This window comes from Micromonospora echinofusca (assembly GCF_900091445.1).
GTDB lineage: Bacteria > Actinomycetota > Actinomycetes > Mycobacteriales > Micromonosporaceae > Micromonospora > Micromonospora echinofusca.
Map to the genome: position 1 here is coordinate 3,869,024 of NZ_LT607733.1, position 114,255 is coordinate 3,983,278.

Annotated in this window: 107 protein-coding genes, 1 tRNA gene and 2 pseudogenes (2 of these 110 only partly in view); 37 read left to right on the forward strand and 73 right to left on the reverse strand. The window is 71.6% G+C overall.

Annotated features, from left to right (window positions below):
• Nucleotides 1-137 carry the beginning of a S8 family peptidase gene (locus GA0070610_RS16215; RefSeq protein ID WP_089000819.1) on the reverse strand. Its footprint begins 1,099 nt before the window's first position, so 137 of the gene's 1,236 nt are visible here — the first part of the coding sequence; it begins with the start codon at nt 135-137; its stop codon lies beyond the left edge, outside the window.
• Between the two features lie 273 nt (nt 138-410).
• A complete protein-coding gene (locus tag GA0070610_RS31435; protein WP_231925596.1) occupies nt 411-563 on the reverse strand; it encodes a hypothetical protein in 153 nt (50 codons plus the stop codon).
• A gap of 80 nt (nt 564-643) precedes the next feature.
• Here GA0070610_RS31435 and GA0070610_RS31440 point away from each other — a divergent pair, with 80 nt between their 5' ends.
• Nucleotides 644-748 (forward strand): hypothetical protein, encoded by a 105-nt coding sequence (locus tag GA0070610_RS31440; protein ID WP_231925597.1) that lies wholly within the window; start codon nt 644-646, stop codon nt 746-748.
• A 401-nt stretch (nt 749-1,149) separates the two neighbouring features.
• Nucleotides 1,150-2,016 carry a hypothetical protein gene (locus GA0070610_RS16225; protein ID WP_089000820.1) on the forward strand — a complete coding sequence of 289 codons (867 nt, stop codon included), beginning with the start codon at nt 1,150-1,152 and terminating at the stop codon, nt 2,014-2,016.
• Between the two features lie 335 nt (nt 2,017-2,351).
• Here GA0070610_RS16225 and GA0070610_RS16230 read toward each other — a convergent pair whose 3' ends face one another.
• Together GA0070610_RS16230 and GA0070610_RS31165 are read right to left on the reverse strand one after the other, a co-directional pair.
• Nucleotides 2,352-3,992 carry an MDR family MFS transporter gene (locus GA0070610_RS16230; RefSeq protein ID WP_089000821.1) on the reverse strand — a complete coding sequence of 547 codons (1,641 nt, stop codon included), beginning with the start codon at nt 3,990-3,992 and terminating at the stop codon, nt 2,352-2,354.
• On the reverse strand, nt 3,989-4,456 hold the full coding sequence (locus GA0070610_RS31165) for a MarR family winged helix-turn-helix transcriptional regulator (RefSeq protein WP_231925598.1): 468 nt from the start codon (nt 4,454-4,456) through the stop codon (nt 3,989-3,991). Before GA0070610_RS31165 ends, GA0070610_RS16230 begins: the two co-directional genes overlap by 4 nt.
• Nucleotides 4,457-4,565: 109 nt before the next feature.
• On the opposite strand from GA0070610_RS31165, the gene GA0070610_RS16240 reads away from it, so the two are divergent.
• Nucleotides 4,566-5,183 (forward strand): TetR/AcrR family transcriptional regulator, encoded by a 618-nt coding sequence (locus GA0070610_RS16240; protein WP_089000823.1) that lies wholly within the window; start codon nt 4,566-4,568, stop codon nt 5,181-5,183.
• Nucleotides 5,184-5,278: 95 nt separating this feature from the next.
• Here GA0070610_RS16240 and GA0070610_RS16245 read toward each other — a convergent pair whose 3' ends face one another.
• Entirely contained in the window at nt 5,279-5,968 is a 690-nt protein-coding gene (locus GA0070610_RS16245; RefSeq protein ID WP_089000824.1) for a chitinase C-terminal domain-containing protein, read from the reverse strand.
• Between GA0070610_RS16245 and GA0070610_RS16250 the strand changes: the two genes are divergently transcribed.
• The 3 genes from GA0070610_RS16250 (at nt 5,914) to GA0070610_RS16260 (ending at nt 8,446) form a co-directional block, all read left to right on the forward strand.
• Entirely contained in the window at nt 5,914-6,762 is an 849-nt protein-coding gene (locus tag GA0070610_RS16250) for a GlxA family transcriptional regulator (RefSeq protein WP_089003545.1), read from the forward strand. The genes GA0070610_RS16245 and GA0070610_RS16250 overlap by 55 nt on opposite strands.
• Nucleotides 6,759-7,517 carry an HD domain-containing protein gene (locus GA0070610_RS16255; RefSeq protein ID WP_089000825.1) on the forward strand — a complete coding sequence of 253 codons (759 nt, stop codon included), beginning with the start codon at nt 6,759-6,761 and terminating at the stop codon, nt 7,515-7,517. The genes GA0070610_RS16250 and GA0070610_RS16255 overlap by 4 nt, the downstream gene beginning before the upstream one ends.
• 101 nt (nt 7,518-7,618) lie before the next feature.
• A complete protein-coding gene (locus GA0070610_RS16260; RefSeq protein WP_231925599.1) occupies nt 7,619-8,446 on the forward strand; it encodes an SGNH/GDSL hydrolase family protein in 828 nt (275 codons plus the stop codon).
• Between the two features lie 91 nt (nt 8,447-8,537).
• Here GA0070610_RS16260 and GA0070610_RS16265 read toward each other — a convergent pair whose 3' ends face one another.
• From GA0070610_RS16265 to GA0070610_RS31175, 6 genes are read right to left on the reverse strand one after another with little or no spacing between them, the layout of a single operon-like run.
• Nucleotides 8,538-10,115, reverse strand: coding sequence for a hypothetical protein (locus tag GA0070610_RS16265; RefSeq protein ID WP_089000827.1), 1,578 nt, complete (start codon nt 10,113-10,115; stop codon nt 8,538-8,540).
• On the reverse strand, nt 10,115-10,414 hold the full coding sequence (locus GA0070610_RS30555) for a YciI family protein (RefSeq protein WP_157747169.1): 300 nt from the start codon (nt 10,412-10,414) through the stop codon (nt 10,115-10,117). The genes GA0070610_RS16265 and GA0070610_RS30555 overlap by 1 nt, the downstream gene beginning before the upstream one ends.
• The gene (locus GA0070610_RS16270; protein ID WP_157747170.1) at nt 10,411-11,733 is read right to left on the reverse strand and encodes a helix-turn-helix domain-containing protein; all 1,323 of its coding nucleotides are present in this window, start codon (nt 11,731-11,733) and stop codon (nt 10,411-10,413) included. The genes GA0070610_RS30555 and GA0070610_RS16270 overlap by 4 nt, the downstream gene beginning before the upstream one ends.
• A gap of 40 nt (nt 11,734-11,773) precedes the next feature.
• Entirely contained in the window at nt 11,774-12,535 is a 762-nt protein-coding gene (locus GA0070610_RS16275; RefSeq protein WP_089000828.1) for an SDR family NAD(P)-dependent oxidoreductase, read from the reverse strand.
• Nucleotides 12,532-13,512: an alpha-ketoacid dehydrogenase subunit beta gene (locus tag GA0070610_RS31170; RefSeq protein WP_197697742.1), complete on the reverse strand. Its 981-nt coding sequence runs from the start codon at nt 13,510-13,512 to the stop codon at nt 12,532-12,534. The genes GA0070610_RS16275 and GA0070610_RS31170 overlap by 4 nt, the downstream gene beginning before the upstream one ends.
• Nucleotides 13,505-14,440 carry a thiamine pyrophosphate-dependent dehydrogenase E1 component subunit alpha gene (locus GA0070610_RS31175; RefSeq protein WP_197697743.1) on the reverse strand — a complete coding sequence of 312 codons (936 nt, stop codon included), beginning with the start codon at nt 14,438-14,440 and terminating at the stop codon, nt 13,505-13,507. Before GA0070610_RS31175 ends, GA0070610_RS31170 begins: the two co-directional genes overlap by 8 nt.
• A gap of 130 nt (nt 14,441-14,570) precedes the next feature.
• On the opposite strand from GA0070610_RS31175, the gene GA0070610_RS16285 reads away from it, so the two are divergent.
• Nucleotides 14,571-15,701, forward strand: coding sequence for a mandelate racemase/muconate lactonizing enzyme family protein (locus GA0070610_RS16285; protein ID WP_089000829.1), 1,131 nt, complete (start codon nt 14,571-14,573; stop codon nt 15,699-15,701).
• Nucleotides 15,702-15,763: 62 nt separating this feature from the next.
• Here the strand turns inward: GA0070610_RS16285 and GA0070610_RS16290 are convergent, their stop codons facing one another.
• The 6 genes from GA0070610_RS16290 to GA0070610_RS16315 are packed head-to-tail and all read right to left on the reverse strand — an operon-like array spanning nt 15,764 to nt 21,555.
• The gene (locus GA0070610_RS16290) at nt 15,764-16,165 is read right to left on the reverse strand and encodes an L-rhamnose mutarotase (RefSeq protein WP_197697744.1); all 402 of its coding nucleotides are present in this window, start codon (nt 16,163-16,165) and stop codon (nt 15,764-15,766) included.
• An 8-nt stretch (nt 16,166-16,173) separates the two neighbouring features.
• Nucleotides 16,174-17,007 (reverse strand): carbohydrate ABC transporter permease, encoded by an 834-nt coding sequence (locus GA0070610_RS16295; protein ID WP_089000830.1) that lies wholly within the window; start codon nt 17,005-17,007, stop codon nt 16,174-16,176.
• Nucleotides 17,004-17,963 (reverse strand): carbohydrate ABC transporter permease, encoded by a 960-nt coding sequence (locus tag GA0070610_RS16300; protein ID WP_089000831.1) that lies wholly within the window; start codon nt 17,961-17,963, stop codon nt 17,004-17,006. The genes GA0070610_RS16295 and GA0070610_RS16300 overlap by 4 nt, the downstream gene beginning before the upstream one ends.
• Nucleotides 17,964-18,018: 55 nt before the next feature.
• Nucleotides 18,019-19,317 carry an ABC transporter substrate-binding protein gene (locus GA0070610_RS16305; RefSeq protein WP_231925600.1) on the reverse strand — a complete coding sequence of 433 codons (1,299 nt, stop codon included), beginning with the start codon at nt 19,315-19,317 and terminating at the stop codon, nt 18,019-18,021.
• Nucleotides 19,304-20,335, reverse strand: coding sequence for a Gfo/Idh/MocA family protein (locus GA0070610_RS16310; protein ID WP_157747171.1), 1,032 nt, complete (start codon nt 20,333-20,335; stop codon nt 19,304-19,306). The genes GA0070610_RS16305 and GA0070610_RS16310 overlap by 14 nt, the downstream gene beginning before the upstream one ends.
• Nucleotides 20,332-21,555: a M20 metallopeptidase family protein gene (locus GA0070610_RS16315; protein ID WP_331716467.1), complete on the reverse strand. Its 1,224-nt coding sequence runs from the start codon at nt 21,553-21,555 to the stop codon at nt 20,332-20,334. Before GA0070610_RS16315 ends, GA0070610_RS16310 begins: the two co-directional genes overlap by 4 nt.
• A gap of 102 nt (nt 21,556-21,657) precedes the next feature.
• On the opposite strand from GA0070610_RS16315, the gene GA0070610_RS16320 reads away from it, so the two are divergent.
• From GA0070610_RS16320 to GA0070610_RS16330, 3 genes are all read left to right on the forward strand, one after another.
• Complete coding sequence (locus GA0070610_RS16320; RefSeq protein ID WP_089000834.1) at nt 21,658-22,554, forward strand: amidohydrolase family protein; 897 nt, start codon at nt 21,658-21,660, stop codon at nt 22,552-22,554.
• Nucleotides 22,551-23,531 (forward strand): DUF2804 domain-containing protein, encoded by a 981-nt coding sequence (locus GA0070610_RS16325; RefSeq protein ID WP_089000835.1) that lies wholly within the window; start codon nt 22,551-22,553, stop codon nt 23,529-23,531. Before GA0070610_RS16320 ends, GA0070610_RS16325 begins: the two co-directional genes overlap by 4 nt.
• A gap of 99 nt (nt 23,532-23,630) precedes the next feature.
• Nucleotides 23,631-24,890, forward strand: coding sequence for a MalY/PatB family protein (locus tag GA0070610_RS16330; RefSeq protein ID WP_089000836.1), 1,260 nt, complete (start codon nt 23,631-23,633; stop codon nt 24,888-24,890).
• A 237-nt stretch (nt 24,891-25,127) separates the two neighbouring features.
• Here the strand turns inward: GA0070610_RS16330 and GA0070610_RS16335 are convergent, their stop codons facing one another.
• Nucleotides 25,128-25,436, reverse strand: coding sequence for a hypothetical protein (locus GA0070610_RS16335; protein ID WP_089000837.1), 309 nt, complete (start codon nt 25,434-25,436; stop codon nt 25,128-25,130).
• A 233-nt stretch (nt 25,437-25,669) separates the two neighbouring features.
• Here GA0070610_RS16335 and GA0070610_RS16340 point away from each other — a divergent pair, with 233 nt between their 5' ends.
• Together GA0070610_RS16340 and GA0070610_RS16345 are read left to right on the forward strand one after the other, a co-directional pair.
• Nucleotides 25,670-26,182, forward strand: coding sequence for a helix-turn-helix domain-containing protein (locus GA0070610_RS16340; protein WP_197697745.1), 513 nt, complete (start codon nt 25,670-25,672; stop codon nt 26,180-26,182).
• A complete protein-coding gene (locus GA0070610_RS16345; protein WP_089000839.1) occupies nt 26,182-26,640 on the forward strand; it encodes an MFS transporter in 459 nt (152 codons plus the stop codon). Before GA0070610_RS16340 ends, GA0070610_RS16345 begins: the two co-directional genes overlap by 1 nt.
• A gap of 61 nt (nt 26,641-26,701) precedes the next feature.
• Here the strand turns inward: GA0070610_RS16345 and GA0070610_RS16350 are convergent, their stop codons facing one another.
• From GA0070610_RS16350 to GA0070610_RS16430, 18 genes and pseudogenes are all read right to left on the reverse strand, one after another.
• A complete protein-coding gene (locus GA0070610_RS16350; protein WP_157747173.1) occupies nt 26,702-27,610 on the reverse strand; it encodes a hypothetical protein in 909 nt (302 codons plus the stop codon).
• Between the two features lie 36 nt (nt 27,611-27,646).
• Entirely contained in the window at nt 27,647-29,680 is a 2,034-nt protein-coding gene (locus GA0070610_RS16355) for a hypothetical protein (RefSeq protein WP_089003549.1), read from the reverse strand.
• Between the two features lie 272 nt (nt 29,681-29,952).
• On the reverse strand, nt 29,953-30,633 hold the full coding sequence (locus tag GA0070610_RS16360) for a CmcI family methyltransferase (protein WP_089000841.1): 681 nt from the start codon (nt 30,631-30,633) through the stop codon (nt 29,953-29,955).
• Between the two features lie 733 nt (nt 30,634-31,366).
• Nucleotides 31,367-32,230 carry a 2-oxo acid dehydrogenase subunit E2 gene (locus GA0070610_RS16365; RefSeq protein ID WP_231925617.1) on the reverse strand — a complete coding sequence of 288 codons (864 nt, stop codon included), beginning with the start codon at nt 32,228-32,230 and terminating at the stop codon, nt 31,367-31,369.
• 57 nt (nt 32,231-32,287) lie between these two features.
• A pseudogene (locus tag GA0070610_RS31970) lies at nt 32,288-32,440 on the reverse strand (lipoyl domain-containing protein); the annotation flags it as partial.
• The gene (locus tag GA0070610_RS16370) at nt 32,433-33,455 is read right to left on the reverse strand and encodes an alpha-ketoacid dehydrogenase subunit beta (protein WP_089000843.1); all 1,023 of its coding nucleotides are present in this window, start codon (nt 33,453-33,455) and stop codon (nt 32,433-32,435) included. The pseudogene GA0070610_RS31970 and the gene GA0070610_RS16370, both read right to left, overlap by 8 nt.
• Nucleotides 33,448-34,356, reverse strand: a complete 909-nt coding sequence (locus GA0070610_RS16375) for a thiamine pyrophosphate-dependent dehydrogenase E1 component subunit alpha (RefSeq protein WP_089000844.1) — start codon at nt 34,354-34,356, stop codon at nt 33,448-33,450. Before GA0070610_RS16375 ends, GA0070610_RS16370 begins: the two co-directional genes overlap by 8 nt.
• On the reverse strand, nt 34,349-35,851 hold the full coding sequence (locus tag GA0070610_RS16380; protein ID WP_231925619.1) for an AMP-binding protein: 1,503 nt from the start codon (nt 35,849-35,851) through the stop codon (nt 34,349-34,351). The genes GA0070610_RS16375 and GA0070610_RS16380 overlap by 8 nt, the downstream gene beginning before the upstream one ends.
• Nucleotides 35,848-36,759 (reverse strand): diiron oxygenase, encoded by a 912-nt coding sequence (locus GA0070610_RS16385; protein WP_089000845.1) that lies wholly within the window; start codon nt 36,757-36,759, stop codon nt 35,848-35,850. The genes GA0070610_RS16380 and GA0070610_RS16385 overlap by 4 nt, the downstream gene beginning before the upstream one ends.
• Complete coding sequence (locus GA0070610_RS16390) at nt 36,756-36,998, reverse strand: phosphopantetheine-binding protein (RefSeq protein ID WP_101409372.1); 243 nt, start codon at nt 36,996-36,998, stop codon at nt 36,756-36,758. Before GA0070610_RS16390 ends, GA0070610_RS16385 begins: the two co-directional genes overlap by 4 nt.
• A 1-nt stretch (nt 36,999) precedes the next feature.
• The gene (locus GA0070610_RS16395; RefSeq protein ID WP_089000847.1) at nt 37,000-37,911 is read right to left on the reverse strand and encodes a transglutaminase domain-containing protein; all 912 of its coding nucleotides are present in this window, start codon (nt 37,909-37,911) and stop codon (nt 37,000-37,002) included.
• The gene (locus tag GA0070610_RS16400) at nt 37,908-40,286 is read right to left on the reverse strand and encodes a peptidase domain-containing ABC transporter (RefSeq protein ID WP_089000848.1); all 2,379 of its coding nucleotides are present in this window, start codon (nt 40,284-40,286) and stop codon (nt 37,908-37,910) included. Before GA0070610_RS16400 ends, GA0070610_RS16395 begins: the two co-directional genes overlap by 4 nt.
• Nucleotides 40,283-41,011: an SDR family NAD(P)-dependent oxidoreductase gene (locus GA0070610_RS16405; RefSeq protein WP_157747174.1), complete on the reverse strand. Its 729-nt coding sequence runs from the start codon at nt 41,009-41,011 to the stop codon at nt 40,283-40,285. The genes GA0070610_RS16400 and GA0070610_RS16405 overlap by 4 nt, the downstream gene beginning before the upstream one ends.
• Nucleotides 41,004-42,203 carry an AMP-binding enzyme gene (locus GA0070610_RS16410; RefSeq protein ID WP_089000850.1) on the reverse strand — a complete coding sequence of 400 codons (1,200 nt, stop codon included), beginning with the start codon at nt 42,201-42,203 and terminating at the stop codon, nt 41,004-41,006. The genes GA0070610_RS16405 and GA0070610_RS16410 overlap by 8 nt, the downstream gene beginning before the upstream one ends.
• Before the next feature lie 3 nt (nt 42,204-42,206).
• Nucleotides 42,207-42,473, reverse strand: coding sequence for an acyl carrier protein (locus GA0070610_RS16415; protein WP_089000851.1), 267 nt, complete (start codon nt 42,471-42,473; stop codon nt 42,207-42,209).
• A gap of 2 nt (nt 42,474-42,475) precedes the next feature.
• The gene (locus GA0070610_RS16420; RefSeq protein WP_089000852.1) at nt 42,476-44,140 is read right to left on the reverse strand and encodes a condensation domain-containing protein; all 1,665 of its coding nucleotides are present in this window, start codon (nt 44,138-44,140) and stop codon (nt 42,476-42,478) included.
• Nucleotides 44,141-44,220: 80 nt separating this feature from the next.
• On the reverse strand, nt 44,221-45,735 hold the full coding sequence (locus GA0070610_RS16425; RefSeq protein ID WP_089000853.1) for a class I adenylate-forming enzyme family protein: 1,515 nt from the start codon (nt 45,733-45,735) through the stop codon (nt 44,221-44,223).
• Between the two features lie 36 nt (nt 45,736-45,771).
• A complete protein-coding gene (locus GA0070610_RS16430; protein ID WP_089000854.1) occupies nt 45,772-46,797 on the reverse strand; it encodes a ParB/RepB/Spo0J family partition protein in 1,026 nt (341 codons plus the stop codon).
• Nucleotides 46,798-47,649: 852 nt separating this feature from the next.
• Here GA0070610_RS16430 and GA0070610_RS16435 point away from each other — a divergent pair.
• The 4 genes from GA0070610_RS16435 to GA0070610_RS16450 are packed head-to-tail and all read left to right on the forward strand — an operon-like array spanning nt 47,650 to nt 52,133.
• Nucleotides 47,650-48,432 (forward strand): phosphotransferase, encoded by a 783-nt coding sequence (locus GA0070610_RS16435; protein WP_157747175.1) that lies wholly within the window; start codon nt 47,650-47,652, stop codon nt 48,430-48,432.
• Nucleotides 48,422-49,342, forward strand: coding sequence for a phosphotransferase family protein (locus tag GA0070610_RS16440; RefSeq protein WP_089000856.1), 921 nt, complete (start codon nt 48,422-48,424; stop codon nt 49,340-49,342). Before GA0070610_RS16435 ends, GA0070610_RS16440 begins: the two co-directional genes overlap by 11 nt.
• On the forward strand, nt 49,339-50,544 hold the full coding sequence (glf, locus tag GA0070610_RS16445) for a UDP-galactopyranose mutase (protein ID WP_089000857.1): 1,206 nt from the start codon (nt 49,339-49,341) through the stop codon (nt 50,542-50,544). The genes GA0070610_RS16440 and glf overlap by 4 nt, the downstream gene beginning before the upstream one ends.
• An 8-nt stretch (nt 50,545-50,552) precedes the next feature.
• Nucleotides 50,553-52,133, forward strand: a complete 1,581-nt coding sequence (locus tag GA0070610_RS16450; protein ID WP_089000858.1) for a hypothetical protein — start codon at nt 50,553-50,555, stop codon at nt 52,131-52,133.
• Nucleotides 52,134-52,199: 66 nt separating this feature from the next.
• Here GA0070610_RS16450 and GA0070610_RS16455 read toward each other — a convergent pair whose 3' ends face one another.
• Entirely contained in the window at nt 52,200-53,330 is a 1,131-nt protein-coding gene (locus GA0070610_RS16455; protein ID WP_089000859.1) for a nucleotidyltransferase domain-containing protein, read from the reverse strand.
• Nucleotides 53,331-53,695: 365 nt separating this feature from the next.
• On the opposite strand from GA0070610_RS16455, the gene GA0070610_RS16460 reads away from it, so the two are divergent.
• From GA0070610_RS16460 to GA0070610_RS16495, 8 genes are read left to right on the forward strand one after another with little or no spacing between them, the layout of a single operon-like run.
• Nucleotides 53,696-54,739, forward strand: coding sequence for an aldo/keto reductase (locus GA0070610_RS16460; RefSeq protein ID WP_089000860.1), 1,044 nt, complete (start codon nt 53,696-53,698; stop codon nt 54,737-54,739).
• Nucleotides 54,740-54,747: 8 nt separating this feature from the next.
• On the forward strand, nt 54,748-55,827 hold the full coding sequence (locus tag GA0070610_RS16465; RefSeq protein ID WP_157747176.1) for an NAD(P)-dependent oxidoreductase: 1,080 nt from the start codon (nt 54,748-54,750) through the stop codon (nt 55,825-55,827).
• Entirely contained in the window at nt 55,820-58,201 is a 2,382-nt protein-coding gene (locus GA0070610_RS16470; protein ID WP_089000862.1) for a pyridoxal-dependent decarboxylase, read from the forward strand. The genes GA0070610_RS16465 and GA0070610_RS16470 overlap by 8 nt, the downstream gene beginning before the upstream one ends.
• Complete coding sequence (locus tag GA0070610_RS16475) at nt 58,198-59,280, forward strand: monodechloroaminopyrrolnitrin synthase PrnB family protein (RefSeq protein WP_089000863.1); 1,083 nt, start codon at nt 58,198-58,200, stop codon at nt 59,278-59,280. Before GA0070610_RS16470 ends, GA0070610_RS16475 begins: the two co-directional genes overlap by 4 nt.
• Nucleotides 59,264-60,379 carry a GHMP family kinase ATP-binding protein gene (locus GA0070610_RS16480; protein ID WP_089000864.1) on the forward strand — a complete coding sequence of 372 codons (1,116 nt, stop codon included), beginning with the start codon at nt 59,264-59,266 and terminating at the stop codon, nt 60,377-60,379. The genes GA0070610_RS16475 and GA0070610_RS16480 overlap by 17 nt, the downstream gene beginning before the upstream one ends.
• On the forward strand, nt 60,363-60,995 hold the full coding sequence (locus tag GA0070610_RS16485; RefSeq protein ID WP_089000865.1) for a class I SAM-dependent methyltransferase: 633 nt from the start codon (nt 60,363-60,365) through the stop codon (nt 60,993-60,995). The genes GA0070610_RS16480 and GA0070610_RS16485 overlap by 17 nt, the downstream gene beginning before the upstream one ends.
• Nucleotides 60,992-62,197 (forward strand): hypothetical protein, encoded by a 1,206-nt coding sequence (locus tag GA0070610_RS16490; RefSeq protein WP_089000866.1) that lies wholly within the window; start codon nt 60,992-60,994, stop codon nt 62,195-62,197. The genes GA0070610_RS16485 and GA0070610_RS16490 overlap by 4 nt, the downstream gene beginning before the upstream one ends.
• Nucleotides 62,190-63,017: an HAD hydrolase family protein gene (locus GA0070610_RS16495; RefSeq protein ID WP_089000867.1), complete on the forward strand. Its 828-nt coding sequence runs from the start codon at nt 62,190-62,192 to the stop codon at nt 63,015-63,017. The genes GA0070610_RS16490 and GA0070610_RS16495 overlap by 8 nt, the downstream gene beginning before the upstream one ends.
• A 3-nt stretch (nt 63,018-63,020) precedes the next feature.
• Here the strand turns inward: GA0070610_RS16495 and GA0070610_RS16500 are convergent, their stop codons facing one another.
• The 10 genes from GA0070610_RS16500 to GA0070610_RS16545 form a co-directional block, all read right to left on the reverse strand.
• Nucleotides 63,021-63,488: an NUDIX hydrolase gene (locus GA0070610_RS16500; RefSeq protein WP_231925621.1), complete on the reverse strand. Its 468-nt coding sequence runs from the start codon at nt 63,486-63,488 to the stop codon at nt 63,021-63,023.
• A gap of 244 nt (nt 63,489-63,732) precedes the next feature.
• Nucleotides 63,733-64,332 (reverse strand): class I SAM-dependent methyltransferase, encoded by a 600-nt coding sequence (locus GA0070610_RS16505; RefSeq protein WP_089000869.1) that lies wholly within the window; start codon nt 64,330-64,332, stop codon nt 63,733-63,735.
• Nucleotides 64,333-64,419: 87 nt separating this feature from the next.
• Nucleotides 64,420-65,388, reverse strand: coding sequence for a M56 family metallopeptidase (locus tag GA0070610_RS16510; protein WP_089000870.1), 969 nt, complete (start codon nt 65,386-65,388; stop codon nt 64,420-64,422).
• Nucleotides 65,385-65,780 carry a BlaI/MecI/CopY family transcriptional regulator gene (locus GA0070610_RS16515; RefSeq protein WP_089000871.1) on the reverse strand — a complete coding sequence of 132 codons (396 nt, stop codon included), beginning with the start codon at nt 65,778-65,780 and terminating at the stop codon, nt 65,385-65,387. The genes GA0070610_RS16510 and GA0070610_RS16515 overlap by 4 nt, the downstream gene beginning before the upstream one ends.
• The gene (locus GA0070610_RS31180; RefSeq protein WP_089000872.1) at nt 65,777-67,189 is read right to left on the reverse strand and encodes a cytochrome c biogenesis CcdA family protein; all 1,413 of its coding nucleotides are present in this window, start codon (nt 67,187-67,189) and stop codon (nt 65,777-65,779) included. Before GA0070610_RS31180 ends, GA0070610_RS16515 begins: the two co-directional genes overlap by 4 nt.
• Nucleotides 67,186-67,938, reverse strand: coding sequence for a DsbA family protein (locus GA0070610_RS16525; RefSeq protein ID WP_089000873.1), 753 nt, complete (start codon nt 67,936-67,938; stop codon nt 67,186-67,188). The genes GA0070610_RS31180 and GA0070610_RS16525 overlap by 4 nt, the downstream gene beginning before the upstream one ends.
• Nucleotides 67,939-68,062: 124 nt before the next feature.
• On the reverse strand, nt 68,063-68,968 hold the full coding sequence (locus GA0070610_RS16530) for a sulfite exporter TauE/SafE family protein (RefSeq protein ID WP_089000874.1): 906 nt from the start codon (nt 68,966-68,968) through the stop codon (nt 68,063-68,065).
• Entirely contained in the window at nt 68,965-69,561 is a 597-nt protein-coding gene (locus GA0070610_RS16535; RefSeq protein WP_089000875.1) for a rhodanese-like domain-containing protein, read from the reverse strand. The genes GA0070610_RS16530 and GA0070610_RS16535 overlap by 4 nt, the downstream gene beginning before the upstream one ends.
• Before the next feature lie 89 nt (nt 69,562-69,650).
• Nucleotides 69,651-71,051: an MBL fold metallo-hydrolase gene (locus GA0070610_RS16540; RefSeq protein WP_089000876.1), complete on the reverse strand. Its 1,401-nt coding sequence runs from the start codon at nt 71,049-71,051 to the stop codon at nt 69,651-69,653.
• A gap of 134 nt (nt 71,052-71,185) precedes the next feature.
• Nucleotides 71,186-71,455, reverse strand: coding sequence for a metal-sensitive transcriptional regulator (locus GA0070610_RS16545; protein ID WP_089000877.1), 270 nt, complete (start codon nt 71,453-71,455; stop codon nt 71,186-71,188).
• A gap of 156 nt (nt 71,456-71,611) precedes the next feature.
• Here GA0070610_RS16545 and GA0070610_RS16550 point away from each other — a divergent pair, with 156 nt between their 5' ends.
• The 4 genes from GA0070610_RS16550 (at nt 71,612) to GA0070610_RS31445 (ending at nt 75,836) form a co-directional block, all read left to right on the forward strand.
• Nucleotides 71,612-72,814, forward strand: a complete 1,203-nt coding sequence (locus GA0070610_RS16550; RefSeq protein ID WP_089000878.1) for an NAD(P)/FAD-dependent oxidoreductase — start codon at nt 71,612-71,614, stop codon at nt 72,812-72,814.
• A 69-nt stretch (nt 72,815-72,883) separates the two neighbouring features.
• Nucleotides 72,884-73,276 carry a DUF302 domain-containing protein gene (locus GA0070610_RS16555; RefSeq protein WP_089000879.1) on the forward strand — a complete coding sequence of 131 codons (393 nt, stop codon included), beginning with the start codon at nt 72,884-72,886 and terminating at the stop codon, nt 73,274-73,276.
• 133 nt (nt 73,277-73,409) lie between these two features.
• The gene (locus GA0070610_RS16560; protein ID WP_089000880.1) at nt 73,410-74,789 is read left to right on the forward strand and encodes an MBL fold metallo-hydrolase; all 1,380 of its coding nucleotides are present in this window, start codon (nt 73,410-73,412) and stop codon (nt 74,787-74,789) included.
• A 93-nt stretch (nt 74,790-74,882) separates the two neighbouring features.
• The gene (locus GA0070610_RS31445; protein WP_089000881.1) at nt 74,883-75,836 is read left to right on the forward strand and encodes an MFS transporter; all 954 of its coding nucleotides are present in this window, start codon (nt 74,883-74,885) and stop codon (nt 75,834-75,836) included.
• Here GA0070610_RS31445 and GA0070610_RS31185 read toward each other — a convergent pair.
• Nucleotides 75,720-76,022, reverse strand: a pseudogene (locus GA0070610_RS31185) (Gfo/Idh/MocA family oxidoreductase); the annotation flags it as partial. The gene GA0070610_RS31445 and the pseudogene GA0070610_RS31185 overlap by 117 nt on opposite strands.
• Nucleotides 76,023-76,255: 233 nt before the next feature.
• Between GA0070610_RS31185 and GA0070610_RS16570 the strand changes: the two are divergent.
• Entirely contained in the window at nt 76,256-77,167 is a 912-nt protein-coding gene (locus GA0070610_RS16570; protein ID WP_231925630.1) for a sulfotransferase domain-containing protein, read from the forward strand.
• Nucleotides 77,168-77,501: 334 nt separating this feature from the next.
• The gene (locus tag GA0070610_RS16575) at nt 77,502-78,503 is read left to right on the forward strand and encodes a GNAT family N-acetyltransferase (protein WP_089000883.1); all 1,002 of its coding nucleotides are present in this window, start codon (nt 77,502-77,504) and stop codon (nt 78,501-78,503) included.
• Here the strand turns inward: GA0070610_RS16575 and GA0070610_RS16580 are convergent.
• Together GA0070610_RS16580 and GA0070610_RS16585 are read right to left on the reverse strand one after the other, a co-directional pair.
• Nucleotides 78,500-79,969: an AMP-binding protein gene (locus GA0070610_RS16580; RefSeq protein ID WP_089000884.1), complete on the reverse strand. Its 1,470-nt coding sequence runs from the start codon at nt 79,967-79,969 to the stop codon at nt 78,500-78,502. The genes GA0070610_RS16575 and GA0070610_RS16580 overlap by 4 nt on opposite strands.
• Nucleotides 79,966-80,196, reverse strand: a complete 231-nt coding sequence (locus tag GA0070610_RS16585; protein WP_089000885.1) for an acyl carrier protein — start codon at nt 80,194-80,196, stop codon at nt 79,966-79,968. Before GA0070610_RS16585 ends, GA0070610_RS16580 begins: the two co-directional genes overlap by 4 nt.
• 207 nt (nt 80,197-80,403) lie before the next feature.
• Between GA0070610_RS16585 and GA0070610_RS16590 the strand changes: the two genes are divergently transcribed.
• Nucleotides 80,404-81,222, forward strand: coding sequence for a hypothetical protein (locus GA0070610_RS16590; RefSeq protein ID WP_089000886.1), 819 nt, complete (start codon nt 80,404-80,406; stop codon nt 81,220-81,222).
• Between the two features lie 103 nt (nt 81,223-81,325).
• Here GA0070610_RS16590 and GA0070610_RS16595 read toward each other — a convergent pair whose 3' ends face one another.
• A complete protein-coding gene (locus GA0070610_RS16595) occupies nt 81,326-81,910 on the reverse strand; it encodes a hypothetical protein (protein ID WP_197697746.1) in 585 nt (194 codons plus the stop codon).
• 621 nt (nt 81,911-82,531) lie between these two features.
• Between GA0070610_RS16595 and GA0070610_RS16600 the strand changes: the two genes are divergently transcribed.
• The 3 genes from GA0070610_RS16600 (at nt 82,532) to GA0070610_RS16610 (ending at nt 85,020) form a co-directional block, all read left to right on the forward strand.
• On the forward strand, nt 82,532-83,185 hold the full coding sequence (locus tag GA0070610_RS16600; protein ID WP_089000887.1) for a hypothetical protein: 654 nt from the start codon (nt 82,532-82,534) through the stop codon (nt 83,183-83,185).
• A gap of 813 nt (nt 83,186-83,998) precedes the next feature.
• The gene (locus GA0070610_RS16605; RefSeq protein ID WP_089000888.1) at nt 83,999-84,355 is read left to right on the forward strand and encodes a hypothetical protein; all 357 of its coding nucleotides are present in this window, start codon (nt 83,999-84,001) and stop codon (nt 84,353-84,355) included.
• Nucleotides 84,355-85,020, forward strand: a complete 666-nt coding sequence (locus GA0070610_RS16610; RefSeq protein ID WP_089000889.1) for a nucleotidyl transferase AbiEii/AbiGii toxin family protein — start codon at nt 84,355-84,357, stop codon at nt 85,018-85,020. The genes GA0070610_RS16605 and GA0070610_RS16610 overlap by 1 nt, the downstream gene beginning before the upstream one ends.
• A 47-nt stretch (nt 85,021-85,067) precedes the next feature.
• Here GA0070610_RS16610 and GA0070610_RS16615 read toward each other — a convergent pair whose 3' ends face one another.
• Both GA0070610_RS16615 and GA0070610_RS16620 read right to left on the reverse strand, forming a co-directional pair.
• The gene (locus GA0070610_RS16615; protein ID WP_089003551.1) at nt 85,068-85,538 is read right to left on the reverse strand and encodes a UPF0158 family protein; all 471 of its coding nucleotides are present in this window, start codon (nt 85,536-85,538) and stop codon (nt 85,068-85,070) included.
• 153 nt (nt 85,539-85,691) lie between these two features.
• Nucleotides 85,692-86,921: a DUF6880 family protein gene (locus GA0070610_RS16620; RefSeq protein WP_089000890.1), complete on the reverse strand. Its 1,230-nt coding sequence runs from the start codon at nt 86,919-86,921 to the stop codon at nt 85,692-85,694.
• 60 nt (nt 86,922-86,981) lie between these two features.
• Between GA0070610_RS16620 and GA0070610_RS16625 the strand changes: the two genes are divergently transcribed.
• Nucleotides 86,982-87,368 (forward strand): hypothetical protein, encoded by a 387-nt coding sequence (locus tag GA0070610_RS16625; RefSeq protein WP_089000891.1) that lies wholly within the window; start codon nt 86,982-86,984, stop codon nt 87,366-87,368.
• Here GA0070610_RS16625 and GA0070610_RS16630 read toward each other — a convergent pair.
• Complete coding sequence (locus GA0070610_RS16630) at nt 87,331-88,476, reverse strand: hypothetical protein (RefSeq protein WP_089000892.1); 1,146 nt, start codon at nt 88,474-88,476, stop codon at nt 87,331-87,333. The two genes, GA0070610_RS16625 and GA0070610_RS16630, sit on opposite strands and share 38 nt — an antisense overlap.
• A 2,191-nt stretch (nt 88,477-90,667) precedes the next feature.
• Between GA0070610_RS16630 and GA0070610_RS31975 the strand changes: the two genes are divergently transcribed.
• Nucleotides 90,668-91,036, forward strand: a complete 369-nt coding sequence (locus tag GA0070610_RS31975; RefSeq protein WP_197697747.1) for a peptidase inhibitor family I36 protein — start codon at nt 90,668-90,670, stop codon at nt 91,034-91,036.
• Between the two features lie 575 nt (nt 91,037-91,611).
• On the opposite strand, the gene GA0070610_RS16640 is transcribed toward GA0070610_RS31975, so the two are convergent.
• The 9 genes from GA0070610_RS16640 to ald form a co-directional block, all read right to left on the reverse strand.
• A tRNA-Pro gene (locus GA0070610_RS16640) sits at nt 91,612-91,685 on the reverse strand.
• A 200-nt stretch (nt 91,686-91,885) separates the two neighbouring features.
• Nucleotides 91,886-93,289, reverse strand: coding sequence for a ribosome biogenesis GTPase Der (gene der, locus GA0070610_RS16645; protein WP_089000894.1), 1,404 nt, complete (start codon nt 93,287-93,289; stop codon nt 91,886-91,888).
• Nucleotides 93,286-93,966: a (d)CMP kinase gene (cmk, locus tag GA0070610_RS16650; protein ID WP_089000895.1), complete on the reverse strand. Its 681-nt coding sequence runs from the start codon at nt 93,964-93,966 to the stop codon at nt 93,286-93,288. The genes der and cmk overlap by 4 nt, the downstream gene beginning before the upstream one ends.
• A gap of 158 nt (nt 93,967-94,124) precedes the next feature.
• Nucleotides 94,125-94,895 carry a pseudouridine synthase gene (locus GA0070610_RS16655; RefSeq protein ID WP_089000896.1) on the reverse strand — a complete coding sequence of 257 codons (771 nt, stop codon included), beginning with the start codon at nt 94,893-94,895 and terminating at the stop codon, nt 94,125-94,127.
• Nucleotides 94,882-95,820, reverse strand: coding sequence for an SMC-Scp complex subunit ScpB (scpB, locus tag GA0070610_RS16660; RefSeq protein WP_089000897.1), 939 nt, complete (start codon nt 95,818-95,820; stop codon nt 94,882-94,884). Before scpB ends, GA0070610_RS16655 begins: the two co-directional genes overlap by 14 nt.
• A complete protein-coding gene (locus GA0070610_RS16665; RefSeq protein WP_089003552.1) occupies nt 95,817-96,890 on the reverse strand; it encodes a segregation and condensation protein A in 1,074 nt (357 codons plus the stop codon). Before GA0070610_RS16665 ends, scpB begins: the two co-directional genes overlap by 4 nt.
• A gap of 83 nt (nt 96,891-96,973) precedes the next feature.
• Entirely contained in the window at nt 96,974-97,897 is a 924-nt protein-coding gene (locus GA0070610_RS16670) for a ParA family protein (protein ID WP_089000898.1), read from the reverse strand.
• A gap of 311 nt (nt 97,898-98,208) precedes the next feature.
• The gene (locus tag GA0070610_RS16675) at nt 98,209-99,201 is read right to left on the reverse strand and encodes a site-specific tyrosine recombinase XerD (protein WP_089003553.1); all 993 of its coding nucleotides are present in this window, start codon (nt 99,199-99,201) and stop codon (nt 98,209-98,211) included.
• 11 nt (nt 99,202-99,212) lie between these two features.
• On the reverse strand, nt 99,213-100,328 hold the full coding sequence (gene ald / locus GA0070610_RS16680) for an alanine dehydrogenase (protein WP_089000899.1): 1,116 nt from the start codon (nt 100,326-100,328) through the stop codon (nt 99,213-99,215).
• Between the two features lie 160 nt (nt 100,329-100,488).
• Between ald and GA0070610_RS16685 the strand changes: the two genes are divergently transcribed.
• Complete coding sequence (locus tag GA0070610_RS16685) at nt 100,489-100,896, forward strand: TM2 domain-containing protein (protein ID WP_392567255.1); 408 nt, start codon at nt 100,489-100,491, stop codon at nt 100,894-100,896.
• A 68-nt stretch (nt 100,897-100,964) separates the two neighbouring features.
• Here GA0070610_RS16685 and GA0070610_RS16690 read toward each other — a convergent pair whose 3' ends face one another.
• The 10 genes from GA0070610_RS16690 to GA0070610_RS16735 all read right to left on the reverse strand — a co-directional run.
• A complete protein-coding gene (locus tag GA0070610_RS16690; RefSeq protein WP_089000901.1) occupies nt 100,965-101,603 on the reverse strand; it encodes an NUDIX domain-containing protein in 639 nt (212 codons plus the stop codon).
• Complete coding sequence (locus tag GA0070610_RS16695; protein ID WP_089000902.1) at nt 101,600-103,366, reverse strand: CTP synthase; 1,767 nt, start codon at nt 103,364-103,366, stop codon at nt 101,600-101,602. Before GA0070610_RS16695 ends, GA0070610_RS16690 begins: the two co-directional genes overlap by 4 nt.
• 150 nt (nt 103,367-103,516) lie before the next feature.
• Nucleotides 103,517-105,883 (reverse strand): hypothetical protein, encoded by a 2,367-nt coding sequence (locus GA0070610_RS16700; RefSeq protein ID WP_089000903.1) that lies wholly within the window; start codon nt 105,881-105,883, stop codon nt 103,517-103,519.
• Nucleotides 105,883-107,043, reverse strand: coding sequence for a glycosyltransferase family 4 protein (locus GA0070610_RS16705; RefSeq protein ID WP_089003554.1), 1,161 nt, complete (start codon nt 107,041-107,043; stop codon nt 105,883-105,885). The genes GA0070610_RS16700 and GA0070610_RS16705 overlap by 1 nt, the downstream gene beginning before the upstream one ends.
• Before the next feature lie 55 nt (nt 107,044-107,098).
• Complete coding sequence (gene murJ / locus GA0070610_RS16710; RefSeq protein WP_089000904.1) at nt 107,099-108,799, reverse strand: murein biosynthesis integral membrane protein MurJ; 1,701 nt, start codon at nt 108,797-108,799, stop codon at nt 107,099-107,101.
• Between the two features lies 1 nt (nt 108,800).
• Entirely contained in the window at nt 108,801-109,667 is an 867-nt protein-coding gene (locus GA0070610_RS16715) for a hypothetical protein (RefSeq protein ID WP_089000905.1), read from the reverse strand.
• Nucleotides 109,668-109,728: 61 nt separating this feature from the next.
• Nucleotides 109,729-110,670 carry a copper transporter gene (locus GA0070610_RS16720; RefSeq protein WP_089000906.1) on the reverse strand — a complete coding sequence of 314 codons (942 nt, stop codon included), beginning with the start codon at nt 110,668-110,670 and terminating at the stop codon, nt 109,729-109,731.
• Nucleotides 110,671-110,697: 27 nt separating this feature from the next.
• Nucleotides 110,698-111,876, reverse strand: a complete 1,179-nt coding sequence (gene steA / locus GA0070610_RS16725; protein ID WP_089003555.1) for a putative cytokinetic ring protein SteA — start codon at nt 111,874-111,876, stop codon at nt 110,698-110,700.
• 119 nt (nt 111,877-111,995) lie between these two features.
• A complete protein-coding gene (gene recN, locus GA0070610_RS16730) occupies nt 111,996-113,753 on the reverse strand; it encodes a DNA repair protein RecN (RefSeq protein ID WP_089000907.1) in 1,758 nt (585 codons plus the stop codon).
• 229 nt (nt 113,754-113,982) lie between these two features.
• A protein-coding gene (locus tag GA0070610_RS16735) for an NAD kinase (RefSeq protein ID WP_089000908.1) crosses the window boundary here: on the reverse strand, nt 113,983-114,255 show its final stretch. It continues 612 nt past the right edge of the window; only the last 273 of its 885 coding nucleotides appear in the window; the start codon falls outside the window, past its right edge — the gene reads right to left on this strand; the stop codon is at nt 113,983-113,985.

The window sequence follows — 114,255 nt, forward strand, 5'->3', positions numbered from 1 at the left end:
GCGCCACCGGCGCTGAGGATCTCGCCGGTGGCCGAGGCCGCCGCCGGCGCGCCGAGCATGGTGGTGACCATGGCGGCGCTGGCGAACACGCTGGCCGCAGCGGCGAGGGTACGCCGATGAGTGCGAGGGAGTGTCATCTCCCGGTCCTCCTACTGTGGTGGCCCCCGGGTGGCTCGTGGCGCACCCGACGAGCGATCTGGACGATGAGCAAACCTTAGCCGCCGCATTCATGGTCGTAAATTTTGTTGATGTTCACGATGTGAGGACGATGTTGAGAAAAGAATTCGTGAATGTCTTGCGTGAGGCGGGATTCCATTGAGACACGTCGACTCTCCTGGTTGACCGCCCCGGGAGCACCGGGCCGTCACGCCTGCTCGCCGCGCTGGCGGCTTCAGCACGGCCACCGACACCTACGACGGCGTGCACCCGAACGCGTCCGGCGACCAGAAGATGGTCGACCGGTGGTACCCGGCGCCGACCGAGGCGCTGGGCGGCGTCACCCCGACGCCCACCGCCAGCCCCTCGCCCACCAGCCCCTCGCCCACGCCCAGCGGCCCGGCCACCGGCTGCACCGCGAGCTACCGGGTGGTGGGCCAGCGGCAGCCAGTCCTGGAACGCCCGGCCGACCCAGAGCGGGGCCGAGGTGACCGCCGGTGACGTCGACTGGAACGGCGACCTCGCTCCCGGCGCGCGGGCCACCCTCGGCTTCCTCGCCAACACCTCGGAGGCGCCGGCACGGGGCCCGTGAGCTGCACGGCCACCTGACCCGTACGCACCCGCCAGGACACCGCGGAAGGCGTCCGGCCACCTGGCGGGGCGAGCGCGGCACCGGTGTCGCCCACATCTCGGCCCAATCGAGAGTGATTTTCGCCACACACCTGAACGTGACGGTGCCAGCGGCCCGCACCACCGGCCACACAACGGAATTCCCTTCCGGCGGCCCGGATCCACGCCGTCGACAAGTCCGGGGCGATCCGGCGTCTCTACACGTACCGAGCCGTAACTCGTACGCAGAGTCACCTGCGGCGCCGTCGACGTAGGACGGGACTCCCTGCGGGTTCAGCCGCCCGTCGTCGCAATTTGCGGCGCTCACTACCCTGATCCTTGATCCCGTGCCTGGGCACACGTCGACAGCGATAAGGGCTTCACATGAGCGACAGTTACCCTCCGTACGGAGGGCAGCAGCCTGACCCGAACGTCACCCCCTGGAGCGGGCCGCCGGCTCCGCAGCAGGGCGGGTACCCGGGATACGGGCAGCCAGCGCAGGCGCCGCAGTTCGGTGCTCCCTTCCCGCCGCCGAAGAAGTCGAACAAGGGCCTGATCATCGGGCTGGTCGCCGGCGCGGTGGTCCTCGTGCTCGCCATCTGCGGCGCGGGCATCGGCCTCATCCTGGTCAACGGTGACGACGACGAGCCCATCACGGTCGCGACCGCCGGCCCCAGCGCCGGTCCCGGTGCCAGCGGCACCCCGGGCACCGACGCCTCCCCCACGCCGGGGCAGCAGGAGACGCAGGAGCCGAACAACAACGCGGTGACCGCCCGCTACTCCAGCGACCTGTCGAACGTCTGCGAGGGTGGCCAGATCCTGAACGCGGCCCCCTACAACGGCCCGACCGGCGCCAAGGCGTACACGTTCTCGAACAACCCCGACCGGCCGAACTTCTGGTCGACGAAGTCGGTCGCCTCGAACAAGCCCTACTACGCCAAGAGCGCCGACTTCGAGACGGTGTCGGTGGTCGGCTGCCTGAAGTTCGTGGAAGGCAGCGAGGGCGCGCCCAAGAAGTGCCAGTACAAGGACAGCGCGGGCAAGCAGGTCACCATCGACTACATCTCGTCGCGCTACACCCTGACCTTCTACGCCGCGAAGACCGGCGAAAAGATCGGCGACGGCGGCACCATCACCGCCCCGGCGGCGCGCTGCCCGAGCTTCATCTCGTACAACAAGACCACCATGAAGTCGCACGCGGCGCCGGACTCCGGCAGCATCGAGGCCGCCCTGGACAAGTTCCTGTCCTGAGCGGTCCGCGCACGGTGTGGGGAGGGACGCGGCGTCGTCCCTCCCCACCGTCGTCTTCCCACCGGGGGCGCTCCGGCGGCGTCAGTCGGCACCGGTGACGTCGAGGACGGGCTCGCTGACGTGATCGTCCGGGCCGGTGCCCGGCGCCGTCGGATCGGGCAGCGCCCGCCCGGGAGAAGACGACCCGTCGGGGCAGTCGCTCCGCCCGCCTGAAGCGGCCCGTTCGCCGACACTCCGGATCGTCCCTCGCTGGGCGTCCCAGCCGCCCGAAACTGGTCGGGGCCGCCACCGTCGCAAGACGGTGGCGGCCCCGGGTCGTACGCGCGGCGGGCCCGTCAGCGGCGGGCCGGCACCTCGCGTACGGGGACGTCCCCGGTCACCTGGTCGAGGGCGGGAGCGCCGTCGACGGCGTCGGCGCCCACGGCCGTCGACCTGGCCGGGTCGGGCAGGTCCAGGCTGCTGCGCAGGCCGACCGGCTTCAGCAGGACCGCGGCGATGACGCCGACGACGGCGATGGCGGCGGAGATGAGGAAGATGTGGCCGGTGGCGTCCCCGTACGCCGCGCGCACGATCTGCTGGACGGCGGCGGGCATGGCGTCGAGGTTCAGGCTGCCGGCTCCCGCGCTGCCGGAGGTGGGGATGCCGGCGGCGGAGAGGTCGGTGGTGATCTGGTCGGTGACCCGCCGGGCGAGGACCGCGCCGAGCACCGAGACGCCGATGGTGCCGCCGAGCGAGCGGAAGAAGGCGACGGTCGAGCTGGCCGCGCCGATGTCCCGCAGCGAGACGGTGTTCTGCACGGCGAGCACGAGGTTCTGCATCGTCATGCCGACCCCCACGCCGACGATGAACATGGCGGCGCCGACCAGCACCAGCGAGGTCTCGTGGTCGATGGTGCCGAGCAGGGCGAACCCGATGACGAGCACGATCGCGCCGAAGACGATGTACGGCTTGATCTTCCCGGTCCTGGTGATCAGCCGGCCGGCGATGATCGACGAGCCGAGGACGCCGGCCATCATCGGGATGGTGAGCAGCCCGGCCTCCGTGGGGCTGTAGCCACGGCCGATCTGGAAGTACTGCCCGAGGAAGACGGCGCCGCCGAACATCGCCATGCCGACCGCCAGACTGCCCAGGATGGCCAGGGCGGTGGTCCGCTGCCGGACGAGGTCGAGCGGGACGACCGGCTCCTCGGCCCGGGACTCCACCCGCACGGCCAGGGCGAGCAGCGCCACCGAGCCGCCCACCATTGCGGCGGACTGCCAGGAGAGCCAGGCGAACGAGTCGTCGACGAAGGAGATCCAGATGAGCAGCACGCTGACGCCGGCCGCGATCAGGGTCGCGCCCAGATAGTCGATCTTGACGTTCTCGCGGCGGGCCGTCGGCAGGCGCAGGGTGAACTGGAGCAGGACCAGCGCGATGGCGGCGACGGGGACCCCGACGAAGAAGCACCAGCGCCAGCCGAGCCAGGACGTGTCGACGATGAGCCCGCCCAGCAGCGGACCACCGACCGTCGCCACCGCCATGACGCCGCCGAGGTAGCCGTTGTACCGGCCGCGCTCCCGGGGCGGGATCATCGCGGCGATGGCGACCTGGACGAGGGCCTGGAGGCCGCCGACGCCGATGCCCTGGAACGCGCGGGCGGCGATGAGCTGGCCGGCGGTCTGGGCGAAGCCGGCGATCACCGAGCCGACCAGGAAGACGACGATGGCGATCTGGACCAGCAGCTTCTTGTTGAACAGGTCGGCGAGCTTGCCCCAGACCGGGGTGGTCGCGGTCGCGGTGAGCAGGGTGGCGGTGACCACCCAGGTGTACTGGGTCTGCGACCCGTTCAACGCTCCGATGATCTTCGGCAGCGCCGTCGAGACGACGGTGCCGCTGAGCATCGCGACGAACAGCACCAGCAGCAGGCCGCTGAGGGCCTCCAGCGTCTGCCGGTGTGTCATCGGCGCGTCGCCGGCCGTGGCGGTGGGTGCGCTCATCGCGCGGCCTCCAGGTTGTCGTGGTGTCCGAGGGCGGTCTCGACGTCGCGGGTGAACCGGCCGAGCGCGGCGGCGAACGCCGCCACCTCCGTCGGGGTCCAGTCGGCGAGCGCGGTGTCGAGGATCCGGCCGTACCAGTCGTAGGTGTCGGTCAGGGCGGCCCGCCCGGCCGGGGTGACGGTCAGCAGGCTGGCCCGCTTGTCGGCGGGGTCGGCGCGCCGCTCGACCAGCCCGTGGCTGACGAGCGAGGCGATGGAGCGGCTGACGGTCGACGGGTCCAGTCCGCTGCGGGCGGCCAGCTCGCGGGCGTGGCAGTCGGCGGGCAGCCGCTCGATCTGCATGAGGAGACCGGCCAGGCCGATCGGCACGGCCGGCCGGACGTCGGCCCGGTGCCGCCTGATCAGCCGCACGCTCCGGACCAGCTCGGACAGCCTCGTACCGAGTTCGCGACCGGCGTTCTCCACGCTGCCCTCCCCTGACGCAGATGGTTGCCGCACACAAGCATCTGCCGATCTTGCCCGGAGTGCAAGTTTGCCCGATGAGAACTGAATCACGGACCCGTAGGCTGTCGCCATGGAGGAGACCACCGGGCTGCGGGAACGCAAGAAGGCGGCCACCCGCCTCGCCCTGCACGAGGCCGCCCTGCGCCTCGCCACCGAGCACGGGCTCGACCGCGTCACCGTGGAGGCCGTCGCCGACGCCGCGAACGTTTCGCGCCGGACGTTCTCCAACTACTTCTCCAGCAAGGAGGAGGCGATCTTCCACGGCGACGCGGTGCGGCTGCGCCGGCTGCTGGAACTGGTCCGCCGCCAGCCGGCCGACGCGCCGCCGTGGGCCGCGCTCAGCGGGGCCGCCGAGCGCCTCGCCGTCGAGGCGTACGGCAACGCCCCGCCCTCCTGGCTGCTGCACCGCCGTCAGCTACGCGGGCACCCGGGCCTCGTCGCGCACCAGGTCGCGGCCTACACCGCCATCGAGCGCGAGCTCGCCGACGACGTCGCCCGGCGGTTGACCGGCCCCGACCGGGTGCTGCGGTCCCGCGTCCTCGCGGCGACCTTCCTGGCCTCGCTGCGCGTCGCCATCCAGCACTGGATCGACCACCCCGACGGCCCACTGCTCGACGTCCTGCGCACGGCGCTCGCCGAGGCCACCTCCGCCCGGCCCGGCGCCCCCACCCCGCAGACGGCCGGCTGACACCGGACGGACACGGCACGGCCGCACACCGCACGCACCGGTACGCGGCCGTCGCTCGGGCGGGGCCGCCGCTCCCGGCGGCCCCGCCCGCTGGTTCAGCAGGGGCCGTCGTCGGTCCAGACGCCCTGGGCGTTGGCTCCCGGCACGTCGCCCTGGGTCCACCACCTCGCGGTCCACCGGTGGCGGTCGTGGGAGACCACCGCGCCGCCGGAGTAGGCGGTGCCCGCCGACCAGGCCGGCATCGTGCAGGTCCCGCCCGGCGGGGTCGAGCCGCTCGGGCTGGGCGTCGGCTCGACCGGCACGGCTCCACGGGCGTGGTCGCTGGCCAGCGACCACGTCTGCCCGCCGAAGCTGAGGGTGAAGTTGGCCGGCCCGGCGATCGGCAGCTGGCAGTTGAGGGTCACCTCCGCGTACGCGCCGGGGGCGATGGCGGCCGGCACGGTGAGCCGCACCCGGTTGTAGTCGCCCCTGAGCCCGCCCACGTTGCCGCCGGTGTGCCCCGTGGACACGGTGGTCAGGGCCCAGCCGGACTGTTGGGTGAGGGTCGGTGTGGTGGTCGGGTAGTCGAACTCCAGCTGCGCGCCGGCCGGGATCGGGCTGCCGGTGTTGTTGGTGAGCCGCAGTTCGGGGTTGATCGGGTAGTTGTTGTCGCCGAGGGCGAAGCCCCCGACCGTGGCGGTCACGTCGATGGTCCGGGTCGGCAGGGTGACGGCGGCCCGCCGGGCACCGTATGCGGGCGCCGTGCGGAACTTGTCGTAGAGCAGGGTGGTCAGCGTCTCGCCCATCCCGTACTGGCCCTTGGCCTGGTCGTAGGCGTAGTCGCCAGCGAGTTCCCAGACCCGAACTCCCCCGCCTCAGCGCGCTCGCCCGCCGTACCGCGGCCATCTGCACCGGCGCGTTCCTACTCGCGGCGGCGCGGCTGCTCGACGGCCGCCGGGCCACCACCCACTGGGCGGCCTGCGCGGAACTCGCGGCGCGGTTCCCCGCGGTCCGGGTCCGGCCCGACGCCCTCTACGTGCGGGACGGGCCGCTGTTCACCTCGGCCGGCGTGACCGCGGGCATCGACCTGACGTTGACGCTGGTCGAGGACGACCACGGCCCCGAGCGCGCCCGCACCACCGCGAAGTACCTGGTGGTCTTCCTGCACCGCCCCGGCGGCCAGTCCCAGTTCACCGTGCGGGGCAGCGCCACGGCCGCCCCCGGCAGCGCCCTGCGCCGCGTCCTGGACGCCATCGCCGCCGACCCGGCCGCCGGGCACACGCTCGCCACGATGGCGGCGCACGCGTCGCTCAGCGAACGGCACCTCACCCGCCTGTTCCGCCGCACGGTCGGCACCACCCCCACGCGGTACGTCGAGCAGGTCCGGGTCGAGGCGGCGAAGACCCTGCTCGAGGCCACCGACGACGGCGTGGACCGCATCGCCCGCGTCTGCGGCTTCGGCTCGGACGACACCATGCGCCGCGCCTTCCTGCGCGGCATCGGCACCACCCCGGCCGAGTACCGCCAGCGCTTCCGCTCCGCGCACCCGGCACCCGAACAGACCGCGTACCCGACACCCGAAGAGATGAGGTACCCGTGACGCCCTCCTTCTCGCGGCGCACCGCCCTCGGCGCCGGCCTGGCCGCCGGCGTGCTCGCCGGCCTGGTGCCCGCCGGCCCGGCCGCCTCGCAGGGGGTGCCGGACGACGACCTGTCCCTGCCCTCGACCCGGCTGGCCCGCGAGGCGATCCGGCTGATCGGAGAAGCGCAGGAGGCATACCTGCGCAACCACAGCCTGCGCAGCTTCCTGTTCGCCCGCGAGGCCGCCGCCCAGGCCGGCCGGCGACCCGGCCACGACTACGACGAGGAGGTCGTGTTCCTGATCTGCGCCCTGCACGACATGGGCCTGACCAAACGCGCCAACTCCGACCAGCGCTTCGAGATGGACGGCGCCGACTTCGCCGCCCGGTTCCTCGAGGAACGGGGGGTCACCGACCACCGGGTCGACACCGTGTGGGACGCGATCGCCATGCACACCACGCGCAGCTTCCGCGACTCACCGGTCTTCCGGCGACGCCGCCCGCCCGAGATCGGCATCGCCCAGACCGGGATCGGCATCGACCTCATGGGCACCAACAGCCCGGTGCCGCCCGGGTACGCGGACCGCGTCCACCGACGTCTTCCCCGCCTCGGCGGCGCCCGAGCCGTCACCGACGCGATCGAGGCACAGGCGCTGGCCAACCCCCGCAAGGCCCCGGCCGCCACCCTGCCCGGCGAGATCCTGCACCAGCGCCACCCCGAGCTGCCCTATTTGACCTGGGACATGCTCCTGGACGCCAACGCCTGGGGCGACTGACCCCGCCGGAGGCGGCGTCGAAGGAGATCTGTGCGGCCACTTCCGTCCGACGCGGGGTTCTGCCAACCTGTAATCCATCTCCTTCAATGTTGGGAGCGCCCGTGTCGTTCATCCGTCGGGCGGCGTCCGCCCGTGCCGCGACCACCCTGTTCCTGGTCTCCGCGCTGACCGTCGGCCTGGTCGCAGCGCCCGCCCGGGCGGCCGCCGCCACCTACACCGCCCTCGGCGACTCGTACGCCTCGGGCACCGGCACCCGGGAGTACTACTCCGACAGCGGTTCGTGCCAACGTTCCCGACACTCCTACCCCGTCCTGAGTGCCGCACGGATCGGTGCCACCCTCACCTTCCCGGCCTGTGCCGGCGCGACGGTCTCCGGGGTGCTCAACGGGCAGCTCGGCAGCCTGAACGCCTCGACGAACCACGTCACGGTGACCGCCGGCGGCAACGACATCGGCTGGTCGTCGGTGATCCTGCAGTGCGCCCTGCCCTGGCCCGCCACCTGCTGGTCGCACATCGACAACGCGGAGAACCTGATCCGCAACACCCTTCCGGGCCGGCTGGACCAGCTCTACTCCCGGATCCGCGGCCTCGCCCCGAACGCCCGGGTCGCGGTGATCGGCTATCCGCGGCTGTTCAACGGCGAGGAGTGCAACCTCATCGCGAGGATCTCCCCCGGTGAGCAGGCCGAACTGAACGCCGCCGCCGACCTGCTCGCCACGACCATCCGCAGCCGGGCGGTCGCCCACGGCTTCACCTTCCTCGACGCCCGGGGCCCGTTCACCGGCCACGCCGTCTGCGACGACGTCGAATGGCTCAACGGCACGTCGAACCCACTCGGCGAGTCGTACCACCCCAACCGGGCCGGTCACGTCGGGTACGCCGGCATGGTGCAGGCCGCCCTCGGCGGTGCCGCCGCCCGGAGGTCCTGACCGCGCCTACCCGTGCGGTTCTTCCTCGGCGGCAGACCACCGCCGTGCTGACTCCGCAAGCGGAGGCCACGGGCCCGGGCCGGCGGCGGGATCAGCCGGCGCAGTGGGCGTGGCGGGCTGCCCGCTCCGCCAGCCACAGCCACCGGCGCTGCACCTCGCCACCGGTGGCGGCGACCATCGCCAGGGCGTCCCCGCGCACCGCGGCGAGGGCGTCCGCCGTGGCCGCGCCGTCGTCGAGCACGGCCGCCGCGTCGCGGAACGCCTCGGCCTCGGCCGCGCCGCCGAAGCGGGGAACGACCTCGTCGCGCCAGAAGTCGGCCCAGGCCAGGTCGGGGTTCCAGGTGAAGCGGGCGTACGCCAGGTAGCTGATCTCGTTGGTCGGGTGGTACGCCGACGCCTCGGCGAAGATCGTCAGCCCGCGCAGCCCGGCGTCGCCGGCCCGGCTGCCCATGTCGGCGTACATGTCGGGCACCCAGGAGTGCCGCTGCCGGTTCCACTGGGAGCCGGCGTGGGTGCGCAGCACGTTGGTGGTGTGCGGGAGCCGCTCGACGTGCGCGGCGGTGAGCCGGTGCCGGTTGTCGTACCAGAAGCCCCGGTTGACGCAGTACTGGTAGGCCACGTCGTCGGGCAGCTCGGCCAGCGGCTTCTGCGCCTCCAGGTCGAAGATGTTGTCCCAGTAGACCTCGACCAGGTGCCGCAGCGGTACGCCCCCCGGGCCGGTGCGGCGAGCCGTCTCCAGCAGCGTCGGGTAGACAGAACGCATCGCCTCGTACGACCAGGAGGTCCGCTCGCCGCCCGTGCGGGCCGCGCAGCGCTGGCAGGCGCAACTGCCGTAGTCGCCGGTCTCGAAGTTGATGCCCCCGACGGGCAGGGTGTCCAACAACCAGTCGACGGCGTCGCGGTGCCAGGCGAGGTTGTCCGGCTGCGAGGGGCAGGCGGCCATCATGTACTCGCTGGCCGGGAAGTGCAGGTCGCCGAAGTCGTCGATGTCGAAGCCCACCTTCCTGGGCAGTTCGGCGGCCAGGTCGGGCCGCTGGCGCAGCCAGGTGGCGAGGTTGTAGCGGTGCCGGCCGTCGAAGTAGATGCCCCCGTAGGCGTTGACGCCGATGCCGGCGATGATGCGTACGCCCCGGGCGTTGGCGTACTCGCACAGCTCGCGGGCCGCCTCGACGCCGCCGTGGGCGTCGCGCAGCAGCCCGTAGACCACGATGCCGCCGATCCGCTCGCGGCTGCAGAAGTCGACCAGCCGGCGGTAGTCGGCGCCGAAGGCGTCGGCGCCCTTGGCGTACGGGTTGAGCGCGCCGATCTCCTGCTGGCCGAGCTGACGCAGGTCCCAGTTGGTGGAGTGGTCCCAGGTCCAGAGTGTCCGCAGCGGCAGTCCGGGCGAGTCGGTCCGCACGCCCACGGGCAGACCGGCCGGCGTGGCCAGGGTGGTCAGCTCCCGGGCGGCGTAGACCAGGCCGGCGAAGGGGTCACCGGTGAGCCGGATGTCGCCCCGCTCGGGCACCTCGATGCGGTAGCCGCCCTCGGGCAGGGCCGGGTCGACGTTCAGGTCGACCGTCACCGCGTCGGGGCTCTCCCCCCACGCCTGGGTCAGCAGATGGGCGGCGTACGGCGCGGACGCGGCGCCCCGCACCCGGATTCCGGTGATCTGACGGTACTGCGACATCATGACCTTCCATGGGGTGGCGGGATGGCGGCCAGGTAGTCGGCCACGTCGATGGCCGTCCACACCCCGTGCCGCCAGTAGGGATCGTCTTCGCAGAGGGCGCGGGCGGCGGTGGCGTCGGCGGCCCGCAGGACGAGGACGGAGGCGCCGAGGTCGGCCCGTGCCCCGGCGATCAGGGCGGTGCCGTCGGCGAGCAGGGCCTCGACGCGGGCGAGGTGCTCCTGCCGGTGGGGTTCGCGTCGGACGGCGACGTCGGCGGCGAACGTGGCGGTGACCAGGAAGGTGGGTTCGAATCTCACACCCCACCGCCGATCTCGTCGAACAGCCGCTGCATCTCCACCCGGTAGACGGTCTGCGGCCGGCCCGCGCCCGTGCTGACGTGCACGCCGATCTCCTCGGCGTAGCCCGCGGCACGCAGGGAGTTGAGCAGCCGGCGTGCCGAGCGGACCTCCACCCCGTACGCGTCGGCCAGGCCCCGCGCGGTCACCTCGTTCGGGTCCGTCTGGCGCAGCGCCTCCAGCAGCCGGCGGGTGGACAGCGGCCCGAGCCGTAGCTGCTCGGAGATGCGCAGCACCCCGGACGCGGTCTCGCGGAGCCGTTGCTTCACCGGGCTCTCGCGGCTGGAGTAGATCTCCCCGTCGGGGAAGACTACGTGGGTGTCGCCGCTGCCCCGGCCGAGTGCCAACGCCTTGCGGGCGTTGTCCTCGGCGGCGGCGATGGTGGTGCCCGCACCGAAGCCGACGGTGTGCTCGACGTCGACGCCGCGCAGGGTGAGCAGCGTCGCGTGCCCGGAGCGCTGCCGGGCGATGGCGCTCTCCACGGTGCCCCGCGTGGTGGTGATGAGCAGCGTACGGTCGTCGATCGTGCTCAGCCTGCCGCGCATCCGCTCGGCATGTTCCAGCAGGGCCTCGCGCAGCCGCAGCCGCTGCCGCTCCACCTGGTACGGGTCGTGCCCGCGGCCGGCCTGCTCGGCCACCTCGATCATCATCACCGCGATCTGGGTGGCCCGGGACTGCCGGATCTCGGCGGCGAGCCAGGCCCGGCGCAGGGCGTCGCGGACCGAGGCGCGCGTGTGCTCGACACGCCAGACCGGCACCCCGCTCTCGCGCAGGTCTCGGTGGACCGCGCCGAGGCAGGTCAGGCACGCCTCGACGGCGCCGGAGGCGTACCGCTCGCGGTGGAAGGCGACGATCTCGTCGAGGCCGGAGAAGAGCAGCCCCGAGGAGTCGGCGATGGGCAGGATCTCGGTGGGCGGGGTCAGCTCGATGTCGTGGTAGGTCTCCCGGACGATGTCGGCCTCGATGGTGTCCACGCTGACCGTGGGCAGCCGCCCACCGCTGGCCAGCAGCATCCGCGACAGCGTGCGGTAGAGGTCGATGCCGGCGTGCGGCATGTAGTCGATCTCGGCGCGCAGCCCTCCGGCGGAGGCCGCGAAGGCGTGCGGGATGCGCCCGGTGAACAGCAGCACCTGGCACAGTTCGTCGAGTTCGCGGGCCAACTCGGGAGCCTGCTCGGGTCGGGTGTAGGCCCGGACCGTGAGGTCCCCGGCCCGCCCCTCCCCGGCGGAGACCTCCTGCACGAGCCGGATCGAGTCCTCCGGTCCGATGATGCCGATCACCTTGTCGCCTCCACGTCGTCGCCGTCCTCGGATCGGCTGCTCAGCCGGTGTGGACGGTGCCCACGACACCGTCGCTGACCGGCGATGCCAGCAGGACCAGCGTGGACGCGACGTCCTCCGGCCGACCAAGGGCGGCCTCGATCTCCGCGACCCGCTCCCCGTCCGCGCCGTTCGCCCGCGCCTCGGCCAACGACCTGCGCATCAGCGGCGTGTCGATGTCGCCGGGGCAGAGCGCGTGCACACGGATCCCCTGTGGACGGAGCTGTCGGGCCAGGGTGAGTGCCAGGCCGTGCAGCCCTCCCTTGCTCGCGCCGTAGGGTACCGACCCCGATCCGTTCAGCACGCCCGCCTTGGACCCGACGAGCACGAGGACGCCGGACCGGCCGGTGAGGTGCCGTACGGCGTGCTTGGCGACGAGGAACGGCCCGGTCAGGTTGACGGCGAGCACCTGGGACCACAGCTCGGCGGTGACCTCCCGGACGTCCAGGCCCTGCCCGCGCATGACGCCCGCCACGTGCAGCACGGCGTCGATGCCGCCGAGGTCGGTGGCGGCGCCGTCGACGGCGGCGGCGACCTCGGCCTCGACGGTCACGTCGACCCGCCGGGCGCAGGCGCTAGCACCGACGGCGCGCGCCTGCTCGGCGGCGGTGGCCGCGCCGTCGCCGTCGGCGTCCAGCACGGCCACCGCCGCGCCGGCGGCGGCGGCGGCCCGGACCGTGGCGAGGCCGATGCCGGAGGCGCCGCCGACGACGACCACCCGCCGGCCGGCCAGCAGGCCGGCCGGCCGGGTGTCGACGCTCACGGACGGACCGTCCGGCGCACCGCCGCCACCACGTCGGCGGCCTCGGGCACGACGGCGGCCTGGAGGGCGGGGGCAGCGGGCATCGGCACGTCCGGGGCGGCCACCCGGGCGACCGGGGCGCGCAGGTCGGCGAAGCACTCGGCGGCGGCCCGGGCGGCGATCTCCGCGCCGAACCCGCCGGTCAGGTTCGCCTCGTGGGCGACGACCAGGCGGCCCGTGCGCGCCACGGAGGCGGCGACGGTGTCGAAGTCGAGCGGGTTGAGCCAGCGCAGGTCGATCACCTCGGCCTCGATGCCCTCCTCGGCCAGTTGGCCCGCCGCGTCGAGCGCGGCACCGACCATCCGGGACCAGGCGACCACGGTGACGTCGCCGCCCGGGCGGACCACGCGGGCGCCGCCGACGGGTTCGACCGGGGCGTCGGTGCGTACGGGCCCACGCGTCGGGTAGAGCATCCGCGCCTCGGCGACGACCACCGGATCGTCGCTGACCACGGCGGTGCGCAGCATCTGGTACGCGTCGTCGGGGGTGGCCGGCAACGCGACGCGCAGGCCCGGGGTGTGCGCGAAGTACGCCTCCGGCGAGTGGGAGTGCTGGGCGCAGGCGCCGGGCGAGTAGCCCTGCTGCATCCGGATCACCAGCGGCGCCCGCCACCGGCCGTTGCTGGAGTAGTGGATGGTCGAGATCTGGTTGACGAACTGGTCCATCGCCACGAACGAGAAGTCGGCGTACATGATCTCGGCGATCGGGCGCAGGCCGGTCATCGCCGCACCGAGGGCCATGCCGAGGAAGCCGGTCTCGGAGATGGGGGTGTCGAAGATGCGGGCGGAGCCGAACCGCTTGTGCAACCCCTTGGTGGCGCCGAACGGCCCGCCGGGCAGGGCGACGTCCTCGCCGAAGTAGACGGTGTCGTCGCGGCTGTCCAGGGCCCAGGTGAGTGCGGCGTTGACGGCCTGGATGTAGCGCAGGGACTCAGACATGGACGTGCTCCTTGGCGGTCGCCGGGTCCGGGAACGGCACGGCGCGGGCGGCGGTGACGGCGGCCTCGACCTCCGCGGCCACCTCGGCGTCGATGGCGTCGAGCCGGGCGGCGAGTGCGGCGTCGGCGGCCTGCCGGATCCGGGCCAGGGGCTCGCGGGTGCGGGCGGCGGCGATCTCGCCGGCCGGCCGGTAGTGCTGCACGTCGCCGCTGTAGTGGCCGACCAGCCGTTCGGTCATCGCCTCCACGATGGAGGGACCGGCACCCTCGCGGGCCCGGGTGACGGCCTCGCCGACGGCCTCGGCCACGGCGTCGGTGTCGTTGCCGTCGACGACCCGGCCGGGAATGCCGTAGCCGGCGGCGCGCTCGGCGAGCTGGCGGACGCGGACCATGTCCTCGATCCGGGACATCTCGGAGTAGACGTTGTTCTCCACGACCAGCACCAGCGGCAGGTCCAGCACGGCGGCGAGGTTGATCGCCTCGTGCACGTTGCCCTGGTTCATCGCGCCGTCGCCGATGCTGACCAGCGAGACCGTGCCGCTGCCGGTGCGCTGCGCGGTCAGCGCGGCGCCGGCGGCGACCGGCACCCCGGCGCCGACGATGGAGTTCTCCCCCACGAACCAGCGGCTCGGGTCGGACAGGTACGGCGAGGCGGCCCGGCCGCCGCAGAGCGCGGAGTCGCGCCCCATCATCTCGGCGAAGAGCCCGGTCATGTCGACGCCCCGGGCGACCGCCCAGCCGTGGCCGCGGTAGGTGGCGGTCACGTGGTCGCCGTCGCGTAGCGCCCGGCAGGCGCCGACCGGGATCGCCTCCTGGCCGTTGCACAGGTGGATCGAGCCCGGGATCTCGCCGTCGTCCTTGAGGGCGGCCAGCCGCTCCTCGAACCGGCGGATCCGGGCCATGAGCCGATAGTCGTCCGGCAGACCCATCACACCCCCAGTAGCAGTTAGAGCCTTATTGCGGCTCGTTCGTTCCGAAGCCTAGACCAGCTCCGTAAGGCTATGGAAGAGTGCAGTAGCAAGTTTCTGGCCGTTATTGGTCTCTAATTTGGGGGCAGGTATGGAGATCACCGCCGTCGAGTCGGTGGTGCTGGGCGACGCGCACTTCGTCCAGCTGCACACGTCGGACGGGCTGGTCGGCGTCGGCCAGTCCGCGTGCTGGGGCTACCCCGCCGCGGTGCACGCCGTGGTGGAGGCGTTCCGTCCCCACCTGCTCGGCGCCGACCCCCGCCGCATCGAGCACCACTGGCACCACCTCTACCGGATGGGCCCGTTCCGGGGCTCGGTGCTCTCCGCCGCCGTGGCCGCGGTGGACATCGCCCTGTGGGACCTGCTCGGCAAGCGACTCGGGGTCCCCGTCTGGCAGCTGCTGGGCGGGCGCGTACGCGAACGGATCCGCCTGCACCTGTTGTTGCCCGGCACCGGCGCCGACGCGCTGGCGGCGCAGGCGGCGGCGGCCGTGGCCGACGGCTTCACCGCGGTCAAGTTCGACCCGCTGCCGACCGACTACGCCGACCTGTCGCTGGCCCGCCTGGTCACCTCCACCGAGGCCACCACGGCGGCGGTACGCGACACCGTCGGTCCCGACGTGGACCTGCTCGTCGAGCTGCACCGCAAGCTCACCCCGTTGCAGGCCGAAGCGGTCGTGCCCGCGCTGGCCCGGCACCTGCCGTTGCTTGTGGAGGACCCGATCCAGATCGACAGCGTCAGCAGCCAGGCCGACGTCGCCCGGCGGGCCCTCGGCGTGCCGATGGCCAACGGCGAACGGCTGCACACCATCTGGGAGTTCAAGGAGCTGCTCGCCCAGGGCGGGGCCCAGTACGTCCGCCCCGACCTGGGCCTGGCCGGCGGCATCAGTCACGCCCGCAAGATCGCCGCCCTGGCGGAGGCGCACCACGCCGCCGTGGTCAGCCACAACTGCCTCGGCCCGCTGCTGACGATGGCCTCGGTACACCTCGACACCGCCATCCCCAACTTCGTGGTGCAGGAGTACTCCCCCCTCGACGACCAACTTGCCGAGGGCCCGGCGCGGGCCTGCGTACGGCGCGAGGGCGGCTTCCTGCCGGTGCCCGAGGAGCCCGGGCTCGGCGTGACGCTCGACCTCACCGACGCCGCGCCCCTGGACCTGACGGGCCGGCCCCTGCATCGCATCCCGCTGCGCGCGGACGGCTCCGTCGCCTACGCGGTCTGAGCACACGCGACGGTTGCCCGGCGGCGCACGCCGCCGGGCAACCGTCGTACGGGCCGTCCCGCTCACGCCGAAGGCGGCCGGCCCGCGTGGTGGAAGACCGGGTACGCCCACAGCGGCTCGCCGTCGGCGTCGGCGATCTCGGCGAACAGGTGCGCCAGCGACCGCGTCCACCGCGCCTGCACGGCGGATGCCCCGGTGACCCGGCGCACCCGCGGGTAGCCGTCGCGGGTGCGCAGCACGCAGATCAGCAGCAGCCCGTGCCGGTAGATGTGGTAGTCGTAGACGCCCGCCTCGTCCAGCAACGCCGACATCTCCGGCCAGATCTCGGCGTGCCGGCGCTCGTACTCCCCCTCGGCACCCGGCCGCAGCCGGTAGACGTGGCACAGCTGCTCCCCCGGCCGCGCGGCCCCGGGATCGGCCGCCGGCCCGACCCCGCCGGGGCCGGCGGGAACGGGGCCGGCCACCGGGCGGATCACTTGCCGGAGCCGGCGAGCGCACCGGAGACGAGCTGGCGCTGGAAGACCAGGTAGATGATCAGCACCGGCAGCAGGGCGACGATCAGGCCGGCGCTGACCAGCGGCACCGACACGTCGTACTGGCCGCTGAGCAGGCTGACGCCCACCATCAGGGTCTTGCTGTCCGAGCCGCCCATGATGACCAGGGGCAGCAGCAGGTCGTTCCACATCCAGACGAAGTTGAAGATGGCCAGCGCCGCGAGTGCCGGCGCGGCGATCGGGGCCAGCAGGCGGAAGAGGATGGTGAAGTGGCCCGCGCCGTCGACCCGGGCCGCCTCGATCAGCTCGTCGGGCACCTGCTGGAAGTAGCCCGCCAGCTGGTAGGTGCCCAGGGGCAGCCCGAACGCCGCGTACGCCAGGATCAGTCCCTGGTACTCGCCGGACATGCCCAGGTCCAGCACGGTCTGGTAGAGCGGGTAGATGATCGCCTGACCGGGGATGGTCAGGGTGATGATGATCAGCAGGAAGAGCACCTTGCCGCCGCGGAAGCGCAGCTTCGTCACCGCGTACGCGACCAGCAGCGCGGCGAGCACCGACAGCACCAGCCCGCCCACGGTGGTGATCAGTGAGTTGAGCAGCAGCCGGGGCATGTCCATCCGGCGGAACGCCTCGAGGTAGTTGTCGAGGGTGATCCCGCTCGGCAGGCCCAGCGGGTCCTGGGCGAAGCCCGTCTGCGTCTTCAGCGAGCTGACCACCGTGAACAGCAGCGGATAGACCGCCGCGACCGCGACGACGACCAGCGCGAACGTGAGCAGGTAGCGCCCGGCCCGGGCGAAGTGGCGCTGGTTCATCGCGGCTTCCTGGTCCCCTCTGTGAACATGTGCCGCACGCTGAAGATGGACAGCACGGCGACGAAGACGAACAGCGCGATGCCGATGGCGGAGCCGTAGCCACGGTCCAGGAACTGGAAGGTGGTCAGGAAGACCAGGTACTCCGGCAGCATCGTGGCGTCGCCCGGCCCGCCCTGGGTCAACGCGTAGATCAGCGGGAAGAGCCAGATCAGGACGCCGGAGGCGCACAGCACGCTCCAGTACGCCACGGTGGGCCGCAGCATCGGCACCACCACGGAGAGCAGCCGACGCCAGAACCCGGCGCCGTCGAGGTAGGCCGCCTCGAGCGTCTCCTCGGGGATCGTGGCCAGGCCCGCCAGGTAGGTCATCACGCCCAGGCCGAAGAAGCTCCACAGGGCGACCGCGACCAGCGAGAACAACGCGCTGTAACGGCCGTTGAGCCACTGGATCGCCAGCGGTTCGAGGCCGACCGTCCGCAGCAGGGCGTTGAGCGGACCGTCCGGGGCGAGGATCTGCCGGAACATGATGCCGACGACGATCGGGGCGATGGTGTACGGGACGAAGTAGACGGCCCGGAAGAACTTCCAGCCCGGCGACCGCTGGTGGATCAGCAGCGCCAGCACCAGCGGCAGCACGATCCACACCGGCAGGGTGGCCACCACCAGCAGAGCGTTGCGGAAGCTGGTGAGCACCATCGGGTCGTCGAGCATGCGGGTGTAGTTGTCGGCCCCGGCGAACGAGCTGCCACCGAACCCGCTGGACGACTCGGTGCTGGTGATCACACCCCGGATCAGGGGCACCACCTTGAACATCACGGCCAGGACCAGCGCGGGCAGCACCAGCACGGCGCCCAGCCACCACTCGCGGGCCCGGCCGGGGCGCGGGGGCCGCCGGGCGGATCGGGTCGGCTTGTCGGCGGCCACCGGCTCCGGCACCGGCGCGGTGGAGATCGTCATCTGGCTTCCTTCTCCGGGTGGCGGGGCGGGGCGTGTCCCGCCCCGCCCCGTACGGCTAGTTGCCCTGCTTCTTGGTGGGGCTGCGCTCCAGCGCCTGCTGCATCTGCTCGGCCCACTTGTCGACGGTCAGCTGACCGAGGCTCACCTGCTGCCAACCGCGCGCCAGCGCGTCGGCCTCGGGCCCGGAGAGCATCACCCCGGCGTGCAGGGTCGGCTCGGCGACCAGCTCCTGGATCTTCTGGAAGGCCGGAGAGGAGGGCAGCAGCGCCTTGTCGACGTTCTTGTTCAGCGGCTGACCCTTGGCGTGCTTCACCCACAGCTCGCCGTTCTCCTTGCCGGCGAGCCAGGTGATGAACTCCAGCCCGGCCTGCTTCTTCTCGCTCCACTTCGTCACGCCGTAGACGGCGCCCTCGATGCCGGAGAACTTCTGCGCCAGCGGGGCGCCCGGGTCGGCGGCCGGCCAGCGGGTCACGCCGAGCTTGTCGTCGCCGAGGGCCTTACCGAACGCCTCCCAGTTCACCGCGTCGGAGATGATCGTCCCGGCGAATGCGGCGTCGCCGCGCTGGAAGATGTCCGCACCGTCGGGGAGCATCGTGATCGACGGGGCGTTGCTGTTCGCCCAGCCCTTGGTGGTGATCTCGGCGAGCTTGCCCAGCACCGCGACCAGCTTCGGGTCCTTCCACGACAGGGTGCCGGCCAGCAGGCCGCGGATGTCGTCCTCGCTCAGGTAGCTGCGGGCGATCTCGGGGAAGTCCCAGTAGGCGGGGAAGGTCCCCGACAGTCCGAGGGCCAGGCAGGTCTTGCCGGCCTTCTTCACCGCGTCGCAGGCGGCGCTGAACTCGGTCCAGGTCGCCGGCGGCTTCTCCGGGTCGAGCCCCGCTGCGGTCAGGATGCTCTTGTTGTAGTAGAGGACGTTGCCCTGGTACGAGAAGGGCACGCCGTAACAGGGCTTGGCCGTGTCGAAGCCCTCGCAGGCGCCGCTGTAGGTGACGAGGTCCTTGTTGATCTCGGCCGCCTTGTCGCCCAGCGGCTCGTACGCGCCGCGCCGGTCGAACAGCTCCAGGCCGGCGTTGTTGGCCATCACGTCCGGGCCCGACTGGGAGGTGATGTAGGGGCCCTGCACCTCGGGGTACTTGTCGAAGGGCACCGACTGCATGTCCAGCTTGATGTCCGGGTGGGTGGCCTCGAAGCTGGTCTTGACCTGCTTCCAGTACTCGGTGCCGCCCGGCTCCCAGGTCAGCACCTTGAGGGTGACCGGTCCGGATGAGGCGTCGTCACCTCCGCAACCGGTCAGCAACGCGGCGGCGGCCATGCCGGCGGCGACGATGCCGGCGGCCAATCTACGTCGAGTCATCGGCAGAAGCTCCTGTCAGCGAGGGGGATGGGGGAACTCGGCGGGGGGCGCCGTCGGCGGCGGCGCTGTCGACGACGGCGGCGGCGATCTGCACCACGTGCAGCCCGTCGGCGAGGGGGACGACCGGCGTGGGCTCGCTGCCGTCCAGCCGGCGCAGGAAGTGCCGGATCTCGGCGGCGAGCGCGCCACCGCCGTCGGCCGGGGAGAGCAGCCAGTCCGGCGCTTCGGTCCGCTCGGCCTGCACGAGCAGGGCGGGGTGGGCGAGGTCGACATGACCGATGCCGTCGGTGCCGTACACCTCGACCAGGTCGGCGGTGTGGTTGGGCGTGTCTTCGGGCAGGAGGTAGCTGTTGCGGACCGACGACACGACGCCATTGGCGTGTCGAAGCTCCGCCCACACCAGCACCGGCGTCGCCGATCCCGGGCGGGTCCGGGCCGCCGCGCGCACCTGCACCACCGGTGACTGCGCGTACCAGAGCGCCAGGTCGATGTCGTGCACGGCGGTCAGCAGGGCGGGATGCTCCCCGGGGAAGAGCCGGGTCAGGGTGCGGGGGCGGTCCCGGCGGGAGGAGACCGCCAGCACCTGACCCAGCCGGCCGGCGCGCACGGCGTCGTGCAGCGCCCGGTGGGCCGGGCTGTAGCGCAGGATGTGCCCCGGCTGGCAGAGCACCCCGTACGCCTCGGCGGCGGCGACGATGGCGGCGGCGTCCGCGACGGTCGCGGCCAGCGGCTTCTCGACCAGGACGGGCACCCCGGCGGTGATCAGGTCGACGGCGACGGCGCGGTGGGCGGAGCCGGGCACGCACACGGAGGCGGCGTCCGGCGCGCCCGCGTCGAGCAGCTCGGCGACGGTGGCGAAGGTGCGCGGGACGTCGTGACGGGCGGCGACCCGGTGCCGGGTGGCCGCGTCGGGATCGACCAGCGCGTCGACCCGGATCCCCAGCGCCTGGTAGGCGGCGACGTGCCGCACGCCGAACGCGCCGCCGCCGATCACCGCCACCTGCGGCCCGTGGCTCATGCGTCCACCGCCCCGGCCGGCGCCGGCACGGCGTCGGCGACGTCGGCGCACAGTCGGCCGTCGAGGACCGCCCGCGTGAGCCGCTCCAGTGCGGCCACCCCCGTCACCAGGCACCGCTCGTCGACGTCGAACGCGCCGGAGTGCAGCGGAGCGCCGCCGCGCTCGCCGGTGACGCCCAGCTTGACGTAGAGGCTCGGGCCGAGCGCGCCGAGCAACGCGAAGTCGTCGGTGGTCAACGGCGGTACGGGCAGGTCGACGACGTCGACGATGCCGGGCAGTTCGGCGTGCGCCAAGGCGACCAGTTCGGCGGCGTTGCGCACCGGGGGCATCTCGTTGGCCCAGGTGAAGCGCACCCCAAGGTCGAGCGCGGCGGCCTGCTGGCGGGTGACGCGTTCGATCACCGCCTTGAGTCGCTCCCGCACGGCCGGGTCGTGGGTGCGCAGGGTCCCGGTCGCCTCGGCGCTGTCGGCGACCTGGCTCTGGCTCGCCCCGCCGGAGATGGTGCCGATGTTGAAGGCGACCAACTCCTCGGGGTTGCGGGCCCGGGCGACGGCGGCGTGCAGGGTGGTGACCATGGCGGTGAGGCCGAGGATGGCGTCGCGCCCCAGCGCCGGGGTCGCGGCGTGCGCGGCCAGCCCGAGCACTTCGACGCGGAACGCGTCCTTCGCGGCCATCGCGGTGCTCCGGTCGACGCCGAGCGAGCCCGCCGGCAGGTCGGGCCAGCAGTGCAGGCCGAGCACGGCGGCGTACCGGCGGTCGCGGAACGCCTCGTGGGCGAGCACCGCGGCCGCGCCGGAGTCCGCGCCGAACGGGATCTCCTCGGCGGGCTGGAACAGCAGGGTCACCGAGCCGCGGGCCGGCGGGTCGGCCGCGAGCCGGGCGGCGACTCCGTACGCGACGGTCATGTGTACGTCGTGCCCGCAGGCGTGGCAGACGCCGGGGTTGCGGGAGGCGTACGGCTGCTGCTTGGCATCCTGGACGGGATAGGCGTCCATATCGGCCCGAAGGAGAACACTGGGTCCGGATGCGGCTCCATCGATCTCCAGGGCCAGGCCCGTCCCGGCGATTCCGGTCCGGATCCGGCCCAGCGGCCGCAGCAGCCCTTCGAGAGTAGCGGCCGTTTGCCTCTCGGTGAACCGCAGCTCAGGGTGTTGATGTAGCTGGCGCCGCAGCCGAACCAGTCCATCAACGTTGTCGCCTTCCAGCGTCACGCGGTTCACCCCTTGCTCGCGCCCCAGAATCCGGACCTAATTGAGACAAGAACCTAAGTCAGGGGTGCCGCCGCGTCAATGGCCTGCGGAAATTTGGGTTAGGGTCCGACCATGCGACGCGCCGACGCCCACCTGCACCTGTTCGCCGACGGCTACCCCGGCCGCTACGGCCACTCCCCCGCCGGCGGGGACGAACTGGCCGTCTACCAGGCACTACGCCGCGAGCACAGCATCGAACGAGCACTGGTGGTCGGCTACGAGGGCGAGCCTCGCTTCGCCGGCAACAACGCCCATGTCGCCCGCCTGGCCGCCGCGCACGACTGGATCGCCGCGGTCGCCTACGTCCCACCAGGCGGACCGGCGCAGGCGGGCGAGATTGCGCGACGACTGTCCCGCGACTTCGTCGGCGTCGCCGCGTACCTGCCGGACGAGTCGGCGGCCGAGGCGTTCACCGTCTGGGTGACGCGCGAAGCGCCGGCACTGAACCACGCCGGGGCGGTGGTCAGCCTCAACGCCACGCCCACGGCGACCGCGGGGCTCGGCCCGGCCCTGGCCGGCCTGGACGGCTGCACGGTGCTGTTCAGCCACCTCGGCCTGCCCGGGGAACGGGCCGGGGTGCCAACCCGCGAGACGGTGGAGGCCGTCCTCACCCCCCTGGCGCGGCTGGCCCGGCTACCCCACGTCGGGGTCAAGGTCTCCGGCCTGTACGCGGTCAGCCGCCCCGCGCACGCCTACCCGCACCACGCGGCCCGGCCCTTCGTCGACCTGTTGCTCGACCGCTTCGGCCCACGCCGGCTGTACTGGGGCTCCGACTTCTCCCCCAGCCTCGACCACGTCTCCTTCGCCCAGGCGGCGGACCCGATCGGCCTGGACGGGCTTTCGCTCGGGGACCGCGACGCCGTCCTCGGCGGCAACCTCCTGCGCGCCCTCGGCCGCCAGGCCGCCGCGACGGGGCGGCAGCCGTCGGCGTCCACGCCACAGGAGGGCCGGCTACCCTCGCCGTCGTGACCCACGAGAACGAGATCACCGAGCCGGTCGACCTGTGTCTCGCGGGTGGGCGGCTCAATCCCGCCGCCGTGGGCTGGAGCCGCCGCCCGCTGCACCGGGCGAACCTGCGCGGCTGGGGCCGCAACAAGCGCTGGGAGTACTGGGGAGTCGTCACGCCGACCCACGTCGTCGGTCTGGTCGCCTCGTCGCTGGACTACGCGGGGGTGCACAGCCTCTACGTGCTCGACCGCACGACGAAGGTCGAGATCGACAGGGGCGCGGTGGTCCCCCTCGCCCGGGGTACGACCTTCCCGCCGGTCAGCGGGGCGGGCGCCGTACGGGCCCGCGGCGGTGGGCTCTCGATCGACATCGACCAGGAGGCGGCCGGCACCACGATCCGCGCCAGCGCCCCCGGCCTGGAGGTCGACCTCGTGGTGCCGCTGCCGGCGGGGCACGAGTCGCTCGGCGTGGTGGTGCCCTGGAGCACCCGCCGGTTCCAATACACCGTCAAGGACCTCGGCCGACCGGTACGCGGCACGCTGCGGATCGACCAGGTGCGGCATGCGGTCGCCGAGGCGGACTCCTTCGCCGTCCTCGACCACGGCCGCGGCAGGTGGCCGTACGCCGTCCGCTGGAACTGGGCCGCCGGCAGCGGCCCGGGCCGGGCGATCCAGCTCGGCGGCAGGTGGACCGACGGCACCGGCTCGACCGAGAACGGCGTCTTCGTCGACGGCCGGCTGCACAAGATCGGCGACGAGCTGCGCTGGGCGTACGACCGCGCCGACTGGCTGCGGCCGTGGCGGATCGACGGCGAACGGGTGGCGGTGCGGTTCCACCCGTTCCACGAGAAGGTCTCCCGGACGAACTTCGGTGTGCTCGCCAACGAGACGCACCAGTGCTTCGGGCACTTCACGGGCTGGGCGGCGGCCGACGACGGCGAGCGGATCGACCTGGACGGCCTGGTCGGCTGGGCCGAGGAGGCACGCAACCGCTGGTAGCGGCACACGGCGACGCCGAGGCGTCGGCCCTGGCCGCGGGTGCCGGGGCGACGACGCCGCCGGTCGCCGGGGCGGCGCCGGACGGCCTAGGGTGGGCGCATGGCAAGCCCCGGCCCCTCCGCCGACGCCTCGGCGACCCGCAACCCGCTGACCCTGCTCACGGTGGACGAACTCCGGCAGCGCACCAGCGTGAAGTGGCGCATGTACCCGCCGGACGTGCTCCCGCTGTGGGTCGCGGAGATGGACGTGCCCCTCGCGCCCCCGGTGGCCGACGCCCTGCGCCGCGCGGTCGACCTCGGCGACACCGGTTACGCGTACGGCACGGCGTACGCCGAGGCGCTCGGCGACTTCGCCGCCCGGCGCTGGGGATGGCACGACTTCCGCGTCGAACGCACCACGCTCGTGCCCGACGTGATGATGGGCGTCGTCGAGGTGCTGCGGCTCGTCACCGATCCCGGCGACGCGGTCGTGCTCTGCTCCCCCGTCTACCCGCCCTTCTACGCCTTCGTCGCCCACGCCGACCGGCAAGTGATCGAGGCCCCACTCGGGCCCGACCGGCGCATGGACCCCGCCGCCCTCGACGAGGCCTTCCGCCGCGCGCGCTCCCACGGTCGCCGGCCGGCGTTCCTGCTGTGCAACCCGCACAACCCGACCGGCGTCGTGCACCGGCGCGACGAGCTGGAGACCGTCGCCGAACTGGCCGACCGGCACGGCGTACGGGTGATCTCCGACGAGATCCACGCTCCCCTGGTGCTGCCGGGGACGCACTTCACCCCCTACCTGACGGTGGCCGGTGCCGAGAACGCGTTCGCGCTGACCTCCGCCTCGAAGGCGTGGAACCTCGCCGGGCTCAAGGCCGCGCTCGCCGTCGCCGGGCCACGGGCCGTCGCCGACCTGCGCCGCATGCCGGAGGAGGTCAGCCACGGGCCGAGCCACCTCGGGGTCGTCGCGCACACCGCCGCGTTCCGCGCCGGCGGACCGTGGCTCGACCTCCTGCTCGACGGTCTCGACGGCAACCGCACGCTGCTCGCGACGCTGCTGGCGAAGCACCTTCCGTCCGTCGCGCACCGCCGCCCCGAGGGCACCTACCTCGCCTGGCTGGACTGCACCGCGCTGGGCATCGCCACGGAGCAGCCGGACGAGCCCGGCGTGGTCAGCGACGTCGCCGGGCCGGCGAGGATGTTCCTCGACCGGGCACGGGTCGCCCTCAGCTCCGGGCACGTCTTCGGCACCGGCGGGGCGGGCTTCGTACGACTGAACTTCGCCACCTCGCCGGCCGTCCTCACCGAGGCCGTCACCCGCATGGGTCAGGCCGTCGAGGCGCACCGGTCGGCCCCCCTGCCCCGCTCCCCCGGGTAGCTGCCGGTCGCGCGTCGACTCCCGGCCAGGATCGTGCTTGTCGCCGCCCGAGGGCGACCTCGGCGCCGGACGGGTCGCCGCGCGTTCGGGCGCCGTCGGGCCCGCCGGACCGGTCGTCCCGCGCCGGCTGGTCGACCAGCCGCTGGTAGCGCCGCACCGCGAGCAGGACCGTCAGCTGACCCAGCGCGCTGACGGCGACGAACTGGTCGAGGTAGAACACCAGCAGGTTCACCACGCTCAGGGAGGTGAGCAGGCCGGCCTGGGCGATCTCGACGGCCCGGCGCGCACTCCGCGCAGCAGCAGCCCGGCGGCCACGACGAGCGCGGCACCCACGCAGACGTCCAGCAGCCCGAGTGCCACGACCAGCCCGACGCGCAGCCGAACCGGGGTCAGCGAACGCGCCAGCCACGCCCGTACGGCCACCGCCACCCGGAAGATCCACCCCGACCGGTGCTCGTACGGCGGCAGCGTCCCAGGCCGGCTCAGCTCCAGCAGCGCGACGGCCAGCGGCCGCAGGTGGTCGCCGACCGGACCCGTGGCGGCCATGTCGAGGCGTCGCCGCAGCTGCGCCCGGTCGCGTTCGCCGAGTCTGCCGTCGACCGCCTCGCCGATGCCGGTGCGACGGGAAGCTCATGGGACAGCAGACACCGGGCGACCACGTACCGGCGGCGCCTCCGCCGAACGCGGGCTCCGGACGGCCGACTGCGGGTGCCTGCGCCGCGTGCGGGCTCCAGGCGGCCGTTGTAACAGTTCTTATATATTTCCGGTACAGTGCCGGGGTGGCAGACGGTGAAGGACAGCCCGACAACCCCGATCTCCTCGACAGTCGCTGGCGCCCGCTGTGGCAGATGCTGCACGCGATGGATCAGGACATCGCGCAGCTGTACGACCAGGCCGGCATCACCGGGCTGCGCAACCGTTTCGTGGGCCCCCTGATCCAGTTGGGCCGGCACGGGCCGATGACGATCCAGGAGTTGGCGACCGCCGTCGAGGTGACCCACTCGGCGATGAGCCAGACCGCCGCCGCGATGCGCGCCGCCGGTTTCGCGGACAGCGCGGAGGGCAGCGACGGCCGGACCCGGCGCATCCGGCTCAGTGCACGAGGACGCGAACTCCTGCCACTTCTCCAGGCGGAGTGGCGGGCGACCGAAGCGACGGTGCGGGATCTGGAGGCGGAGATCCCGTACCCGCTCACCCAGGTGGTCAAGGACATCAACGCCGCTCTCGCCCGGCGCTCCTTCCGGCAGCGGCTCGACGACAACCTGGCCCGGGCCCTCAAGGAAGACCCCTGATGGGTCCCCTCGGCGCACTGGTCGACATCCGCCCGCTGCGGGGGCACCCCACCTTCCGCCGTCTGTGGCTGGGCACCACCGCGTCCGCCGCCTGGGGCGCAGCGTTGGCCGGAGTCGGCCTGAGCAGCCAACTCCCCGTCGTGCTCGCCCTGATCGCCCTCGCCGGCGCCGCCGACACCTGGTCCGTCGTGTCACGTGGCACCATCGTGCAGTCGTCGACGCCGGAAACCCACCGCGGACGAGTCGCCTCCCTCGAACACATCGTCGGCGCCGCCGGGCCACACCTCGGTGGCCTCCGCGCGGGACTGGTCGCGACGGGGGCGTCCGGCGGCACCGCTCTGCTCGTGGGCGGGCTCACCTGCCTCGCCGGAGTGGGGCTGGTCTCCGCGATCGCTCCCCAACTCCGCCGCTTCACGATCACCCGGCAGGCTCCAGCCCGAGCCGAGGCCCACGTGTGACAGCCACGCGGAACGGCGCCGGGGTCGCCACCCCGGCCTCAGCGCCCGGCGCCAACCCGCCTCAGCGCCGGGCGCCGCCCGGTCGGTCCCGGCCGGTCCCGGGAGCCCGGTGACCGATGCGCGGAGCCCGTACCACCGTGGCGCTGCCCGCACCTGAGCGGAAGTCCCGCGCCGCGCCGGCAACCATCTCGTCGGGGTCGCGGCCGAGCGCCTGCCGGATGTGCGGCGGAACCAGCTCCGACGTCGCCATCGCCATCCGCACCTGTACCGAACGGTCGTCGACCAGGCGTCGCAGGTCCGCCTCGTCCAGCTCGACGGCGAGCACCAGCGCGACCCGGACGTCCACCACGGGATCCTGGGCGAGCGCGCTGCGCTGGGCGGTGGTGGTCCGCGGGTTGCGGGCGAGCCCCTTGCGTACGCGCGCGGTGCGATCGGCCATCAGCATGGTGATCACGTCGGGGTCGTGGGTGTGGGTGGCGAGTCTCTCCCGCACCTCGGGTGAGACGTCGTCGGCCAGCCGCGCGGCCAGCTCGTGCTCCAGTTCGCGCGTCTCCGCGAGGAGACCGCGAAGCTCCTTGTCGGGAGCCTCCGCCATCACCCGGCGAATCGACTCGTTGCAGGCCGGGTTACCGGCGACCGCCCAGCGGACCCACCGGTCGGCGTCCTTGACGAGCAGCAGGAGGTTGCCGATCGAGGTCGAGGGGTTCCTCGCCACGGCCTCCCGGACATCACGGTCACGGTCCCGGGTCAGCGGTCGCAGTGCCTGCGCGGGCGCGTCGGTGCGGCTCGCCACCGCCTTGCGGACCACGGCCGACGGATCGGACGCCAGGTCGATGAGGGTCATCTGTGGCGTCGCGGGGTCCTGTGCGACGGCGAGTCGCGCGTCGACGCTGCCACCCGCCGCATCGTCCGCGCCGGCACCTGACCCACTGTGACGGTCGGTTCCGCCGGTGTCCTGCTGTCTGCCCATGACGGAATCATGTCACGGGCCGACAGGGTCACCGCGTCACGCGCAGGGCTTCCGCCCGCAGACATCGATCACCTTGCCGGTGAGCAGGAAGACCGCCTTCTGTCGCTGGGCCGCGGCCTGGGCGCGCGGGAACTCGTGCGAGTCGTCGCCGTACTCCGGCCCGGCCGGGGCGAGGTTCGTCGGCGGTGGCGCGTACGCCGCGCCGCTGTTCCAGACCACCATCGCCGAGCCGGCGTACGGGTACCTGCGGATCGGCGCGATTCCCCAGTACGGCCGCACGTCCGGTGACCAGCCGTCGGCGAGCGCGGGGGTGTGCAGGCGGGCGCCGATGGTGCGCGCCTGGACCTCCGCCGCGACCGTGGAGACCTGCTGGTCGCCGAAGGCCACGTGCATCAGCACCTGGTGCGCCGGGGTGCCCGGCAACGGCCGGTCGGTCATGTGCTGGGCGTACCCGTTGGCCTCCGAGCGGTCCCACAACATCTGCAACAGCGCGAGGATCAGCTGCTGGTCGGCCTTGTCCGGGTAGTGGCCATCCATGATCGCCTGGAACGGGGTGAAGGCCACGCTGCGTTGCAGCAGCGTGGAGTAGTTCATTCCCGGCACGCCGAGCACCGACCGGGTCCAGTCCTGGGCGATGGCGGTGAGCGCGCCGCCGTTGATGCCGCCCTGGCTGTTGCCGTCGTAGTGCAGGCCGCCGGCCACGTCGATCAACGGCCGTCCGGTGGCGTCCCGGAACGCCGGGTGGGCGGCGAACCCGCCCGGGTGGATCATCGTCCGGCCCAGGAAGAGGAAGTTCAGGTAGCTCTGCTGCAACCGGTCGACCACCGCGGGGAAGGCACTGAGGTCGGTGAAGGCGCCGGCCACGTAGGGGACGTCGGCGGCGGCCATGCCGATCCAGCTGGTCGCGCAGAAGGTGAAGTCGTACGTGTGCGACATCGTCCTGACGTTGCCGGCGTTGATCTCTGTCGGCCTGCCGAGCAGGCCGTGGCCGTAGAGCGAGAGGTGCGCCGGCCTCGCGGCGGAGGCGCTACGCGGGATGTTGCAGACGAAGTCCGCCGCCACCGTCGTGCCGGACGGTGTGGGAAGGGCGTTCGGCGTCGGTGGCGTCCCACCGCCGCCGGCCGGCCCGTAGTGCAGCCGGGAGCCGGGCCCGCCGTCGCCGCTCAGGTAGGACGGTACGCCGATGGTGCCGGTCACCTGCCGGGCGATCAGCGGCTCCTGCTCCGGCGGGTAGTCGGTGACCTGGGTGACGGTGAACGACGGTGCGGCGCGGCGCAGGGAGGCGAACGCGCCGTCGCGGATCGCCAGCGTCCGCCCGGTCAGACCGTGTCGGCTGGCCACGGTGAAGTCCCAGGCCAGGTAGAGGCTGTGCCGCTTGACGCCGGCCCGGCCCAGGTCGGCGAGGATCCGCTTCATCTGCGGTGCGCGACGGTCCCGGCGGTCGAGGCCGGCGCCGGTCACGTACGCCGTGAATCCCTTCGGTGCCGGGATCAGCGCACCGGTGCCGTCGCGCAGGCCGCGCAGGCCGACGACGTAGCGGGTGCCCTCGGTCAGCGCCACCGCCGGCCGGATGATCAGCACCTGCCGCTGCGGCTGGCCGGCCGCGTGCGCGTCCAGCTCGGCCCAGTACGGCGTACGCCTGCCGGTGCGGGCGTCGAGCAGCACGATCGGCGCGTCCGGCGCCAGCGAGCGACCGATGTCGGTGACCGGCGCGATGCCGCTCGCCGCGGCGTCGAGGCCGGGCACCCGCACCAGGATCGGCGAGCCGGGACTGAACCCGTCCTGCCGGTTCCACTCCGTCGGGTCGATCGGGTTTCCCTGCGCGTTGGCGGGCATGGCGGAGGCCGCGAACCGCACCCGTTTGCCGGTCGGGCTGCTCCGATCCGGCACGGTGAAGTAGTCGTTCGGGAACGGCAGCAGGCAGGCCGTCGGGTCGATCGGGTCGCAGCCCTGGGGCCCGGCCGGTGCGGGAGACGCGGGTGGCGCCGCAGCGGCGGCTGCGCCGAGCAGGACGGCTCCTGCGGTCACCAGCACGGACACGGCGAGACGGAGCCGTCTGGGTGTGGTCACGCGCATCTCCTTCGACACCGGAGCGTGGTCCGATGCGGGGGCCGACGATGGTGGGTGGAGCGTGCTGTCCTTCCTACGCTCGTGAATGAATCTCGGCAAGAGGGTCGATACGACTGGCCACCGGAACAGCCCTTGGCTACTGACGCCCTTCTCCGGACAGGAAGAGCATCGACCAAGGGCTGTTTCCGTTCCCGGTCACGATCCCCACAGGGCCCCGGGCGTCAAGGATCAAGTTGGTGGCTGGTGCGATGGCGACTGCGCGTCGGGCATCCTCACACTCGCCGCAGATAGCCGCCAGGGAACCAGGTGAACATCAGTTCCTCCTTCGACCTGTCGACTTCGAAGCGCTGATCGGGCAGGAATTCCTCGAGCGCCTCCCAGGGCCCGTCGCCCGGTTCCCACGGCCCCGCCTGGACCGGGTGCCCGCTGAGGTTGGTGTCCTGCACGATCAGGTAGCAGCCCGGCGTCACCAGGTCGGCGTACGCCGCGAGTTCCGCGAGGACGTGCTGCTTGCTGTGGTCGCTGTCGAGGATCACCATGACCCGCTCGACGGCCTGCGCCTTTTCCCGCATCTGGGCGACGACGGCAGGGTCGACGGACGACCCGGTCATGGTGTCGACCCGGTCGAAGTACGGCGAGTCGACCGCCATTCCTTCGCCGTCGATCCAGCCGCTCGGTCCGGCGAGATGTTCGGGCTTGACGTCGACCGTGGCGACCCGGCCGTTACCGACGAGTCCGAGCATGGTCGCGTAATAGAGTGCGGACCCACCGTGTCGGGTGCCGGTCTCGATGATCAGATCAGGTCGCGTCTCCTGAATGATCTCCTGGATCATCCACATGTCCATCGGATTCTGGTGACACGCCACGCCGAGCCATGTCCGGCGACGCCACACCTTGCTCTTGTAAAAGGCCCGCTGGAACGTGTCCACGGCCCCAGAAACATCAGCATCCATGGGGGGAAACTATCATGACAAATGCTGGCCGGTGGTCATGCCTCTGACCCAAAAAAACGCCCGTACGGGGTGACCCCTTTTCTCGAACAAAACGGCCAGGAGACACGCCTGAGAAAGGGTCGGGCACTGCGGCTCGTTCCATAACCGTAACCATCGGTCACGGCCGGTTCCGGACCGTGACCGTCTGATCCCCGCCAATGCCGGCAGGTGCGACACGGGACCCGCCGCCCACGTCACCGACAAGGCGGACGGAGGCGCCTGAGCGAGGTGCCCAAGCGCCTCCTGCCGCCTTACTGGCAGGCCATCGGGCCGCCGACGACATCGTCCAGCTCGTCGTCGGCCATCTCACGGATGTCGACAGCCTCGAAAGTCACCTCGATCATGTTGGTTCACCCCCTCCCCGCATCATCGGTCACTGCACCCGACCAGATGGTCGGACGAATCACATGCAGCGGGCCGCGCCCACCACATCGTCCAGCTCCTCGTCGGCCATCTCACGGATGTCGACAGCCTCGAAAGTAACCTCGGTCATGTTGGTTCACCCCTTTCCGCATCATCGGTCCTTGTCCACCCGACGGGTTCGATCCGCAAGCCGTGGCGGCGGACTCAAGTCCACAGGTTCCACACGGATCGACAGCCCTTCCATAGCGGGCTGGGGGCCATAGGATACCTCCGTCATGTCCACGGGCGATGTCGCGTTGGTCGCGTTCAACTGACAACTGTCAGAGGGCTATCAACCGGCCTCCAGATCGGCCTTGACCGCGCGCAGGAACGCCACCGCCGACCGACCGTTGACAAAACGATGGTCGTATGCCAAACCCAGGTGGAAATAGTCACTGGTGGTGACCGAGCCATCATTCTGAAGCACCAACTCGCGCTGCATCGAGGCGAGAGAGACCGCGCATGTGTGTTCCGGGAAGATGAGCGGCTGCGCATGCACGACGTCCGCGTCCGTATGTATCGTGAGCGCGATGTTCGACCCGGCCAGATCCGCCTCGGCGAATTCCCCGCGCACGGCGGCGCGACGGAACCGCAACAGGTCGGCGGCGACGTCCCGCAGCGGCCGGGTGTCGGCGTCGGCGACGACCGGCAGGTAGAGGCCCCTCCCGACGTCGATGGTGACACCGACGTGCGCTCCCGGCAGAACCGTCGCCGCCTGATCGCCCTCCGCTCGCGCGAAGCACAGCGGGAACTCCGCCCGCCGCGCCGCGATCGCCTCGACCACCAGCTCCGGGATGCCGACGAAGCCGATGGTCGCCGCCTCGGCACGCAGGCGTTGTTTCAGTCGATCGGCGACCACCTTGACGACCGTGTACGCGGCGGGGATCTCGCGGTGCGAGGTGGACACCGTACGGGCGACCCGTCGTTGGGCCGCGGACACGGTCACCCGCTCGGCCGTGGCCGGCGGCGCCTGCCCGGCGACCAGCTGTTCGATGTCCGACCGCGCGATGACCGGCTTGCCGATCGACCGTACGTCCGCCTCCGCCACACCGTGTTCAGCCATCAGCCGCCGGGCCGGCTCGGTGATGGTGATCGGATCCGGATCGGAAGCCTGCCGCACCGGCGGCGGGCGGTCGTCCCCGCCGACGGTCGCCACCATCTCCCCGGGGCGGCAGGTCGACGGTGCGGACGTCCGCTGCCACAGGATGCCGGCGTCGTCCGCGACGAGTTCGTGCGCCGCCTTGGAGGTCTCCACCAGAGCTACCGCGGTGCCCGCCTCGACCGGCGCCCCGTCGCCGACCAGCCACTCGATCAGCGTGTACTCCTCGTCGGTCGCGTTGAGCCGCGGCAGCCGGATGTCACCCACCGGCGACCGCCGTCACCACGGCGCGGATGTCGTCCGCCTGGACCAGCACCGCACGCTCGAGGTGGGGTGCGGCGGGGATCGTGCTCGGCGGCGCGTGGAGCAGCCGGACGGGCTGGGACAGCAGGTCCCACATCTGCTGGTGGATGGTGTGAGCCACCTCGGCCCCCCACGTGCCGCCGGCCGTCGCGTCCTCGACGACCACCACCCGTCCGGCCCCGGCGACCAGAGCAGCCAGCGGCGCGGGATCGAACGGATAGAGCCGCGACGGCACCACCGCACGCACCGCGATCTCGTCACTCAGATAGGCACCCCGCATCCCGCCGAGCACCCTGTCGGTGAGGCCGCCCGGTGCGATGACCACGACGTCGGCCCGGTCGACCCCGCGCACGCCCAACACGGCGAAGTCGCAGGCGCCACCGATCCGCTCGCAGTGGAACAGCTCGTCTCCGGCCGCCGCGCCGAACCGTCGACGGCCGTAGAGCACCTTGTCCTCGAAGTACATCGCGGGAGCCCCCGAGTCGAGGATGCGGGCCAGTGTGGCGTGCGCGTCGTGCACCGGGCTCAGCTCGTGCACGGCGAGGTTGGGCACGCCCACGAAGTGCTTCTGCAGGCTCTGGCTGTGGGTGGGCCCGTATCCGCGGTTGCCCCCCGTCGGGCACCGGATCACCAGCGGCATCCGCACCGGTTCGCCGTACATCGTGACGGCCTTGCTGGCCAGGTTGACGATCTGGTCGAAGCACAGGGTGGCGAAGTCGGAGAACATCACCTCGACCACCGCCTCCCGGCCCCGCAGGGCCAGGCCGACCGCGAAGCCCACGATCGCCTGCTCGCTGATCGGAGTGCTGAGGACCCGTTCGGGATACCCGGTGGACAGCCCGCGGGTGACGCCGAAGGCGCCGCCGTACGGATCGGCCATGTCCTCGCCGATCAGATGGAGATCCGGCCTCTCCGCGAGCAGGGTCGCCAGGGCACGGTTGAGGCCCTCCCCGACCCGCTCGGCCCCCGGCTCAGCCATGACCGGCGCCGATCAGCGGTCGGGCGAGTACCGACTCGACCACGTCGCGGATCTTCCCGGTCGCCGCCGCGTCCAGGCGGTCGACCTGCTCCGGGAATGCCGCGCGGTAGTGCGGGTACCAGTCACGCCCGGCGAGGGCCTCGAGCTCCGCCGGCGTGCGGGTGTCGTCGCCCTTGCTGTGCGGGCCGAGCCGCACCGTGTCGAACTCGACCACCAACGGAGACCCGTCGTGACGTACGGCGGCGACGAGCGGCGCCAGGCTGGCCCGGATGGCGTCGACGTCGATGCCGGTCACCTCGACGTGGCGGATGCCGAAGGCGGCACAGCGGTCGGCGACGCTACCGGCCATCTGTGCCGAGGTCGGGGTGGACTGGGCGATCCCGTTGTGTTCGACGACGACGACCATCGGCACCCGCCAGAGCGCGGCGAGGTTGAGCGCCTCGTACACCACCCCCTCGCCCCAGGTGCCGTCCCCGACGTACACCACGGAGATCGAGTTCGTTCCGGTGCGCCGCATGTCGAAGGCGGTGCCCACCGCGACCGGCACCAGTTGCCCCTGGATGCCGGTGGACATGAAGCCCGGGCGGCGGATGTGCTGCGAACCGCCCATCCCGCCGCACAACGCGCCCTCACGGCCGGCGAGCTCGGCGAGCAGCCCCGCCGGATCGTCGTACCGCGCCAGGAAGTGGCCGTGTCCCCGGTGGTTGCTGAACACCTCGTCGTCGGGGCACAGCAGGGACTCGACCACGACCGGAACGTACTCCTGGCCGAGGCAGGTGTGGCTGGTGCCCGGGATCAGTCCCCGGCCGAGCAGGTCGAGGACCGCGTACTCGAAGCGTCGGATGGACAGCATCGCCCCGAGGGTGGAGTCGGCCAGCGGGCGCAGCCGGCTCTCACGCATGGGTGACCTGTCCGCCGGCCACGAGGTCACGGGCCCGCGCGGCGAGCACCCCACGGTCGATCTTGCCGTTCGCCGTGTGCGGGAACGCGTCGATGTCGCGGCACAGCAGCGGAACCATGTATCCCGGCAGGATCGAGGACATCGGGCGACGGATGTCCACGCCCGGCGTGCCGACGTAGAACACCGCCAGCTCCGTCCGCCCGGCCGCCTCGAACGCCACCGCGACGGCCCGTTCCACCCCCGGCAACTGCCCGACGTGCCACTCCAGCTCGTCCAGCTCGACCCGGTAGCCGCGGACCTTCACCTGCCGGTCGACCCGACCGAGATAGACGAGTTCACCGCCGGCGCACTCCCGGACCCGGTCGCCGGTGCGGTACCAGCGCACCGAGTCGCCGTCGTGGAAGCGGCCCTCGTCGTCGGCCGGATCGAGATACCCGGGGAACATCTGCTGCCCGGTCACGCACAGCTCGCCCTCGGTGCCATCGACGCCGTCCTCGACGATGCGGTATCCGAGATGCGGGTACGGCGCGCCGATGGGGACGACGCCGTGCACGGCGAGGTCGGCGGAGTCCTCGGACAACCGGTGCGCGGAGCAGGCGATGGTCAGCTCGGTCGGGCCGTACAGGTTCTCCACCACCGATCCGGCCGCCGCCCGCTGCCAGTCCTCGGCATCCGTCATGCGCAGCGCCTCACCGCAGAAGAGGCTCCACCGCAGCGTCGGCATCGAGCCGGGAGTCAGCCCACCCCGGCGCCGCACCAGAGCGATGGCGCTGGGCACGGAGAACCAGAACGTCACCCGCTCGGCGGCCAGGAACTCCGGCAGCGCGGTGAACACCTGCGGCGGTGTGGACACCACGGTGGCACCGGCGCCCCAGGCCACGAAGAGGTCGAACATCGCCAGGTCGAAGGTCTGGTCGAAGGTCTGCGAGCACACGTCGCCCGGGCCGAGGTCGTAACGGTCGAGGTTGTACCGCAGGAAGCTGTCCATGTTGGCGTGCGTGATCGCCGCGCCCTTGGGCCGGCCGGTGGAGCCAGAGGTGAACAGCACGTACGCCACGTCGTCGTAGCCGGCCCGGGGCAGGGCGTCCAGCGGCGTCGTGGCCTGCGCCGCCACGGCGAGGCCGGGCAGGGCCGCCGTGAGGTGCGCAAGCGCCGCCGTCCCCGACCGGTCGACGATCAGCGTGTCGACGCCGGCCTGCGCCGCCATCCGGCAGGTACGCGCGGCGGGGAAGCCCGGGCTGAGCGGCACCGCCGTCGCGCCGGCGTAGAGCGTGGCGAGGAGCCCGGCGTACGACTCGATGCTGCGCACCGCGAGGATGCCGACGCTCCGCGCCCCGCACGCGACCAGCCCGCCGGCCCAGCGCCGGGCCACCTGGTCCAGCTCCGTGTACGTCCACTCCTGGCGACCGATCCGCAGCGCGACCCGGTCCGGCGCCGTCGCCAGGCCGGCGATGAACCACTCGTGCAGCAGACGTCGTGGCAGCTGACCGGTCACCAGGCCACCGTGTCTTCCGTGAAGAGCCCCAACCGGTCGAAGAAGCGGGTGGTCTTGTGCATCACGGTCCGATGGAACTCCTGACGGTACTGGTCGCCGAGCACCTCGGCGCGGACCCGCCTGGCCTCGGGAAGGGCGGCGTCCGCGTACACCTCGGGGTGGTAGAACGCCCGCAGGCACGAGCTGACGTAGCGGGACAGGTACGTCCCGGCTCCCGCCATCTCCTCCGGCGTCGCGCTCTGCTTCGCCTCCTCGTACAGCGCCCGCATCATCTGCCGACCGAAGGCGATGTGTCGCGACTCGTCCTGGTGGTGGACGGCGTTGATCTGCTGCGCGATGTGCGGCAGCCGGCCGTCGGTCGCCATCTTCGCGTTGTAGTAGTCGCACAGCTCCTCCGCGATGAGGATGCGACCGAAGATGACGAGGTCACGGATGGCGGGGCCACCCTCGATCGCGGTGCCGGCGACGCGCTTGGTCTTGTAGACCTTCCCCCCGTACCGCTGGCAGAACTGGGCGAAGAACCACATGTGTTCGTTCTCTTCGTGGATGAAGTCGTGGAAGAACTCCGACAGGCCCGGGTACCGCGTGTCGTAGATCCGCCCGGCCACCTCGCCGATCAGCTCGCGGATGAGGTGGACGTTGAGACTGAAGAAGTTCACCGCCTCGGCCTGGGTCAGGCGCACCCGTTCGGCATCCGACAGGCGGTCCCACACCGCGGTGCCGTAGCACGTCGTCAACTCCGGGCTCATCCAGAACTGGTCCGTCGGCAGTTCCGCCGGCCAGTCGAAGATGTCGAAGACGTGGTAGCGCTGGTCCCGCGCCTGGTCGCTCAACCTGGCGGCGACCGTGGTGAGCCGCTCCCACGACTGGTGCATGTCCGCGTGTCTCTCCTCGACGGGGCCGGTCACATCAGACTCCTGACCGCGTTCCAGATGGTGCCCGGAGTCGCGAAGACCTCCGGCTGCAACAGCTCGGGTGGGATCTCGATGTCGAACTCGGTCTCCAGGTTGACGATCAACTCGACCACTTCCAGCGAGTCGACACCGAGCTCGGTCAGGCTCTGGTCAGGTTCCAGGGGCGAGTCGGCACTGAGCAGCCGACTGCGCTCCCGAATGAGTGGTTCAAAGGCGGGTGGCCAATCCACCATGTCACCCTCCCGTGTCGCGGTAGGTTGGGAATCTCGCGAAAACCGGCTGACCGGCATGCGTCACCAGGTCGCGCCAGCTGGGTCCGACGCGGCCGAGAATGGCACCGAGCGAGCGGTCGCGCTGCCACTCTGGCCCGGCCATGCCCCACTGCCCAAGGGCGTCCAGGAGCACCGGGTCGACCGGGACCCAGACCCCGTCGACCTGGAACTCCGCCCACGAGTGCGATGCGGAGATCGGTGGGGTCAGCGACCTGCCGAAGGAGAACCGGGCGGTCAGTCCCCGCCTGCGGGCCTCCTCGACCAGCAGGTGGGCCACGCCGACGCAGTCGCCGATCCCGGTGTCACGGACGAAGGCGCTGTCGGCGCGCAACGTCTCCGGCAGCCAGAGGAACCGGATGTGCCGGGTCTCCGCCAGCAGGTCGAGCACCGCGGTCGGCAGTTCCGGCCAGGTCCGCGGCCGGTCGAACGTCACCGAGTGCAGCACGCCGCCCCGGTTCTGTACCGACGTCGTCTCGTGCCAGGCGTCGTCCGGCACCGCGAGGCGCCACCGGCACGGCTCGTCGTGCCCGGGCTCCGGGCACTGCGCCACGTAGTCCATCCGGTAGCGGGCGTGGGCGGTCGGGCGCCCCAGCTCGCGGATCCACCAGGAGAGGACCTTGCGCCCGCGCGAGCGCGGGTCCAGGTGCACCGAGACGTTGCGCAGGTCGGTGGCGTCGAACAGGAGGCCGTCCGCGCCGGCCGCCGAGGGCAGACCGGCGGCGACGAGGACGTCGAGGCCCGGCCCGTCGATCTGGTACTCGGCGGCGGCCGTGGCGGCGTCCATCTCGAAGCGCCGATGCGAGTGCGGCACCTGCAGGATCAGCGGCAGCAGGGCGTCGAGCGCCTGCCGGTCGAGCCAACGCTCGGCTGTCACGAGGCACCTCCCACGAGGCGCCGGTACAGACCGTCCTCGGCCATCAGGTCCTCGTGGCGGCCACGCTGGACGAGCCTGCCGTCGCTCATGACGAGGATCTGGTCGGCGGCCTCGGGATGGGAGAGGCGGTGGGCGACGACCACCAGCGAGCGCCCGGTCCGGCGCAGGTTGGCCATGATGCGGTCCTCCGTGAGCCGGTCGAGGGCGCTGGTCGCCTCGTCGAGGATCAGCAGCTCGGAGTTCCGCAGCAGGGCCCGCGCCAGGGAGATGCGTTGGATCTGCCCACCGGACAGGCCCGCCCCGGAACTGCCGAGCAGCGTCTCGTACCGCATCGGCATCGCGTCGATGTCGTCGTGGACCTCGGCCAGCCGGGCAGCGGCGATGACGTCCTCCAGGGAGCACTCCGGCCGGCCGAGCGCGATGTTCTCCCGGATGGTTCCGCCGAACAGCCGGGCGTCCTGCCGGACGTACGCCATCGACCGCCGCGCGGCCGGCCGGTCCAGCTGATCCGTCGGCGTGCCGTCGAGGGACACCGTGCCGGCGCTGGGCAGGTAGAGCCCCGCCAGCAGCATGGCGAGCGTCGACTTGCCGGAGCCGGACTCACCGAGGATGAGAGTGAACTGCCCGGGCTCGATCTGTGCGTTGACGTCCACGAGCGCCGGCGTCCGCGCGCCCGGATAGGCGAACCGCACGTCGTCGAGCGTGATGGCGCCGGTGACGCGGGACGGCACCACCGCGTCCGGGCCGGCTTCCGGTCGCGCGTCCAGGATGTCGGCGAGCCGGGTCAACGTGGCCCTCAGGCCGGCGACCTCCAGCCCGGTCTGCACCAGACTCGCCAGCGGTACGAACATTCCCATGGCCAGGGCGGAGAAGCCCACCACCCGGGACAGGGAGATCTCGCCGCGACCGAGCAGGACCAGACCGGCGGCGAGCACGGCGAGCGGAGCGAGGAACTGGATCGCGGTGCTGACGGCCTCGCACACGCCGAGGAACCGCCGGCTGCGGGTCCTGGCGTTCACCTCGGCGACGAACGTGTGGCTCCAGGTCTCCGCCGCGGCGCCCTCCAGCCCGGAGGCCTTCAGCGTCGGCACGCTGTCCAGCAACTGGAACAGCTCGGTGTGGCTCTTCGCCTGCGCCTCCAACAACGCCGCGGTCAGGTATTCCTGCTTGCGCCAGCTGAACGCGAGCAGAGCGAGCTGGGCGACGGCGAGGGTGAGCACCAGCGCGCCGAGACGCCGGTCCGCGACGACGATGAGCCCGCCGTACACGAGCACCAGCACCCCGTCGAGCACGGCCGACAGCGCGGATCCCGTCAGGATCTGACGGACCGCGTTGCTGGTGCGGACCCGCATGGAGAGGTCGCCGGTGTGGCGCTGGGCGAAGTAGTCGAACGGCAGGGCGACGAGGTGGTGGACCGCTCCGAGGGTCACCGACTTGTCGGCGAGGGTCTGCACGGACAGCAGGGCCAGCCGACGGACGGTCTGCATCCAGAAGTACATCGCGAACAGCACGACCGCCGCCCCGAACAGCAGCCAGGCGCTGACCGGTTCGCCGGGCTGGCCCGCCCGGTGCACGACGTAGGTGGAGGCGGCCGGCACCGCCAGGCCGCACAGGGTCAGCGCGACCGAGGTCAGCGCGAGGGGAACCCAGGCGGCCGTACGCGGGAAGAACTTCGACAGGTACGGCAGGCGGCTCGCGCCGAGGTTCCGGGCGTCGGCCCCTCGCCGCGACGTCGTGGCGCCGACCGGTGGATGGAACTCCAGCGCCACACCGGTGAACGCCTTGCCGGCCTCGGCCAGGCTGACCTTACGCCGGCCGAAGGCCGGATCGACGATGTACAGGTGGGTGTCGGTCACCCGCTCCAACACGACGAAGTGGATGAAGTTCCAGAAGAGGATGGTCGCCGGGGGGAGGTTGCGCAGCCCTTCGATGGAGACCCGGACTCCGCGCGCGACCAGGCCGCGCCGCCGCGCGGCAGCGAGCATCGCGCGGGCCGCGACCCCGTCCCGGCCCGTGTTGGTCTCGGTGCGCAACTCGTCGAGGGGGACCGGTTGACCGAAGTAGGCGAGGACCATCGCCAGCGCGGCGGCCCCACACTCGCTCATCTGCGACTGGAGCACGACCGGAACCCGGGTGCGCGAGACCCGCAGCGCGGCCCGCACGTTGCGCCACCGCAGGCTGCGCAACGCGGCCAGGCCGGGTAGCGCCCGCCAGCCGAGCTCCACCGCGTCGCCCGCCTCCCGGTTGACGCCGTGGTGACGCAACGCCTCGCGCCGGAAGCGCTGCCGTCGGTCGGTGAACTCCGTCGGTAGGCTCGTCGCCTCCGGCGGCCGGGGGGCCTGTTCCGCCTGCCCGGTCTTGTCCAGCGTGCTCATCCGCCGCTGCCCGAGTCGACCCGGAGCACCTGCGCGGTGATGGCCTCCGCGGCGGGTGAGAGCAGGAACTCGACCGACCGCGCCACGTCGGCGACGGTGGCGGCCCGGTTGAGCATGTTCCGTCGATTGATCGCGGCGCGGAGGCCGTCCTCGATCGATGCGGTCATGGCGGTGTCGATGAAGCCCGGAGCGACGCAGTTGACCGTGATGCCCCGGCTGCCGACCTCGGCGGCGAGCACCCTCGAGAACCCTTCCAGAGCGCACTTGGTCGCGGTGTACGCGCCGAGCCCACGGAAGGTCCGATGGGCCGCGATCGAGGTGATGTTGACGATGCGTCCGCCACGGCGGTACATCGCCTTGACCGCCGCCTGGGACAGGGACATCGGGACCTCGACGTTGAGCTGCCACATCCGGGTCATGTCCGACCGTGCGGCGGCCACGTGCAGAGCCGCGCTCGCCACCCCCGCGTTGTTGACGAGACCGTGGAGATCGGCGCGCTCCCGGAGCCGGTTGGCCACCGCGAGCCGATCGTCGCCGCTGGTGAGGTCGGCGGCGAGGAACGTCAGCGGGTCACCGACGGACTCCCGCAGGGCCGCGAACTCGCTGGGAGCGGTCCGTGCCACGGCGACCACCCGGTAACCGACGGTCAGCAGCTGCCGGGTGACAGCCAGTCCGATGCCCCGGGTACCGCCGGTGACGAACACCGTCCCGAGCGCCTCACTCACCGCGGGCCGCCTTTCCGGACGGTGCCGTCGGAAGCTGGTCGACGACGGTGACGCGACGCGGTTGTTCCGCCGGGGCCAGTACGCGGCGGGCATGGGCCTTGACCCGCTGCACGACCAGGTCACGGTCGGCGCCCGGCGGCGTGACGACGTCGGCGCCGACGACGGCGCCGAGCACGCTGCTGCGCACCGGGTAGACGCGGACCGCGACGACGTCCGGGAGTTCCCGCAGCAGCCGGGCCACGTGGCCGGGCACGACCTTCACCCCACCCACGTTGATGACCTCGCCGCGTCGCCCGAGGATGTGCAGGCGCCCACCGTGGATCGCCGCCTCGTCCCCCGTCGGCAGGTACGGTGCGCCGGGCGCCGGGGACAGGAGCAGCTCGCCGTCACGCACCGTCAGCGCCTTCCCGGTCGGCCCGTACCCGTCGAGGACGGAGAGCGGCAGGCCCGGCAGCCCGTCGGAGACGGTGGCGATCCGGCCCAGCTCGGTGCTGGCGTAGAACTGCAGGACGCGTTGCGGCGCGAACGCCGACTCGATCAGCCGTAGCAGCTGGGCGTCCACCGGCTCGCCGCCCATCGAGACGGTGTGCACCTGCGGTCGGGCCTCGTCGGTCCCCCGGTGCAGCGCCGCCATCCGCCAGAACGACGGGGTGCCGGCGACGACGTCGTAGCGTGCGCCCGTCCCGACGGCCAGGTCGGTCGGGGTGAGGAAGTCGATGCTGGCAGCCCGGCCCAACGCCTGGCTCACGGCCTCCACCCCGGCGTAGGTGAAGGGTGCGTAGCCGATCCCCCACCTCTCGTCACGGTGCGCGGTGTCCCAGTCGGCGCCGCGGGTCAGCTCCGGCCAGGGCCAGTAGGTCGGGGTCGGGGTACCCGTGGTGCCCGACGAGAAGATCCACAGCCCGCCCTGCCCTGCGCCGGAGGGCCGGCTGCCCTCCTCGGTGGGCTGGATCCGCCCGCTCGCGACGTTCAGCACGGCCTGCGGGCGCAGCTCCGCCAGCGCCGACGCGGTGACGGTCGGACCCACCACGACCACGGACGCGTCGAGCGGGCGGAGCGCACGCAGTGCGACCACGAGATCCGGCCCGGAGGCCACCTCGACCGCGAGGTGGCGCAGGCCGGTCGCCGCGACCGCCTCTCGCAGCCGGACGATCCGCTGCGCCAGCGGATCGGCATGGATAGTCACGGGCATGGCTCAGCCTGCTGCCGGTTGCAGCGCCCGGCAGAGGTCCGCGAGCGTCTCCATCCGGTCGACGGCGACGACGTCCAGCAGTACACCCAGCTCCTGCTCGAACTCGACGATGAGTTCCGCGACGACGAGGCTGTCGATCTCCAGCTCGGCCAACTGCATCGCACCGGTGTAGCGCGGCGCGTCGCCGACCGGCGGCACGGTGAGCACCCGCTTCGCCACCGCGTCAAGGGTTTCCTCGTCGATCACCGTGTCGACGTGGACACTCTCCACGCTCAACCAACTCCATCCATGAATAGCTCCTCGGACCGTTCGACGGCGGCGGTGTCGGACACCACCGCGATGCGCACCGGGACCGCCAGGAACGGCCGGCCGGCGACGTGGGAACGGACGTGGCTCGCGAGATCGTCCGCCGTGACTCCGGCGTCGGCGGTCGTCACCTCGGCGGCGAGCCGCGATCCGCCGTCCTCGGCGACCTCCACCGAGACCCTGGCGGAGGCGACCGCGGGGTGCGAGTCGAGGACCGAGGTCACCTCGGCCAGGTCGACGACCAGCACGACCGCACCGTCGGGTGCGCGAAGTGGCGTGAGCCCGGGGCCGCTCTCCGTCGCCGGCGCGGCGCTGGCCGGGTCGTCTCCGGCCAGCAGTGCGCGGAAGGCGGCGACGAACCTGGTGAAGGTGGCCTGCGACATGGTCTCGCCGTCGACGGTCAGTCGGACGCCCAGCCCGTTGGGCCGCTCGTTCGCGGCGATCCGCAGGCCGTCGGCGGTCCTGACCAACGTCGGGGTGTACGCGCCGCGCTCGATGGCGATCGCATCGCCGTCGGCGTCGTCGCGGTCGGCGGTGTCCTCCAGGTACGTCATCGACAGGGTGTCGTGGACCGGACGGCCCAGGCGCCGGACCGCCGTCGCCCACATGTCGTCCAACGCCTGCCGCGTGACGGTGCGGCGCGAGGTCGCCGACAACAGCTCCCGCCGCACCTGCACCAGCAGGTCGGCGGGCCGGTCCGGCCGGTCCAGCACGACCGGCACGACGACGTCGAACATGCCGACGACGCCCTGGTCGGCGTGACGCCTGCCGTTCAGCTTCATCGAGACGACGAGGCGGTCCTGCGGCGTCAGCTGGAACGCGGCGGCCGCGAACAACGTGAGGAGCCACTGGACGGTGCTGAAGCCGGCGGCCTGCCAGCGCTCGCGCACGTCCTTCCACTCGTCCTCGACCAGGGTCAGCAGCTCGGTGTGGGCGACGGTCGCGGACGGCCCGCCGAGCCCCGGAAGGAACTGGCACCGGGGCGGCAGCCACGGGCCACGCTGCCGCCAGTACGCGGACACCGCCTGGGCGCGCGCCGAGTCGGCGGCGGCGGCCTGGCCGGTCACCGCGGCGAGGTAGTCGGCGTCCACGGGGTCGGCGTCGGTCCCGCCGCCGAAGTAGGCGCCCCACAGGTCGCGTACGACGATCATCCGCGCGGTGGCGTCAACGGCGTAGTTGGAGAACACCCCGAGCACGGCGTGCAGAGTCGGAGTGAACCGCAGCAACCGCAGCACGAACGGGTACTCGACCGCGAGGTCGAAGGGGCGCCGGATGTCCGCCGCGAGGACGGAGCGCACGTAGCGGGTGAACTGCTCGGTGTCGTTCGCCGTGACCTGGGTCGTCGCCACGAGCCGGCGATCGTCGGGCATCGGCCGGACCCACTGGACAGGTTCACCGTCGAGCGTCGTGACACCGATCCGCAGCGCCGCGTGCCGGGCGACCGTCGAGCGCACCGCGCCGACGAATGCGGCGACGTCCAGCGGGCCGGTGACCTGGTAGGACATCCAGACTGCCACGCCCTGCTCTGCCGTCCCCGACAGGGCGCGGTGGTGCGCGAGCTGGCCCGGCAGCAGGGGATGGACAGCGGTGTCGAGATCGACCGCCTCAAGGCGGGTGGGTCGCGACGACATACGGTCCTCATCCCAGCAGCAGTGGTCACCTACCGGAGGCCAGATTCAAGATCGGCAGATTAGCAACTCCCCGGACACCGTCAAGGAATCCGCACTTGAACGGGGGTCGGCGGTGGGTGCGAACGCGCGATCGCCCGGATCTGTTGACGGTCCACCTTCCCGTGCGGGGTGAGCGGCAGCGCGTGGACCGCGACGCAACGCTCCGGCGTCTTGGCCGGTTCGAGGCGGCGCGCCAGCTCCGCCAGCACGTCGTTCTCCGGCAGGACGGTGGCCACCACGACGGTGAGCGGGTTCGCCTCGTCCGGCGCGACGGCGGCGGCCCCGTCGACGCCGTCGATGTCCATGGCCGCCGCCTCGATCTCGGCGATGCTCGACCGCACGCCCCGGTGCTTGAAGACGTCATCGCCGCGACCATGCAGATACAGGTGGCCGTCGACGTCCAGGTGGCCGCGGTCGCCCGTGTGCAGCCGCCGGCCAGCCGCGGTCGCCCGGAAGGTGGCGGCGCTCAGCTGCCGGTCGCGCCAGTATCCGGCCATGACGTTCGCGCCCTCGACGACGACCTCGCCGACGTCGCCGGCGGGTAGCGGTCGACCCTGACGGTCGACGACCCGCACGACGGTGCCCGGGATCGCGCGCCCGACGGACCCTGGGCGTTCCAGGTCGCCGTCCGGCTCCAGGATCGTGGCTCGCTTGCATTCGGTCAGGCCGTACATCTGCACCACGGCCGCGCCCGGGAACGCGTCCCGCAGCCCGTCTGCGAGCCGTGGCGACATCCGGGCGCCGGTGTTCGTGAACATCCGGACCGGCTGCGGCACCGGGAGCGCCGTCCTGGCCGCCAGCCGGAGCAGCGCGGTGGCGATCTCCGGCACGACGGGCACGACGGTGGCCCCCGCGCTGGTGATCCGTTCGAGGAGGGCGATCCCCTCCCCTGCCTCGAGCGCCTCCCACCGCGAGCCCGCAGCCGTGGCGAGCAGGAGCTGGTAGAGCCCGTAGTCGAACGAGGGCGGCACGCAGGAGAGCACGACGTCGTCCGGCCGGTAGCCGAGGACCTGTCCGATCGCCCGGGTCGCGAAGAGGACGCTGTCGTGCGGACAGACCACCCCCTTGGGCCGCGCGCTGCTGCCCGACGTGTACATCAGGAGGGCGGGCGCCTCCAGGCCACCGTCGGCACGGCGGGCATCGGTCTGGTCCGCGTCCCCGACCGGCGCGTCGAGCGTCTCCAGGATCTCCCGGAACTGTCCCGACGACCAGGTGCGGGCGGACACCTCGACGGCTGCGGGGTCGATCCCCACCACGAGGGCTGGTTCGATGTCAGCGAGTACCGCCCGAAGTTGGAACGGACGCATCATGGCCGACAGCGGCGCCAGCGTCAGGTCCGCGTACGACGCCGCGAACAGGATCGCGGCGAAGCCGGCGCCGCCGGACCGCACGGCGATCCGGTCCCCCGGCAGCAGGCCCAGTGCGCGGAACCGACCGGCCAGGTTGACGCTTCGCTGCCGGAGTTCCTGGTAGCTCCACCGGTGACTCCGGTCGACGACCGCGGTGCGCTGGGGATGCCGTCGCGCGGCGGTGTCCAGCAGGGTGTGGATCCGCATGTCAGGACCGGGCTGAGCTGCCCCTGGCGGCGAGGCTCAACGCCCGACCGTCCGGTGCCGTCTGCGCTCCTCGGGCAGCATCTGGCTGAATTGGTACCAGCCCCCCGCGCAGGCCTGGGCGACGACACGAAGCGACTCGTGGCAGTGCGCGGGAACGTTGCCAGCGGTGTTCGACGACTGCGAGATGAAGGCGAGCGTCCCGGTGAGCAGCCGGAGCAGGGCCTTGCCGTGGTCCGTGTAGCGCAGCGCGGGATCCTGGCGGAGCCGCTCCAGCTGCAGTCGGATGTTGGCGGCGAGCTCCTGGTCAGTCGCCGGCAGCCCGTCGGGGGACGAGACGGCTGCCAACTCGGCGAGCGGCGGTGCCGGGGCCTTCTGCCCGGCCGGGACGCAGGCGCCGCCGCCGAGCGCCTTGCGGCGGACGTCGAAGGCCGTCCCGACCGAGATGCCTGACCGGCGCGCCACCTCGCGCAGGCTGGCATCGGGCTCGCGACGCACGATCGCCTCGGCCAACCGCCGGCCCTCTTCTGTCGAGACCGGGTGCCGGCGCCCGTCCCGGCCGATCCGGACGTCCTGGTGGTGGCCCGTGTCCAGGGATCGCCGCCGCAGGCCGGCGACGGTCTTGGCGGCGACGCCGCACACCGCCGCTATCCGGCGGTCGGACCACTGGGGGTGCGAGGCGAGGATCCGCTTGGCAGCGGCCAGCCGGTCCCGGGCGCTCAGCGGCAGGCCGTGCTCGAGGTTCAGCTGCACCGCGGCCACGAAGGCGTCCGCGTCGGAGCCGTCGAAGTAGACGACCGGCAACTGGCGGTCACCCCGCACACGCGCGGCCCGTAGCCGGTGCATGCCGTCAACCACCCGCAGCGAGGACCGCTGGACGACGATCGGTGGCAGCTCGACGGTCAGCTCGACGAGGGTCGTGACGTGTCTCGCGCTGATCCCGTCCAGTCTCGGGGAGAAGCCGACCCGCAACGAGCGCACGTCGGCCACGTCGACCTCCGGAGCCGCTGCCTCCCCCGCCTGGGCGGACTGTGCGGTGGAGTCGCTATCCGGTCGTCTCTTCATTCGTCCCTCGCGCCAAGTCGCCACAGTGAGAATGGTTGCGCTGACGCTGGTCGCCCCGTGCACCTGTGACAACACACAGTCGCACTTCCCGACGATTTGGGCCCGCCACCATTACCCGTCCGTCACGAAATACCCGTGGCGGCCATGCTACAACCCGCAGGCAGACGCCTTCCAGAGCGCCACCGACAGCAATTCGAACGGTAACGACGGACGTACCGACAGTTCGACTTCACGCAGGTCGGGACAGCTCGACAGCATCAGCGCGTAAACACCCTGCGGACAGTCGGTAATTGTCCGACGCAGAAATCGCCGCAGTCCATGCCGAATTGCGACCGAGCAACACGGAGGGTGGCGACCCTCTGACGCAAATGGGCCATGAGCATGCTTGTGGATCACCATCACGGTCGGTACTATGCAGGCCCCAAGACCATTGGCCAGTTGTCCGGCCGAAGGCGGGCGTGGCGTTCGAGAAATGCCGTTCGCCCTTGCTCGACAAAACACTTCAGAGACACCAGCAAACCAATTAGGACGTACGGGCGGGGGCCAATGCCACAGAAATTGAAGCTGCCGGCCACTGTCGTCGCGCACCGCCACCCCGCCCGGCCGCCGGCCGGGTCGTCAGCATGTGGGGCACCGGCCACCGGAGCAGGCGTCCTGCCGGGGCGCCGGCTTCGGTGGCGGACTCCCGCCAACCCCGCGACACGGGCTGCGGGGTGAGCCGTACGACGCGGGCACGGACGCGCCTGAGCCGCCCGACGGTCGATGTGCCGACCGCGGCGCGGGGACAGGCACCCGCGCCGGGTCCGCGACGACGGTTCACCCGACACCACGCACCGGACCGGAGCGGCAGTCGTGACTGAGCGGGAGACCAACCGGGTGCTGGTGCTGCGCCCCCTCGCCGTGCTCAAGCTCTACACCGCTGCCTGGCGCCGCGACACCGAGGTGGCGGCACTCGAGTCGCTGCGCGGACACGCGCCGGTACCCGAGGTCATCGGCAGCGCGACGTTCGGCCGGCACAGCGCGGCCCTCATCCGGTACGTGCGGGGCAGCGCACCGAACCCCGCCAGCGCCCTCGACGTGCGGGCATCGGTCGCCGCGTTGCGGGCCGCGCACACGATCACCGGACCCGCCTTCGGTCGGCTGCACGCGCCCGACCAACCGAGCTGGGCCGGGTTCCTGGCGGGCCGGCTCGACTCGTACGCCGAGACACTGACGACGTTGGGTCTCACCACGCAGGCGCGGCAGTGCCGGACCCTGCACCACGCGCTCGACGTGCTCGAAGACACCCGCCCCCACCTGCTGCACAGCGACCCGAACCCCGGCAACGTCATCCTGACCGAACACGGCCCGGTTCTCGTCGACTGGGAGCTGGCGACCTTCGGCGACCCCGACCTGGATCTGGTCAGGCTGGCCTGGGAGTGGCGCCTGCCGCCGGCGCGGTGGGCGGAATGGGTCGGCCTCGACCCACGGTCGCCCACCGTCGACCTCTACCTGCGGCTGCACCTGTTCAGCCGCCTGATGAGCGCGAGCAGCAGGCCGGGTGCCGCCTCGGCCGCGCTGGCGCACCGCTGCCTGACCGAGCTGACCGACCTGTACGACGGCATCCACTCCCCCGGAGGCTCCGATGCAAGCTGACGCGGCCATCGACATCCTGACCTCGGTGGTGCCGCAGGCGGCCCCGCTGGGGGCGACACCGGTCACGAAGGGCATCTTCAGCGCCGGATGGCGGGTACACACCACCGACGGCGACTACCTGGTCAAGATCAACGAAGACTCCCGGGCAGCGGACGACTTCCTGGGAGCCCGCAGGGCCACCAGGACCGCGCTGGCGCACGGCGTGCCGGTGCCGCGCCTGCTGGGTTCGGGATCGGACGGCGACGGGCACGCCTTCCTCGTCCAGGAGTGGATCGACGGCACTGATGCCGAGGACCACTTCGCCGCCCGGGACGGGCGGGAGCGGCGGCGGGTGCTCGAACGGCTGGGCGCGGTGCTGGCCCGGCTGCACGACATCCCCTACACCGTGGAGGGGCCGACCAGCATCCACGACACGGTCGCAGTCAAGATCCGCCGCTACGCCGCCCGGGCAGCCAGGTTGGAGATATTTACCCCCAGCGATCTTGATCGGCTCGTCGCCAAACTGCTGGAACTGGTCACCGAGGTGCTGCCGTCGATGTCTCCGCGGCTGACCCACCTCGATGTGCACCTACCCAACGTGCTGGTCGACAGATCCGGCGACGTATGGCTGCTGGACATGGACTTCGCCCGGCCCGGTGACCCGGTGGAGGACTTCGTGAAGCTCGACTGGTGGTGCTTCGCGGACGACACCGAACGGGCAGCGTTCCACACCGCCTATGCGGCGCACCGGACCCACCCGACCCCGCCACGTGACGTCGAAGCCGGGCTGCACCTGCACAAAATCATCACGGCTCTTTCCTACGTCGCCCTCTTCGCCGAGAAGGAGCCGCAGGCAGTGGCCGAATGGAAGCAGCGCCTCAGCGACGAGCGCCGGTCGGCGGCCTGGCTACTCGGAGAGGCAGTGACATGACATTCGAAGGCTACGACCTGGTGGTCGTCGGATCCGGCCTGTTCGGATTGACGATCGCCGAGCGGACCGCCGCCGAGTTGGACAAGCGGGTGCTGGTCCTGGAACGGCGCGACCATCACGGTGGCAACGCCTACTCGGAGGTCGACCCGGACACCGGAATCGAGGTGCACAGATATGGCCCCCATATCTTCCACACCTCGAACGAGCGAATCTGGGCCTACGTCAACCGTTTCACCGAGTTCACCGGATACCGGCACAAGGCTTTCACCCTCTATCAGGGGCAGGTGTATCCCCTGCCGGTCAACCTCGCGACGATCTGCCAATTCTTCGGCCGCTACCTCACCCCGGACGAGGCACGGGCACTGATTGCCGAACAGGCGGCCGAGATCGGTCAACTCCCCCCTGATCCGAGCCACGAGGAAAAGGGCATCTCACTGGTGGGAAGGCCTCTCTACGACGCGTTCTTCCGGGGATACACGGCCAAGCAGTGGCAGACAGACCCGAAGGAACTTCCCGGGTCTGTCATCGCCCGGCTGCCGGTGCGGTTCGACTTCAACAACCGGTACTTCAACGACACGTACGAAGGCCTTCCGGTCGACGGGTACACCGCCTGGCTGTCGCGGATGGCGGCCGACCCGCGCATCGACCTGCGCCTGAACACGGACTTCTTCGAGCTGGCCGACGCCATTCCGGACGGGACGCCGGTCGTCTACACCGGTCCGCTGGACCGCTACTTCCGCTACAGCGGGGGTCGGCTCGGCTGGCGCACGCTCGACTTCGAGCGGGAAGTGGCGCCGGTCCGCGACTACCAGGGGACCACGACGATCAACTACGCCGAGGAGTCGGTGCCGTTCACCCGGAACGTGGAGTACCGCCACATGCACCCGGAACGGTCGTACCGCGGCGACCGTACGGTGCTGGTCCGCGAGTACTCGCGCTCCGCCGGCGACCAGGACGAGCCGTACTACCCGATCAACACGGCCGGGGACCGGGATGCGCTGCGGACGTACCGGATGTTGGCCCGGCAGGAGACCGCCGAGCGCAACGTGCTCTTCGGCGGACGGCTCGGCACCTACCAGTACCTGGACATGCACATGGCGATCGGTTCCGCGCTGGCGATGTTCGAGAACCGGATCGTGCCCTACTTCCGCGATCGGCGCCCGCTCGGGTCCACCGGTCCGACCACCGACGACAAAGAGTAGGCACCATCTTGCAGACGATCACCGTGCTGGGCCGCGTCGTGGCGATCCTGTTCGCCGCGCACGCGGTCTGGGTACTCGTTTGGATCATCGTGGCGGCACGGGCGGTCCGCGACCGCCCTGCGGCGCCGGCCGCGTCCCCCGCAGACCTTCCCGTCATCGTGGTCATGCTGCCGGCCCTGCGCGAGCAGCGCCTGGTGCGCGAGACGCTGGAATCGTTCGCCACCGCGCGATATCCCGGGACGTTGATATCGGTCGCCATCACGAGCGAACGCGAGACGGCCGAACGTGCCGCCCAGGAGGCGGCCCTGCCCGCCGTGGTCACCGAACTACACGGTCTGGCCAGGCGTGGCAGCCGGGAGCGGGCACTGGAGAAGGTGCTCGCGCCGTCGGTGATCGCCGCGACGCTCGACGAGCTGGAGCGGACGTCGCCGGACGAGTGGCCCGGTGTGCTGCGCCGCGCCTTCGACGCGACGCCCACCACGGAGGAGCTGTGCCGGCAGATCACCGCCGAGTTGAACGGCAGGCCCGGTACGCACCGCTCGTGCCACGTTCACTTCCCCCACACCGACGGGCGCAAGGGTTCCCAGCTCAACTACGCGGTGGAGCTGCTACCCGAGTTGTTGCCGGGCGTCGACCCGGACAGCGTCTACCTGGCCGTCTACGACTTCGACGCGGTGGCCCACGGGGAGACCTTCGTGGCGGTGGGAGACCTGGTGCGTGGGGCGGTCGCCGCGGGCCGCCGCCCGCCGGCGCTGCTGCACCAGGTGCAGCTGCCGCTGCGGTTCCGGGCTCCCTTCGCCCCCGGTGCCGACGGCGCCCTGATGCGCGGACAGGTGCTGTACTGGCTGCGGCGTGGCCTGGCCGTCGAGGTCGGGCGGATACTCCAGAACGACCTGTTGCGCCGCAGCCCGCGCCTGGTTCGACTGCTCGCCGCGCCGTTCCGCCCGATGATCTACGCGATCGGCTCGGGGACGTTCGTCCATCTCGGCGCGTGGCGCGAGCTCGGCCCGTTCCCGGAGATGCAGGAGCCGGTCGGGCACCGCGCCTCGCTGCTCGGCGTCGAGCAGGCGTTGGTGCCGAGCTTCAACCTGACCGAGCCCTACTACCAGACCAGGTCGATGATGAACGGGTGGGCCAATGTCTGCTACGGCAGCCTGGGGGTCGCCCGGGAACTGGACCACGTACGCCCCTACCCGTCGCCGGTCAGCCTGCCAGGCAAATGGTTGCTGGTGGCGAAGGAGCTGTTCGACATCGGCATCTGGTTCGCCGGAGTGCTGCTCATCCCCGCCGGGCTGGTGATCACGGCGCTGGGGGGCGGCTGGTGGACCGTGCTCGCCGTCGGCACCGGCCTGGTGGCGTATCCCGTCACGGCCGTCCTGCTGCTGGCGCTGCTGCCGCGACTGGGCGGGATCGACCGCCAGGACCGCTCCGTCAGCTGGTTGACCGGGAGACGTCCGAGGCTGACGCTCGTGGCGACGTTCGTCGCCGCGCCCTTCGTCAGCGCCACCGGCCCGTGGCTGATGTTCCTGCGCATGCTCCGCTCCTGGCGGGTGGGCACGCCGGTGCTGTCCGGGAAGACCGAACGGTAGACCGGTCCTCGCGTCGCTCGCGAGGCAGGAGGCGCTCGGGCGGCATCGCCCAAGCGCCTCCTGTCGTCACACGAGTGACTTCGAGGCGGGCAGGTCGCGGTCGGCGTCCGGGTCGAAGAACCGGGTGAGGAAGTCCTGCTGCCAGGCGCGCGGCTCCGGCAGGTCCCACTGGCCGTACTCGTTGAGCAGGCGCTCCGGCTCCGGGCACCGTTGCCGCAGCGCGGTCAGGGCGTCCGCGGGGACGGCGTCCGGGAAGAGCATCCGCAGGTGCGCGAGCCCGTAGAAGACGGGGCCGGCCACCGCGTACTCGTCCACCCGCTCGAGCAACAGGTCCCACAAGAGGTCCGGGCCGGCACGGCGCACGACCTCGGCGATGTCGACGTACTTGAGCAGCTGCCGGTGCTTGCCGCGGTTCATGAACCTGAGGGTCGTCGAGGTCTTGTAGATGTGGGCGGCGAGGTCGATGACCGCGTCCTCGGGGGACGGCACGAGGAACGAGGCGTCCCCGTACCGGTGGCGGCCGGCGTGCGCCAGGACGGCACCGACCGGAACGTCGTAACCCTTGCCGGGCAGCGCCAACGAGACGTTGATGTCGATGCTGACGATCGGCCGGTGGAACTCGCCGAACTTGTTCATCTTGGGCAGGTCGCTGCCGTACAGGCGCCAGAAGGCCCGTTCCCGCTTGCTCAGCGGGACGATGTCGACGCGCGTCGGGTTGCCTTCCACATAACCGAGTCCCTCGAGCGCCTTGACCAGGGTGGGCGCCTCCTCCCTGGTGACGAGGACGTCCAGGTCACCCATCGGTCGCGTCCCGGGCTCCTGGTAGACCGCGAAGGCCAGATGGCCGCCCTTGCGCATGAGCACCGTGATGCCCTGGTCCGCCGCGGCGTCGCTGATCGCCTGGACCTCAGCCAGCATGAGCTCGTTGGCACGTTGCGTGTCCCGGTAGGCGGAGTACATGAGCAGCACGACGGGAGAATCGAGGCCCGCGACCCTCTCGGTAGTCAACAGGCGCCAGAGATGCCAGCCCACGAGGGGGGCGACGCGGTGCCTGGCGGCCTGGACGGCGAATTGCCCCCAGTCCAGGCGCGGCTCGTCCTGACTGATGATCGTGCGCACACGAGCCATCTGCGTGTCCGTCACCTGCTGCCTGCTGAGCAGGAGCAACAACTCCGATTCGGCTGACAACTCGGCCATTCGGCCTCCTTCTCGACGGTGCCCCGGGCATTGCACGGCGCTGACTCGACATCCGTCCGCAGTGGCCACGAGCTCACTCTGCGTGAAGCTCACCCCTGGACGGGCGGCAAAGCTTAACGGTCTCCAGGAAGCGTTTCACCTGCCTGTCAGTCGGACGCGCGCAAGGGCGTCGCCGTCGACGGGGCGCGTTCCGCTGCTGGGTGGGGCGCTGGCGTGGGGCCCGGGCCGGCAGCGAGGTTGACCAGCGCTCAACTGCTGCCCGGCGATCGTTCAGCTGATTAGTGGACTCTCGCTCCGATCTTGATCACTATAACGGTCAACGGCACAATGGCCGCTGGGTTCGGCGGAGACAGCAGGGGGCGTGGATGGAGTTCCATCAACTGGGCCGCAGCGGCTTGCGTGTTTCCACGGTCACTCTGGGTACCTTCAACTTCGGCGGCCCGACCGACGAGGCCGCGGCCGAGGAGATCATCCACACGGCGCTCGACGCCGGCGTCAACCTCGTCGACACCGCCAACGCCTACCAGGACGGCCGCAGCGAACAGATCCTCGGCAAGGCCATCCGTCACCGCCGCGACGACGTCCTGATCGCCACCAAGTGCTACAACGAGGTCGGACCGGGTCCCAACGACTGGGGCAACTCCGCGTACGCCATCAAGCGTGAGTGCGAGCGGTCCCTGCGCCGCCTGGGCGTCGACCACATCGACATCTTCCACCTGCACCGGCACGACCTACGGACGCCCGTCGAGGAGACCCTCGGGGCCTTGGCGGACCTCGTGCGGGACGGAAAGGTCCGTTACATCGGCACATCCACGATGCCGAGCCCGGAGGAGATGGCCGAGCAGGCCGGCCTCGGCGTGGTGCCGACCTGGCGTCTGGTCGAGATGGCCGTGCTGGCACGAGGCTCGCTCGGCATTCCCGGCCCGGTCGCCGAGCAGTCGCCCTACAACCTGCTCGAACGCGAGGTCGAACGGGACATCCTTCCCATCTGCCGCGAGTACGGTGTCGGCTTTGTCGCCTACAGCCCGCTGGCGATGGGCTACCTCAGTGAACGGTTCCTCGGGGAGCCGCCCGCCGCCGCCCGCTTCACCGAATGGTGGTCACCGAGCGGCGCGATCTGGGAGCCGGTGCAGCGTGCCCTGGCCGCGCTGCTGGATCTCGCAGCCGAGCACGGCCAGTCGCTGCCCGAGTTCGCTCACTCGTGGCTGGCCGGCAGCGGTGACGTGACCAGCACCATCATCGGTCCCCGGACCCTCGAGCAACTCACGCTCGCGCTCAAGGCGACAGGGACCGTCGTCGACGCACAGGCCCGTCAGGCGGTCGATGCGATCGTCCCCCCCGGCAGCAGCCTGTGGTTCCGGACCATCGAGCAGGGCCATCGCGGCAAACGTGACAGCGAGGAATGTTGAGCCAAGGCATGAACGACCTCACCTCCCGCCGACCCGTCGTGCTGCTGACCGACGACGGTCTGCTCTCGGAATTCTGGGCGTTCCTGCGCGAGCGGCTGGAACAACGCCTGTCCCCGACCTGCGAGATTCGCTACATCGACGTACGCGAAAGCGATCTGGCTGCCGTCGACTGGGCCGACATCGACGCGGTTGCCCTGTTCGGGGGCGACCTCACCCAGGACATGATCGCCGCCGCGACTCGACTGAAGGTGGTGGCCAGCGAGACCGACACCTGCGGAATCGAGGCCATGGACGCGTTGTGGGACGCGGGCATCCCGTTCGTCGAGGGAACTCCCGGCTGGGGTCAGTCGGTCGCCGAATGTGGGCTGAGCCTGATCCTGTGCGGGTTGCGTCGCATTCCGCAGTGGCACCACCAGGTCATCACCGGCTTCCGCCCCTGGGACTACCCGTACGTGCAGTTCTGCGACGATCCGCGCTTCGCCAACGGCACCGTGGCGGGCAAGACCGTCGGCATCATCGGGGTCGGCGAGATCGGCGGTCGCATCGCCACCTGGTGCGCCACCCTCGGCGCGACCGTGCTGGCGTACGACCCGTTCCGCTCCCCGCAGCGCTTCGCCGAGGTCTCAGCGGAGCCGGTGGACCTCGACCGGCTGGTGCGGGACTGCGAGATCCTCGTCGTCGCGGCACCGGACACCCCCAGCGTCACCGGCGTGGTCGACCGCGACCACGTCTTCGCCCTGCGGCAGGGCGCTCTCGTCGTGACCATCACCCGAGCGGCCGCGATCGATGCCGCAGCACTGCGGGAGCGGGTACTCGCCGACGAACTGGCCTGGGCTGCGGACGTGTACGACGTCGAACCACTGCCGGAGGGCGACCCCTTGATCGGCAGACACAACGTGGTCCACCTGCCGCACATCGCCGGGCGAACCAAGGACGCCAACATCGCGGTCGCCGACATCGTCGCCGACGACATCCTGCGCGTACTGGCGGGAGAACAGCCGCAGCACCCGCTGACACCCCAGCGGCTGCACGTACGGCTCGGACGAACGCCGGCCGCCCGGCACGGCAAGGACGGTACCGGTGGGTGACCTGGAGAACGGCTGGACGATCAGCGATGCGTTCCCGGCCGCCGGGCTGAGCCCGAGCGAGCTGACAGCCGGCCTCGACCGCGCGTACGCGGAGACGACCGGTTGGGACGATCCCACGGTGACCCGGCTCGGCTTCGCCATGTCGGCCCCCCACCAGGTGGCCCTCTCCGCCTGGACCCGGTTCCTGGCGCTCAACAGCAACAACGTCGGAGTACACACCCCCTTCGGCGCGGGGCGCGCCGGCACCCGACGGCTCGAACGTGAAGCTCTGCTGGGGCTCGCCGGCCTGCTGCACGCCGACTCGGCTGACGGCTACATCACCTCGGGCGCGACCGAGGCCGTGCTGCAGGGACTGCGGATCGGGCGCAATGCCGTCCGGGCCGACGCGGCGTCGCGGGTCACCCTCATCACCAGCGAATTCGCCCACCATTCCGTGACCAAGGCCGCCGAGGTCCTCAGCCTCGACCTGCGCACGATCGCACCCGGCCCGAGCTGGGTCATCGAGCCGGAGCAACTGGCGCAGGCCGTCGAGGCAGCGGTCGCCGCCGGCGCGACCGGCATCATCGTGGCGCTGACGGCCGGCTACTACAACAGCGGCCTGTGCGACCCGGTCGACCAGCTGGCCGCGCTGCTGCGGCGCCGGGCGTTTCAGCTCGCCGATCAGGTGCGGTTCTTCTGCTACGTCGACGCGGCACACGGCGGCTTCATCTTCCCGTTCAGCGACCCCGCGATGGCCTTCGACTTCCGGAACGTCGGCGTGCACGCGATGGCCCTGGACCCGCACAAGTCGGGGCTGCTGCCGTACTCGTGCGGGGTTCTGCTCATGCGCAAGGGCCTGCTGGGACATGTCGCCGAGGCGAGCCCGGTCACCGGGATCGTCGACTCGACCCTGACCGGGTCCCGCCCCGGCGCCGCGGCCGCCGCCCTGTGGGCCACCGTCTTCGGCCTCGGCCGTTCCGGTTTCACCGCAGCGATCCAGGAGTGCCTGCGTCGCCGGGACCTGATCGCCGACGCGATCCGTGCCGCCGACCCGGAGGCGGAGATTCGACCGGCACCCGCCTCACCTGTCGTCGTGGCCGGTTTCTCCACACCGGACGGGCTGCTGCCGAAGGAGTTCACCGAGCGCTACCGGCTCCTCCCGGTCAGCGCGCCCGCGCCGGAGGGCGGACGCCGCAACTACCACCACTTCTACGCCGGACACAGCCTCACCGACGAGCAGATCGCCCGTTTCGCCACCGGGTTGTCCCAGGCCGTCACGCAAGCCAGGGCCGAACGCGCCAAGCGCGGGCGCGTGAAGGCCGACGCTGGTGTGCCGGAGCAGTTGCGTGACATCGCCGCCGACACCGACTGCTTCCGGCACTACATCGTGCACCCGCCGGGCCGCCGCGATCCGGACGTGCCCGGGTATTCCTTCCACACCTTCCTGCACCGCGCCGCCACCGGCGAACCCCTGCAGGTGCGGGAATGGGGCGAGACCGCGACGGGTCGCCAGGCGCACGTCTACGCCCCGGATCTCGCCGACCCGTTCGGGAACGAACTGTTCGGCGTGCGGACCGCCGATTACTACGTCGAAGTGCTCGACCGGCCGCAGCAGAAGCTGTCCCTGGTCGGGGGCGTGCATTTCTGCGTCGGCACCGGTGAGCCCGGCGAGCGGGTGCTGATGAACCTGGAGAACAGCGGCGAGTTCCGGTCGCTGGAGTACAAGTTCGGCGATGGCGAGTTCACCGACGAGATCCAGTGTTTTCGGGACCGCATCGTGGTGAAGCTCGGAAAGAGCGCGCGTGGCTTCCGGCGGCGCGCCCACAGCAACGACTACTCGTTCTCCATCGACACGTCGTTCGAGTGCACCATCGAACTCGCCGACGACGACCGCCCGGCCCGGTTGGACGTGCTCCGGGTCAGCGGCGACCCGCTGCTGCCCCGGCGGACACACCTGCTACGGCAGGAGTACCAGCGGTTCCCGAACCGCTTCTTCGACATCGAGTGCACGGTCGTGGTGGGCGCCCGGTCGGAGGACGCCTGGCGGTTGTCCGACCTGGTCGCCGCGTCGGCGACGGACGCGCTGGTCGCCCGGTCGGGCCTGGTCGGCCGGTGCGTACCCGACGTATCCGGAAGCGCCGGCGAGCTTGTCGTGACCACCGCGTCGCTGCCTGCCGGGCGGCGCACCCGGATGGCGGTCGACACCGGCGTGGGCCGGCGCATGGCCCGCCTCCTGCCCGTCTTCGACGTCTCCGAACCGGAACGGCTGCGGGTCGACGACGTCGTCGCCGTCGCCGATCACGGCGCCGACCTGATCCGGGCGCACGCGGCGGTACGGAGCACGGACGGCGGAACGGAGACGGTCCTGGCCACCGCGGTCGGGGTCGCATCATGACCACTTCCTTCATCGGCGCCGACCAGAACGCCGACGACCTCGCCGTGGCCGCGATGGACCCCCTCCGCGCCGACGACGTCCTCGCCGAGCTGCCGGCCGCCAACGAGCGCGCCGACACGGCGTGGATGGCCGACGCGCTGGCCGACCTCGGCGCCGGCTTCGATACGGCTGACGTCTACACGGCCCGAGCCGCCCTGCGTGACCTGGGCTTCCTCGCTGCTTCACTCATCAGGCACGATCCGGACGCCGACCTGAACGGCATCGAGCCCACACTCCTACGCCTGGCCGCCGTCGCCGACGAGGTCCCCCGCGACACCGTGTACAGCTACACCACGCGCAACCCGGTCGGCCCCCGCCGCCGCGGCTTCCTGCTCAGCGACGAAGAGCACGTGTTCATCGACTCGGTCGTCGCCGCGACCCAGGCACTGAATCTGGCCGTCGACGACCTGGCCGCCTGCCGCGACAGCGCCGACCTCGACGAGGACATGCTCCTCGCCGCACTCGGCCAGGTGCACGACGGGGTCGAGGTCCTGCGGAAGAACCTGCGTACGGTCCAGCGGACGATCACCCCCGACTACTTCTCGAACCGGCTACGGCCCTACTTCCCGTCGATGAGCCTCGGCGGGCGGGCCTACATGGGTCCCGGCGGCGCCCAGATGCCACTGCTCGTCCTCGACGTACTTCTGCTCGCGCCCAGCGAACCGGGCCAGCTCGGCGCGTGGCACGACGGCTATCTCGGAGAGAATGTGCTCTACCTGCCGCCCACCCACCGAGCGGTGTGTGACGACACGCTCCTGGCGTACCGCAGCGGCAACTCACCTCTGCTGCGCTGCCTGCTCGAGTCGCCCCGGGTGCGTGCGGAGTATGCCGCGCTGCTCAAGCGCATCCTGCGCTTCCGCTACCCCCACCGCCAGGTGGCCCGGGCCAACATGGCGATCCGGGCCGAAGGCTCGCTGGGCAGCGGCGGCTACACCGTCGAGGCCCTCGACCACCTCATCGAGATCACCACCTCCAAGGCCGCGGTGACGCTGCCGTTGCCCCGACAGCGGAGAGGAAGCGCCGATGACCGCGACCGGTAGTGTGGCGGGCTTCGCCCCCGTACGGGTGGGTTCGGTGCGCGGCGCAGTCCCGTCCGTGCCACCCGCCGCCGGAATCGAGGGCCGGGTGCGCCTGCGCTACCCGAACCGGCTCAACGCGATGGCACTGGACCCGAGCAAGGTGCTGCCCGGCGCGGGCTCCTACCCTGCCGGTGAGCTGGTCTTCGTCACGGACCTCTTCACGAGCGTCGAGGTCGAGGTCACGGCGTCCGGCGACGGTGTCGAGGTCACCGCCGACAGTGCCCGGCCAGTCCTGGGGCGCCACGCCGCACTGCTGATGCGCCAGGTCCTGGGCCTCACCGGCGAGATGCGGATCACGATCCGCTCGCACCCGCTGCCTCCGCACGTCGGTCTCGGTAGCAGTAGCGCCGTCCTCGCGGCCGTGGCCGCGGCGATCAACGAACTGTGCGGTCGGCCGCTGGACCACCGGACGCTGATGCGGCTGCTGGTCGACAACCACGGCGAGGAGATCGACGGCAACGACGACGAGATCATGCCGGTCCAGTGCATCGGCGGCTCGGCCGCCGCCGGTCTGGTACCCGGCGCGATCCAGGTGGTCTCCGGAAACGCGGTCGCGCTGCTGGCCGCCCCCGCGCCGGCCGGGCACACGATCGTGCTCGCCGTACCACCGGACCTGCGCAGCTGGGACGCCTCGGAGAGCCTTCGCGCCGAGGCGGAGAACTTCGACGGGTTCCTGGAGACCGGCCGTCGATACGCGCCGCAGATCGCCTACCGGCTGCTGCACGAGTGCTGGCCCGACCTGGTCACCGGCACTCCGAGCACCCTTGGACAGCTCGTCTTCGACTACCGGTTCGAGATGGGCAGCATCCGCAACTGCGCCTTCTCACACCCCCGCCTGCTGCAGTACGCGGCGCAGGTACGGCAGCTGTTCGAGTCGGGACAGGCAGCGGTGCTCAGTCTCTCCTCGGTCGGACCGCTCTTCTTCGCTCTCACCGAGCAGCCCGACGCCGTCGCGGCTGGCTTCGAGGCCGCGGGCCTCACCACGTTCCGCGCGATGCCGTGGGACCAGGGCTACCTGATCGACGAGTGCACGGTGAAGCGCGATGCGCGCAACGGGTGACTACTGGAATCGGCCGGACGTGGTGACGACGTTCGCCACGGCGTCGCCGCCGGGATACCTGGCCGACATCGTGCCGCAGGGCGGCCCCGGCGCGGTGGCCCTCGACGTCGGCTGCGGTGGTGGGCGGAACCTGCCGCTGCTGGCCGAACGAGGCTACCGGGTCGTCGGACTCGACCTGCACGCCGAGATGGTGCTGCGCGCACGAGGCATCGCCCCCGGTGTGGCCTTCTGTCGGGCGGACGTCGTCGCGCTGCCGGTGGCCACCGCGCGGGCCGCAGTCGTGGTGTGTCACGGGGTCCTGCACAACCTGCCCCGGCCGGAACAGGTCTGCGCCGCCATCGGCGAGCTGAGCCGGGTCGTCGCCACCGCCGGCGTCGTGTCGCTGAACCTGTTCAGCGCAGCGCATCTGGACCACCGGCTGACCCGGCTCGCCGACGACCGCCACCGGCTCCCCAACGGACAGGTGATGACGCTGCTGCCGCCGGAGCGCATCGCCGCGCTCTGCCGTACCGCCGGATTCGAGTTCGTCGACGGCCCGTTCGAATACCTCCACGATGCCGACCCCGGCCAGCGCTCAGTCTGGCGGGCCGTCCTGCGACCGACGGGGACACGATGATCCAGAGCGAAGCAAGCCTCATCGACACCGATCCGGCCGAGCTGGCCGATCCGCACGCGCTGGCGGCACGGCTCGGCGTACGCGCCGGGACCGTCCGGCTCGGCCAGACACGGATCGCGGTGAGCAGCACCGACCCGCGAGCCGTCACGTACCTTCACGACCTGTTCACCCCGGCGAACGACATCTGGGAGCACCTGCCCGACGACTTCTCGCCCTGTTCCCTGACCGCCGTGAACCTCGCCGTTTCCGACGCGTGCTTCGAACGGCTGGTCGACCACTACGCGGCGCAGGCGGTCCGGCGGCAAGCCGTACATCTGCACGTGGCCGCACCAGGGATCCGCTACGAGATGGCCGACGGGACCTGGGCCGTGGTCTCGGAGCCCGACGAGATCGACGGCACCAACCTCGTCGTGCAGTCCCCGCGCGGCCTGGTGTTCGTCACGACCGCGCGCCCCTACGCCCACCTGGCGCTGGCTCGGCACCTGCGCGAGTTCGGCTACCGGCGAGGCGAGAGTGACGGTTGGGCCGGGCTGCACGCGTCCTGCGCGGCCACCCCCGAGGGCAACGTGGTGGTGATCGGCCGCTCCGGTGCCGGCAAGTCCACCACCGCCCTGGCCCTGGCCGCTGCCTCCGGCTGCGGCTTCGTCGCCAACGACCGGGTCATGGTCCGCGTGGAGGGAGAGCAGGTGACAGCCTGCGGGATGCCGGTGCCGATCCGCATCAACGGCGGCACCATGCACGCGCTGGGCCTGAAGGACGCGACCAGCTGGCAGCTGACCCGCCGGCAGCCGGACTTCGTCACCAGCGACTGGCAGAACTTCTGCGGAGACTCCAAGCTGAACCTGCTGCCCGTCGAGTGGCGTGCGCGCACCGGCACCGCCCTGGTCCCCTCGGTACGGCTGACCGCCATCGTGCTGCCCCACGTGACGAAGGACTCCGCGGTGCTCAGCGTGCGTCGGGTCGGTCCGGACGAGGCGCGCGAGGTCCTCGCCGAGCAGCTGATGACTCCGGACGACGACGTGTTCGTCGAGGACTGGCTGCACGCCCGCACCCGCGACCGCGACGAGATCGGTGCCCTGGCGGGGCGGACGTTCGAGGCACTCATGCGGTTGCCGATCCTGGTCACCGAGCTCGGCACCCGCAACACGCTGGTGAATCTCTCCAGCTCCATCCGCGAGGCGCTCGGAACGCTGCGTGGCTGACCTCGCCTTCGCCGCGTTCGACCTGGACGGCACGCTGGTCGACGAGCGCGGTGTGCCGTTGCCTGGCACGATCGAAGGCCTCGCCCAGCTGCGTGACCACGGCCTGACGCTCCTGCTGGTGACTGGACGATCGACGGTGTTGTTCACGGCGCTCGGTCTACCCGAGCGCCTACTCGAACTGTTCGGGCCTCACCTGCTGCTCGACAACGGCAACGTCGAGTACGACCGCGCCGCCGCCCGGGCGACGTATCGCCGCGCGCTGCCCCGCGAGGTGGTGCCAGCGCTGCTCGCCGCAGGTTTCAGCGAGATGGTCGCGGAGTCGGATCACCGCTATGTCGCGACCTCCCGGCGCGCGTCCACGTGGTTCGCGATGGCACACCGGCTGCCCCGATCGTCCATCGACGTCGACCCGCAGCTCGGCGGGCGGACGCAGGTCGGCTCGGTGCTGGTGCTGGACCGTGTGCCGCTGCCCGAGGGGCTGTTGGGCGGTGCGGTCGAGGCGATCCCGTTCGCCGGCACCGCGGCGAAGCTGGTGCGTCCTGCGGGGACCTGCAAGAGTGCCGCTCTGACGGCGTTGCTGGCCGAGCGGGCCGGTGAGGCCGACCTGAAGCGGGTCATCGCGTTCGGCGACGGGCGCAACGACCGGTGCCTGCTGGCCACTGCGGCGGTCGGGGTCGCGGTGGCCGACAGCCACGCCGACGCCGCTGCACGCGCGACGATGCGGCTGTCGGGCCCGATCGGAGACTTCCTGGCCGCCTTCCACCCGGACGCGCTCGTCCGGCGTGACCGACCGGACGTCGTGGAGGATTGTGCGCACTGAGGGTCACCAGCGCGCGAGCAGGACCTCTTCGTCGTCCCGGTTGCGCCAGATCCAGGTGGTGCCGGCCGGCACCGCACCGCTCAGGTAACCGAGGATCGGCTCCCGCTGGTTGTCGCTCTCGAGCTGCCCGATCAGCTTGAGAGCCTCCGGCAGCGGGAAGAAGGCTGCCTCGGCGATCTCGTCGTCCTCCGGCAGGGTCTCGCCCTCCCAGTCGTTGATCTCGAACGCGATCGCCAGCGCCGACGGGTAACGCTCGGAGTCGATGTGCATCACGAACGCGGTGGCGACCGGATCGCCGACCACCAGGCCGGTCTCCTCCTGCATCTCCCGCCGCAGCGCCTCGTGGAAGACCTCGCCGTCCTGGACGCCGCCGCCGGGCAGCGACCAGAGCATCTCGCCGTTCGCGCCGAGGCTCTCCCGCACCAGCAGGATCTCGTCGCCTCGCCGGACGATGCCGATGACGAGCTGCACGCGAGAAACAGGCGCCCGCGCCGGCGCTTCAGATTCAACAGGGGTCATAAGCAGAGAATCCTAGTGGCCCGCCCGGTGATGGCACTCCCCGGGCTTACACCTGCCAGCTCTCCCAGCGGCGGAGTCGGCGCCAGCAGATGATGGCGCCGACGAGGCTTCGTGGATGTCGTTCGTGGAGCTCACAGCGGGGTGGGCGGCGGAACCGGTGCGACAGAGGGGTGGCCTGCTCGACGACCCGGCATGCTCAGGATCGTTCGGCGACCACGACCGTGTCCAGGGCGTCCACCGCTCGGCCCTCCACCGTCACGGGTCGGCGGGCGGTCTCGGCCCGGCGGATCCGCAGCCCCGGAAGCTCTTTCACCACCGTCTCGGGGGTGAGCAGGATACCGGGGTCCTGCGGGCCACCCGTGCCGCCGGAGAGGTTCCCGAGGTCGTGGCCGACCACGAGGACCCGCCCGCTCGCACGTACCGCGCGGCGGGCGTGGGACAGCACGGCGGCGATCTCGGCGGCAGGCAGGTGCAGGTACGCGATCAGCACCAGGTCGAAGCCGTCGGCCGGCGGCTCGTACTCGGTAACGTCGGCCACCTGCCAGTCGACGCTGACGTCTCGCTGGCGGGCCAGTTCCCGGCCCCGCTCGATGGCTACCGCGGAGAAGTCGACTGCGGTGACCTCCCAGCCCTGCTGGGCCAGCCACACCGCGTTACGTCCCTCACCGGCGGCGAGGTCGATCGCCCTGCCGGGGGACAGACCGGCGACCTCCTCCACGACGAAGCGGTTGGGTTCGGCGGTCCACACGAGTTCCGGCGCGCTCGCGTACCGCTCGTCCCAGGCAGTGCTGTCCATCGTCGTGCTCCTCTCGACGTGCGAAGATTCGTTTCCCGGCGCGGCTCTCATCCTTGCCGAGGGCGGCGACGGACACGGTCCGGACCGTCAACTGCCTGCCACGTGGGCGGGACTGCCGGCCGCAGGTGGCGAGTTGGTCGAACAGGTGGCGGCGTGGAGGGCCAAGCCGGCGGAGGCGATCGCCACCGCCGGTGGTCCGGTCAGGAGCAGTCCGATCGCGCTGGCGGCGACGAGGCGGTGAAGGGTCCGCGGTCGGGCCGGCGGGGCAAGCATCCGACGTACCCGCTCGACCGCGCCCGTCCCCGCGCCCAGAGCGTGCCGGGGAGCACGGTCGGCGAGTTGGACGATGGCCGTGGCGACAGCTTGCCGTCCGTGGCGCTCGCTCGCACGGTCGTCGGCCAGGTGCTCCACCAGCCGTCTGATCTCCGTTTCGGCCGCGTCGGCCATCGGCAGTCCCGGCAGTGCCCGGTGGAACGCGACGGCGAGGGCGACGAGGAGGTGGTGTCGGCCTCGGAGGTGCGCCCGCTCGTGCCGCAGTACCGCTGCCAGTTCCTCGGCGGTGAGTGCGTCGAGCGCGGCGCTGGTGACGACGACCCGGCCCGGGCGGCCCGGCAGGCAGTAGACCGCGGCCGTGGTGTGGTCCACGACCGTCCAACCGTTGGCACCCGGTCGGCCGAGGGGCAGCAGTGCGGCGAGGTGTCGGCGGCGCCAGCGGCGGGCGGAGGTGAACGTGACGATGAGACCGATCACGATCCGGGCGGCGAGGACCACGGTGGCGAGCAGCCCGATCACGGCGAGCGTCTCGTTCGGGGCACCGAGGCCCGTCAGGGCCCGCGTGCACGCGACGACGATGCCTTCGAGGCCGGCGGCGAAGGCAGCGGGCGGTACGGCGACCAGCAGACCGGCGGTGAGGACGGCGACGCTGACGGAGAGTTCCGCGCCGAGCCAGAGTCCGACGGTGAGCCGCGGTAGGGAGGTCGTCCATCGCCCGGTCAGGGCCGGAGGGGCGACGACCGCCACCGCGACCGCCCAGACCAGCAGCACCAGACTGGTCACGGCTTCGGCGTTCCGCGTTGATCGAGCAGCTCGCGCAGGGCGGCGGCCTCCTCGGGAGTCATGGTGTCGACGAACCGGGCCAGTGCGGCATGCTGGTCGGCGGCCGAGGAGAGCGCCTCGGCCATCAACTGTCCGACACGCTCCTCCCGGCTGGCCTTCGGGCGGTAGCGGTACGCCCGCCCGGCGAGGTCGCGCTCCGCCCAGCCCTTGCGATGCAGGTTGTCCAGGACCGTCATCACCGTGGTGTAGGCGAGGCCGCGCTCCCCCATCGCGTCCACCATCTGCCGCACCGTGAGCGGCCCGGGCGCTTCCCACAACGCGTTCATCACGGCGGATTCCAGCGGACCCAGTGGGCGGTCGTTGCCGGGGTCCTTCCTTCGGGGTCGGCTCACCGGTCGACCGTACCTTCTGCCGCGAGCGGCTCCGGCGCGGCCGGATCCGGGCAGGCCCGCTCAGCGGCGAGCCGACGCCGCAGTGCCCAGGCGAGCAGGGCGATCGAGGCCGCGGCGAGTACGGGCTGAGCCGGGGCGAACCAGCTCATCGCCCCGCTGTAGCCGAGCGCGATGAGGACGAGCTTGTTGCAGACGGGGCAGCCGACGGCGAACAGGGACAGGGTCGCCCCGGTCACGCCGGTCCGCGACTCTCTGCCGCAGGTCGCCTTGTCACCGGTTGCGGCGACGGGCGCGACGTAGGTGGCCAGGAGCAGCCCCGACAGGACCGCGGTCACCAGCAGTACCGGCCAGGCCCACCAGGTGACGGCCATGTCACGGCTGAAGTAGGGGGTGTCGATCAGGTCGGTGGGGATCGCGATCGCCACCGCGGTCGCCACGGCGCCGGCAACCGCCGCGATCCACCGCCGAGCCGGCCACACCCACGGCTCGGGTGCGAGGCTCGCCCCGACCACGTCGGTCACCGACGGCAGCCGGGCTGCAGCCGTTTCCCCGGCGGCGGGGGTTTTCGGAGCGGCGGCGGTGTCCGCAGTCGCGGCGGCACGACGCCGGCGCAGCACCAGGACGGTGATCGCCGCCAACCCCGCGACGAGAAGGACCAGTTCGTCCGGCACCTCGCCGAGTGTTCCGGTCACCCACTCCTGCGCGGCGCCTTCCACGTCTGTCAGGCCGAAGCCACCGGCGAGGCCCGCCGTGCCGTCGAAGAGCAGGAAGAGTGCGCCCAGCGCGACGAAGAGCAGACCCGACACGGTCGACGTGCTGTGCAGGTGCAGCCGGCCGACGGAGAACTGCCGGCCCCGCAGCCACCGGCGCTCGCCGATGCGCCACCGGTCCCAGACGAGGGCGAGCAGCAGCAGGGGCGCCGTCATGCCCAGGGCGTAGACGGCCAGCAGTGCACCGCCCGTCGCGGGCTGCTCGGAGGTCGCCGCAACCGTCAGGATGCCGCCCAGGATCGGACCGGAGCAGAAGCCGGCGAGCCCGTAGACCGCGCCGAGGGCGAGCACCGACAGCGGAGAGTCTCCGGTGAGCCGTCCCATCAACCGCTGGGCCGGCCCGAAGGCGAACCCCTTGCCGACCAGTTGCATGGCCCCGAGGGCGATGATCGACCAGCCCGCGACGGTGATCAGCGTGTCGCGGTGTTGGAAGAAAGCTCCGGCGACGACCGAGGACCCGGCGCCGAGCGGCACCAGCACGGCGGCCAGGCCCAGGTAGAACACGCCGGTGCGGGCGAGCAACTGCCGCGGGTTCTGGAAGGCGTACGCGAAGAAGGCCGGCAGCAGCATGGCGCTGCATGGGCTGAGCAAGGCGAGCACTCCTCCGAGCAGGGCGGCGAGGTAGCCGATGTCGCTCATCGGGCCCCCACCTGCCTGTCGATGGCCTGCTTGAAAGCCTCGTACGGCTGGGCTCCGACAATCGGGGTGTCTCCCACGATGAACGCCGGGGTGCCGGTGATGCCCATCGAGGTCGCCTCCTGCTGGTCGCGCCGGACGGCGGTGTGGGTGGCGGCGGAGGCACGGTCGGTGTCGAACCGGGCGAGATCCAGCCCGATGCTCCTGGCGATGTCGCGTAGCGCGTCCTCGTTCAGGGAACCACTGTTCACCCGGCGGTCCCTGGCGTACACGGCGTCGTGGAACTCCCAGAACTTCCCCTGAGCGGCGGCGGCGCGCCCCGCGGCGGCCGCGTCATCGGACTCGGCACCGAGGTAGGGCAGGTCGCGCCATTCGATCCGGACGAGGCCCTTGTCGACGTAGTCCTTGATCAGCTTCGGCCCGGTCTCGCGGGCGTGCCGCCCGCAGAAGGGGCACTGGAAGTCGGCGTACTCCAGGATCACGACGGGCGCGTCGGGCTCACCGAGTGCGAGGGGGTCGTCGGGTGCCCGCCGGGCCAGACCGGCAAAGGGGTTCTCCGCCTGGCCACCACCGGTCGATCCGCCGGTGGCGGCACCGGTTACCGGCTCCGCCGGCTTGTCGGCCGGCCGGGCGATGATCGCCAGGACCGCGACGATCGCGATGACGACGACCGGCCCCAGCCAGCCAGCTGCCCGACGGATCGGGGGCGTACGCCTGGCGCTTGCGGGCGGCGGCTTCGTGGAGCGTTGCATGCGTCCTCCAGCAGCTATCGGTATCTACTATGAATCTTAGTACTATCAGCTCTAGTACTAGGTTCGCTAGTAAGCCTGGCCAGGGGCACCCGGACCCACCGGGCGCCCCTGGCGTGCAAGGAGGTCAGCGACGGGACGCGGACTCGACCGGCTCCCGGACGGCCGACTCGCCGTGCACCCCGGGCTTCCGCCGGGCGAACGGCACGGTCACCGCCACCGCGGTCGCAACGGCAATGCCCACGCCCGTCCACAGCAGCGGGTTGCTGCGCAGTTCCGCGGGCAGTTGCTGGGCGAGGACGAAGACACCCATCACCACCACGAACCAGCCGAACGACTTGCGCAGCACGTCGGCCGGGATCTTCCCGGCGAGCCGGCCGCCGAGGAAGCTGCCGACGATGGCGGCGGCGGTGACCGCAGCGGCGAGCCCCCAGTTGATGCTGACGCTCGACAGGTAGCCGGCCAGTCCGGCGAAGGACTTCATCGCGATGACCACCAGGGAGGTGCCGACCGCGACCGGCATCGGCAGACCGCCGAGCAGGGCCAGGGCGGGCACCACCAGGAAACCACCGCCGGCGCCGACAAGGCCGGTGACCAGACCGACGACGACGCCGTCGATGATCACCCGAAATGCCGGCAGCTCGTGAGGCACCGGTTCACCCTCGGCTGAGCGACGACCGCGGATCATCGCGATCGCAGTGGCCAGCATCATGATCGCGAAGCCGGTGAGCAGGTACGCGGCCGGGATGAACTCGGCCAGCCGGCCACCGGCGTACGCCCCCGCCATACCGGCCAGGCCGAAGATCAGGCCGGTACGCCAGCGCACCCGGTTGGCCCGGGCGTGCGGGATGACGCCGACCGCGCTGGTGGCGCCCACGACGAGCAGCGAGGTGGCGATGGCCTCCTTCGCGGGCAGGTCGGCGACGTAGACCAGCAGCGGTACGGCGAGGATGGAGCCGCCGCCGCCGAGCAGGCCGAGGCTGATCCCGATCAGCACGGCCAGCCCGACCGTCAGCAGCAGGGTGGCACTCATTCCCGGCTCCCCGTACCGCGCAGCTGGCCGACGACGCTGTCGAGGTCGCAGCTGGCGCCGCGGTTGTAGGGCAGCTTGCCGAGCATCATGCCCATGGCGCAGGTGTTGGTCACGGCGGCGAAGGTGAGGCCGGCGCCGATGAAGCCGGCCACCCACTTCAGGCCGGGGACGAACACCGAACCCAGGACGCTGGCCAGGACGATGGAACCGGCGACGAGACGGACCTGGCGCTCCAGGTCCCAGCGCTGCTTCCCCTGCTTGATGGGGGCCCTGGTGGCCTGCCAGGCCAGCATTCCTCCGTCGAGGACCTTGAGGTTCGGCAGGCCGATCTCGGCGAGGGCCTGCTCGGCCTGAGTGGCGCGGGCACCGGAGCGACAGATCAACACCACGTCCTCGTCAAGGTGGTTGCGCAGCTCCTCGCGGTGTTCCTTGAGCAGGTCCAGCGGGACGTTGTAGGCCCCGGGAATGTGCACCGTCTCGAACTCGGCCGGGGTACGCACGTCCAGCAGACGGGGAGCCCGACCGGAGTCGATCAGCTCACGCAGGCTGGTGGCGTCGAGAGTGGCCGGGCGGATGGTTTCGGAAGCGGTCATTTCTCCTCGATCAGGTCAGACCGTCGCGATCGACGGCAGGGTGGGATGCCGGCCGGCGCCGAATCGCGCCGTCCGGTCCGCGGGTAGGGTCAGGTGTTGTCGGCCATGGCGACGCCAGCCGCCTCGGCCTGGTCGAACTTGTCGTCGATGACGACGGCCTCGCGGCCGGCGTTGACCAGCAGCGACGCGGCGGCGGTGGCCCGGTAGCCGGAGCCGCAGTGCACCCAGACCGTGCCGGCCGGTACGTCGGCGAGCCGCTGGGGCAGGTCGGGCAGCGGCACGTGCACCGCACCCTCGATGTGGCCGTTGCGCCACTCGTTGGTCATCCGCACGTCCAGGACGACGTCCGGTGCCGGCAGTCCCGCCGGGGTGTTGCCGTTACGTGCCGCCGCCAGCGCCGGGAAGTCGGCCATCCGGAGCTCCCGCAGCTCCTCGGGCCTGCTCACCCACTGCTCCGGCTGGCCGGTGGCCTGTGCGGCCGGCCGGTCGATGCCGATCCGGACCAGCTCCCGCTGGGCGTCCGCGACCTGCTCCGGCGTCTCCGCCAGCAGCGTGATCGGCACGCCCCAGTCGATCAGCCAACCGAGCCAGGTCGACATCGGCCCGTCCAGCCCGAGGCTCACGGTGCCGGCCAGGTGCGAAGCGCCGTACGCCTTGCGGTGCCGCAGGTCCACCACCCACTCCCCGGCGCCGATCCGATCGCGGAGCTGGACCGCGTCGGCCCGGGTCACCGGGGTGAGGTCCACGGCCGCTGGGCCGGCGAAGTTCGCCACGCCCATGTGGGCGTAGTACGCCGGGTAGGCGTCCAGACCGGCCAGGGTCTGGCTGACGAACTCGTCCGCCGCCAACGTCAGGACCGGATTCGCCTGCCTCTCCCGTCCAATGGTCGAGTCGGGCGCGTCGGCCTGACTGGCCGAGCAGAAGCTGCCGAAGCCGTGCGTCGGCCACACCTGGGCGCCGTCGGGCAGCAGGTCGGCCAGGCGCTTCGCCGAGGCGTGCTGGTGGTGGGCCAACTCGTGGGCGTGCTCCTTGCCGAGCAGGTCGGTGCGGCCGGTCGTGCCGAACAGCAGCGACCCACCGGTGAAGACGCCCGCCGGCCGCCAGCCGCCGTCGGTGGCCTCGTCGAGGGCGTACGACAGGTGGTGGTAGGTGTGACCCGGGGTCGCGATCGCCCGCAGGCGCAGGGCGTCCGAGACGGGCACCACGTCGCCGTCGGAGACCGGCATGCGGTCGAAGCCGACCTCGTCGGCTGCGGCGACCAGGTAGTGCGCGCCGGTCACCCGGGCGAGCTCCAGGCCGCCGGAGACGTAGTCGTTGTGGATGTGCGTCTCCACCACATGGGTGATCCGCACCCCCTTCTCCCCGGCGAGATACAGGACCCGGTCGATGTCGCGCTGCGGGTCGACCACGATCGCCACCTGCCCGTCATATGCCAGGTAGCTGCGGTCGCCGAGCGAGGACGTCGCGATGACGGCCACCTCTGCTGCCATTGCCGTTCTCCCTTCGGTATTCTCCATATACCCAGGGGGGTATATGGGAGACGGACTTCTGCGTCGACTCAGAAACGAGATGACTACCCGCCTACGCCGTGGACACGCGCTGCCGGCGGGTGGTCATCCGCTGTTCAGGCCAGAGCGAGGAAGAGCTTCTCCAGCTCCTCTTCCGTCATCTCGGGCGCCTCACCCCGGTCGCGAGCGGCATTGCAGTGCCGCATCCCCGAGGCGATGATCTTGTAGCCGGCGCGGTCGATCGCCTTCGACACCGCGGCCAGTTGGGTCAGCGCCTCGCGGCAGTCCTGGCCGGTCTCCATCATCTCGATGACCGCATTGAGCTGACCCCGGGCCCGCTTGAGCCGGGTCAGCGCCTCGCCGGTCATGTCAGGCCGAAGCTTCACCGCACTACCTCCCAGTCGAAAGATACCCCAGGGGGTACAGCCTCGCCACCAGATACCCCCACGGGTATTCTGAACCGCACGGATCGTCCGGGCATTCCGCGGCCCATCCGGAGGACGCACCCGCGGCGACCGCTCTTCTCGCCTCCAGGAGGTTCCATGGCTTCGGTACGGCACCACCAGGTGGTCATCGTCGGTGGCGGAACGGCGGGGATCAGCGTCGCGGCGCGGCTGCGCCGCGCCGGCGTTGGCGACATCGCCCTTGTCGAACCCTCCGAGCAGCACTACTACCAGCCGCTCTGGACTCTCGTCGGCGGCGGCCAGGCCACGGCGGCGGAAACCGTCCGGCCCGAAGAGAAGCTGATCCCGAAGGGGGTGACCTGGCTCCGGGACCGGGCAACCGGCGTCGATCCGGACAATCGCACCGTCCCGCTCGCTGGCGGCGGGACCGTGGCATACGACCATCTCGTCATGGCGCCGGGGCTCCAGCTCGACTTCGACGCGGTACCCGGCCTGGCCGAGTCGGCGGGCCGGCGCGGGGTGTCCAGCAACTACCGATTCGATCTGGCCCCGCTCACCTGGGACTTCATCCGGGATGTCCGGCGCGGCACGGCGATCTTCACCATGCCGGCCGGGCCGATCAAGTGTGGGGGTGCGCCGCAGAAGATCGCCTACCTGGCGGCCGACTGGTGGCGCCGACAGGGGCTGTCGGAGCGGATCCGCATCATTCTGGTGCTGCCCACGGCGACCATCTTCAGCCAGCCGGAATGGGCCAAGGTCCTCACCGGCGTCGCTGCAAACTACGGCATAGAGGTGCGCTACGACTCCCAGCTCGTCGGGGTGGACGGCGAGGGCCGGCGGGCAGTGATCCTGGACAGCGCCGCCGGCACCGAGGAGACGCTCGACTACGAACTGCTGCACGCCGTGCCGCCGCAGAGCGCGCCGGACTGGCTCAAGGGCGGCCCACTGGCCGACCCGGCCAGCCCCTTCGGCTACCTGGCGGTCGACCAGTACACCCTGCAGAGCACCCGCTGGCCAGAGATCTTCGCGCTGGGTGACGTGGCGAACCTGCCCACGTCGAAGACCGGCGCGGCCATCCGCAAGCAGGCGCCGGTCGTGGCAACCAACCTCCTCGCCGCACGCCGAGGCGAGCTGTTGCCGGCGCGCTACGACGGCTACACGTCCTGCCCACTGGTGACGGCACACAACCGCATGCTGCTCGCCGAGTTCGACTACCAGCTCACACCGAAGCCGAGCTTCCCGTTGATCGACACGATGAAGCCGCGCTACGACATGTGGCTGCTCAAGCGGTACGGGCTGCCAGCCATGTACTGGTACGGGATGCTGCGTGGACTGGCCTGAGCGGACATCTCGAACAGCCGGTGCCGGCCCCTCGGGGTCGGCACCATGTGAACTGAGGGGAGCGCACACATGAGCTACGCGATGACCATCCGCCTGCCCGCCGCGTTCAGCCCGACCGTCGAACGCGTCCGGACGGCGTTGAAGGACCAGGGCTTCGGGGTGCTGACCGAGATCGACATGCGGTCGACGCTGCGCGAGAAACTGGGCGCCGACATCGGGGACTACGTCATCCTCGGCGCCTGCAACCCGCCCCTGGCCCACCGCGCCGTGCAGGCGGACCCGGGCATCGGCCTACTCCTGCCGTGCAACGTCGTGGTCCGCGCCGACGGACCGGACAGCACCGTGGTGCAGGCCATGGACCCGCAGGTGATGGTGCAGCTCAGCGACGCGCCCGAACTGCGAGAAGTGGCCGACGAGGCTGCCGCTCGGCTGCGGGCCGCGCTGGACGCCGTGTCAACCTGACGCGCGGCAGGAGTCCGGGGACTGCGGGGCGCAGGGTCCCGGAAGGGCGGGACCTTGGGCCCGGAACATACCCCCGGGGGTATGCGTTATCGTGATTGCACCGCCCGCCACCACTGCGAAGGAGTTCGGCACCATGTTGTTCACCCAGTACTACCTGGACTGCCTGTCCCAAGCCTCGTACCTCATCGGTGACGAGACCACCGGTCGGGCGGTACTCGTCGACCCGCGCCGGGACATCGACGAATACCTGGCCGACGCCCGGGTCCGGGGGCTGACCATCGAAGGGGTGATCAACACCCACTTCCACGCCGACTTCCTCGCCGGCCACCTCGAGGTAGCCGCGGCGACCGGGGCGTGGATCGGTTACGGGCACCGCGCCGAGACCGAGTACCCGAGCCGCAAGCTCGCCGACGGTGAGCGGATCAGCCTCGGCGACGTGACCCTCGAAGTCATGGAGACCCCGGGTCACACGCCGGAGTCCATCAGCATCCTGATCTACGAGCGCGCCGACGACGCGGTGCCGTACGGGGTGATGACGGGCGACGCGCTGTTCATCGGTGACGTCGGCCGCCCCGACCTGCTCGCATCCCTCGGCGTCACCGCCGGTGAGCTCGGCGCCATGCTCTACGACAGCGTGCAGCGCAAACTGATGGGTCTCCCCGACGAGGTGCGGGTCTTCCCCGCCCACGGCGCCGGCTCGGCCTGCGGCAAGAACCTCTCCACCGAACGGCAGTCCACCATCGGCGAACAGCGCCGCACCAACTACGCCTGCACCCCGATGAGCGAGGAGCAGTTCGTCGCCCTGGTCACCGGCGGGCAGCCGGCCGCGCCCGGCTACTTCGCCTTCGACGCCGTGCTCAACCGCAAGGCCCACGAACTGTTCGACCACACCCGGCAGGCGCGCCCACTCGACGCTGCCGAGTTCGCCGAGGGCCGCGCCGAGGGGGCGGTGGTGATCGACGCCCGCGACCCGCAGGAGTTCACCGCAGGGCACATCCGGGGTGCGATCAACATCCCGGCCGACGGGCGGTTCGCCGAGACCGCCGGCAGCGTGGTCGCTCCGGACCGCAAGGTACTCGTGGTCGCCCCGCAGGACCGGGAGGAGGAAATCGTCGTACGCCTCGCGCGGATCGGCTTCGACCAGGTGATCGGGTACCTACGGAAGCCCGAGGGAGCCTTCCTGGAGATGGTCGCCGACATGACCCGGGCCAGCCGGGTCACCGCCACCGCACTGCGCGAGGCGCTGGACGGGACCGAGGCGCCGGTGGTGCTGGACGTACGCAATGCCGGGGAGCGGGAACAGGGTGCCGTCGCCGGGTCGCTGCACATCCCCCTGGCCGAGCTGACCCGACGCGTCGACGAGGTGCCGACCGATCGCCCGGTCGTCGTGCACTGCGCCGGCGGCTACCGCTCCTCGGTCGCGGCCAGCCTGCTCCGCAACGCGGGTCGGGCGGACGTCTCCGACCTGCTCGGCGGCTACGGCGCGTGGCAGACGCTGCACACAGCGGTCTGATCCCACCGTTACGCGACAAGCAGGTGACCGAGGGCGCCTCGGTCACCTGCTTGTCCGCGAGAGGAGGGTGAGAGTGACAGAAAGGATGTGGGCATGACCGCGAGCCCTGTCGGGCCGAGGCTCGGCCTACGGGCGAATTCCGCCCAGTTTCTCCTCCTCGTCGTGGTCAACGCGTTGGTGGGTGGCGTGCTCGGCACCGAGCGCACCGTCCTGCCACTCCTGGGGCAGCAGGAGTTCCACCTGACCGCCCACACCTACATCCTCGCCTTCGGCGCCACCAAGGCGGTCACCAACGTCTTCGCCGGCACCCTCTCCGACCGGTACGGCCGCAAGCCGGTGCTGCTGGCCGGCTGGCTGGTGGCGATCCCCGTACCGCTGATGCTCATCTGGGCGCCGAGCTGGGGCTGGGTGGTGGCGGCCAACGTCCTGCTCGGCGTGAACCAGGGGCTTGCCTGGTCCACCACGGTGATCATGAAGATAGACCTGGCCGGGCCGCGTCGGCGCGGCCTCGCGATGGGGCTGAACGAGGCGGCCGGGTATCTTGCCGTGGCCGCGACGGCGCTGGCGACCGGAGCGTTGGCCGCTCGTCACGGCCTGCGCCCCGCGCCGTTCCTGCTCGGCGCCGCCTACGTGGCGGTGGGCCTCGGCCTGGCGTCGCTCCTGGTGCGGGAGACGCGTGGGCACGCCCACCACGAGGCGGCCACCCAACAGGCTGCCGAGGGCGCTCACCGGGGTGATCTCACCACCCGGCAGGTCTTCAGTTTGGTCAGCTGGCGGGAACCGGCACTGAGCTCGGCAAGCCAAGCCGTCCTGGTGAACAACCTCAACGACGGCCTCGCCTGGGGCCTGTTTCCCGTGCTGTTCGCCGCCGCCGGCCCGTTCGGCCGCTTCGGAGATCGCCGCCGCCTCGGCGGCGGTCGCCGCCAGCGGCTTTTCGCAGACCACGCCGAGCCCAGCCGCGATGGCCGACAGGGCGATCGGCAGGTGGGTGCCGGTCGGCGTGCAGATGTCCACCAGCCCGGCGCCGTCGAGCGCTTCGTCCAGTGAACCGGCGGCCCGTGCACCGAACTCCCCGGCCAGCGCGTCCGCCCGGCCGTCGTGGGCGTACACCCGCACCCCCGCACCCACGCGCACCCACGCGTCTAGGTGGATGCGGGCGATCGGCCCGGCTCCGATCAGCGCGACCTCGACCCTCATCCCGCCATTCCACCCCGCCGGCCCACCCCGCGGCATCCCCCAGGGCGATAGCGTAGTCGGCCGACGGGCGCCCAGAGCTGGTGATGTGCGCAGTAAGTGGCCTTTGTGAAGGCGCCGGCTTCTTCACCAGCACCGGCATGACCCTCGAACTCGAACCACCGAGATAGCTCGCACCTTGGCCCTTCACCGGCCCGCGAGCTGGTCGACGGTCGCCCGGTTCGATAGGCTAGGTCTACTTTGGACGGACCCACCGAAAACAGGGAGGACCGTTGCGCCAACCGACGGTTCGGTACCAGAACGAGGTCATGGACAGCGGACGGTGGGAGGGTTTCCCGTTCCGCGAAGGTGACATCGTGGTTTCGACTCCCGCGAAGTGCGGGACGACGTGGACCCAGACGATCTGCGCCTTATTGATCTTTCAGACACCGGAGCTGCCGGCACGGCTGGACGACCTCACCTACTGGCTCGACATGTTGACTCGCAGCCGGGACGACATCTTCGCGTTCTACGAGGCGCAGCGGCATCGCCGTTTCATCAAGACTCATACGCCCTTCGACGGGCTGCCCATCCATGATGGGGTGACCTACGTCGCGGTCGGTCGGGATCCCCGGGACGTCGCGATCTCCTGGGACGCCCATTTCCAGAACGTCGCCCAAGAGGCCTTCGACGCGCTGCTGGCGGCCGGCGGTAGCCCGACCCAGGAGCCCGCGGATACGGCTCCGGCGCCTGCACAGTCCGCGTACAACCGGTTCTGGGCCTGGCTGGAGGACACCAATGTGCAGGTGGGCCTGCCGTCGATGCTGCACCACCTGTCGGGGTTCTGGGCCGAGCGGGAGCGGCCCAACGTGCTGCTGCTGCACTACGACGATCTGAAGTCAGATCTTGAAGGTCAGATGAGGTTCCTCGCCGGGCGCCTTGGAATCGAGGTGCCGGAGTCGCGGTGGCCGGATCTGGTGCGGGCGGCGACATTCGACTCGATGCGCGGCCGGGCGGAGGCTCTGACCCCGGTCGCGGCGATGTGGCGCGATCCGAAGCGGTTCTTCAACCAGGGTGTCAGCGGCCAGTGGCGGGACCTGCTCGACGAAGATGACCTGCGACGATACGAGGATCGGGTCGCGAAGCTGGCCGAGCCCGACCTCATCGACTGGTTGCACCGCGGCCCCATCGTTCCCGCCCGCTGACCCTACGCCGCCCTCCTCCTCGCTATCCCGCCTTAGCTTGATCTTTAACCTGTACGGCGTGGCCGGGGATTCGTGGTTTGCTGGGTGGCGGCCCTCTCCGGGTCGCAGCGGTCTTCACGCACTGCGACGATGCGGTTCCTGAACTCTCCCGCACAGGTGGCGGCGTCAGCGACTACGCATCCGATCCACCACCCGACGAACCCGCACGGCTCCTCGGCCGGCGCGCGCAGCCGCCCCGACAGCCGTCCCGCGACGCAGGCGCTGCGTCTGGACTGCGCCTGGCGCGGCGGCGTGCGGGCAGCATGCGTCCGTGCGGCGACGTACCATCCCGCTCATGCGCACACGGGGGCCAGCGAACTGGTCGATCGACATCGACGATCCCGTGGTCGGTGTCGGCGAGTTCGTGATGGCGGACGAGGCGGCGTACTGCGCGCTCGATCGCCGGTTGGGGTACGCCGAGTTGTCGCTGCGCCGCGAGACCGTGGCTGCCCGCCTGTCGGTGGTCGACATCGCCGACGTCGGGTCGTTCACGCCGCAGTACCGCGATCAGCTCGGCATCGATGACTGTCGCGGGGCGGTGCGACTTGTCGGTGGCGGGCTGGGTCAGTTCCGCGCTGGAGTCTGGGCCTCGCCCGTGGCTGAGCCGGACCGGCAGGCGCTGATCACCGAACTGGTACGACAGGCCGTGGACGAAGCGCGTCGCGACGGTACGGCTGCCGTGTCGCCGTTCGTCGGCGCGGCGGACCTGGCGGCCTTCACCTCGGCCGCCGAGGGCGTCCGCACCCGCGCGCAGGCGTCGTGGTGTTCCCTGCCGATCGGCGCGCCTGGCGACGTCGACGAGTTCATCGACGGCCAGGAACGGAAGTGTCGCCAGACCTGGCGGCGGGACCAGCGCGACGCGGAGCGGCTCGGCCTGACCCACGAGGTGGTGCCGCTCGTCGACGAACACCTCCGGGCGGCGGCTCCGCTGGTGGCCGAAGTGGCCCGGCGCAACGGACTGGACGAGCACGTACGGATCGCCCAGTGGCGGGTGAAGAACTATCTGAGGCGGCCCGGCCACCACTTTCTGATCCGGAGCTCGGCCGGCGGTCAGGCCCTGGCGTACACGGTGTGCCGCAGGTGGGGCGGCACCCTCGACGCCCACACCGTGGGGATCGACGGCCATACCCCGCACCGGCGGTCGGTCTACCACTTCGCGGCGTACCTGGCCCCGCTGGGTGTTGCGATCTCCGCGGGGCTCCGGCGCCTGGACCTGGGTCTTGCCCACGAACAACCCAAGCTGGTACGCGGTTGTCAGGCCGAACCCATGTGGTTCGTCGACTACCGGGTCAGCTAGCCACGTCGCCCGCCGCTGGCCTGGGCAGCGTCGTCGCGGAGCCGCCGTGCCACCGTGACCCGGTCGAGCTTCCCCGAGACCGTCCGTGGAAGCTCCTCTCCCAGCAGCACATACCGGCTCGGCCGGTACATCGGTGGCAGCTCGTCAACGATCCGGCGCCGGACATCGTCCGGGTCATGGTTGTCACCAGCCAGTACGGCCACCAGATTGACCGTGCCGGTCCCGTCTGGCACGGCGACCGCCGCGACCTGGTGGGATCCGGTCACCCGCCGCAGCGCCGCCTCGACGTCACCTAGTTCGATCCGCACGCCGCGCACCTTGACCTGTGAGTCACGGCGACCGAGGAACTCCAGCCCGTCAGGGCCTTCCTCGACCATGTCACCGGTCCGGTACATGCGGACCCCGTCGCGTACCACGAACGCCGCGTCGGTGGCGTTGCGGTTCCCCACGTAACCCTCCGCGAGGAGCCCTCCGAGCAGCAGTTCGCCGTCGCCGTTCCCGTCGCGCTCGATCCGGTAGGTGGACGGAGCGATGGGGTGCCCGATCGGCGCCAGCCCGTCGCCGAGCGCCTGGGTGTACCGCCACGTCGTCGCATAGATCGCTGCCTCAGTCGGCCCGTAGTGGTTCCAGACCGCTCCCGCGGTGGCAGCCAGTTCGTTGGCCAGTCGGCCCGGCAGCGCCTCGCCGGCGCTCCACACCGAGGTTTCCGCCGATGGCGACCACCCCAGCGAGGTCATCACGCCGAACATCGTGGGCGTCGCCTGAACGACGGTCGGTGGCTGCGTGGCGAGCCACCGCACCAGGGCGCCCACATTGGTGCGGGCCGTCCGCCGTGGAAACCGCGCCTCACCACCGGCGACCAGGGGCACCAACGTCTCGACCCAGCTGATGTCGAAGCTGGGAGAGGTCAGGCTCGGCATCGCGTCCCGCTCGGTGAACCCGAGGTGCTCGGCGAAGGTAGCGATCCGGGCGCAGAGGTTGTCGAGGCGGACGTGCACGCCCTTCGGTACGCCCGTGCTGCCGGAGGTGAACATCACGTAGCCGGGTCGGTCACCGAGATCCGGCCGCTCGGCGCCGACCACCCGGCTGGGGCGGTAGGCTTCGGCGGTCGTCCGGTCGCCGTCGACCGTGACGACGGCGGTGGCTCCGGACGTCTGGAGCATCTGTTCGCGTCGCTGCTGCGGGGTAGCCGGGTCGATCGGGGCCACGATGGCGCCGCGGCCCCACGCCGCCAGGCTCACCACCAGGTTCGCGAACGGGTCGGCGGTCTCCACGGCGATTACCGTGCCGGGGGCGTCCGAGGTCGCCGCGGCCAGCCGGTCACCGACGCGGGACAGCAGGGATCGCAACTCGCCGGAGGTGAGGAGGCCCTCCGGTTCGAGCGTGATCCGGGGGCCGTCGTGGTCGCCGAACACCTCCGTCCACGAACCGGTGGTGACCTTGGACAGCCAGTGCTGCCCTGTCATGCCGCTGGAACGATCTTGCCGGCCATCTCGGCGAAGTTTCCGCTCTCGAACACGACCTCCATGTCGAGGATGAGCCCGTGGTCGGCCTCGAGGGCGGAGACCAGCCGCACTGCGTCGACCGACGTCGCGCCCAGCGCGAAGAGATCGTCCTCCGGGGTCAGTGACCCGATGTCGAACACGGAGCGTGCTGTGGTCAGCAGAGCATTGAGAACTTCTTCGTCGTCCATGGGTCTTGCCTCCCGTCGCGGCGAATGGGTGCCCAGATGTTAGCCATCAGGCCGGACCCGCGAAAGCGCCTGGAAGCTATGATGACCGTCATTCATTCACGTGATTGACGCCTATGTCCAGACCAGTAAATCGGGCAACGGAGGGAAACCTTGCAGACACAATCCGCACCCGTAACTACTCTGCGCGACGGTCGGCACGGCGTCGTCGTGGCCGTCGACTTCGGGGGCGTACGCGAGGAGGCGGGCTTCCCGGACCTGCTGCCGTTCCTGACGATCGAGCACACCGTGCTGGTGCCGCAGACGACCGTCGAGATCGACGCCGACTGGGAAGGCATGCGGCAGCACCAGCTCAGGTCCTGGCTGGACAGCATCCGGTCGTACGGCCAGCGGGTCTCCGCCGTGCTGGGTTACTGCGCCGGCTCCGCGATGGCCACGCGGCTGGCCATCGAGCTGGCCGACGCCGCCGGTGGCCCGGCGTTGGTCCTCCTGGATCCGTCCTGGCCGACCCGGGAGGTCCTCCTCGAAGCCCACGAGGTCGCCGTCGAGCGGCTGCTGGACTCGGTCCGGGACCCGGCCGTCCGTCAGTCGCTGCGTGCCCCGGTGCCGGACGAAGCCGACCCGACCCGGCTCGCGCGAGCGCTCGTCACGCACTACTCCGAGACCGCCTGGCGGGTCGCGGCCCAGCTCGGCCTGACTGAGACGCCGGTCCGGAAGCTCATCACCCGGATCGAACAGCACCTGAGCTATCTCCTGGTAGCGGCGGGTGAAGCTGCGGACGTCGCGACCCGCGACCTTCTCCCGCCGGCCGGATCGGTGCTGACGATCCTGTCCGTGGCCACGCCCGGCGAGGTGGCGTGGATGCCCGGCACCACGGTACGCACCGAGCTTCCCCGGCCCCGCCTGCTCGCCGACCCGGCCGTGGCCAGCCGGGTCGAGGAGTTCATCAGACGGCACGACGCCGACAGCTCCGGAGCGGGCACCTCGGCCACGCCCGACGGTCCGGCGGCAGTCGTCCGGTCGACGTGACTGCTGTCGGTCGGACACCCACAGGGGCGATCCAGCGCGAGCTGTGTTCGGTGAGGTAGGCGACGTGCTCGCAGGCCATGGAGATAGATCGCGGGTTGGAAACTCACGCCGTACGCGACAGGCCGATCGGGTGAGGGCCGCAGTATGGCTGAGCTACTCGCCGGCGGCGAGTCGGCCGGGCGAGCACGTCGGCGACTTCCCGGGTCTCCTCGTGCCGGGGGCCATAGACGACGCATAGGTCGTCGTGCAGCGACTGTAGCTCCCCGGCCGCCTCCACGGTCTTGCCTTCGGAGAGCAGCAGCATGCCGATGTTGCGGCGCAGGTCGAGGGCGGGGGGGGAGGCGTCGCCGGAGGCGGCGCGTACGTGGGTGAGCACCTGCCGGAACTGGCGCAGGGCGGTGGTGGCTTGACCGAGTTCGGCTCGGCAGTGGGCTGCCTGCCGGAGGCATTCCAACGCGTCTTCGCTGGTGGGGCCGGCGGTGCGGGCGTACGCGGCGGCGAGGGCGTCGAACTCTGGCAGCGCGTGTCGGAAGTCCCCGCCGATGACGAGGATGGCGGCTCGTCGGGACCGCAGCGCCAGCACGCGTGGGCTTTCGGCGCCGAGTGCCGCGCTGGCGGGGCTGATCACCTGCTCAAGCACCTCCGCCGCCTGGGCGAAGCGTTCGTCGTCCCGGACTCCGGAGCTCACTGAAGGTGATCATGGTGAGGCCTCGCTGGCAGGAGGACCTTCCTCAGCAGCACCACGACGAGGGTTGACGGCGCCCGACTACCGCTTCGACTCGAACTGAGATCGACATCGTGATGCTGGCCGATCGCGGGTGAGAGGGCGGCTACTGCGAATGCGCTCTCAGACGCTCGACCTCGACGGCCTACCGCCACATGGTTACTACCTGGTCGCTGATGTGCAACGCATCTGTTGAGCTGGCCGGCGACGAGGCCAGCGGCGCATGCCGGATCTTCTGCCACCTACTCGCGGCGCATGCCAGGATAGGGCTGCTGGCCGCCTGTCATGGAGAGGGCAATGAGCCTTCAGATCCGGTAACGGTCCACCCAGGTGCGCAGGCCGGTCCGGGAACCCGTCGTTGAACGGGTGACCCGGGCCGGTGCAGCGCAGTAGAGGCCGATAGCCGAGGTGACGCGCAGTACCTCAGATATCTCGGGAGCTCAGGCCACGGAGTGAAGTGCCGTCACATCGGATCCCGTCAGTGCGCCCTGCCAATCTCGTAGAAGCTGTCCGGCGAGCAGCAGGCGCCAGCCGAGGATCAGTGTGGGATATCGTGCGCCAGCGACCGGACGAAGGAAGTGGCGCATGACGAGAACGAAGCTCATCGACCCGCGGCGCAGAGTGCTTGTCGCGGTCGCGGTCGCGGTCGCGGCTGCGGCGGGGCTGCTTGCAACGACCGCGTGCTCACGCCTCGCCGATACCGTCCCCACGACCAGCGGAAACCCGTCGCACTCCCCCGTTGCGATGCGACTCGACAAGCCGAAGAAGCTGTTGGGCAGCTGGAACGAGTCGGTCGACCGACGGCTGCGCAAGCCAGCCATCAAAGATACCGATGGCTTCAGAAAGTTACTGAAAGGTGAGCCGACCAGCGCCGTTGGCACCGCCTACACGCCGGTGGAGGAGCAGTACTCGCGAGAGCTCGGAGTGCACCGCCCTGGCGACAACCGCGTCATCCTGGTCAATGGAGTGTCCGGCACTGTCACCGCTCCAAACGCAACACTGAGCCACGTGTTCGCCGCCCGGCCAGCCATCACCGACGTAGTACCAGTCCCCCCGGGTCCGCTCGGCGGCGTGGCGGGCTGCGGCAGCAGCCAAAGCAAGGACGGCCTCACCAAATTCTGCACATGGGTCGACGACCACACCATCGGCATGGTCACCTTCATAGGCTTCCCTCAGTCCCACGACCAGCACGATTTATTCCGGCAGATTCGGGCAGAGTTCGAACACCGGGCACCCTGACCCGTGGCACCGGCGGGTTCTCGACCATCACCCGCCCATCCGGCCGCAGGCGCGACGGTCAAACCTCAACAAGCGCCGGCCGCACCCATCCCGTCAAACAACGCGTCGACGACAGCCGAGCAGCTCGTCCGGGACTGTGAAGATTGAGAAGGCAACCAAACGCCCACGGCAGGAATCACCAGGCTCGAAGGCCCCTCACCCGTGGAAGAACCAGGACCAGAGCCAGCCGGCGGTCCTACCGCGCACCGAGGGCTCGTCGACCCGCCCGCCGTAGCGACTGCTGGCAACATCTATAGCGCTTGACGCGGGATCTAGAGACCGCAATGCCGCTTCGTCCAGGATGCAGACGAAGTGGCAGGTCAGAGCGTTCCATAATCAGCGGACCGGCAGCCAGTGATCATCGCCGTTACCGGAGAAGATCTTCATCTCCCCAGGTCAACCGGTCGGGACGGCCGGATTCGAACCGACGACCCCTTGACCCCCATTTGGCAACGATTCTGTCACGCCATGCCCCAGCAGGTTCATACGTCCTCAAAATCAGACAAGAACGGCACCTCGCAATGCTGTCCCGTGTCGTGCTTTGCCGCCAGATCCGTCCGTTGCGTTACCAGGCTCGTTACTGCGAATCGTCAAGGGCTTCCTCTGCGGGGCAGTCCGCTGGGCCCGGCGTACGTGCGATCGCCCGCGGCCGATCATCGACATCAGGATCGAGAGGATCCGACACAGCACCGCGAACCCTTCACCGTTACACCGTCGACTACGGTGGACCGTGGACGTCGTCGTCAGGAAGCAGCCGAAGGAGGCTGGTCGATCATGGGTGGTGCAGACACCGGCGGAGCGCCGGCGGGTTCCCGCTACGCCGACCAGCGGCCCTACGTCGTCGCCGACCGGCTCGACGCTCTGCGGGGGCCGACCAACGGCGTGGTGAGCCTAGATCGCCGGCTCGACTGGTCCGGGCGGGCGCGCTACGACCTGGACAACCCGCGGCGCCTGGCCAGCATGTACGAAACCGTGCTGCGCGAAGCCACGGCCCCCAACGATCTCACCCGATGGCTGGACGGCGCGACCCTGCAACGCCTGTGGCCGGCCCTCGTGGTGCCACCGCAGGTTCGCCGTCTCTGGGAAGCACGATTCCCCGAGCTGGCCAACGCGCGCCGACACGCCGCATAGTGGGCGGCCAGACTCCGCCGATCCATCGCCGGCTGGCGCAGATCGCCCTACAGGTCGGCGGCCAGTACGGGTTCGCCTTGGCCGGCGGGCACGCCATCGCCGCCCATGGCATCCTCGACCGCCCCAGCGAAGACGTCGACCTGTTCGCCGACTGGCAACGCCGCGCCGACTTCCCCACCGCCGTCGACGAAGTGATCGCCGCATACCGCGCCGAAGGTCTCCGCGTCGAGGTCGACCTTCGACTCGACACGTTCGCTCGGCTGCACATCACCGACCCGGCTCACCCAGACCAGCAGCACCGCGTGGAACTGGTGGCGAACTGGCGTGCCCAGCCGCCCGTCCAGATGGACATCGGTCCGGTCCTGCACCCCGATGACGTCATGGCCGGCAAGATGGACGCCCTCTACAACCGGGCAGCCGCCCGCGACTTCCTCGACATCGATGCCGCCATCGGCAGCGGCCGGTACACCCTCGACCAGCTCTGCGACCTCGCGCACGCCGCCGACGACGGATTCGACCGGAGCAGGTTCGCCGCGATGCTTCGCCACGTCGACCGCTTCGACGACGAAGACTTCACTGACTACGGTCTGGCGCCGCATGAGGTCGCCGACATGCGGGCTCGCGTCTCTGCATGGCGGACCGCCCTACTCCGAGCAGTCGAATAGGTTCGATCAGGCTGCTCTGCTGCCTCCGTCTCCTCGGCCTGCTCGACTCATGGCACGTCCGGGTCAGGGTGCTCGATCCGCCAGCGGCTCGCGGCAGCGTCATCGATCAGGCTGCTGTCGAGCAGCCAGTCAATGGCCCGGCGGGTTGCCCGAGCCTGGTGGAAGGCGTGCCAGACCGTCAGCAGGTGCGGATACTCGTCGTGCAGTTCGTCCCTGAACCGTCGGAAGGCACCCCTGCCTTGGACGGCCCGTAAGAGCGTGCGGCCCGCCTGCTCGTCGCTGACCCGCTCGGCAAAGTCGACCATGTCGCGGTGCCAGACGGAGGGCGGTAACGCCTCGATCGGAACCAGGTCGAGTTCATCCAGGTCCACCGGGGTCTTCCCGTCGATGCCGCCGTCAGCCGTCCACATCATGATCTCCCCGCTGGCCGGATCGATGAGCCAGCGGTACTCGTACGCGCTCTGGTCCTGCAGCGCCGTGGCGATCTCCTCGAGATCGAGGTGGCGTACGTCGAGCATGAAGTCCACTCCCGTTGCCGTGGTCGTCGGCAACCACGGTAGGTCCGCTTCCCTCTCGGCCGCGAGACTGCCGGCCCAGTCGATTATCAGCACGGGGACCGAGGCCATCAGGCAACTACTGCTCCAGCAACCCGCAATCGGGAGACCGGTCAGCTACAGCCCGGCGGCGTCGAGGGTCTTGAGGAACGTCGGCCGGCGCTTGTGCGCGATGCGCAGCTCCGCGAGGTACCGTCCGAAAGCCGCGGCCTCTCCTGCCGCCTGGTACGCCGCCCGCAGGGCCGCAAGCAACGCGACGGCCCGTCGGTAGCGCCGTTTGTCAGCCGAGTTGAGGATCGCCTGCTCGACGAGGTCCCGGTACGGCTGGATCACCTCCTCCGGATGCGTCACGGCCCGCCCCTGCAGCAGAGCCTGCCACTGCGGCCCACCGAGCCACCGCCGGTGGTGCAGGGCCTCCTGCCACGCCTGCTCGTCACGGCCCACCGCCAGCAGCACGTTTACCAGTTCAGAGGCGTACGCCGGCTGGTGGGTGATCCGGTCGCGCAGCACCCCCAGAGCCCACGCTGTCGGATCGTCGCCACCGGCCTTCTCCACAGCGTCGATGAAGGATCGGTACCCGGCAGCGGTGGGATGCCGAGCGAACTCCTCCCGCCGCACCCGGACGGCACCCGGCGTGTCGTCGGCGGCGACGAGCATGTCGACCAGGAGGTCACGGAGCCGGTCGGTGTAGGGCGAGCCCGCGTTGGCGGCCACGCCCCGCCGGGCCCAGCCGATCGCCTCGTCCCGGCGTCCGGCGGCATGTAGCGCCTCGGCGATCCGTTGGTACTGCACGGCGTTGGTCAGGTGCTCGGCCAACACCGCGACGTACCGGTCGACATCTCCAGACACCTCAGCGAGCTGCTCCCGCAGTTCACGCACCGCGAACGCGCCGGTCCACGACTCCGGGTCGGCCACGCGTGCCCGCTCGGCGACCAGCCGCTCCACCTCCGCGATCCCCCGCTTCCCCAGCGCCGGAGCGAAGTCAGCCAGTCGGACGCGGGGCCAGCCGGGGCCGTCGCACTCCAGCTTCACCAGCCAGCCGGCCAGGCTGATCGGGTTCGGCAGTGCTGCAACGCATGCCTTCGCGTACAGGTCCATGAGCTCCTGCAGGTCGTCTCCGATGATCCCGGAGGAGTCATCCAGATACATCAGGGCCCGCGTGATGCGGTCGACGGCCTTGCGCAACACCGGCACCGCGAGATCCGCCCGCCCCTCGGCGACCAACCGATCACACTCCTCGGCCACCTGGCGGGCGGTCTGCGAGTATTCCCGTCGACCCCGGCAGGGATCCCGCCGGCGGTCCCAGCGCAGCCGGTCCACCAACACCGTCAGCTCGTCACCGGTCATCTGTCCATCTCAACAGATTGCGTCCGCACCTCGGGAACGCGCCGCCCTATCGTATGGGGCGTGCCGCATGACCAGGTTCTGGACGACGCGATCGAGGCGATCGTCGTCGACGAGCAACACAGCGCGTTCCTCGCCGTGATCGAGGACGAAACACCCCTGCCCGCCGCGGGCACCCTGCTGGGCAGCCCGGTCACCGTCACCTCGATCGACTACACGAAGGAGGCACGCGGCCTCGTCGCCACCTGCCAAGGCCCGGATGGCACGGGCGAGGTCACCCTCGCCGACCTGGCGTTTTCGCCGGACACGGTCACCGCCTGGATCCACGCCGCCTACCGGCGTTACCTCGGCCTCACGCCGTTCCCGGCCCGGCCGAGGCCCGAGTGGACCTGGCCCAGCACTTGGCGGTGCCTCAGCGCCGGTGGGCGTACGCGGCCAGCCGCTCGCTGACCGGGCTGACCCGCGGTCGCGGCACCCGACGGAAGTGCTCCGGCTTGTGTGCGCGGAGAAGGTCCTCACCGTCGCGGGTCCAGTCGAAACGCGGCTTCTTCAGCAGCCGCCGGAACACCACACTGGCGCGCTCGGGATCACGCGCGGCCAGCCGACGCAGCACCAGCGGGCCGACGCTGTCATCCTGCAGGTACGCCAGCGTGTGCTCCCGATAGCGGCGGCGGCGCAGCAGGTCCGGATCAGCGAACGCCGCCTCCACCAGCGCGAACTCGGCGTAGAACCCCAGCCCGTCGACCTCGTCGTAGATCATCGCCACTGTCTCCGCCTCCACGACGTCCGGCGGCAACTCGAACATTGTCGTCTCGTCACCGGCCGCTGTGGAGGACGACGCGCCTGACGCTTCCGCACGGCAGAACGCGTGGTAGTCGGCCATTCGGTCGGCGACCTGGTCGCCGGCCACCACCACCAGGTCGCCGCCGAAAAACCGCACGAACCGGTCCCGATCCTGACGTTGCAGCTCCCACGCCTGGGCGAGCTTCTCCGGGTTCCGGTACACCGCCTCCGGTGCGCGCAGCGACATCTCCAGCGCCATCTGGTACGCGACGTCCCGCTCCTGCGGCCGCCACACGTTCATCGGGCCGCTGATCATCCACTCCTCGCCCACCGCCGCCAGCCGAGCGAGCATGAACGACCGACGCGGCGTACGCCGGAACACCGACGGACCCATGTTGGAACGCACTCGGTAGGTCAACTCATCCACGAGGTTCACCACAACCAGCGCCGCACCGTCGCGCCCCTGCACCTCGAAGGGTCCCTGCACCACGTCCCGCCACCCGAGCAGCATTTGACGCTCCCGCCCGGACAACTCCGGGTGCGCGGCGACGAACTGCTCCACCACCGTCCGGCCGTCACGCAGCCGATGCTCCAGGACGAAGTAGTCCCAGAGGATCATCAAAGCGTGCTCGTCGAGCGCAACGCGCCCGTGGTGCTGGTCCGCCAGCACGTCATCGAACGCCCGATCATAACGTCGCTGCTGCGAGAACGCCACCAGCTGCTGCTTCAACTCACCCGCACGAATCAACAGATCATCATCCACAGTGATCGGCACGGCCTTTTCCTACCACGACGCAGCATTCGCGGGATCTCGCCCCTGTCCACCAGCTCACCGAGCCCACGATGCGCCGCCAGCCGACGGCCCTGCCGGAAGAAGGAGGATTGCCGAGCCGCCCGACGAAGCGACATCTGGCAGCATCTGCAGCGCTTGATGCGGAATCAAGAGACCGAAATGCCGCTCCGTCCGGGACGCAGACGAAGCGGCAGGTCAGAGCGTTACGAGTTCAGCGGGTTGGCGGCCGACGGGCCGCGTCGTTGCCGCCAGAGAAGATCATCCGTTACCGGATGTTACCGCCGTTACCGGAGAAGATCTTCATCTCCCCAGGTCAACCGGTCGGGACGGCCGGATTCGAACCGACGACCCCTTGACCCCCAGGACGATTTGGTAAGCGTTCCCGCACGTCACACACGCTATCCCCAAGATCAGGCCGTGCGGTCGACGTCGTGCCGCGCACCATCGCGCAGGCCGTGTGGTCCCCACCTGGTCCCCAGGCACTGAGACGTTCGACGAAACGCAACACCGGTTCAGCGAGGAGTAAGCGAGTCCGGCTCTTGGTCGTCACCCGATGACAACTTCTCGCGCTTCTCCGCATCGGTGCTCCGCTGTACTGCCATGTATTCGGCCAGATGCGGGTCGGCTCGGACTTCATCGCCGCGCATGTATCGCGCAACGACCCGCTTCGCCGCCCGGAGCCAGGCAAATCTTGATGTCCGTCGCATCCCACGACTCCCCCACCTTCGTTACGGTCAGCGACTCCCACCGACTCCCAAGGCAACCGGGTCGTGATTCCCCGCAGCCAAAGTGTCAGCCCATTCAGATCGACCTTGATCAGAAACGGCCAGAGCAGCATCAGCCACGCAAGAAGTGAAACAGCGACTACAACCAGGCTAACGACTTCGTAAAAGGGCGCCTTGCTGTAATGAAAGTGATCAGGGTTGGCCCCGGCCCACCGTGCCGCCAACCAGACGAGCGCCCCGAACAGCCCCCAGGCGAGGCAAATCTTGCGCAGTCTCGCAGTGTTCCGATGCAACTGCACGGTCCCCCCTCCTGACAAGACGAATGCCCCACGGACTCGGCAGCTGATCTGGCACCGTACCGCAGCTCGTCACGTTGCTTCCCGTCGCAGGTCAGAGGGTGGAGGGCAGGAACGTGCCTGCCCCACGCCAGCCGTCGGGCACGGGCGTGGCGGTCGCCGAGCGACAGTGGCAAGCGGCCGGAGACGCCCAGGTGACCGCACACGTGCGGCCCGTCCAGGATCCTTGTTGCTGTGAGCGAACGATCGGAAGGCAAGAGCGGCCAGCCGTGGAACTTGACCGGCGGTCAAGATGCACTACCGGCCCGGCGCACTTGACCGACGTGGTCCCCAGGAAGCCAGCAGGGCCGACCCGATGCGTCGGATCAGCCCAATGACCTGCTGTTTTACCTTGTCGGGACGGCCGGATTCGAACCGACGACCCCTTGACCCCCAGGACGCTTCGCCCACACGTCCACGCGCGTCACGCACGCTATCCCCAAGATCAGGCCGTGCGGTCGACGTCGTGCCGCGCACCATCGCGCAGGCCGTGTGGTCCCCACTTGGTCCCCGGAACGCTGACACGCTCCAGCGACCGCAGCAGGCGGTTTAGGAAGTGTGGACACGGGCGGAAGCGGCTCGGCAAGGAGCTGGTCCGGCCTGCGCTGCCAGGCTGGCGGCCACCTCCAGGAGTCGACCGCCGTTGACCCTCGGCACCCGTGCCAACAGGCACGCATCGGGCACGGCGCGACCGGAGGATTATGAGATCAATATAGGCGACCCAGCGACCTGCCCAAGTGGGCCCCCACCCGCGGAAACACCTATCGACATCTTTCACCACTCCCCCGCCGTCCGTCGACCTCTTGCGGACTCGATGCGGACCGCTCGCTGCCACGAGGTGGTCAGTTTGCCGGCCCCTCACCAGGCACTTGCCACAGCAGCCGCTCGGCTCGCTGCTCCCACCTCACATGCTCCTGCTTTTGAGAGATCGAAGTTGCTTTGGCCGGCATACGCCCAACTTGCACCACAAATGTGAAATTCATGAATATTTGCATTTAACGCTACGGCGGGAGACCTGCCCTAGTAGGCAACCGTAGGATATTGATGTTGGTTACGGCAGTTACAGGAAGCAGCCTTGATGCACATCGATTACACGGGGGATCTATGAAAAAGATGAGATCAATCCTCAGCATTCTGAGTCTCGCAGCGGCCCTTTTGGTAGTTGCACCGCCAAACGCTGCCCAGGCTGCTGCTTGGTCCTGCTCCAGTGGATACGTTTGCGTTTGGAGTGGAACAGGTGGGACGGGAAGCAGGTGCACCTGGTCCGATGCTGACCCTGACTGGCTAAGTGGAAGCATTCAATGCGGGTGGACCGCAGCTTACGCGGTTCGCTCAGCATGGAATCGCGGGACGAGCACGTCCTACCGCGGCGTCGAGTTCTACACCTATTCCAACTACGTCAACCCGGACCTCTTATTGGGGCAGGGAATCAAGTATGACGGCCTTAATGATTTCTATCGCTCACATCGCTGGGTGAGTTGAACCAAGTTTTGCAAATACCTATCCTATGACGGCCAATAGCACCTTCACTATGGCTCGAATGTCTGCCATGGGCAGCGGCTGCGTCTAACGGATCTCGATGTCATCTCGTCTGCCGCCGACCCACACACCGTGGGGCGGGCCAGGGCCAGGGTGACAAGGTGGAGCGCCCTACCGGACGAACGACCTTGTCGCCCTGGCCCTGGTCTGCTCGGCTCTGCCTGGGTCGGTGGTAGGCGGGATGGCATCCCACCACCCACGGACCGGAACAGTTCGGCAACTCCATCTCGGAGTCGTCTGGCCCCCGCCGGAGGCATGCCCTTCATTCAGCCGGCGCGCCGACCGATGCCGGCGCTTGCGCCGCCAGCAGGCCGAGCGCGGCCGGCGCGGCCCGCTTGCGGGCCGCCTTGATGCAGATAGCGAACGATTCGGCAGGCATCCCGCATTAACGCTTCGCGACTTGACCAGCGGTCAAGATGCGCTACCGGCCCGACGCACTTGACCGACGTGGTCCCCAGGAAGCCAGAGGGGCCGACCCGATGTGTCGGATCAGCCCTTTGACCTGCTGTTACACCTTGTCGGGACGGCCGGATTCGAACCGACGACCCCTTGACCCCCAGTCAAGTGCGCTACCAAGCTGCGCCACGTCCCGATGCTCCCGCGCGGATCTCCCCGCGACAGCCGGTACAGCTTAGCGCAGGATCTTCGCGCCGTCCGCACTGCCCCCTCCCGTGCCGGAACGCGTCGTCCCGCCCACACTATCTAAGGCGTCCTAGGAGGATAGGGAAGTTGGTGGGTAGCGAGAAGCCGGGTGGGAAAGGTCCTCCCCCACCCGGCTTCAGATCGAGCGGTTCAGCCGTGCGCCTTGCCCCGGCCGCCGGGGCCGAGCTTCTTGCGGGGGCGTACGGAGATCTCGATCGGGCTGCCCTCGAAGCCGAACTCCTCGCGCAGCTTGCGCTCGACGAACCGCTGGTAGCCCGCGTCCAGCGGGGCGGTGGTGAACAGCACGAAGCGCGGCGGTGCCACGCCCGCCTGGGTGGCGAAGAGGATCTTCGGCGCCCGTCCGCCTCGCACCGGGTGCGGGGTGGCCTGCACCAGCGCGGTCAGCCACGCGTTGAGCTGCGCGGTCGGTACGCGGGTCTCCCAGCTCGCCAGGGCCTTGCGCAGCGCCGGGGCGAGCTTGTCGACCGCCCGGCCGGTCTGCGCCGACAGGTTGAGCCGGATCGCCCACGGGATGCGGCGAAGCTCGCGCTCGATCTCCTTGTCCAGGTAGTACCGGCGGTCGGCGTCGACCAGGTCCCACTTGTTGAAGGCGATCACCAGCGCCCGGCCGGCCTCGGTGACCATGGTCAGGATCCGCTGGTCCTGCTCGCTGATGGGCTCGCTGGAGTCCAGCAGCACCACGGCGACCTCGGCGGCCTCGATCGCCGAGGCGGTCCGCAGGCTGGCGTAGTACTCGGTGCCGCTGGCCTTGCCGACCCGCTTGCGCAGGCCCGCCGTGTCGACGAGCTGCCAGGTCTCCCCGCCGATCTCGACCAGGCTGTCGACCGGGTCGACGGTGGTGCCGGCGACCGAGTCGACGACCGCCCGCTCCTCGCCCGAGAAGCGGTTGAGCAGGCTGGACTTGCCGACGTTCGGCCGGCCGACGAGGGCCACCCGACGCGGGCCGCGCGGGCGGTTCTCGTCGATCTTCGGCGCCTCCGGCAGCGCGCTCATGATGGCGTCCAGCAGTTCGCCCGAACCGCGTCCGTGCAGCGCCGACACCGGGTACGGCTCACCGAGGCCCAGCGACCACAGCGAGGTCGACTCCATCTCGATGGCGGTGTTGTCGGCCTTGTTCGCGACCAGGATCACCGGCTTGGCGCTGCGGCGCAGCATGCGTACGGCGGCCTCGTCCACGTCGGTCGAGCCGACCATCGCGTCGACCACGAACAGCACCACGTCGGCGGTGGCGACCGCCGTCTCGGCCTGCGCCGCGATCGCGGCCGCCCGGTCCTTGGCGTCGGGCTCCCAGCCGCCGGTGTCCACCACGGTGAACTGCCGGCCGGCCCACTGCGCGTCGTAGGGGACGCGGTCCCGGGTGACCCCGGGGACATCCTCGACGACCGCCTGGCGGCGGCCGATGAGGCGGTTGACCAGGGTCGACTTGCCCACGTTGGGGCGGCCGACCACGGCCACGACCGGCTGCGGGCCGGTGGGCTCCTCGGTGTCGGCGTCCGGCTCCCGCAGCTCGATCCACCCGTCGGTGTCGGTCATGCCACTCCCCGATCGGTCAGCAGGTCACGCAGCCGCCCGACGACCTGGTCGATGCCCAGCTCGGTGGTGTCGAGCACCACGGCGTCGGCGGCCTGGGTCAGCGGGTCGGCCTTGCGGGTCGAGTCGAGCCGGTCCCGCCGGGCCAGGTCGGCCGCGGTCGCCGCCACGTCGGTGGCGTCCTCGGCGCTGCGCCGGGCGGCCCGGGCCGCCTCGGACGCGGTCAGGTAGACCTTCAGGTCGGCATCCGGCGCCACCACGGAGCCGATGTCGCGGCCCTCGACCACGATCCGGCCGGCGTTGACGATCATCTCGCGCTGCCGGTTGACCAGCAGGGCGCGCACCGCCGGCACGGCGGCCACCGCGGAGACCGCTCCGGTCACCTCCGGGCCGCGGATCTGTGCGTCGACGTTCACGCCGTCGGCGGTCACGCCGTACCCCTGGGGGTCGGTGCCGATGCGCAGGTCGACCTCGCCGGCGACCTTGGCCACCGACTCGGCGTCGGTCAGGTCGACCCCGGAGCGCAGCACCGCCCAGGTGATGGCGCGGTACATGGCGCCGGTGTCGAGATAGCGGGCACCGATGCCGACGGCGAGCCGCCGCGAGACGGTGGACTTACCCGAACCGGACGGCCCGTCCACAGCGACCACGCATCGCCCGGCCCGTTCGTTTTCCTCCACCGTCGTCCTCCTCAGCCCGTACCTCACGAAACACCGGATGTGTCGCGAGCGGTTGTCCAAACGTTCTCAATGATGCCCGGCGTCGCGGCCGCGCGGTGGGCGCCGCCAGCACCGGGCCGCCAGGGAGCCTACCGGCAGCCGTACCCCGAACCCGGGGGTCAGTCACCCACGGCCTTGAACAGGGCGGCGACCTCCGCGTTGGTCAGCCGCCGCGTCCGCCCCGCGCGCAGGTCGCCCAGCCGGATCGGCCCGATGGCGGTACGCACCAGCCGGCTCACCGGGTGGCCCACCTCGCCGAGCAGCCGGCGGACGATGTGCTTGCGCCCCTCGTGCAGGCTCAGCTCGACCTGGGCGCTGCGTCCCAGCGTGTCCACCACCCTGAAGGAGTCGACCTTCGCCGGCCCGTCCTCCAGCTCCACGCCGGCCATCAGCCGCTTGCCGAGGTTGCGCGGGATCGGTCCGGAAACCTCGCACAGGTACGTCTTCTGCACCCCGTACGACGGGTGCATCAGCTTGTGCGCGAGGGTGCCGTCGTTGGTGAGCAGCAGCAGGCCCTCGCTGTCGGCGTCGAGGCGCCCCACGTGGTAGACCCGCTGCTCCACCCGGTTGCCGAGGAAGTCGGCGAGCGCGGTGCGCCCCTTCTCGTCGGCCATGGTCGAGACGACCCCGCGGGGCTTGTTCATGGCCAGGTAGACCAGTCGGGTGTCGGCGACGAGGCGCTCGCCGTCGACGTGGATCACGGCGGTGGCGGGGTCGACCTTGTCGCCGAGCTGGGCGACCCGGCCGTCGACGGTGACCCGGCGGCGGAAGATCAGGTCCTCGCAGGCGCGCCGGGAGCCGACGCCGGCGGCGGCCAGCACCTTCTGCAGGCGCTCGGCCCCCTCGAAGACGGGCGCGTCGGGGCGGGGCGTGCGGTCATCGCGTGGCATCGGCAAGCTCTTCTACGTCGTCGGGAAGGAACGGGGCCAGCGGCGGGAGGTCGTCGACGCTGTTCAGCCCGAGCTTCTCCAGGAACATCGTGGTGGTCCGGTAGAGGAACGCCCCGCTGTCCGGTTCGGTGCCGCACTCCTCGACCAACCCGCGGGAGACCAGGGTACGGATCACCCCGTCGCAGTTGACACCCCGGATGGCGGAGATCCGCGAGCGGGTGACGGGCTGCTTGTACGCGATCACGGCCAGTGTCTCCAGCGCGGCCTGGGTCAGCCGCACGGACTGCCCGTCCAGTACGAACCGTTCCACGTAGGTGGCGTATTCCGGCCGGGTGTAGAGACGCCAGCCACCCGCGGCCCGGCGCAGCTCGAAGCCGTGCCCGGCGGCCGTGTAGCCGGCGGCGATCTCGTCCAGCATCGGCCCGATCCGCTCGGCGGGCTGCTCCAGCACCTGGGCGAGGATCAGCTCGCTGACCGGCTCGTCCACCACCAGCAGGATCGCCTCCAGGGCCCCGCGCAGCTCCGCGTCGTCGAGTTCCGGGGGCGGCTCGGGCGCCGGCGCCCCCCGCCGCCGCCCCGCAGCACCCTTCGCCGATGAGCCCCGACCGCCCCTACCCTCCCTGCCCCCCGTCTCCCCGAACCCGCCGCTCTCCCCCGACCCGCGGCCCTCCTCGGCCCCGCCCGTCCCCCCGGACCCGCCGCCCTCCCCGAACCCGCCGGCCGCCCCAGGCGCGGCTACCGCCGCAGACTCCGCCGCCTCCTCAGGATCTCCCGAGATCTTGGTAGGTTCAGGCCCCTCGGGGGGCGCGGAGTTACCAAGATCTTCGGTTTCGGGAGCTGCGGAGGGGGCCGTGGGGCGCTGCCAGGGCGGCACCCAGGCGGCGGCCTGGTCGGCCAGGGAGTCCCGACGCTCGTCGCTGCTCATCCCGCTCGCTCCTCCGTCGTCGCCGTCCCGTTCCCGTCCGCCGCCACACCCGACACCGAGCCGGTATGCGCCACGGCCGAGCCGGTGTCGTCCGCCGCCACATCTGCCACCGCGGCTGAGCCGATCTCGTCCGCCACGCCGTCCGGCACCGGCCGCCGCTCGGCCGACGCCGCCGGCAGCGGGCCGGAGCCCGCCGGCTCGGCCGGGGTGCCCGCGTACTCGTCGACGTGCAGGTCGGAGCCGCCCTCGGCGGGGCCGGTCCAGCGTACGGTCAGCTCCTCCAGCGCCTGCTCCTGGACGAACGCGACCAGGCCCTCCCGGTAGAGCTCCAGCAGCGCCAGGAACCGGGCCACCACCTCCAGGGTGGCCTCGCAGTCGGCGCAGAGGAGCGAGAAGGTGGCCGTGCCGGCCCGGCGCAGCCGCTCGGCGAGGATGCCCGCGTGCTCGCGGACGCTGACCCGCACCATGTGCACGTGGGCGACGGACACCTCCGGCACCGGCTTCGGCGTCATCGCCCTGACCGCCAGCTTCAGCAGCCGCTGCGGGCCGATGCCGAGGACCAGGTCGGGCAGTGCCTCGGCGTAGCGGGGCTCCAGGGTCACCGCGCGGGGGTAGCGCCGGCCGCCGACCTCCTCCAGCGCGGCGATGTGCGCCGCCGCCTCCTTGTACGCCTTGTACTGCAACAGCCGGGCGAAGAGCAGGTCCCGCGCCTCCAGCAGCGCGAGGTCCTCCTCGTCCTCGACCTCGGCGGCAGGCAGCAGCCGGGCCGCCTTCAGGTCGAGCAGCGTCGCGGCGATGAGTAGGAACTCGCTGGCCTCGTCCAGGTCCCACTGGTCGCCCATCGCGCGGATGTAGGCGATGAACTCGTCGGTGACCCGGTGCAGGGCCACCTCGGTCACGTCGAGCTTGTGCTTGCCGATCAGTTGGAGCAGCAGGTCGAACGGGCCGGTGAAGTTCGCCAGCCGGACGGTGAACCCGCCGCTCTCCGCCGCCGTCCCGGGCACGCCGGCCGGGTCCGTCGGCACCTCGGCGAGGGCCTCGGCGGCCCGTACGGGGGGCTGCTCCGGCATCGTCGGAGGGTCGAGGGGCGGCGCGGTCACCGGAAGACCGTAGTCCACGCCCCGGGCGACCCGGCGCGAAGGTGCATCCCGGCCTACCGCTCGGCCTGGGCGGCGATCACCTCGCGGGCCAGCTGGCGGTAGTTGCGGGCACCGGACGAGGCCGGGTCGAGCGTGGTGATCGGGGCACCGGCGACGGTGGACTCGGGGAACTTGACGGTCTTGGTGATCACCGTCTGGTAGACCTTGTCGCCGAACGCCTCCACCACCCGTTGGAGCACCTGACGGCAGTGGGTGGTGCGGCTGTCGTACATGGTCGCGAGGATGCCCTCGAGTTCCAGGTCGAAGTTGAGTCGCTCGCGCACCTTGTCGATGGTGTCCAGCAGCAGCGCCACGCCGCGCAGGCTGAAGAACTCGCACTCCAGCGGGATGAGCACGCCGTGCGCCACGGTCAGCGCGTTGATCGCCAGCAGGCCCAGCGAGGGCTGGCAGTCGATCAGGATGTAGTCGTACTCCTTGCGGATCGTGCGCAGCACCCGGGCCAGGGCCATCTCCCGGGCGACCTCGTTGACGAGCTGGATCTCGGCCGCGGAGAGGTCGATGTTGGCCGGCAGCAGGTGCAGCCCCGCCACGTCGGTCTTGATCAGGACGTCCTCGGCGGTGACGTCGTCCTGCATGAGCAGGTTGTAGACCGACAGGTCGAGGTTGTGCGGGTTGACCCCCAGCCCGACCGAGAGGGCGCCCTGCGGGTCGAAGTCGACGAGCAGCACCTTGCGGCCGTACTCGGCCAGCGCGGCGCCCAGGTTGATGGTCGTGGTGGTCTTGCCCACGCCACCCTTCTGGTTGGCCATCGCGATGATCCGGGCCGGGCCGTGCCGGTCGGTCGGCATCGGCTCGGGAATCGGCTTGCGCATCGTGTACGCCGCTGGATCCGCCGGACCCAGATCCGCCCCGAGCGTGGCCTGCTGCTCGCGGAGCTCCGACGTCCAGGTCTCGGCACGGTCACCGTTGCCAGCCATGTGCTCGTTGCCCCCTCCCGACGACCACCCGGCGTCGGAGCCGTCCGACGTCCTTCGCGGCGCCGCTGCGCACCCCGGTCTGCATCACCATCGCCCCAGGAGGTCCGCGCCGATGCCGACTGTACGCCACCGCCCGGCGGGCCGGTCGCACCCGCTCGGCGTGTCGCCGCCCCGCCGACCAGGCCAGCCACCGGCGACGTCCTCCGCGCACCGCCCCGTGCACCGTCGCGCCACCCGTGCCGGCCGACGGCGGCCACCCCTGGTGGGCCGCCCGGCGGTCGATCCCGCGCCCGGGCCGGGGCCGGGCGGGGTCAACCCCGAGCCCGGGGGTGGGCGGTGGCGTACACCTCGCGCAGCCGCTCGACGGTGACGAGGGTGTAGACCTGGGTGGTGGTGACCGAGGCGTGACCGAGCAGTTCCTGCACCACCCGCACGTCCGCGCCCCCGTCGAGCAGGTGGGTGGCGTAGGAGTGGCGCAGGGTGTGCGGGGAGACCGCCTCCGCGCCGTCCACCGGCAGCCCCGCCCGCTCGGCGGCGCGGCGCAGGATGGTCCAGGCGCCCTGCCGGGTCAGCGCGCCGCCGCGGGCGTTGAGGAAGACCGCCGGGGTGCCGCGGCCCGCGGCGGCCAGAGCGGGCCGGGCCCGCACCAGCCAGGCCCGCACCGCCTCGACCGCGTACCCGCCGATCGGGACGAGCCGGGTGCGGCCGCCCTTGCCGCGCAGCAGCACGGTGCCCTCGTCGACGTCCAGGTCGTCCACGGCGGCGCCGACCGCCTCGGAGATCCGCGCCCCGGTGCCGTACAGGAACTCCAGCAGCGCCCGGTCGCGCAGCGCGAGCGGCGCACCGTCGCCGGCGGCGGTCACCGAGCCGGCGGTCTCCAGTAGCCGCACCACGGCGTCGACCGGCAGCGCGCGGGGCAGCCGGCGCGGCGGCGTGGGCGGGCGGACGTCCCGGCTCGGGTCGGCGCCGGCCAGCCCCTCGCGCAGCGCGAACCGGTGCAGTCCGCGCACGGCGCTGGCGGCCCGCGCGGCGGAGGAGACCGCGAGGGGTGGGTGCTCGTCGTCGCCGGCCCGCAGCCGGGCCAGGTGCGCCTCGACCTGCCCCGCGCCGACGGCGGCCAGGTCCGGCACGCCGGCCGCCGCCAGGGTGCCCAGGTAGCGCTCCAGGTCGCGCCGGTACGACGAGAGGGTGTTCTCCGACAGTCCCCGCTCGACGGTGAGGTGGTCGAGGTAGCCGCGCACGGCACGGCGCAGGGCCGGCGCGGGCTGCACGCCCGCGCCGGCCCCGTCCGCTGTGCCGGTCAGTCCGCCACCCCTCAGGCCAGCGCGTCGGCCAACGCGAGGCTCGGCATGCCGTGCGCCTCGGCGACCGGGCCGTAGGTGACCTGGCCGTCGTGGGTGTTCAGGCCCAGCGCCAGCGCCGGGTCGCGGCGCAGCGCCTCGCGCCAGCCGTGGTTGGCCAGCTCCAGGGCGTACGGCAGGGTGACGTTGGTCAGCGCGTAGGTGCTGGTGTGCGGCACCGCGCCCGGCATGTTCGCCACGCAGTAGAAGATCGAGTCGTGCACCTGGTAGGTCGGCTCGGCGTGCGTGGTGGGACGCGAGTCCTCGAAGCAGCCGCCCTGGTCGATGGAGATGTCGACCAGCACGCTGCCGGGCTTCATCCGGGAGACCAGCTCGTTGGAGATCAGGGTCGGGGCCTTCGCGCCGGGCACCAGCACCGCGCCGATGACCAGGTCCGCGTCCAGCACGGCCCGCTCGATCTCGTACGCGTTGGAGGCCACCGTCTGGAGGTGGCCCCGGTAGATGGCGTCGGCCTGGCGCAGGCGGGCCACGTTCTTGTCCAGCAGCAGCACCTCGGCCTGCAGGCCCAGTGCGATCGCGGCGGCGTTCATGCCGGAGACGCCGGCGCCGATGACCACGGTCTTCGCTGCGTAGACGCCGGAGACGCCGCCCATCAGGATGCCGCGCCCGCCGCCCTGCCGCTGGAGGTGGTAGGCGCCCACCTGCGGGGCGAGCCGGCCGGCCACCTCGGACATCGGGGCGAGCAGCGGCAGCGACCGGTCGGGCAGCTCGACGGTCTCGTACGCGATGCCGGTGACCTTGCGGTCGACGAGCGCGTCGGTGCACGTCTTCGAGGCGGCCAGGTGCAGGTAGGTGAAGAGCACCTGCCCCTCGCGCATCCGGTGGTACTCCTCGGCGATGGGCTCCTTGACCTTGAGCACCAGCTCGGCGGTCTCCCACACCTCGTCGGCGGTGGCCAGGATCTTGGCCCCGGCGGCGGCGAACTCGTCGTCGCCGATGCTGGATCCGACGCCGGCGCCGGACTCGACGAAGACCTGGTGGCCGCTGCGGACGAACTCGTTCACGCCCGCCGGCGTGATCGCCACGCGGTACTCGTGGTTCTTGACCTCGCGGGGGATTCCGACCTTCACGATGCAGACACCTCTCTTCGGGGCTGCGCTCCCCCGACTGCGCGGTGCCACGGCGGCCCCTTTGCCACCGCGGTCCACCGGTCCCGCCGGCGGCAGTCTAGGCGCGTCGGCGCCGCCGCCGAGGCAGCACAGTGACATCCGGTGCCGGCACACGCTGACGATGTGTCAGGCGTGGACGGGGCCGGCGGCGGGACCCGCACCTCAGCCGTCAGGACAGTGTTCATCCATTATCGTCCCACTCTTCGGGTGCCGCTGCGGACAGGAGACCAGTGGATCACTAGGGTGTCGCCTCATGACCACACCTCCTTACCAGCCCGGCTACCCCAACCAGCCCGGGTACCCGTCGGGCGTCTCCGACAAGAGCAAGGTCGTCGCGGGCGTCCTGCAGATCGTGCTCGGCACCTTCGGCATCGGCCGCTTCTACATGGGCGACACCAAGACCGGCGTCATCCAGCTCATCGTGTCCCTCGTGACGTGCGGTATCGGCGGCATCTGGGGCTTCGTCGACGGCATCCTGATCCTGATCAACGGTGGCGTCGACGGGCAGGGCCGGCCGCTGCGCGACTGACCGACCCGGAACGACGAAAGGGGCCGTGCGGCGTACCGCACGGCCCCTTCACGTTCTCCGCCCCCGGCTCAGCCCGGTAGGGGCGCGTCCGGTCGGCGCAGCGCGGACCAGCCGGTGTCGCGGGCCCGGGCGGCGGCGAGCAGCCCGGCCACGCAGGAGGCGTTGGTGATCTCGCCCGCGAGGACCATGCCGACGGCCTCGTCCAGGTCGACGCGGACGACCTGGAGGTCGGCCTCCTCGTCGTGGCGCTCGTGCCGCTGCGGCGCCGGCACGTCGGCCAGGTCCCGGGCCAGGAAGACCCGGACCAGCTCGTTGGTGAAGCCCGGCGAGCTGTGCAGGTCCACCAGGACGTCGATCCGCCCGGCGGTCAGGTCCACCTCCTCGGCCAACTCCCGGACCGCGGCGGCGGCCAGGTCCTCGCCGGAGACGTCGGTCAGCCCGGCCGGCAGCTCCCACAGGTGCCGCCCGACCGGGTGCCGGTACTGGCGGATCAGCACCACCTGACCGGCCGCGTCGAGCGCCACCACGGCGACCGCGCCGACGTGCCGGACGAAGTCGCGCACGCCCGTCCCGCCGCCGGGCATCGCCACCTCCTCGCTGACCACGTCGAAGATCCGGCCGCGGTAGCGCTCGGTGCGCGAGCGCACCTCGTAGCGGTGCCCGACGGCGCTCGTGTCGCCGTCGGACCTGACGGTGCGCCCGCTCACGAGGCCGACGTCGCCTTCGCGGCGGCGCCCCCGTTGCGGGCGGCGTTGGTCGCCGCCGCGTCCGGGTTCGTCGCGCTGTCGGCCGCGTCGAGGTCGACCGGGAGCTGGTCGGCCTCCGAGTAGGCCACCGCCGCCTTGACGAAGGAGGCGAACAGCGGGTGCGGGCGGGTCGGCCGGCTCTTCAGCTCCGGGTGCGCCTGGGTGGCGACGAAGAACGGGTGCAGGCCCCGGTCCAGCTCGATGAACTCGACCAGCCGCCCGTCGGGCGAGGTGCCGGAGACGTGCAGGCCGGCCTTGGTCAGCGCGTCGCGGTAGGCGTTGTTCACCTCGTAGCGGTGCCGGTGCCGCTCGCTGACCTCCGTGCTGCCGTACGCCTCCGCGACGAGCGAGCCCTCGGCGAGCGCCGCCGGGTACGCGCCCAGCCGCATGGTGCCGCCCAGGTCGCCCCTGCCGGCGACGATGTCCTCCTGGTCGGCCATCGTGGCGATGACCGGGTGCGCCGCCTCCTCGTCGAACTCCAGCGAGTTGGCGCCCTCCAGGCCCGCCAGGTGCCGGGCCACCTCGATGGTCATGCACTGCAGACCGAGGCAGAGGCCGAGCAGCGGGATGCCGTTCTCCCGGGCGTAGCGGGCGGTGCCGATCTTGCCCTCGATGCCGCGTACCCCGAAGCCGCCCGGAATGACGATGCCGTCCACGCCGGCCAGGGCGGCCGCGGCGCCGGACGGGGTGACGCACTCGTCGCTGGGCACCCAGCGCAGCTGCACCCGGGCCCGGTGGCCGAAGCCGGCGGCCCGGATCGCCTCGCTGACCGACAGGTACGCGTCGGGCAGGTCGACGTACTTGCCGACCACGGCGACGGTGACGGTGTGCCGGGGCTGGTGCACCCGGTCCAGCAGGTCGTCCCAGCTGGTCCAGTCGACGTCGCGGAAGGAGAGGCCGAGCCGGCGCACCACGTACGCGTCGAGACCCTCGCGGTGCAGCACCTTGGGGATGTCGTAGATGCTCGGCGCGTCCGGGGCGGCGGTGACGGCCTCGCGGTCGACGTCGCAGTAGAGCGACAGCTTCTGCTTGACCTTGTCGGGGATCTCCCGGTCGCAGCGCAGCACCAGCGCGTCGGGCTGGATGCCGATGCTGCGCAGCTGGGCCACCGAGTGCTGGGTCGGCTTCGTCTTCAGCTCACCCGACGGCGCCAGGTAGGGCACCAGGGAGACGTGCAGGTAGAAGCAGTTGTCCCGGCCCAGGTCGTGGCGGACCTGGCGGATCGCCTCCAGGAACGGCAGCGACTCGATGTCGCCGACGGTGCCGCCGACCTCGGTGATCACCACGTCCGGCACCTGGCCGTCGTCGTCGGGGTCGGCCATCGCCAGGATCCGCGACTTGATCTCGTTGGTGATGTGCGGGATGACCTGGACGGTGTCGCCCAGGTACTCGCCGCGCCGCTCCTTGGCGATCACCTCGGAGTAGATCTGGCCGGTGGTGACGTTCGCCTTGCCGGACAGCGCCCGGTCCAGGAACCGCTCGTAGTGCCCGACGTCGAGGTCGGTCTCGGCGCCGTCCTCGGTGACGAAGACCTCGCCGTGCTGGAACGGGTTCATCGTCCCCGGGTCGACGTTGAGGTAGGGGTCGAGCTTCTGCATGACCACGCGCAGGCCGCGCGCGGTGAGCAGGTTGCCGAGGCTGGAGGCGGTGAGGCCCTTACCCAGCGAGGAGGCGACTCCCCCGGTGACGAAAATGTGCCTGGTCGTCCGTGCTGATGGGGCCAAGGCCTGCTCCCGTGTCGTCCGTCGCGGTCGTGCAGACCGCCGTGCCGATCAGCCAAGTGATCACGCGATCCACGGGATTCCACGGTAACACCTCTCCCGGCCCGCCCGCCGGGCGCACCCGTTGCGGGCCGTGGCGCGTCCCGATCCGGGTCAGGAGGCGGTGACCTCGGTCGATGACCGTCCGGCCGGCGCGCGCTCCCCGGCGGCGGTGCCGGCCGTCGGCCCCTGCGCCCCGGTGTCCGGGCCCGGCGACCGCGGGGCCGGGGGCGTCGGCGCCGCGGTCGGTTCCGCGCCCCGATCCGGGGTACGGGTGCCCGCCCCCGCGCCGGTCGGGGTCGGGAGGTCCGGTCCGCCGCCGCTGTCGCCGCCCGACCCGTCGCCCGTCCCGCCGGGCCCCTCGTCGCGCTGCCGGCCCGCGTCGGGCAGCGTGCGGTCGGTGGAGTGGTCGAGCACCCGCAGCGCGGCCAGCGCCGCCATCGGCACCACCACGGCCGCGGCCGCGCCGGCGACGTCCAGGGCGTCGCCGCCCAGCACCCCGCCGGTCACCGCGGCGACGGCGGTGCCGGCCATCGCCGCCCGCATCGCCGGGTAGATGCCGAACAGCCGCATCAGCCCGCCCCACGGCTGGAGCAGGGCGAACCAGACCAGCAGGGCGCCGGCCAGGGCCAGTACGGTAAGCGGGCTGTTGACCAGCGTCTCGAAGTTCGCCGTGCTGGAACGGTGCACGGTGAGCCCGCCGGTGCCGTCGCCGACGGCGGCCAGGAAACGGCCGAGGCTGCCCCGCTCGGCGGCCGGCCGGCGCAGGTCGAGCACCGCGAAGCCGATGGTCAACGCCAGCCCGGCCATGGTGGCCCAGGCCAGCCGGCTGATCGTCAGCCACCCGCCGGCGCTGATCGCGGCGGCGACGCTCAACCCCGCGGTCAGCGCGATCGCGCCGATCGGGTCGGCCCCCAGGTACGGGCTGCCGACGACCAGTACGGCGGCCCCGCCGACGGCCACCATCACGGGCGGCCGCCACGACCGGCGGACCCGCTGGGCCAGCCACCCCGCGCTGAGCAGGGCGCCGGCCAGGAACACGCCGAGACCGACGGTGCCCAGCCCGGCGTACCGGCCGCCCTCCAGGGCCGAGTAGCCGACCACCCCGTTGAGCTGGAGGCGGGCGCCGGTGAGCACGTCCATGCCGACGGTCAGCGTGGTCAGGCCGGCCACCGCACCGAGCGGGCCGAGGGTCGCCGCGTGCCCCGGCGCGAGCCGGACCACGGCGGTCCCGGCGACCAGCAGCGCCACGGTCACCCCGGCGAAGTACACGCCCGCGTGGTCACCGCGCCACCAGGGCACGGCGTCGGCGAGCAGGGCGGCCGGAACGGCGAGGGCCGCCGCGATCAGCAGCAGCTCCACGACCGCCACCACGCGTGGCGACACCGGCTCCGGGCCGTACGGGCCGGCGTGCCGGCGGGCCCGGCGCAGCAGCGGCAGCACCGCCACGGCAAGCAGCACCTGGGCGCCGGCGAGCAGGGTGAAGAACCAGTCCGCCACCCGACGCTGGGCGGCGGCCTCCCGGTCGGCGTCGGCGGGCGCGGCGATCGCGGCGGCGAGGTCCGCCGGTCGCCCGCCGACCGACTCTGCCGGCCGGCCGAGGAAGAGCCGCTCCGGCATCGGCCGGCCCAGTGCGGTGAGCGCGGTCGGCGCGAGGTCGACCAGTTGCAGGTAGCCCTCGCGGCCGGTGCTGGCGGAGGTGAGCCACCCGCGTTCCCAGCCCGGCCCGTCGGCGACGGCCACGTGCAGCCGCGACGGCGCCTCGGTGTCGGACACCCCGGCGACGAGCACCAGCGAGCGGGGCGGCCGGGCGGCCAGCACCCGGGCCAGGCGGGCGTCGGCCGCGCGCGCGGCCGCGGCCCGGGCCACCGGGTCCTCGCCGGCCACCGTGCCCAGGTCGACGATGCTCAGCACGCAGGAGCCGAGCAGGCCCGCCGGGTCGGCGGGCAGGGCCGGCGCGTACCGGTCGACGCGGCCGAACGGCCGGGCCGCCGCGACGGCCGCGCCCGGCCCGACCGCCACCGAGCAGCGCACCGACTCCGACAGCGCGCCGGGCACCGTGCCCCAGGGCAGCCGCTCCTGGTTGTGCAGGACGACGCTCTCCTGGTCGGGCAGGTTCGCGCCGATGCCGTCGGGCTGCTCGACCGTCACCTGCGCCGGCGGGCAGCCCCCCGACTGACGACTGCCGTTCCAGGCGGCGTAGCTGCCCGCGCCGAGCGTCAGCCAGCCGTCCACTGGGCAGGTGGGCCGGTGCGCGGAGCGGACCGACAGGGAGCCGATCGAGCCGTCCTGGGCCATCCGCCACAGCGTCGGCGTGGTCTGCGGGTCGACGTCCTCCCAGCGCAGTCCCGCCACCCCGGCGAGCACCACGAAGTCGGCGGTGCGCCCCGGCGCCTCCCGGTCGGGGCGGGCGGTCAGCGCGGTGATGCCCAGCGCCACGACCACGAGGGTCAGCAGGATCGGGGCGATTCTGCGCCGCATCAGCGGCGTCCCGTCGACGGGGCGTCGGCGCCCGGGGCCGCCGGTCCGGCGCCGTCGGGGGCCAGTTCGGCGTAGAGCGCCGCCAGTTGGGCGAGGGTGTCGGCCTCGGTGGGCCAGGTGGCGGCCCGCTCGGCGCCGCGCCGCCCCAGCCCGGCCCGCGCGGCCTCGTCGTCGAGCAGGTCGCGCACGGCCGCGTCCACGGCGTCCACGTCCCCCGGCGGCACGAGCACCGCGGCGTCGCCGACCAGCTCCGGCAGGCCGCCGACGCCGGTCGCCACCAGCGGTACGCCGGCCCGCATCGCCTCCTGCGCGAAGAGCTGACGGGCCTCCCAGTCGCTGGTCACCACCGCCAGGTCGGCCCCGCCGAGCAGGTCACCCACGTCGGTGCGGTGCCCGAGCAGGGTCACCGGGGCCCGGGCGGCGGAGATCCGGGCGGCCAGCGGCAGGTAGGCGGGGCCGCTGCCGGCGATCACCACGACCGGCGCCGGTGTCCGCGTACGCCACCTCGCGGCGGCGTCGATGAGCACGTCGTACCGCTTCTGGGGGTGCAGCCGGCCGACGGACAGGATCAGCGGCTGCTCCGCCGCGACGCCGAACTCGGCGCGGACGGCGGCCCGGCGGCGGCGCGGCGCGGGCAGTGCCGGCGCGGCGACGGGGGCGAGCCGGGCGTCCGTCGCGCCCAACGCGGCGGCCCGCTCGACCAGGTCCGCGGAGGCACCGAGCGCCACCCGGGCGCCCCGGGCCACGACCCGCTCGACGAGACGGGACACGCCGCCGCGCAGGCCACCGGCGAGCACCGCGTTGTGCCAGGTCACCACGAGCGGGGCGGCCGGGCGGGCGAGTACGGCGACGAACCCGGCCCGCAGGCCGTGGGCGTGCAGCACGTCGACCTCCTCGGCGGCGAGCGCCCGGCGCAGCGCGCCGACCGCCCGGGCGTCGGCCGGGGTCGGGCTGGCCGGGATCTCCACCGGCAGGAAGCGGGCGCCGGCGCCCGTGAAGTCGAACTGTTCCTGCGTCGCGGCGGGCCCGCAGACCAGCACGCGGGCGCCCTCGGCGGTCAGGCCCCGGGCCAGCGAGCGGACGTGCTGCCCGACACCGCCGGTGCTGGAGGCGAGCAGCAGGGCCACGGTGCCGTGCCAGCCGGGAACCGGTGCCGTCACCACGACCACCCCCGCCCGTCGGTCGCCGTCGGCCGGTCACCCGTCCTGCACCCGCTCACCGGGACACCGTCTCCTTCCCGCCACCCCGTTCCGGGGGGATGTCGCCCTCGCCCGTCCCTTCGGCGGGGGCCGCCGGCCCGCGCCGGCCCGCCCTGCCCAGTCGCCGGAGCACCCCGGCGAGCAGCGGCGTCACGTCCCGCCGGTCGACCAGCCAGACGACGGCGAGGAACACGACGCCGACCAGGACTCCGGACAGCATGCCCTGCACGAGTGCGCCCGGTGTCGTCGGGGTGCCGCCGCCGGCCGTGTCGAGCCAGCGCGCCAGGGCCGTTCCGGCGAACGCGGCCAGGGTGCCGGCGAGCAGTCCGGCGGCGCCGGCACGGGCCGCACCGGCGAGCGCGGGCCGCCCCGCCGAGCGGCGCACCGCAACGAGGAGAAGCCCGCCGAGCAGCACCATCCCGACCGAGTTGGCCAGGGCGACCGCGAGCACCCGGTCCGCCACCGGCAGGAGGACCGACAGCGGCACCGCCGCCACCGGCACCGCCACCCAGCCAACGGTGATCGCGACGGTGGCGGGGCGGGTGTCCCCCCGGGCGTAGAGGGCACGGGAGAGCACCGCGAAGAGGCCGTAGCCGAGCAGCCCGGGGGCGAAGCCGACGATGCCCGCGGCGGTGGTGGCCGGGTCGTCCGGATAGAAGAACGCGGCGACCGGCCCGGCCGTGCCGACCAGCGCCGCCGCGCCGAGGCAGCTGAACAGCAGCACCCCGCGCACGGTCGAGGAGAGGGTGCGCCGGTATTCCCCGTCGCGCCCGGCGGTGGCGGCGGCGGCCAGCGTCGGGTACGCCGCCACCGCGAGCGGCACCGCCAGCACCGCCCAGGGCAGCAGGTACATGGTCTGGGCCAGGTTGAACACCTGCGGCGACCCGGTCGGGCCGCCGGAGACCCGTTTGAGCAGCACCAGCAGCGCGAGCTGTTGCGCGGTGACGGTGATCGCCCCGGCCATCGCCAGCCCGCCCACCCGCGCCCGCGCGTCGGGCGGGAACGCGTACCCGAGGCGTGGCCGCAGGTCCAACCGGCGCAGCGGGATCAGCAGCGACAGCGACAGCACCACCACGCCGAGCGTGGTGCCGGCGGAGAGGATCAGCTCGCCCCCGCCGCTCACCTGCGCCACGCTGACGCCTCGTCCCTCGGCGCCGCCGAAGGTGAGGTACACCGCGATCACCGTGAGGCTGGACAGCAGCGGCGCGATCACCGGCCAGGCGAAGCGGCGGTGCGCCTGGAGCACCCCGGTGAGCACGATGCCGATGCCGTAGAGCGGCAACTGCGGCGCGAAGACCCGCAGCATCCGCGCGCCGGCTGCCAGCTCGGCCTCGGAGCGCCCCTCGCTGAGCAGGGACACGATCGGGCCCGCGGCCACCGCGACCAGCACGGCCAGTGGCACCAGCAGGGTGACGGTCCAGGTGAGCAGGGCCCCGGTGGTGGTGGCCACCGCGCGCCGGTCACCGGCCGCGACCGGCCCGGCCAGCAGCGGTACGACCAGGCTCGCCAGCGCGCCACCGGCCACGATCTCGAAGATGATGTTCGGCGCGGTGTTGGCGACGACGTACATGCCGCCGAGGTCGCTCTTCTGCACGACCCAGGTGAAGACGGCGGTACGGCCGAAGCCGGCGAGCCGGCTGAGGACGGTGAGGACGGCGATGAGCGCGGCGGCTCCGGCGACACGGCCGGCGCCGGCGAGGGGTGCCGGGGTCGTCACGTCAGTCGGCGCGTCGACCCAGTGCGTCGAGCTCGCGCAGCCCCGGGGTGCGCTGGATGACCTGTGTGAAGCTCACCTTCTCGCTGACCGCGGTGAGGCCGGCCAGCACGGCCAGCAGCCCGGCCCGCCCGACGGGCCCCGTACGCGCGGCCAGCGCCACGCCGAGCAGCGCGCCGAGCGCGTTCGCGCCGCTGTCGCCGAGCATCACGTCCTCGCCGAGGTCGGCGGGGAGCAGCCCGGCGGCGGCGCCGACGGCACCGGCGGCGATCCCGCCGTGCGGGCCCCCGGCCAGCGGGGCGCCGAGCAGGAGACCGGACTTCAGCGCCCGGCCGGGACGCAGGTCGAGCAGGTTGAGCATGTTCGCGGTGCCGGCGACGACACCGGCGCCCAGCAGCACGTCGACGCCCCGGCCCAGCGCGCCCTGCCGCTGGCGGCGCCGGTGCCCGGCGACCCGGGGATCGGCGGCGAGCAGCGCGGCGGCGCCGAGGCCTGCGGCCCCCACCCCGACGACCTTGACCATTCCCGCGGTGACCCGGCCCTCGCGCAGCGCGGCCAGGTGCCCGGCGAAGCCCTTGGCCGCCTTCTGCTCGGGCCGCGCCCCGACCACGTCGTCGTAGAGCCCGACCGCCCCGGCACCCACCCCGGCGACCAGGGCGGCGGCACCCGAGAGGCCGCTGGGGGCGCCGAACGCACCCGCCGCGGCGGCGCCTGCGGCGAGCGCGGGGCCGGCGGCCAGGCTCACGGTGCGGCCGCGGAAGTTGGTGCGCTCCAGCGCGGGCCCGGCTGGCGAGGTGCGCACCTCGCGCAGCGCGTACCGGGCGGCGGCGGCGCCCGCGCCGGCGATCAGCAGTCGACCGAGCAGACTCACGCCTCTCCCTCCCGCCGTGCGTCGGCGAGGCTGGATCCGGACACCGGGGTACGTCGTTGCGTCACTGGGGCAGTCTAGGCAGCAGGGACGCCGCGTTGTCGCCGACGCCGTACTGTCCGGCCTTCTTCTCGGTGACCTGCTGCACCAGCGCGAGGGCGGTGACCAGCTGACCCTGGACGGTGTTGGCGTTGTCGACGGTGGAGATGGTCTGCACCAGCACGGGGTCGCTGCGCACGGCGGCCACCAGGTTTCCGCCGGCCGAGCCGTTGCCGCCCACGACGAGCGTCCCGGCCTGGTCGAACTGCTCGGCGACCTTCAGCACCGACTCGTCCTTCTTTGCCGAGTCCTTGTCCACGTACGGCTGCCCGCTGACCAGTACGACGGCCTCCGCCGGCGCGGTGACCGGCTTCTCGGTGGTCAGGTAGTTGGCGTTGATGTAGGCGGCGAGCACCGCCCGCCGGTCGGCCTCGGTGACGGGGGTGGCGCCGGCCGCCCGGTCGAGCAGGACGCTGGCCAGCAGGGCCGTCGAGGTCTCCACCCCGTGCCCGTTGCCCGGCAGCCCCGCCGTCGGCGCGCTGGTGGGGCGCGCGGCGGTGACCGCCAGCTCCAGCAGGTTGTTGTTGTTGTCCGGGTTGATGAACTTGTCCTGAAGGTCGATGCGGCCGGTCACCTGGGCGCCGGCGTGCTGGAGCATCTTGAGCACGCCCTCGGTGTGGTCGCGCCCGGTGGGCAGGCCGACCACCACGACCCGCTTGCCGGTCAGCGTGCCCGGCAGGACGACCTCCGCGATCTGGGCGGCGAAGTCCTCCTCGAGCTCGAGCTCCTTCTCCATGCTCTGGACCGCCTGGCGCATCTGCTGGTTGTCCTTGCGCAGCGCGTTGACGTTCTCCTTGAGCGAGTCGGCCACCGGGCCGTTCAGGGCGGCGGTGCCGACCACCAGACCGATCGCCAACGCGAGGAAGACCGCGGTCAGGGACACCACGTGGTACCGGAAATTGATCACACCTGCAGCCTCTTGATCGGTGGGACGCTAGAAAAGCTGTTCGAGCTGGAACACGAAATTGTTCCACCACTCGGAGACCACGCCCAAATACGCCTTGCCGACGGTGGAGACCGCCACCGCCGACGCCATCGCCGCGATCGCGGAGAGCACCAGCAGCAGCAGCGACGACCCGGAGATGCTCTGCCGGTAGAGCCGGCTCACCCCCTTGGCGTCGACCAGCTTGCCGCCGACCTTGAGTCGGGTCAGGAACGTGGAGGCCATCCCGCCGCGACCCTTGTCGAGGAACTCGACAAGGGTGGCGTGGGTGCCGACGGCGACCAGCAGCGAGGCGCCCTTCTCGTCGGCCAGCAGCATGGCCAGGTCCTCACTCGTCGCCGCCGCGGGGAAGGTCACCGCGGGGACGCCGAGGCCGTTGACCCGGGCCAGCCCGGGCGCCCGGCCGTCCGGGTAGGCGTGCACGATCACCTCGGCGCCGCAGCGCAGCACGTCGTCGGTGACCGAGTCCATGTCGCCGATGATCATGTCCGGCGTGTAGCCGGCCTCCACCAGCGCGTCGGCGCCGCCGTCGACACCGATCAGGACCGGCTTGAACTCGCGGATGTAGGGGCGCAGCACGTCCAGGTCGGCCTTGTAGTCGTAGCCGCGCACCACGATCAGGCAGTGCCGCCCCTGCATCTCCGTCTGGATTTCGGGCACGCCGACGCCATCGAGGAGCAGGTCGCGCTCCTGGCGCAGGTAGTCCATCGTGTTGGCGGCGAACGCCTCCAACTGCACCGAGAGCCCCTCGCGGGCGTCGGCCATCGACTTGGCCACCGTCTCGGCGTCCTGGAGGCTGCCGTGCGCCACCGGCTCGTCGCCGACGAAGACGGTGTTGCCCTCGATCCGGACGGTGTCGCCCTCGCGGATCCGCTCGAAGACCCCCTCGCCCAGGTCGTCCAGGAGGGGAATGCCGGCGGCGACGAGCACCTCCGGCCCCAGGTTGGGGTAGCGGCCGGAGACCGACGGCTTCGCGTTGAGCACCGCGCCGACACCGACGGCGACGAGCGAGTCGGCGGCGACCCGGTCGAGGTCGACGTGGTCGATGACCGCGATGTCGCCGGGGCGGAGCCGGCCGACCAGGCGTTTTGTCCGGCGGTCGAGGCGCGCGGTGCCGAGGATCCTGCCCGGTTCCGCATTCCGGGTCCGGCGCAACGTGGGTAGACGCATCGTGACCATCCTGGCATGTGAGGCAGGCAAATCTGTCGCGACATGCCTGAGCAGGGCCGCCTACCCAGGGAAGCACACTAACGCGCAGGCCGGTGTGCCTGTGCTCACAATCGCCGGCCTCACGGGCGCCTTTCGCGGGCCGCCACGGCGAGAAGTTCCTCGGCGTGCGCGATACCCAGGTCGGAGTCGGGCAAACCCGCGAGCATGCGGGCGAGTTCCCGGGCGCGCTCGGTGTCCTCCACCACCCGGACCCCGCTCGTGGTCACCGCCCCGCCCGTGTCCTTGGCCACCACCAGGTGCCGGTCGGCGAAGGCGGCCACCTGCGGCAGGTGGGTGACGACGAGGACCTGATGGCTGCGGGCCAGCCGGGCCAGCCGGCGGCCGATCTCCACGGCGGCCTGGCCGCCGACCCCGGCGTCGACCTCGTCGAAGACCAGCGTGGGCGGCCCGCCCGAGCCGGCGAAGACCACCTCGATGGCGAGCATCACCCGGGACAGCTCGCCGCCGGAGGCGCCGCGCTGCAACGGCAGCGAGGGCGCGCCCGGGTGGGCCAGCAGCCGCAGCTCGACCTCGTCGCCGCCGTCCGGGCCGACGCCGACCTCGGTGCCGTTGACCGCGAGGGTCGGCTCGGTGCGGCCGGCCGCGCGGGGCAGCACCGCCACCTCGATCCTCGCGTGCGGCATGGCCAGCCCGGCCAGCTCGACGGTGACCTGCTCGGCGAAACGGGTCGCCGCCTCCTGCCGCGACGTCGACACCCGGCCGGCCAGGTCGGCCACCTCGCCGGCCAGCCGGGATGCCTCCCGGTCCAGCTCCTCCAGCAGGTCGTCGGAGGTGTCCAGGTCGGACAGCCGGGTGCGGGCGTGCTCGGCCCAGGCGATCACCCCGTCGACGTCGTCGGCGTACTTGCGGGTGAGTGCGCGCAGCGCCGCCCGCCGCTCGTAGACGGTCTGCAACCGGGCCGGGTCGGCGTCGAGCGCCGCGAGGTAGGCCGACAGCTCGGCGGAGACGTCCGTGACGAGCGTCGCCGCCTCCTCCAGCCGTGCCGCCAGCTCACCCAGGGCCGGATCCGTGCCGGCCTGCGCCTCGAGGGTGCGGCGGGCGGTGCCGAGCAGCGCCGCCGCGTCCGGGGTCTCGTCGGTCGCCTCCACGCCGCCGGCCACGCACTGGTGGGCCACCTGCGCCGCCGTGCGCAGCCCTTCGGCGTGCTCCAGCCGCTGCGCCTCCGCCTTCAGCTCGTCGTCCTCACCCGGCTGCGGGTCGACCCGGGTGATCTCGTCGAGGCCGAGCCGCAGCAGGTCGGCCTCCTGGTTGCGCTCACGGGCGTTGCGCCGCCGGTCGGTCAGGTCGTCGACCACCGCGCGCCAGCGGGCGTACGCCTCGCGCAGCGCGTCGAGCAGCTTCTCGTGCTCCGGGCCGGCGAAGCGGTCCAGCGCGGCGCGCTGCTCGGCCGGCCGCAGCAGCCGCAGCTGGTCGGACTGGCCGTGCACGGCCACCGCCTGCTCGCCCACCTCGCCGAGCATCGACACCGGCATGCTCCGCCCGCCCAGGTGCGCCCGGGAGCGGCCCTCCACGGTGACGGTGCGGCTCAGCAGCACCGAGCCGTCCTCGTCGGGCTCGCCGCCCGCGTCGGTGATCCGCGCGTGCACGGTGGCGGCGACGCGACCCTCGAGGCGCAGCCGGCCCTCGACCACCGCCCGGCCCGGCTGGGCGCGCACCCGGCCGGCGTCGGCGCGCCCGCCGAAGAGCAGGCCGAGGCCGGTGACCACCATGGTCTTGCCCGCCCCGGTCTCGCCGGTGATGACGTTCATGCCGCCGGTCAGCGGCAGCGTGGTGTCCTCGATGACGCCCAGTCCGGTGATGCGCAGCTCTTCCAGCACAGCAACCGACAGTAGACGCGGCCCCCGACACTTGACCAGCCGGCGTGCGCACGCCGGTGCGTCCGCCCGCCGACACCACGCGCAGCCGGCCCGAGGGCTGCCGACATGGCACCAGCCCGACCCGCGCGGGCGGCCCGGGCGCGCCGGACGGCACCCGCCCGGACGGCGGCGAGGGCGATCCGGCGGTCCCCCGGCCGCCTTTGTCGCGCCAGCCCCTGCCCGGCCCCGGTCAGCGTCGGTTGCCGCGCCAGCCCTGCACGGGCAGGTCGAACTTCGCCACCAGCCGGTCGGTGAACGGACGGTCCCGCAACCGCACGACGCGCACCGGCAACGCGCCTCGGCGCACCGTGACCCGCGCCCCCGGCGGCAGGTCGTAGACCCGCCGGCCGTCGCAGGACAGCACCGCGAGGGTGGTGAACGGGTCGACGGTGATGGCGAACGTCGACGTGGGCGCGGTGACCAGCGGGCGGCTGAACAGCGCGTGCGCGCTGATCGGCACCAG

Coding starts and splice junctions, on each gene's coding strand:
- GA0070610_RS16225 (WP_089000820.1), top strand. CDS start 1,150: ATGAGCGACAGTTACCCTCCGTACGGAGGGCAGCAGCCTGACCCGAAC.
- GA0070610_RS16230 (WP_089000821.1), bottom strand. CDS start 3,992: ATGAGCGCACCCACCGCCACGGCCGGCGACGCGCCGATGACACACCGG.
- GA0070610_RS16240 (WP_089000823.1), top strand. CDS start 4,566: ATGGAGGAGACCACCGGGCTGCGGGAACGCAAGAAGGCGGCCACCCGC.
- GA0070610_RS16250 (WP_089003545.1), top strand. CDS start 5,914: ATGCGGGCGCCGTGCGGAACTTGTCGTAGAGCAGGGTGGTCAGCGTCT.
- GA0070610_RS16245 (WP_089000824.1), bottom strand. CDS start 5,968: ATGGGCGAGACGCTGACCACCCTGCTCTACGACAAGTTCCGCACGGCG.
- GA0070610_RS16265 (WP_089000827.1), bottom strand. CDS start 10,115: ATGTCGCAGTACCGTCAGATCACCGGAATCCGGGTGCGGGGCGCCGCG.
- GA0070610_RS31170 (WP_197697742.1), bottom strand. CDS start 13,512: ATGTCTGAGTCCCTGCGCTACATCCAGGCCGTCAACGCCGCACTCACC.
- GA0070610_RS31175 (WP_197697743.1), bottom strand. CDS start 14,440: ATGGGTCTGCCGGACGACTATCGGCTCATGGCCCGGATCCGCCGGTTC.
- GA0070610_RS16285 (WP_089000829.1), top strand. CDS start 14,571: ATGGAGATCACCGCCGTCGAGTCGGTGGTGCTGGGCGACGCGCACTTC.
- GA0070610_RS16295 (WP_089000830.1), bottom strand. CDS start 17,007: ATGAACCAGCGCCACTTCGCCCGGGCCGGGCGCTACCTGCTCACGTTC.
- GA0070610_RS16300 (WP_089000831.1), bottom strand. CDS start 17,963: ATGACGATCTCCACCGCGCCGGTGCCGGAGCCGGTGGCCGCCGACAAG.
- GA0070610_RS16305 (WP_231925600.1), bottom strand. CDS start 19,317: ATGACTCGACGTAGATTGGCCGCCGGCATCGTCGCCGCCGGCATGGCC.
- GA0070610_RS16310 (WP_157747171.1), bottom strand. CDS start 20,335: ATGAGCCACGGGCCGCAGGTGGCGGTGATCGGCGGCGGCGCGTTCGGC.
- GA0070610_RS16320 (WP_089000834.1), top strand. CDS start 21,658: ATGCGACGCGCCGACGCCCACCTGCACCTGTTCGCCGACGGCTACCCC.
- GA0070610_RS16330 (WP_089000836.1), top strand. CDS start 23,631: ATGGCAAGCCCCGGCCCCTCCGCCGACGCCTCGGCGACCCGCAACCCG.
- GA0070610_RS16335 (WP_089000837.1), bottom strand. CDS start 25,436: ATGGCCGCCACGGGTCCGGTCGGCGACCACCTGCGGCCGCTGGCCGTC.
- GA0070610_RS16345 (WP_089000839.1), top strand. CDS start 26,182: ATGGGTCCCCTCGGCGCACTGGTCGACATCCGCCCGCTGCGGGGGCAC.
- GA0070610_RS16350 (WP_157747173.1), bottom strand. CDS start 27,610: ATGGGCAGACAGCAGGACACCGGCGGAACCGACCGTCACAGTGGGTCA.
- GA0070610_RS16360 (WP_089000841.1), bottom strand. CDS start 30,633: ATGGATGCTGATGTTTCTGGGGCCGTGGACACGTTCCAGCGGGCCTTT.
- GA0070610_RS16370 (WP_089000843.1), bottom strand. CDS start 33,455: ATGGCTGAGCCGGGGGCCGAGCGGGTCGGGGAGGGCCTCAACCGTGCC.
- GA0070610_RS16375 (WP_089000844.1), bottom strand. CDS start 34,356: ATGCGTGAGAGCCGGCTGCGCCCGCTGGCCGACTCCACCCTCGGGGCG.
- GA0070610_RS16390 (WP_101409372.1), bottom strand. CDS start 36,998: ATGGTGGATTGGCCACCCGCCTTTGAACCACTCATTCGGGAGCGCAGT.
- GA0070610_RS16400 (WP_089000848.1), bottom strand. CDS start 40,286: ATGAGCACGCTGGACAAGACCGGGCAGGCGGAACAGGCCCCCCGGCCG.
- GA0070610_RS16410 (WP_089000850.1), bottom strand. CDS start 42,203: ATGCCCGTGACTATCCATGCCGATCCGCTGGCGCAGCGGATCGTCCGG.
- GA0070610_RS16420 (WP_089000852.1), bottom strand. CDS start 44,140: ATGTCGTCGCGACCCACCCGCCTTGAGGCGGTCGATCTCGACACCGCT.
- GA0070610_RS16425 (WP_089000853.1), bottom strand. CDS start 45,735: ATGCGGATCCACACCCTGCTGGACACCGCCGCGCGACGGCATCCCCAG.
- GA0070610_RS16430 (WP_089000854.1), bottom strand. CDS start 46,797: ATGAAGAGACGACCGGATAGCGACTCCACCGCACAGTCCGCCCAGGCG.
- GA0070610_RS16440 (WP_089000856.1), top strand. CDS start 48,422: ATGCAAGCTGACGCGGCCATCGACATCCTGACCTCGGTGGTGCCGCAG.
- glf (WP_089000857.1), top strand. CDS start 49,339: ATGACATTCGAAGGCTACGACCTGGTGGTCGTCGGATCCGGCCTGTTC.
- GA0070610_RS16455 (WP_089000859.1), bottom strand. CDS start 53,330: ATGGCCGAGTTGTCAGCCGAATCGGAGTTGTTGCTCCTGCTCAGCAGG.
- GA0070610_RS16460 (WP_089000860.1), top strand. CDS start 53,696: ATGGAGTTCCATCAACTGGGCCGCAGCGGCTTGCGTGTTTCCACGGTC.
- GA0070610_RS16465 (WP_157747176.1), top strand. CDS start 54,748: ATGAACGACCTCACCTCCCGCCGACCCGTCGTGCTGCTGACCGACGAC.
- GA0070610_RS16475 (WP_089000863.1), top strand. CDS start 58,198: ATGACCACTTCCTTCATCGGCGCCGACCAGAACGCCGACGACCTCGCC.
- GA0070610_RS16480 (WP_089000864.1), top strand. CDS start 59,264: ATGACCGCGACCGGTAGTGTGGCGGGCTTCGCCCCCGTACGGGTGGGT.
- GA0070610_RS16485 (WP_089000865.1), top strand. CDS start 60,363: ATGCGCGCAACGGGTGACTACTGGAATCGGCCGGACGTGGTGACGACG.
- GA0070610_RS16490 (WP_089000866.1), top strand. CDS start 60,992: ATGATCCAGAGCGAAGCAAGCCTCATCGACACCGATCCGGCCGAGCTG.
- GA0070610_RS16505 (WP_089000869.1), bottom strand. CDS start 64,332: ATGGACAGCACTGCCTGGGACGAGCGGTACGCGAGCGCGCCGGAACTC.
- GA0070610_RS31180 (WP_089000872.1), bottom strand. CDS start 67,189: ATGAGCGACATCGGCTACCTCGCCGCCCTGCTCGGAGGAGTGCTCGCC.
- GA0070610_RS16525 (WP_089000873.1), bottom strand. CDS start 67,938: ATGCAACGCTCCACGAAGCCGCCGCCCGCAAGCGCCAGGCGTACGCCC.
- GA0070610_RS16530 (WP_089000874.1), bottom strand. CDS start 68,968: ATGAGTGCCACCCTGCTGCTGACGGTCGGGCTGGCCGTGCTGATCGGG.
- GA0070610_RS16535 (WP_089000875.1), bottom strand. CDS start 69,561: ATGACCGCTTCCGAAACCATCCGCCCGGCCACTCTCGACGCCACCAGC.
- GA0070610_RS16540 (WP_089000876.1), bottom strand. CDS start 71,051: ATGGCAGCAGAGGTGGCCGTCATCGCGACGTCCTCGCTCGGCGACCGC.
- GA0070610_RS16550 (WP_089000878.1), top strand. CDS start 71,612: ATGGCTTCGGTACGGCACCACCAGGTGGTCATCGTCGGTGGCGGAACG.
- GA0070610_RS16555 (WP_089000879.1), top strand. CDS start 72,884: ATGAGCTACGCGATGACCATCCGCCTGCCCGCCGCGTTCAGCCCGACC.
- GA0070610_RS16560 (WP_089000880.1), top strand. CDS start 73,410: ATGTTGTTCACCCAGTACTACCTGGACTGCCTGTCCCAAGCCTCGTAC.
- GA0070610_RS31445 (WP_089000881.1), top strand. CDS start 74,883: ATGACCGCGAGCCCTGTCGGGCCGAGGCTCGGCCTACGGGCGAATTCC.
- GA0070610_RS16575 (WP_089000883.1), top strand. CDS start 77,502: ATGCGCACACGGGGGCCAGCGAACTGGTCGATCGACATCGACGATCCC.
- GA0070610_RS16580 (WP_089000884.1), bottom strand. CDS start 79,969: ATGACAGGGCAGCACTGGCTGTCCAAGGTCACCACCGGTTCGTGGACG.
- GA0070610_RS16585 (WP_089000885.1), bottom strand. CDS start 80,196: ATGGACGACGAAGAAGTTCTCAATGCTCTGCTGACCACAGCACGCTCC.
- GA0070610_RS16600 (WP_089000887.1), top strand. CDS start 82,532: ATGACGAGAACGAAGCTCATCGACCCGCGGCGCAGAGTGCTTGTCGCG.
- GA0070610_RS16605 (WP_089000888.1), top strand. CDS start 83,999: ATGGGTGGTGCAGACACCGGCGGAGCGCCGGCGGGTTCCCGCTACGCC.
- GA0070610_RS16615 (WP_089003551.1), bottom strand. CDS start 85,538: ATGCTCGACGTACGCCACCTCGATCTCGAGGAGATCGCCACGGCGCTG.
- GA0070610_RS16620 (WP_089000890.1), bottom strand. CDS start 86,921: ATGACCGGTGACGAGCTGACGGTGTTGGTGGACCGGCTGCGCTGGGAC.
- GA0070610_RS31975 (WP_197697747.1), top strand. CDS start 90,668: ATGAGATCAATCCTCAGCATTCTGAGTCTCGCAGCGGCCCTTTTGGTA.
- der (WP_089000894.1), bottom strand. CDS start 93,289: ATGACCGACACCGACGGGTGGATCGAGCTGCGGGAGCCGGACGCCGAC.
- GA0070610_RS16655 (WP_089000896.1), bottom strand. CDS start 94,895: ATGCCACGCGATGACCGCACGCCCCGCCCCGACGCGCCCGTCTTCGAG.
- scpB (WP_089000897.1), bottom strand. CDS start 95,820: ATGAGCAGCGACGAGCGTCGGGACTCCCTGGCCGACCAGGCCGCCGCC.
- GA0070610_RS16665 (WP_089003552.1), bottom strand. CDS start 96,890: ATGCCGGAGCAGCCCCCCGTACGGGCCGCCGAGGCCCTCGCCGAGGTG.
- GA0070610_RS16670 (WP_089000898.1), bottom strand. CDS start 97,897: ATGGCTGGCAACGGTGACCGTGCCGAGACCTGGACGTCGGAGCTCCGC.
- GA0070610_RS16685 (WP_392567255.1), top strand. CDS start 100,489: ATGTGTCAGGCGTGGACGGGGCCGGCGGCGGGACCCGCACCTCAGCCG.
- GA0070610_RS16700 (WP_089000903.1), bottom strand. CDS start 105,883: ATGCGGCGCAGAATCGCCCCGATCCTGCTGACCCTCGTGGTCGTGGCG.
- steA (WP_089003555.1), bottom strand. CDS start 111,876: ATGCGTCTACCCACGTTGCGCCGGACCCGGAATGCGGAACCGGGCAGG.